The 115,343-nt window shown below is 57.7% G+C and carries 101 protein-coding genes and 2 pseudogenes (1 of these 103 running past the window's edge); 52 read left to right on the forward strand and 51 right to left on the reverse strand.

All coding sequences use genetic code 11. The annotated features are described in order from the left end of the window. A pseudogene (locus A9G06_RS07640) lies at window positions 1-583 on the forward strand (IS481-like element ISAs19 family transposase); the annotation flags it as partial. 777 nt (window positions 584-1,360) lie between these two features. Here the strand turns inward: A9G06_RS07640 and A9G06_RS07650 are convergent. From A9G06_RS07650 to selD, 3 genes are read right to left on the reverse strand one after another with little or no spacing between them, the layout of a single operon-like run. Further along, window positions 1,361-2,005, reverse strand: coding sequence for an MBL fold metallo-hydrolase (locus tag A9G06_RS07650; RefSeq protein WP_069554807.1), 645 nt, complete (start codon window positions 2,003-2,005; stop codon window positions 1,361-1,363). 22 nt (window positions 2,006-2,027) lie between these two features. After that, complete coding sequence (gene mnmH, locus A9G06_RS07655) at window positions 2,028-3,143, reverse strand: tRNA 2-selenouridine(34) synthase MnmH (RefSeq protein WP_069554808.1); 1,116 nt, start codon at window positions 3,141-3,143, stop codon at window positions 2,028-2,030. Then, window positions 3,140-4,177, reverse strand: coding sequence for a selenide, water dikinase SelD (gene selD, locus A9G06_RS07660; RefSeq protein ID WP_069554809.1), 1,038 nt, complete (start codon window positions 4,175-4,177; stop codon window positions 3,140-3,142). Before selD ends, mnmH begins: the two co-directional genes overlap by 4 nt. 474 nt (window positions 4,178-4,651) lie before the next feature. Here selD and A9G06_RS21420 point away from each other — a divergent pair, with 474 nt between their 5' ends. From A9G06_RS21420 to A9G06_RS07670, 3 genes are read left to right on the forward strand one after another with little or no spacing between them, the layout of a single operon-like run. Then, the gene (locus tag A9G06_RS21420; RefSeq protein ID WP_083243753.1) at window positions 4,652-5,701 is read left to right on the forward strand and encodes a nucleoid-associated protein; all 1,050 of its coding nucleotides are present in this window, start codon (window positions 4,652-4,654) and stop codon (window positions 5,699-5,701) included. Further along, on the forward strand, window positions 5,682-6,917 hold the full coding sequence (locus tag A9G06_RS07665) for a hypothetical protein (RefSeq protein WP_069554810.1): 1,236 nt from the start codon (window positions 5,682-5,684) through the stop codon (window positions 6,915-6,917). The genes A9G06_RS21420 and A9G06_RS07665 overlap by 20 nt, the downstream gene beginning before the upstream one ends. Window positions 6,918-6,935: 18 nt before the next feature. Then, the gene (locus A9G06_RS07670; protein WP_069554811.1) at window positions 6,936-7,364 is read left to right on the forward strand and encodes a GNAT family N-acetyltransferase; all 429 of its coding nucleotides are present in this window, start codon (window positions 6,936-6,938) and stop codon (window positions 7,362-7,364) included. A 34-nt stretch (window positions 7,365-7,398) separates the two neighbouring features. Here A9G06_RS07670 and A9G06_RS07675 read toward each other — a convergent pair whose 3' ends face one another. The 3 genes from A9G06_RS07675 to A9G06_RS07685 form a co-directional block, all read right to left on the reverse strand. Further along, a complete protein-coding gene (locus tag A9G06_RS07675) occupies window positions 7,399-8,583 on the reverse strand; it encodes an acyltransferase (protein ID WP_069554812.1) in 1,185 nt (394 codons plus the stop codon). A 350-nt stretch (window positions 8,584-8,933) separates the two neighbouring features. Then, window positions 8,934-10,127, reverse strand: a complete 1,194-nt coding sequence (locus A9G06_RS07680; RefSeq protein WP_069554813.1) for a class I SAM-dependent methyltransferase — start codon at window positions 10,125-10,127, stop codon at window positions 8,934-8,936. A 113-nt stretch (window positions 10,128-10,240) separates the two neighbouring features. Then, window positions 10,241-11,671, reverse strand: a complete 1,431-nt coding sequence (locus tag A9G06_RS07685) for a methyl-accepting chemotaxis protein (RefSeq protein ID WP_069554814.1) — start codon at window positions 11,669-11,671, stop codon at window positions 10,241-10,243. An 82-nt stretch (window positions 11,672-11,753) separates the two neighbouring features. On the opposite strand from A9G06_RS07685, the gene A9G06_RS07690 reads away from it, so the two are divergent. Together A9G06_RS07690 and A9G06_RS07695 are read left to right on the forward strand one after the other, a co-directional pair. Further along, complete coding sequence (locus A9G06_RS07690; protein ID WP_005345583.1) at window positions 11,754-12,026, forward strand: acylphosphatase; 273 nt, start codon at window positions 11,754-11,756, stop codon at window positions 12,024-12,026. Between the two features lie 15 nt (window positions 12,027-12,041). Then, window positions 12,042-12,908: a CHAD domain-containing protein gene (locus tag A9G06_RS07695; protein WP_042056045.1), complete on the forward strand. Its 867-nt coding sequence runs from the start codon at window positions 12,042-12,044 to the stop codon at window positions 12,906-12,908. 137 nt (window positions 12,909-13,045) lie between these two features. Here the strand turns inward: A9G06_RS07695 and metG are convergent, their stop codons facing one another. Further along, the gene (gene metG / locus A9G06_RS07700) at window positions 13,046-15,079 is read right to left on the reverse strand and encodes a methionine--tRNA ligase (protein ID WP_069554815.1); all 2,034 of its coding nucleotides are present in this window, start codon (window positions 15,077-15,079) and stop codon (window positions 13,046-13,048) included. A 186-nt stretch (window positions 15,080-15,265) separates the two neighbouring features. Between metG and apbC the strand changes: the two genes are divergently transcribed. The 4 genes from apbC to A9G06_RS07720 all read left to right on the forward strand — a co-directional run bounded on the left by apbC (window position 15,266) and on the right by A9G06_RS07720 (window position 19,584). Beyond that, window positions 15,266-16,348 carry an iron-sulfur cluster carrier protein ApbC gene (gene apbC, locus A9G06_RS07705; RefSeq protein WP_005345574.1) on the forward strand — a complete coding sequence of 361 codons (1,083 nt, stop codon included), beginning with the start codon at window positions 15,266-15,268 and terminating at the stop codon, window positions 16,346-16,348. Window positions 16,349-16,458: 110 nt separating this feature from the next. Continuing rightward, on the forward strand, window positions 16,459-17,103 hold the full coding sequence (gene udk / locus A9G06_RS07710; RefSeq protein WP_005345570.1) for a uridine kinase: 645 nt from the start codon (window positions 16,459-16,461) through the stop codon (window positions 17,101-17,103). A 63-nt stretch (window positions 17,104-17,166) separates the two neighbouring features. After that, window positions 17,167-17,748 carry a dCTP deaminase gene (dcd, locus tag A9G06_RS07715; RefSeq protein WP_005336719.1) on the forward strand — a complete coding sequence of 194 codons (582 nt, stop codon included), beginning with the start codon at window positions 17,167-17,169 and terminating at the stop codon, window positions 17,746-17,748. 366 nt (window positions 17,749-18,114) lie between these two features. Then, window positions 18,115-19,584: an inorganic phosphate transporter gene (locus tag A9G06_RS07720; RefSeq protein ID WP_005336717.1), complete on the forward strand. Its 1,470-nt coding sequence runs from the start codon at window positions 18,115-18,117 to the stop codon at window positions 19,582-19,584. 132 nt (window positions 19,585-19,716) lie between these two features. Here the strand turns inward: A9G06_RS07720 and A9G06_RS07725 are convergent, their stop codons facing one another. Beyond that, a complete protein-coding gene (locus A9G06_RS07725; protein ID WP_069554816.1) occupies window positions 19,717-19,968 on the reverse strand; it encodes a DUF1289 domain-containing protein in 252 nt (83 codons plus the stop codon). Window positions 19,969-20,118: 150 nt separating this feature from the next. Between A9G06_RS07725 and mltA the strand changes: the two genes are divergently transcribed. Beyond that, window positions 20,119-21,270: a murein transglycosylase A gene (gene mltA, locus A9G06_RS07730; protein WP_069554817.1), complete on the forward strand. Its 1,152-nt coding sequence runs from the start codon at window positions 20,119-20,121 to the stop codon at window positions 21,268-21,270. 118 nt (window positions 21,271-21,388) lie between these two features. On the opposite strand, the gene yfaE is transcribed toward mltA, so the two are convergent. The 5 genes from yfaE to ubiG form a co-directional block, all read right to left on the reverse strand. Next, window positions 21,389-21,712, reverse strand: coding sequence for a class I ribonucleotide reductase maintenance protein YfaE (gene yfaE / locus A9G06_RS07735; protein ID WP_069554818.1), 324 nt, complete (start codon window positions 21,710-21,712; stop codon window positions 21,389-21,391). Next, window positions 21,709-22,842 (reverse strand): class Ia ribonucleoside-diphosphate reductase subunit beta, encoded by a 1,134-nt coding sequence (nrdB, locus tag A9G06_RS07740; protein ID WP_005336708.1) that lies wholly within the window; start codon window positions 22,840-22,842, stop codon window positions 21,709-21,711. The genes yfaE and nrdB overlap by 4 nt, the downstream gene beginning before the upstream one ends. A gap of 80 nt (window positions 22,843-22,922) precedes the next feature. Next, window positions 22,923-25,190, reverse strand: a complete 2,268-nt coding sequence (nrdA, locus tag A9G06_RS07745) for a class 1a ribonucleoside-diphosphate reductase subunit alpha (RefSeq protein ID WP_069554819.1) — start codon at window positions 25,188-25,190, stop codon at window positions 22,923-22,925. A gap of 623 nt (window positions 25,191-25,813) precedes the next feature. Then, window positions 25,814-26,509, reverse strand: coding sequence for an HAD family hydrolase (locus A9G06_RS07750; RefSeq protein ID WP_069554820.1), 696 nt, complete (start codon window positions 26,507-26,509; stop codon window positions 25,814-25,816). Continuing rightward, on the reverse strand, window positions 26,509-27,225 hold the full coding sequence (ubiG, locus tag A9G06_RS07755) for a bifunctional 2-polyprenyl-6-hydroxyphenol methylase/3-demethylubiquinol 3-O-methyltransferase UbiG (protein WP_069554821.1): 717 nt from the start codon (window positions 27,223-27,225) through the stop codon (window positions 26,509-26,511). Before ubiG ends, A9G06_RS07750 begins: the two co-directional genes overlap by 1 nt. Window positions 27,226-27,423: 198 nt before the next feature. On the opposite strand from ubiG, the gene gyrA reads away from it, so the two are divergent. Continuing rightward, window positions 27,424-30,171 carry a DNA topoisomerase (ATP-hydrolyzing) subunit A gene (gene gyrA / locus A9G06_RS07760; protein ID WP_069554822.1) on the forward strand — a complete coding sequence of 916 codons (2,748 nt, stop codon included), beginning with the start codon at window positions 27,424-27,426 and terminating at the stop codon, window positions 30,169-30,171. 107 nt (window positions 30,172-30,278) lie between these two features. Here the strand turns inward: gyrA and A9G06_RS07765 are convergent, their stop codons facing one another. Further along, on the reverse strand, window positions 30,279-31,676 hold the full coding sequence (locus A9G06_RS07765) for an alpha-amylase family protein (protein ID WP_069554823.1): 1,398 nt from the start codon (window positions 31,674-31,676) through the stop codon (window positions 30,279-30,281). A 262-nt stretch (window positions 31,677-31,938) separates the two neighbouring features. On the opposite strand from A9G06_RS07765, the gene A9G06_RS22260 reads away from it, so the two are divergent. Next, window positions 31,939-32,094 (forward strand): hypothetical protein, encoded by a 156-nt coding sequence (locus tag A9G06_RS22260; protein WP_171903383.1) that lies wholly within the window; start codon window positions 31,939-31,941, stop codon window positions 32,092-32,094. A gap of 157 nt (window positions 32,095-32,251) precedes the next feature. On the opposite strand, the gene A9G06_RS07770 is transcribed toward A9G06_RS22260, so the two are convergent. Further along, window positions 32,252-33,307, reverse strand: coding sequence for a PA0069 family radical SAM protein (locus A9G06_RS07770; protein ID WP_069554824.1), 1,056 nt, complete (start codon window positions 33,305-33,307; stop codon window positions 32,252-32,254). Window positions 33,308-33,480: 173 nt separating this feature from the next. Between A9G06_RS07770 and A9G06_RS07775 the strand changes: the two genes are divergently transcribed. The 14 genes from A9G06_RS07775 to A9G06_RS07840 all read left to right on the forward strand — a co-directional run bounded on the left by A9G06_RS07775 (window position 33,481) and on the right by A9G06_RS07840 (window position 50,432). Next, on the forward strand, window positions 33,481-34,068 hold the full coding sequence (locus A9G06_RS07775; RefSeq protein WP_069554825.1) for a tetratricopeptide repeat protein: 588 nt from the start codon (window positions 33,481-33,483) through the stop codon (window positions 34,066-34,068). Between the two features lie 232 nt (window positions 34,069-34,300). Then, entirely contained in the window at window positions 34,301-36,229 is a 1,929-nt protein-coding gene (gene thrS / locus A9G06_RS07780) for a threonine--tRNA ligase (RefSeq protein WP_064336042.1), read from the forward strand. 21 nt (window positions 36,230-36,250) lie between these two features. Continuing rightward, window positions 36,251-36,781 carry a translation initiation factor IF-3 gene (gene infC / locus A9G06_RS07785; protein WP_196783562.1) on the forward strand — a complete coding sequence of 177 codons (531 nt, stop codon included), beginning with the start codon at window positions 36,251-36,253 and terminating at the stop codon, window positions 36,779-36,781. 86 nt (window positions 36,782-36,867) lie between these two features. Next, a complete protein-coding gene (rpmI, locus tag A9G06_RS07790; RefSeq protein WP_005336688.1) occupies window positions 36,868-37,065 on the forward strand; it encodes a 50S ribosomal protein L35 in 198 nt (65 codons plus the stop codon). Window positions 37,066-37,080: 15 nt separating this feature from the next. Beyond that, entirely contained in the window at window positions 37,081-37,437 is a 357-nt protein-coding gene (gene rplT / locus A9G06_RS07795; protein ID WP_005336687.1) for a 50S ribosomal protein L20, read from the forward strand. A 379-nt stretch (window positions 37,438-37,816) separates the two neighbouring features. Further along, window positions 37,817-38,800 carry a phenylalanine--tRNA ligase subunit alpha gene (gene pheS, locus A9G06_RS07800; protein ID WP_005351972.1) on the forward strand — a complete coding sequence of 328 codons (984 nt, stop codon included), beginning with the start codon at window positions 37,817-37,819 and terminating at the stop codon, window positions 38,798-38,800. 12 nt (window positions 38,801-38,812) lie between these two features. Further along, window positions 38,813-41,200, forward strand: a complete 2,388-nt coding sequence (gene pheT, locus A9G06_RS07805; RefSeq protein ID WP_069554826.1) for a phenylalanine--tRNA ligase subunit beta — start codon at window positions 38,813-38,815, stop codon at window positions 41,198-41,200. A gap of 3 nt (window positions 41,201-41,203) precedes the next feature. After that, entirely contained in the window at window positions 41,204-41,500 is a 297-nt protein-coding gene (gene ihfA / locus A9G06_RS07810; protein ID WP_005300715.1) for an integration host factor subunit alpha, read from the forward strand. A 15-nt stretch (window positions 41,501-41,515) separates the two neighbouring features. Continuing rightward, window positions 41,516-45,505, forward strand: a complete 3,990-nt coding sequence (locus A9G06_RS07815) for a transporter substrate-binding domain-containing protein (protein ID WP_069554827.1) — start codon at window positions 41,516-41,518, stop codon at window positions 45,503-45,505. Continuing rightward, on the forward strand, window positions 45,492-46,736 hold the full coding sequence (locus tag A9G06_RS07820) for a response regulator (RefSeq protein WP_069554828.1): 1,245 nt from the start codon (window positions 45,492-45,494) through the stop codon (window positions 46,734-46,736). The genes A9G06_RS07815 and A9G06_RS07820 overlap by 14 nt, the downstream gene beginning before the upstream one ends. A gap of 3 nt (window positions 46,737-46,739) precedes the next feature. Beyond that, a complete protein-coding gene (locus tag A9G06_RS07825; RefSeq protein WP_069554829.1) occupies window positions 46,740-47,381 on the forward strand; it encodes a GNAT family N-acetyltransferase in 642 nt (213 codons plus the stop codon). A 60-nt stretch (window positions 47,382-47,441) separates the two neighbouring features. Next, window positions 47,442-48,215 carry a Sir2 family NAD+-dependent deacetylase gene (gene cobB, locus A9G06_RS07830; protein WP_005336680.1) on the forward strand — a complete coding sequence of 258 codons (774 nt, stop codon included), beginning with the start codon at window positions 47,442-47,444 and terminating at the stop codon, window positions 48,213-48,215. A 91-nt stretch (window positions 48,216-48,306) separates the two neighbouring features. Next, window positions 48,307-48,783, forward strand: a complete 477-nt coding sequence (locus A9G06_RS07835; protein ID WP_005336679.1) for a hypothetical protein — start codon at window positions 48,307-48,309, stop codon at window positions 48,781-48,783. Then, entirely contained in the window at window positions 48,783-50,432 is a 1,650-nt protein-coding gene (locus A9G06_RS07840; protein ID WP_069554830.1) for a diguanylate cyclase, read from the forward strand. The genes A9G06_RS07835 and A9G06_RS07840 overlap by 1 nt, the downstream gene beginning before the upstream one ends. Window positions 50,433-50,517: 85 nt before the next feature. Here the strand turns inward: A9G06_RS07840 and A9G06_RS07845 are convergent, their stop codons facing one another. The 12 genes from A9G06_RS07845 to potA form a co-directional block, all read right to left on the reverse strand. Next, complete coding sequence (locus tag A9G06_RS07845; protein ID WP_069554831.1) at window positions 50,518-51,522, reverse strand: substrate-binding domain-containing protein; 1,005 nt, start codon at window positions 51,520-51,522, stop codon at window positions 50,518-50,520. Continuing rightward, a complete protein-coding gene (gene rbsK / locus A9G06_RS07850; protein WP_043820134.1) occupies window positions 51,522-52,454 on the reverse strand; it encodes a ribokinase in 933 nt (310 codons plus the stop codon). Before rbsK ends, A9G06_RS07845 begins: the two co-directional genes overlap by 1 nt. A gap of 108 nt (window positions 52,455-52,562) precedes the next feature. Then, on the reverse strand, window positions 52,563-53,438 hold the full coding sequence (gene rbsB / locus A9G06_RS07855) for a ribose ABC transporter substrate-binding protein RbsB (RefSeq protein WP_069554832.1): 876 nt from the start codon (window positions 53,436-53,438) through the stop codon (window positions 52,563-52,565). A gap of 30 nt (window positions 53,439-53,468) precedes the next feature. After that, window positions 53,469-54,437 carry a ribose ABC transporter permease gene (gene rbsC, locus A9G06_RS07860; protein ID WP_005336670.1) on the reverse strand — a complete coding sequence of 323 codons (969 nt, stop codon included), beginning with the start codon at window positions 54,435-54,437 and terminating at the stop codon, window positions 53,469-53,471. Then, complete coding sequence (gene rbsA / locus A9G06_RS07865) at window positions 54,434-55,963, reverse strand: ribose ABC transporter ATP-binding protein RbsA (protein ID WP_069554833.1); 1,530 nt, start codon at window positions 55,961-55,963, stop codon at window positions 54,434-54,436. The genes rbsC and rbsA overlap by 4 nt, the downstream gene beginning before the upstream one ends. Before the next feature lie 36 nt (window positions 55,964-55,999). Next, complete coding sequence (rbsD, locus tag A9G06_RS07870; RefSeq protein WP_069554834.1) at window positions 56,000-56,419, reverse strand: D-ribose pyranase; 420 nt, start codon at window positions 56,417-56,419, stop codon at window positions 56,000-56,002. Between the two features lie 233 nt (window positions 56,420-56,652). Next, window positions 56,653-57,270: a glutathione S-transferase family protein gene (locus A9G06_RS07875; protein ID WP_069554835.1), complete on the reverse strand. Its 618-nt coding sequence runs from the start codon at window positions 57,268-57,270 to the stop codon at window positions 56,653-56,655. Window positions 57,271-57,587: 317 nt separating this feature from the next. Next, on the reverse strand, window positions 57,588-58,925 hold the full coding sequence (locus A9G06_RS07880; protein WP_069554836.1) for a Vps62-related protein: 1,338 nt from the start codon (window positions 58,923-58,925) through the stop codon (window positions 57,588-57,590). Between the two features lie 487 nt (window positions 58,926-59,412). After that, window positions 59,413-60,480 carry an extracellular solute-binding protein gene (locus A9G06_RS07885; RefSeq protein WP_083243755.1) on the reverse strand — a complete coding sequence of 356 codons (1,068 nt, stop codon included), beginning with the start codon at window positions 60,478-60,480 and terminating at the stop codon, window positions 59,413-59,415. An 81-nt stretch (window positions 60,481-60,561) separates the two neighbouring features. Next, on the reverse strand, window positions 60,562-61,332 hold the full coding sequence (potC, locus tag A9G06_RS07890; RefSeq protein WP_005336644.1) for a spermidine/putrescine ABC transporter permease PotC: 771 nt from the start codon (window positions 61,330-61,332) through the stop codon (window positions 60,562-60,564). After that, window positions 61,329-62,216: a spermidine/putrescine ABC transporter permease PotB gene (gene potB / locus A9G06_RS07895; RefSeq protein ID WP_069554837.1), complete on the reverse strand. Its 888-nt coding sequence runs from the start codon at window positions 62,214-62,216 to the stop codon at window positions 61,329-61,331. The genes potC and potB overlap by 4 nt, the downstream gene beginning before the upstream one ends. Next, on the reverse strand, window positions 62,203-63,306 hold the full coding sequence (potA, locus tag A9G06_RS07900; protein WP_069554838.1) for a spermidine/putrescine ABC transporter ATP-binding protein PotA: 1,104 nt from the start codon (window positions 63,304-63,306) through the stop codon (window positions 62,203-62,205). Before potA ends, potB begins: the two co-directional genes overlap by 14 nt. 201 nt (window positions 63,307-63,507) lie before the next feature. Between potA and A9G06_RS07905 the strand changes: the two genes are divergently transcribed. Beyond that, on the forward strand, window positions 63,508-64,245 hold the full coding sequence (locus tag A9G06_RS07905; protein WP_069554839.1) for a hypothetical protein: 738 nt from the start codon (window positions 63,508-63,510) through the stop codon (window positions 64,243-64,245). A gap of 16 nt (window positions 64,246-64,261) precedes the next feature. Next, window positions 64,262-64,948, forward strand: a complete 687-nt coding sequence (locus tag A9G06_RS07910) for a DUF2987 domain-containing protein (RefSeq protein ID WP_069554840.1) — start codon at window positions 64,262-64,264, stop codon at window positions 64,946-64,948. Window positions 64,949-65,049: 101 nt separating this feature from the next. Here A9G06_RS07910 and ttcA read toward each other — a convergent pair whose 3' ends face one another. The 11 genes from ttcA to ccoN all read right to left on the reverse strand — a co-directional run bounded on the left by ttcA (window position 65,050) and on the right by ccoN (window position 75,293). Beyond that, on the reverse strand, window positions 65,050-65,958 hold the full coding sequence (gene ttcA, locus A9G06_RS07915; protein WP_069554841.1) for a tRNA 2-thiocytidine(32) synthetase TtcA: 909 nt from the start codon (window positions 65,956-65,958) through the stop codon (window positions 65,050-65,052). A 74-nt stretch (window positions 65,959-66,032) separates the two neighbouring features. Further along, window positions 66,033-66,980 (reverse strand): universal stress protein UspE, encoded by a 948-nt coding sequence (gene uspE / locus A9G06_RS07920; RefSeq protein ID WP_005345417.1) that lies wholly within the window; start codon window positions 66,978-66,980, stop codon window positions 66,033-66,035. A 151-nt stretch (window positions 66,981-67,131) separates the two neighbouring features. Beyond that, window positions 67,132-67,887, reverse strand: a complete 756-nt coding sequence (locus tag A9G06_RS07925; protein WP_005351934.1) for an FNR family transcription factor — start codon at window positions 67,885-67,887, stop codon at window positions 67,132-67,134. Between the two features lie 68 nt (window positions 67,888-67,955). Then, complete coding sequence (locus tag A9G06_RS07930) at window positions 67,956-68,642, reverse strand: sulfite exporter TauE/SafE family protein (protein ID WP_069554842.1); 687 nt, start codon at window positions 68,640-68,642, stop codon at window positions 67,956-67,958. Then, window positions 68,626-68,814, reverse strand: a complete 189-nt coding sequence (ccoS, locus tag A9G06_RS07935) for a cbb3-type cytochrome oxidase assembly protein CcoS (protein ID WP_005336630.1) — start codon at window positions 68,812-68,814, stop codon at window positions 68,626-68,628. The genes A9G06_RS07930 and ccoS overlap by 17 nt, the downstream gene beginning before the upstream one ends. A gap of 138 nt (window positions 68,815-68,952) precedes the next feature. Further along, window positions 68,953-71,337 (reverse strand): heavy metal translocating P-type ATPase, encoded by a 2,385-nt coding sequence (locus tag A9G06_RS07940; RefSeq protein WP_069554843.1) that lies wholly within the window; start codon window positions 71,335-71,337, stop codon window positions 68,953-68,955. A gap of 86 nt (window positions 71,338-71,423) precedes the next feature. Beyond that, the gene (locus tag A9G06_RS07945; RefSeq protein ID WP_069554844.1) at window positions 71,424-71,924 is read right to left on the reverse strand and encodes a FixH family protein; all 501 of its coding nucleotides are present in this window, start codon (window positions 71,922-71,924) and stop codon (window positions 71,424-71,426) included. Window positions 71,925-72,064: 140 nt separating this feature from the next. After that, entirely contained in the window at window positions 72,065-73,048 is a 984-nt protein-coding gene (gene ccoP / locus A9G06_RS07950; protein ID WP_019446377.1) for a cytochrome-c oxidase, cbb3-type subunit III, read from the reverse strand. Beyond that, window positions 73,048-73,227, reverse strand: a complete 180-nt coding sequence (locus A9G06_RS07955) for a CcoQ/FixQ family Cbb3-type cytochrome c oxidase assembly chaperone (protein ID WP_005336620.1) — start codon at window positions 73,225-73,227, stop codon at window positions 73,048-73,050. The genes ccoP and A9G06_RS07955 overlap by 1 nt, the downstream gene beginning before the upstream one ends. Before the next feature lie 10 nt (window positions 73,228-73,237). After that, entirely contained in the window at window positions 73,238-73,852 is a 615-nt protein-coding gene (ccoO, locus tag A9G06_RS07960; RefSeq protein ID WP_005336618.1) for a cytochrome-c oxidase, cbb3-type subunit II, read from the reverse strand. 16 nt (window positions 73,853-73,868) lie between these two features. Further along, on the reverse strand, window positions 73,869-75,293 hold the full coding sequence (gene ccoN / locus A9G06_RS07965) for a cytochrome-c oxidase, cbb3-type subunit I (RefSeq protein ID WP_005336616.1): 1,425 nt from the start codon (window positions 75,291-75,293) through the stop codon (window positions 73,869-73,871). Between the two features lie 281 nt (window positions 75,294-75,574). Between ccoN and A9G06_RS07970 the strand changes: the two genes are divergently transcribed. The 9 genes from A9G06_RS07970 (at window position 75,575) to A9G06_RS08010 (ending at window position 89,246) form a co-directional block, all read left to right on the forward strand. Beyond that, the gene (locus tag A9G06_RS07970) at window positions 75,575-76,036 is read left to right on the forward strand and encodes a hypothetical protein (RefSeq protein ID WP_069554888.1); all 462 of its coding nucleotides are present in this window, start codon (window positions 75,575-75,577) and stop codon (window positions 76,034-76,036) included. 93 nt (window positions 76,037-76,129) lie between these two features. Beyond that, entirely contained in the window at window positions 76,130-76,588 is a 459-nt protein-coding gene (locus A9G06_RS07975) for a GAF domain-containing protein (protein WP_005360536.1), read from the forward strand. A 102-nt stretch (window positions 76,589-76,690) separates the two neighbouring features. Then, complete coding sequence (gene proQ, locus A9G06_RS07980; protein ID WP_069554845.1) at window positions 76,691-77,329, forward strand: RNA chaperone ProQ; 639 nt, start codon at window positions 76,691-76,693, stop codon at window positions 77,327-77,329. A gap of 8 nt (window positions 77,330-77,337) precedes the next feature. Beyond that, the gene (gene prc / locus A9G06_RS07985) at window positions 77,338-79,353 is read left to right on the forward strand and encodes a carboxy terminal-processing peptidase (RefSeq protein ID WP_005351922.1); all 2,016 of its coding nucleotides are present in this window, start codon (window positions 77,338-77,340) and stop codon (window positions 79,351-79,353) included. 144 nt (window positions 79,354-79,497) lie between these two features. Then, the gene (gene pepN, locus A9G06_RS07990) at window positions 79,498-82,122 is read left to right on the forward strand and encodes an aminopeptidase N (RefSeq protein WP_069554846.1); all 2,625 of its coding nucleotides are present in this window, start codon (window positions 79,498-79,500) and stop codon (window positions 82,120-82,122) included. A 70-nt stretch (window positions 82,123-82,192) separates the two neighbouring features. Then, window positions 82,193-82,414 (forward strand): DUF2835 domain-containing protein, encoded by a 222-nt coding sequence (locus A9G06_RS07995; RefSeq protein ID WP_033136823.1) that lies wholly within the window; start codon window positions 82,193-82,195, stop codon window positions 82,412-82,414. A 278-nt stretch (window positions 82,415-82,692) separates the two neighbouring features. Continuing rightward, on the forward strand, window positions 82,693-87,531 hold the full coding sequence (locus A9G06_RS08000) for an NAD-glutamate dehydrogenase (protein ID WP_069554847.1): 4,839 nt from the start codon (window positions 82,693-82,695) through the stop codon (window positions 87,529-87,531). Window positions 87,532-87,608: 77 nt separating this feature from the next. Continuing rightward, window positions 87,609-88,619: a quinone-dependent dihydroorotate dehydrogenase gene (gene pyrD, locus A9G06_RS08005; RefSeq protein WP_069554848.1), complete on the forward strand. Its 1,011-nt coding sequence runs from the start codon at window positions 87,609-87,611 to the stop codon at window positions 88,617-88,619. Window positions 88,620-88,709: 90 nt separating this feature from the next. Further along, window positions 88,710-89,246, forward strand: coding sequence for a cell division protein ZapC (locus A9G06_RS08010; protein WP_005345444.1), 537 nt, complete (start codon window positions 88,710-88,712; stop codon window positions 89,244-89,246). Here the strand turns inward: A9G06_RS08010 and A9G06_RS08015 are convergent. Beyond that, complete coding sequence (locus A9G06_RS08015) at window positions 89,234-89,470, reverse strand: hypothetical protein (RefSeq protein WP_253182316.1); 237 nt, start codon at window positions 89,468-89,470, stop codon at window positions 89,234-89,236. The genes A9G06_RS08010 and A9G06_RS08015 overlap by 13 nt on opposite strands. Window positions 89,471-89,626: 156 nt before the next feature. On the opposite strand from A9G06_RS08015, the gene A9G06_RS08020 reads away from it, so the two are divergent. The 6 genes and pseudogenes from A9G06_RS08020 (at window position 89,627) to rmf (ending at window position 94,888) form a co-directional block, all read left to right on the forward strand. Then, on the forward strand, window positions 89,627-89,890 hold the full coding sequence (locus tag A9G06_RS08020; protein WP_069554850.1) for a type B 50S ribosomal protein L31: 264 nt from the start codon (window positions 89,627-89,629) through the stop codon (window positions 89,888-89,890). Continuing rightward, a pseudogene (locus tag A9G06_RS08025) lies at window positions 89,891-89,977 on the forward strand (ribosomal protein bL36); the annotation flags it as partial. A 178-nt stretch (window positions 89,978-90,155) separates the two neighbouring features. Further along, window positions 90,156-92,333 (forward strand): bifunctional 23S rRNA (guanine(2069)-N(7))-methyltransferase RlmK/23S rRNA (guanine(2445)-N(2))-methyltransferase RlmL, encoded by a 2,178-nt coding sequence (rlmKL, locus tag A9G06_RS08030; protein ID WP_069554852.1) that lies wholly within the window; start codon window positions 90,156-90,158, stop codon window positions 92,331-92,333. Continuing rightward, window positions 92,333-92,563 carry a glutaredoxin family protein gene (locus A9G06_RS08035; protein ID WP_069554853.1) on the forward strand — a complete coding sequence of 77 codons (231 nt, stop codon included), beginning with the start codon at window positions 92,333-92,335 and terminating at the stop codon, window positions 92,561-92,563. Before rlmKL ends, A9G06_RS08035 begins: the two co-directional genes overlap by 1 nt. Window positions 92,564-92,636: 73 nt before the next feature. Further along, window positions 92,637-94,550 carry an ABC transporter ATP-binding protein gene (locus tag A9G06_RS08040; protein WP_069554854.1) on the forward strand — a complete coding sequence of 638 codons (1,914 nt, stop codon included), beginning with the start codon at window positions 92,637-92,639 and terminating at the stop codon, window positions 94,548-94,550. A 161-nt stretch (window positions 94,551-94,711) separates the two neighbouring features. Continuing rightward, a complete protein-coding gene (gene rmf / locus A9G06_RS21425; RefSeq protein WP_010674759.1) occupies window positions 94,712-94,888 on the forward strand; it encodes a ribosome modulation factor in 177 nt (58 codons plus the stop codon). Between the two features lie 84 nt (window positions 94,889-94,972). Here the strand turns inward: rmf and fabA are convergent, their stop codons facing one another. The 3 genes from fabA to A9G06_RS08055 form a co-directional block, all read right to left on the reverse strand. Further along, window positions 94,973-95,512: a 3-hydroxyacyl-[acyl-carrier-protein] dehydratase FabA gene (gene fabA / locus A9G06_RS08045; protein ID WP_196783564.1), complete on the reverse strand. Its 540-nt coding sequence runs from the start codon at window positions 95,510-95,512 to the stop codon at window positions 94,973-94,975. Between the two features lie 98 nt (window positions 95,513-95,610). Then, the gene (locus tag A9G06_RS08050; protein ID WP_069554855.1) at window positions 95,611-97,587 is read right to left on the reverse strand and encodes a Lon protease family protein; all 1,977 of its coding nucleotides are present in this window, start codon (window positions 97,585-97,587) and stop codon (window positions 95,611-95,613) included. Between the two features lie 49 nt (window positions 97,588-97,636). Further along, a complete protein-coding gene (locus A9G06_RS08055; protein WP_069554856.1) occupies window positions 97,637-98,029 on the reverse strand; it encodes a helix-turn-helix domain-containing protein in 393 nt (130 codons plus the stop codon). Window positions 98,030-98,153: 124 nt separating this feature from the next. On the opposite strand from A9G06_RS08055, the gene A9G06_RS08060 reads away from it, so the two are divergent. Next, window positions 98,154-98,405 (forward strand): hypothetical protein, encoded by a 252-nt coding sequence (locus tag A9G06_RS08060; protein ID WP_019446385.1) that lies wholly within the window; start codon window positions 98,154-98,156, stop codon window positions 98,403-98,405. 534 nt (window positions 98,406-98,939) lie between these two features. Here A9G06_RS08060 and A9G06_RS08065 read toward each other — a convergent pair. The 3 genes from A9G06_RS08065 to A9G06_RS08075 form a co-directional block, all read right to left on the reverse strand. Further along, complete coding sequence (locus A9G06_RS08065) at window positions 98,940-99,389, reverse strand: hypothetical protein (RefSeq protein WP_253182317.1); 450 nt, start codon at window positions 99,387-99,389, stop codon at window positions 98,940-98,942. Window positions 99,390-99,651: 262 nt separating this feature from the next. Further along, complete coding sequence (locus A9G06_RS08070; RefSeq protein ID WP_069554857.1) at window positions 99,652-100,929, reverse strand: tyrosine-type recombinase/integrase; 1,278 nt, start codon at window positions 100,927-100,929, stop codon at window positions 99,652-99,654. Window positions 100,930-101,309: 380 nt separating this feature from the next. Next, window positions 101,310-101,612: a YebG family protein gene (locus tag A9G06_RS08075; RefSeq protein WP_005333111.1), complete on the reverse strand. Its 303-nt coding sequence runs from the start codon at window positions 101,610-101,612 to the stop codon at window positions 101,310-101,312. Window positions 101,613-101,782: 170 nt separating this feature from the next. On the opposite strand from A9G06_RS08075, the gene A9G06_RS08080 reads away from it, so the two are divergent. Then, window positions 101,783-102,658 carry an alpha/beta fold hydrolase gene (locus A9G06_RS08080; RefSeq protein WP_069554858.1) on the forward strand — a complete coding sequence of 292 codons (876 nt, stop codon included), beginning with the start codon at window positions 101,783-101,785 and terminating at the stop codon, window positions 102,656-102,658. A gap of 90 nt (window positions 102,659-102,748) precedes the next feature. On the opposite strand, the gene A9G06_RS08085 is transcribed toward A9G06_RS08080, so the two are convergent. Further along, on the reverse strand, window positions 102,749-104,722 hold the full coding sequence (locus A9G06_RS08085; protein WP_069554859.1) for an SDR family oxidoreductase: 1,974 nt from the start codon (window positions 104,720-104,722) through the stop codon (window positions 102,749-102,751). A gap of 248 nt (window positions 104,723-104,970) precedes the next feature. On the opposite strand from A9G06_RS08085, the gene A9G06_RS08090 reads away from it, so the two are divergent. The 4 genes from A9G06_RS08090 (at window position 104,971) to A9G06_RS08105 (ending at window position 108,282) form a co-directional block, all read left to right on the forward strand. Next, the gene (locus A9G06_RS08090) at window positions 104,971-105,543 is read left to right on the forward strand and encodes a phasin family protein (RefSeq protein ID WP_005333118.1); all 573 of its coding nucleotides are present in this window, start codon (window positions 104,971-104,973) and stop codon (window positions 105,541-105,543) included. A gap of 94 nt (window positions 105,544-105,637) precedes the next feature. Further along, window positions 105,638-106,825, forward strand: coding sequence for a patatin-like phospholipase family protein (locus A9G06_RS08095; RefSeq protein ID WP_005360486.1), 1,188 nt, complete (start codon window positions 105,638-105,640; stop codon window positions 106,823-106,825). Between the two features lies 1 nt (window position 106,826). Then, a complete protein-coding gene (locus A9G06_RS08100; protein WP_069554860.1) occupies window positions 106,827-107,468 on the forward strand; it encodes a TetR/AcrR family transcriptional regulator in 642 nt (213 codons plus the stop codon). 25 nt (window positions 107,469-107,493) lie between these two features. Further along, complete coding sequence (locus A9G06_RS08105) at window positions 107,494-108,282, forward strand: hypothetical protein (RefSeq protein WP_069554861.1); 789 nt, start codon at window positions 107,494-107,496, stop codon at window positions 108,280-108,282. 86 nt (window positions 108,283-108,368) lie between these two features. Here A9G06_RS08105 and A9G06_RS08110 read toward each other — a convergent pair whose 3' ends face one another. Together A9G06_RS08110 and A9G06_RS08115 are read right to left on the reverse strand one after the other, a co-directional pair. Continuing rightward, the gene (locus A9G06_RS08110) at window positions 108,369-109,799 is read right to left on the reverse strand and encodes a wax ester/triacylglycerol synthase family O-acyltransferase (protein ID WP_069554862.1); all 1,431 of its coding nucleotides are present in this window, start codon (window positions 109,797-109,799) and stop codon (window positions 108,369-108,371) included. A gap of 255 nt (window positions 109,800-110,054) precedes the next feature. Next, on the reverse strand, window positions 110,055-110,387 hold the full coding sequence (locus tag A9G06_RS08115) for a polyhydroxyalkanoic acid system family protein (RefSeq protein WP_058058145.1): 333 nt from the start codon (window positions 110,385-110,387) through the stop codon (window positions 110,055-110,057). Between the two features lie 259 nt (window positions 110,388-110,646). On the opposite strand from A9G06_RS08115, the gene A9G06_RS08120 reads away from it, so the two are divergent. Next, complete coding sequence (locus tag A9G06_RS08120) at window positions 110,647-111,375, forward strand: hypothetical protein (protein WP_069554863.1); 729 nt, start codon at window positions 110,647-110,649, stop codon at window positions 111,373-111,375. Window positions 111,376-111,475: 100 nt separating this feature from the next. Here A9G06_RS08120 and A9G06_RS08125 read toward each other — a convergent pair whose 3' ends face one another. From A9G06_RS08125 to prpB, 3 genes are read right to left on the reverse strand one after another with little or no spacing between them, the layout of a single operon-like run. Further along, window positions 111,476-112,921: a bifunctional 2-methylcitrate dehydratase/aconitate hydratase gene (locus A9G06_RS08125; protein ID WP_069554864.1), complete on the reverse strand. Its 1,446-nt coding sequence runs from the start codon at window positions 112,919-112,921 to the stop codon at window positions 111,476-111,478. Between the two features lie 10 nt (window positions 112,922-112,931). Further along, window positions 112,932-114,059, reverse strand: a complete 1,128-nt coding sequence (gene prpC, locus A9G06_RS08130; protein ID WP_069554865.1) for a 2-methylcitrate synthase — start codon at window positions 114,057-114,059, stop codon at window positions 112,932-112,934. 10 nt (window positions 114,060-114,069) lie between these two features. Further along, entirely contained in the window at window positions 114,070-114,957 is an 888-nt protein-coding gene (gene prpB, locus A9G06_RS08135) for a methylisocitrate lyase (protein ID WP_069554866.1), read from the reverse strand. Between the two features lie 147 nt (window positions 114,958-115,104). Here prpB and A9G06_RS08140 point away from each other — a divergent pair, with 147 nt between their 5' ends. Continuing rightward, on the forward strand, window positions 115,105-115,343 hold the 5' end (the start) of the coding sequence (locus tag A9G06_RS08140; protein WP_005345516.1) for a paraquat-inducible protein A. 388 nt of this gene lie beyond the right edge of the window; 239 of the gene's 627 nt are visible here — the first part of the coding sequence; the start codon lies at window positions 115,105-115,107; its stop codon lies beyond the right edge, outside the window.

Raw genomic sequence — 115,343 nt, forward strand, 5'->3', positions numbered from 1 at the left:
CGAACGCCAGATTGAGGTCCACTACACCGGGGAACTGGTGGCGGTCGACACCTTCTTCGTCGGCGCGCTCAAAGGGGTTGGCAAGGTGTATCTACAAACCGTGCTGGACTGCTATAGCCGCCACGCCTGGGGGCGGCTCTACACCAGCAAGCTGCCGGTGACCTCGGTTCATGTGCTCAATGAAACGGTGCTGCCGTTCTTCGAAGCCCATGAGGCACGGGTCTATACCATCCTGTCGGACAACGGGCGCGAGTTCTGTGGGCGCCCTGACCACCATCCCTACGAGCTGTTCCTGCAACTGGAGGGGATTGAGCACCGAACCACCAAGGTGCGCAGGCCACAGAGCAACGGCTTTATCGAGCGGCTGCATCGCACACTGCTGGATGAACACTTCCGTATCAAGGGGAGAACGACCTGGTATGAGTCGGTGGAGCAGATGCAGACAGACCTGGATAGCTATCTGGTGCACTACAACACCCAGCGGCCACATCAGGGCAGGATGATGGAGGGACAGACGCCCTACAGCATGTTCAAGAAGGGTCTGAAATTGATACCGAAGGAAGTGCGCACTAAAGTAGCGTAAACAAGACACCGGTTTGAGGTCGGTGTCAGGTGATAACTAGATCTGTACAAATGTCAGAATATATTGTGGTCGCTTATCAAATAATTGTGGTTCAAGAACAAGAGGTAGAAATAAACGCGCTTATTTTTCATGACTGTGATGGCAATAAAAAGTTATATATCATTAATTGTCTTATTGAACTTAATTGTGAAAATTCTTACAAGATAGATAGAGGTAAGTCCGCAACCAATAAGACTGCAAACATGCAGATATGGTGATGCTTCAATAATTCCATTTCGCATGGCAGATGGGCATACTATAAAAATAGTCAACAAGAAGCACATAGGGATATTGATTGTATGCTGCCTATTTATTGCATTTCTATCATCTGGCCATATGAAAAAACCATATCTATATGCCATAACTAAAAAAATGGTGATCAACAATAGGTAGTATATAACTTGAGGCAGTACATAGGTTAGTAAGCTGCTGTAACTGGCCTGAATGGGGACAAACTCAGCTCTGTATATTATTTCAAATGCAATATTAACGAGTAGGATTATTATCCCATGAATGACTGTTGGGCGTTTGTAATCTCTGATTCTATATCTGGCTCGTGACTTCTTCAGGAAAAAAATAAATAACAATATGGCGATAGCTAAAGCAAGATACATTTTTGTTCCCAAGTTTGGATGGTCAGAGCCAAATCATGGTGAATTATAAAGACTCGCTTGTACCTATAGCAATGAGGACTTCAGAAAAAAAGAAAAGGCAGCGGAACACCGCTGCCTTTTTTGATCACCAGATAGGTTGGGTCAGGTAGGGGTTGCTCACCTTCTCGCGGCCGAAGGTGGAGCTGGGGCCGTGGCCCGGGATAAAGACGATCTCGTCGCCCAGCGGCAGCAGGGTCTCGGTGATCGACTTGATCAAAGTGGCGTGATCGCCACGGGGAAAGTCGGTGCGGCCTATGCTGCCGGCAAACAGCACATCGCCAACCCAGGCGAGTTTTTCGGCTTGGTTCAGCAGCACGATATGACCCGGGGTGTGGCCGGGGCAGAAGTAGACATCCAGCTCGCACTGGCCAAGCTGCACCTTGTCACCCTGCTCAAGCCAGCGATCCGGCGTGAACGCGGGGGTATGGGCGAAGCCGAACATCTGGCTCTGCTGGGGCAGCATGTCGAGCCAGAAGGCGTCCTCCTTGTGGGGGCCGGTAATGGTGACGCCGGTTTTTTCCCGCAGCTCGGCGGCGGCACCGACGTGATCCAGATGACCGTGGGTCAGCAGGATATGAGTCAGGGTCAGGCCGCGCTTGGCGATGGCAGCCAGCAGTTTGTCCGCTTCGCCGCCCGGATCGATCAGGGCCGCCTGATGGGTCTCGTCACACCAGATGAGGGAGCAGTTCTGGGCGAACTGGGTGACCGGGATCACCTCGAATTTCAACATAGAGTTCCTCGCTTGGGATGGGTCAGCCGCGTAGCGCGCTGGCATGCTGCTCGGCGAAATAGTCGAGGCAGGCCTGCTTGTCACCGCGAAACACGATGCGCTCCTGCTTGTTGCCAAGCTGATAGAGATACATGGGGTCGTAGTAGCGGGTCAGCAGCAACGTGATCCAGGCCAGATGCAGCGCGGTATCACCGCTCTTTTCCTGCTCGGTGAGAGCGGTCTGCATCAGGGCATCCAGCTCGCGGTGGGCCTGATCGCCAAGACGGCGCTTGAGACGGGCCAACGCATCGGTGAGATAGGCGGCAAACAGCGGCCAACCGGCTTCCTGGCCATACATGGCTTGATAGCGCAGCCAGAGATCGTGCACGTAATCTTCGCGGATCTGCTCGGCCCGATCGCACTGCGGCACATCCACCACCACCAGCGGTGCCTGACTCATGGCCTCATGGAGGGAGAGGGGCAGGCAGCAGCGGCCAATCAGGCGACTCTCATCTTCGACCACGAAGGCATGCTCGCCCTGATGGCGGCGCTTGAGCAGCTCGATGGCCATGTTGTTTTCAAAATTGATGTTGCTGGGCTGGCCGCCGGGCAGCTGACCAAACGACGAGCCCCTGTGATGGGCATGCCCCTCCAGATCCACCGCCTGGGTCACCTGATCGAGCATGTGGGTCTTGCCGGAGCCGGTCATGCCGGTCAGCACGCTCCAGTGACACTCGGCAGAAGCCTTGTCCTGGGTGTCGATCAGAAAACGGCGCAGCTCCTTGTAGCCACCGGCGACGCGGGGGCGAGTCACCCCCGCTTCAGCCAGCCACTGTTGTACGGTTTGCGAGCGCAGGCCGCCGCGAAAGCAGTAGAGCAGGGCATCGGGCTGCTGGCGCAACTGCGCCAGCCAGCCTTCGAGTCGCTCGGCACGTACTGCTCCCCCCACCAGCTTGTGTCCAAGCTCAATGGCGGCGGCCTGACCCTGCTTCTTGAAGCAGGTCCCCACCTGGGCGCGCTCATCGTCTGTCATCAAGGGCAGGTTGGTCGAGCAGGGGAAGGCCCCCTCCTTGAACTCGATGGGGGCGCGCACATCAATCAACGGCACATCGTCCAAAAAGAGTTGGGCGTAGTCCGTGGCCAGTGGCAATTCACTCATTGGACAATCTCGATAAAGCGGGAGCCCTCAAGGGGCTTGATCTGGCCGATGGGCGAGAGCGCAAGGCCAGCTTCGCGCGCGATGGCGAGCAGCTCGGCTTCGCTATCTTTACCCACGGCGACCAGTAGGCCACCGCTGGTTTGCGGATCGCACATGATGTTGCGGGTGCGATCGTCCATGGCATCCAGCTTGTGGCCGTAGGAGTCGTGGTTGCGCAGGGTCCCACCCGGGACGCAGCCCTCGGCGAGGTAGTAATCCACCTCGTCCAGCAGCGGCAGCGCCTTGAAGTCGAGGCGGGCGCTGACATTGGATCCTTCGCACATCTCCAGCAGATGGCCAGCCAGACCAAAACCGGTCACGTCGGTCATGGCGTGCACGCCGGGCAGGGCAGCAAACTGCTGACCAATCTTGTTGAGGGTGCACATGGCGTTGGGGGCCAGTTGCTCATGCTCGGGCTTGAGCTTGCCCTTCTTCTGGGCGGTGGTGAGGATACCGATACCAAGAGGCTTGGTCAGATAGAGGGCGTCACCCACCTTGGCGGTGTCGTTCTGCTTGATGGCATCCAGAGGCACTATACCGGTGACCGCGAGGCCGAAGATGGGCTCGGGGGCATCGATACTGTGACCACCGGCCAGCGAAATCCCCGCTTCGTGGCACACCTGACGGCCGCCGTCGATCACCTGCTGGGCCACTTCCGGCGCCAGGGTATTGATGGGCCAGCCGAGGATGGCGATGGCAACGATAGGCTTGCCGCCCATGGCGTAGATATCGCTGATGGCGTTGGTGGCGGCGATGCGGCCAAAGGTGAAGGGGTCATCGACGATGGGCATGAAGAAGTCGGTGGTGGAGACAATGCCCTGACCGTTGCCGATATCGACCACGGCCGCGTCATCCTTGCTGCTATTGCCAACGATCAGGGTCGGGTCGTTGAAGCCCGGGATCTGGCTCTTGAGAATGGTGTCGAGCACCTTGGGAGAGATTTTGCAGCCACAGCCAGCGCCGTGGCTGTATTGGGTCAGACGAATGGAAGACATACTTACCCCTTTTATTTGCAAACAGAGCAGAGGCTCTGTGGAGCCGTCTTGGTCAATGGGCGGCCTTGTAGTGAGGAAGACAAGAAGCCGCAAATATGGGTGGCCTCGGTGCCAACAGGGGCAGCGATGACTGGCAGTTATGAAAGACCGCCAGGCCGGACGGGGAAGAAAAGGGCGACAAGGTGCGCCAGCGCAGCCCCGCCAAGGGCCACAGGACAGGGCATTATGCCATAAATGCCCCCTTCGGTTCGAACAGGAATTCACATAAACGTGTTTACATGGGTGGTGATCATATTGTATTGCTTCACTTACAGTCTTGTTGCGGTAAAGTTAATGTGGATGGGTTGAAATCTAAAGTGTTAGTAATTTTTTCTTGATTTGCCCTGCATTTTCATTTTTTGTTCCTTTAATAAGTCATGAAACAATTGTAATATTGATAATTATAAAACTATTGCATGATACTTTGAGGTTAAAGTGACTAAAAATAAAGGCTTGGATACTAAACCAGTAGACATTAAATTTGTTACTTTACACGATCTAATAAAAGGCAATGATAGTTTTCGGGTTAAAGAAAGAGAAGAGCCATTGAAAATAACCTCTACGATCGAGAGGCTGGTTGGTCAGATATTAGATGAGTATAAAAAACGCTCGGGTAAGTCACATGGCCATTTTGAAGATAATGAAGATGAATATCCAATACAAAAATATTTGAAGCAATACTATGTGAATACCACATTATCGTTTCAGGAAACAACTCGACAAATGATGTATAACTTATGTCATCATGTCAAAGGAACTGCTTCGACTGGTGGGCATGTTTTTTTTGCTCATATTGCAAGAAGTGGAAAAGACTATTTTATTGTTGCAATAATCACAGATGAGCTGGGTGCCGCGATAACAAATAATATGGAGGTTACAGATAATACATATCTTGATATTAAGGGTTTTCGTGTTGCTGGTAGAGTTGATTTGTCAAGTTGGAATAGCGGTGGCTCACAATACTTAAGCTTTATTAAAGGTCGTGGGCAAAGAGTAGTTTCAGATTACTTTCAGAATTTTTTAGGTTGCAATAGCCGAGTTGCAGCAGCAGTAGCAACTAACGTGCTAATTGATGCAATAGAATCTTTTTCCGGAGGTTTGGGTTTATCTCCAGAAGGTAAAAATGTGTTCATGAATAGAGCAAAAGATATTGGATTTAGAATGTCGAAAGATGATGTTCCTTTCGATGTCCAAGTCTTTGCAAATGAGCTTTATCCTGAAGATCCTCAGTATCTGTTGTCAGTGTTGTGTGACCCTGACTTAAAGCTAAGTGATGGTTTTATTCCTGATGCAAGGTCATTGAGGCGTTTAGTTACTTTTTATGGCAAGACTCCCTCTTGGAAGTTAGAGTTTAATAGGAGTGCGCTCACTCACGGCCTTATAAGATTCAATGACGATGAAACGCTAACAATAACAAACTTACCTGCAGAATTAAGAGATAAGCTTCGCGCAGAAACAGAAGTTGATGATGATGATGATGAGTAAAGTAACATTTCAACAACTTAAAGAAGTTTATAAAGCTCTATCTTTTTCTAGCGATGGAGCTAGTGGCTCTCTTTTTATTGAGTCGGATGCTTTAAAATCTTCCATTAAAAATCTTCTTCTAAGTGAAGAAAGTGTAAACGAATCTGGTTTAAATACAAAGTCTCCTATAGATATTGACGAAATAAAAATAGGCGACTCAATTGAGTTGACTATATCGCCTCCAAGAATTGGGTTAGGGGTTCTTGCTCATAATATTGATATTTTATTAGGAGTCACCAAGGCTAGGATAAAAGAACCGAGACAGTATTATATTGTGTCAGAGGATTTCTATAGTGGTGATGAAAATCCTCCAGATAATATATTGGTGTATAGGTCAGTGCTGGGTTTTATTGAGCTTTTGAAAGAGTCCGCATTGTATTTAGACCAAGATAAATCTGAACTGCTCTTTTTATATGAAGGCAAGTTCGCTATACCCATACGTTACTCCCATTCTGATTTATTGGGTTTGGATTTATTTTATCTTGATAAAATACAAGAAAGCTTTACTCATGACTTGCACCGAGAACAAAAGCTTGCAATATTTTCTACCTGTATCATAGAGATGAGTAAGGGCGTTGATCTTCTGGAACGATTCAATTATATATTATCTCACCTTGGAGACTTATATAATAACTTGTCAGAAGGATATTCCATTTTTAGTTCTGATTTTTCCTATAAGAAAATACGTGATGAGATAGATGCTGCTAAAGTAGATTTTACTCAGAAAATACATAAAGCACTAACCGATATTCAAAATCAAGTTTTAGGTATACCTATAGCAACAGTTATATCTACAACACAGATGAAGTCATCTCAGTCCTTCGTTGAGTATAATTTCATTATCAATACATCTATTCTTATAGGTAGCTTTATATTTGCAATAATGGTTTGGTTTCTTGTTCAGAATCAAATAATGACTCTAAATGTTTTAAAGAAAGATGTGGAAAATCAACGTAAAGCCGTGGGTATGAAATTCAAATCCTTATCTTGTAAATTCGATTTAGATTTTAATGAAATAGACGAGCGTCTTTTTTCTCAGATTAGAGTTATGTCAATAATTAAGTTTTTCATAATCATCGGCATGATATTTACTATTGTAAGTTATTTCTATCTAATGCCAAGTTTAAGTGAGCACTCGCCAATCAATAACTATATTTCCATACCATATGCAACTTAATAATAAGGTTGTTTAGATATGATCATTAGCTACTTCGCTAATAAAACAGTGACCGTTTTACAGTTTGCGGAGTTGTTGGCGCAGACCTCGCTGGGGGCGAGACGGCCGCTGGAACATCCGGCCATCCTGCAGGGCATGCTGGATAACGCCAACTTGCTGATCACCGCCTGGCAGGGCGAGACCCTGGTCGGGGTGGCCCGCTCGGTGACCGATTTTCATTTTTGTTGCTACCTCTCGGATCTGGCGGTAGCCGAGTCAGTGCAAGGGCAGGGGATTGGCAAAGCCCTTATTCGCGAGACATTCTTGCAATTGCAGGCGGGCTGCAAGCTGATCCTGCTGGCTGCACCGCAGGCGGTGGCGTACTACCCCAAGCTCGGATTTAGCCAGCACCCGAGCGCCTGGGTGATGAACAATCTGGATGAACTGGTGCTGGATGAGTTGGCATAAAACTGTCAACTCATCCAGACAGGGCGAGATTAGCTTATCCGGCTTGCTCCAGCACCGGCTGGCGAGCCTTGCCCCAGCGGCGCAGGCGCCGTTGCAGTGGCCGCTCCAGCAGGTTGTAGCTCAACGCCGAGAGCCCGATCAGCACCGCCAGCATCAGCAAGGTGGCCACTACCCCCAGCAGCGGGTTGGTCTGGCCATACCACCACTCGGTGATCCCCGGCGCCAGATAGTGGATGAGCTCGCAACCGGTGAGCAGCACCAGCGCATGGAGCAGGTAGATGGAGTAGGAGAGATCTCCCAGCCAGTTGGTGAAGCGGTTATCCAGGAGGTGCAGCAGCGGGCTTTGGCGATCGCCTTGGCAGGCGGCAATCCAGATCAGCTGCACGTAGGAGGCGATCAGCAGCAGTGTCAGCTGCGGCGTAATGGTGAACTGCATCAGCGCGAAGGGCAGCACAAAGGCGACCAGCAGCGGCAGATCTCGCTTCATCATGGGCAAGCATTTCGCGGCCTTGACCCTCGGCAGCAGCCAGAGGCCGAGCACAAATTCACTCACCCCGCGCCCCACCGCCAGCGCGCCGCTGGTGACATCCAGGGTGCCGCGACTGTGCACGATAAAGGCCAGCACCGTCAGCGCCAGCAGGGGGGCGAGATGGCTCCAGCGACTGCGGGTGACTGCGAGGGGAATAAGCAGCGGGAACAGCAGGTAGCTGATCCACTCCACGCTGAGGGACCAGGCGGCGAAGTTCCAGGTCAGCCCGTGATCGGTCACCACCTGCAGCAGCAGAAAGGCGCTCGGCAACGCCTCGGCCGGGGTGAAGGGGGAGCCGAAGGGGGGCATCCCTTCCCACTCCCACATCTTGAACAGGGGGCCGGCGTAGAAGCCCACCCCGTGCTGCGCCTTGTAAAGCTCCCAGCCGACCAGCAGCAGCAGGGTCACCAGATAGAGGGGGTAGACACGGGTCAGCCGCAGCCAGAGAAAACGGCCATAGCTCACGGTGCAGGGCGTGCGGGTGAAGGCCTCGCCATAGACATGGGCCAGCACCACGCCGCTCAAAATAAAGAACAGGTCGACCCAGAGGTAGCCGTTCTCGATGAGTTGGGTGTGGCCTGCGATCGACTCCATCCACTGGGGAAAGAGCAGCAAGCGGGCATGGAACAGCACCACCATCAGGGCAGCGATGCCCCGCAGCGGCGTTAACAGCGGCAATGATTGATTCATAACGGGATCCCTTGTGATGTTCAGCTTGGCCTGACATCGATTTTTGTTGTTGTACCGTCCATCAATCCTGATGGGACGGTTGCCCCGGCTTGGCTGCCGCAGGCGGGATCACACTACGGAAAAGAGAGCCATACGGGTGTGATTTAAATCATGAATGTGCAGTTATTGTGCAAAAAATTTAAACAGATAAAGACGTGGGACACAGGCAGGGAAAGAGGAGGAGAGAGAACACCCATAAAGCAGAGAGGGTGGTCAACGGGGCGAGGGTCAGGCTCAGGCTCATACGGCGCGATGCAAAACAATCAGGCCCGCAAGGGGCCTGATTGATCACAAGGGAAGATGACGACCGATCAGCGGGCGCGTACCACCAGTCCCTTGAGGTAGAAGCCTTCCGGATAGGCGGTACCGATGGGGTGATCGGAGGCCTGGGAGAGCAGCTCCAGGATCTGGGCATCGCGACCGGCATCGAGCGCCGCATCGGCAACGATCTTCTGGAACAGGCTCTGCTCCATCAGGCCGGAGCAGGAGTAGGTCAAGAGCACGCCACCCGGCGCCAGCAGCTGGAATGCCAGCATGTTGATGTCTTTGTAGCCTCGGCAGGCACCCAGCAGCTGGGCCTTGCTCTCGGCAAACTTGGGCGGATCCAGCACGATGACATCGAACTTCTCGCCCTTCTCACGATATTCCCGCAGCAGCTTGAATACGTCGTGACGGACAAACTGGGTGTTGCTGGTATCCAGCCCGTTCAGCTCGGCATTCTGGCGGGCGATATCCAGCGCATTTTGGGAGAGATCGACGTTGACCACTTCCTTGGCGCCGCCTTTGAGGGCATAGACGCCAAAACCGCCGGTGTAGCAGAAGCAGTTGAGCACCCGCTTGCCTTCGGTGTACTTGGCGGCAGCCTGACGGTTGTCCCGCTGATCCAGATAGAAACCGGTTTTGTGGCCGTTGCGAATGTCTACCAGGATCTTGACGCCGCCATTCTCTTCGATGACCACCGGCTCGCTCGGGGTCTCGCCATAGATGACACCAGTGCGCTCTTTCAGTCCTTCCTTCTTGCGTACCGCCACGTCGGAGCGCTCATAGATGCTGCACTCGGGGTAGATGGTGCGCAGTGCTTGCGTTATCAGCTCACGCTGGAACTCGGCGCCGGCAGAGAGGATCTGGCACACCAGAAAATCGGCATAACGGTCGATGGTCAGACCCGGCAAACCGTCTGATTCGGCGGCGCAGAGGCGATAACCGGTGAGACCCTGACGCTTGATCAGCGGATCGCGAGACTCCTGCGCATATTTGAGACGACGGATAAAGAAGTCGAGATCGACGGTCTCATCCTTGTCGAAGGTCCAGACCCGGGCACGGATCTGGGAGCTGCCTGACCAGGCGCCACGGGCGAGCCACTTGCCATCGTTGGCATAGATCTCGACGGTATCGCCGTCAATGGGGTTGCCCTGAACCCGCTCAATCCCCTTGGAGAAGATCCAGGGATGGCGACGCAGCAGGGATTTTTCGCGGCCTTTGACGAGATAGATGGAAGCGCTCATGGATGTTTGCCGATGGTAGAAAGAAAAGGGGCCACATTCTATGTGGCCCGCAGGTAAAACTCAAACAACCCTGTGTAATGGATGGGGTTGCCCTGATCTGACACCTCATATGGTCAGAGCTTAATCCCCTTGAGTGCCTGGGCCAGTTCGCTGGCGGTGGCTTTAAGCCCTTGCGTGCCAGCTACCGAGGCGCTGGCGGACTCTTCCACCTGCGCCGCTTCATGGCGTACCTGATCCAGATTGTGGGTGATCTCGGCGGCGACCGAGCTCTGCTCCTCGCTGGAGGTGGCGATCTGGGTGCTCATCTCTAGCACCGCATCGCTGTGGTTGCTCAGCTTCTCGATATCGAGCCCCACCTCGCTGATGAGCTGCTGGCTGCTGGCGGCGCGCCCCACGGTTTTCTCCATGATCTCGTTCAGCGCCCCGGTACCGGTCTGCAGCTCTTCGATCATCTGCTGGATCTCCACCGTCGCCTGCTGGGTACGGCTGGCGAGGGTACGCACTTCATCCGCCACCACCGCAAAGCCGCGACCCTGCTCACCGGCCCGTGCCGCTTCGATGGCGGCGTTGAGGGCCAGCAAGTTGGTCTGCTGGGAGATGGCGTTGATGACGTTGACCACTTCGTTGATGCGGTTGGCGTTGTGGGTCAAGCGCTCAACCGCGCCGGAGGCATTGCCAATCTCGTCGGCCAGGGTACGGATCGCGTCGATGGTGCGGGCTACCCGGTTGGCGCCATTGGCCGCCTCTTCGCTCGACTGGCGGGTCTGTTGCAGGGTGTCGTTGGCATTGCGCGCTACTTCGCGAATGGCGGCTGACATCTGCTCCATGGCGGTGGCCAGTGAATCCATGTGCTGGCGCTGTGAACGCGCCATGGTCTCGCCTTCGCGGGCATGGTCACGAAACTCGTCGGCGGCCATGGTCAGCGCTTCGGCAGACTCCTCCACCAGTTTGACGATCTGGTGCTGGCGGTCGGTAAATCGGTCGATGCTGCCCGCCAGGGTGGAGAACTCGTCCCGCACCGGGAAGAAGTTGAGACGGAAGGTGAGATCCCCGTCCGCCACGGTTTGCAGCGCCTTGTTGGTGGAGTACAGTGCGCCGGAGACAAAGGTCATCATGTAGTGGATCACCAGTGCCATCAGGGCAGCCAGCGCGCCGATCAGGAGCAGGGTCGAGCCCTGACCCTCCCACATGGAGAGGTTGCCGGTATCGAGATCACCGGTGACGTAGCCCGCCTGACCCGCTGGCGCGGTAAAGAGGTAGTGATCTCCTTGCTGCTGCAACCCGCTGCTGCCTTGCCGGGTCAGACGCAGATCAGCAGGCAACACCAGAGTGGGCTGCTGGCTGACCAGCTGCGCTGTGGTCTCGACCCGTTGCTGCAACTGCGCTACCCGCAGGGAGATCTCCTGCTGATGGCTGGCCGCCAGCATATACCAGCTGAGAAAGGCGATGATGAAGAGAGGTAACCAGAACGCGATATGGAATTTTTCACTGATGGTGAGGTGAATGAGATAGCGGTCAACCCACCGGAATTTAACTTCTTTCATAATGGAGCTGCATCCTGCAGAGATAGAGTGTCGGGCACATTATCGTCTCGGGAAATTTTTTCTTAAGCGGAAGGTGTGAGAAATGGGAGAGCAATCGTTTGTCATTCGGGTGTGGGGGCAGGTGCAGGGGGTGGGATTTCGCTATTTCACCCGCGAGCGGGCGTTGCAACTGGGTTTGCGGGGCCATGCCTACAACCTGGAGGATGGATCGGTGGAGATCCTCATCAGTGGCCCCGCGCAGGGGGTGCAGATGATGCTGGGGTGGCTGGAACATGGCCCTCGCACCGCCAGGGTGACCCGGATGGAGTATGAAGAGGCGCTGCCGCCCACCGGTCAGGGCTTTCACACCAACTGAAGGGGCGGAGACGAGATGGACGCTGACAAGGAAGGTCTGTTGCTGACTCAGGCAACAAGCTGGGTCGCCCGTTATCAGGAGGCGGCGCGGGCGGTGCGCGAAGAGGCCAGCGAACCGGCCGTGCATGGCTACCGTATCGCAGCGCGCCGCTTGCTGGCGCTGCTCGCCCTGTGGCGGCCACTCACCTATCATCCCGAGCTGGAGCGGCGTCTGCTGCGCTCGGTCGGGCGGCTCTCGGCGCTGCGGGATGCTCAGGTCTACGCCGAGCGTTTTGGCAAGCCGCCTGCCAGCACGGGTAATACCCACAAATCGGCCTGTCGCGTGCCCCTGTTGTCGCGGCGACTGACCCGCTGGCTTGCGGCGGTGGCGCAGGTGCAGGATGCGCGGGCATTGGCGTTCCTCTATCAGCAGCATCTGGCCCTGCGCCTTGATGAGGCACAGAGCGCTCTCGATGAACCTATTCCCTGCGTTGGGAAGTCTGCCAGCTCCCGTCAGCAACAGTTGCGCCGCTGGCATCGGCTGCGCCTCGAGATCAAGCAGGCCCGTTATGGCGTGGAACTATTGCTGGATCTGGGGAGTGGGGAGCCCGGCTGGTTGAGCACCCTGGCTCACTGGCAGGAGCGACTCGGCCAGTTGCAGGATTGGCGTCAATGGCGGCGGAGGTTGCGAGCAGAGCAGGGGAACACCCACAAGCAGGCGAAACTGCGGCAGCAGTTGAAGGGGAAGATCACCGCCCGTTTGCGTCAACTGGACTGCCAGCAGGCGGAGCTGGTGGCGCTCAAACTGACGATGCTGGCAGGCCACAACATGAATGACATGCCAAGTCGGCTGGTCAGGTATTCAGAACAAAATGTATCGCCCACCAAGTCAAGCGGTGGATAGCCACAAGGCCGCAATCTGCGAAAGTCATCCGCGACCAGCATCTACAAAAACTCTCCAAGCCACAAATGCGAGACAAAAAAAGAGAGGCAGTTTGGCCTCTCTTCTCTATCTGATTGTGATCGCAGTCAGCGATGTGCTTACTTGACGCGCATCCCTGGCTGGGCGCCTTCCTGCGGCTCCAGGATCCAGAGATCCTTGCCGCCCGGGCCTGCGGCCAGCACCATGCCTTCGGACATGCCGAAACGCATCTTGCGCGGCGCCAGGTTGGCCACCATCACGGTCAGCTTGCCTTCCAGATCTTCCGGGTTGTAGGCGGACTTGATACCGGCAAACACTTGACGGGTCTCGCCGCCGATATCCAGTTGCAGCTTGAGCAGCTTCTCGGCTTCCGGTACCGCTTCGGCCTTCTTGATCAGCGCCACGCGCAGGTCAATCTTGGCAAAGTCGTCATAGGTGATGGTCTCGCTGATGGGGTCATCAGCCAGCGGGCCGGACACTTTCGGAGCCTGCTCCTTGGCCAGGTCTTCCTTGGATGCCTCGATCATGGCTTCAATCTTCGCCGGCTCGATGCGGGAGAAGAGGGCCTTGAACGGCGCAACGGTATGATCGACCAGCGGCATCTCGATGCCATCCCAGCTGAGGGTTTCGGCCAGGAAGGCTTCGGCACGCTCGGCCAGCAGCGGCATGACGGGCTTGAGGTAGGCCATCAGCACGCGGAACAGGTTGATGCCAACAGAGCAGACCGCCTGCAGCTCGGCGTCAGCCCCTTCCTGCTTGGCGATAACCCAGGGAGCCTTGTCGTCCACGTAGCGGTTGGCCTTGTCGGCCAGCGCCATGATTTCGCGGATGGCGCGGCTGAATTCACGGCTCTCATAAGCCTCGGCAATGGCGGTACGAGCATTGGCGAATTCGGCGTAGAGCTCGGGTTCGGCGCAGGTTGCCGCCAGCTTGCCGCCAAAACGCTTGGCGATAAAACCGGCGTTGCGGGAGGCGAGGTTGACCAGCTTGTTGACCACGTCAGCGTTGACCCGCTGCACGAAATCTTCGAGGTTCAGGTCCAGATCGTCGATGCGGCTGTTGAGCTTGGCAGCGTAGTAATAACGCAGGCACTCCGGATCCAGGTGGTTCAGGTAGGTGGATGCCTTGATAAAGGTGCCCTTGGATTTGGACATCTTGGCGCCGTTGACGGTCACATAGCCGTGCACGTTGACCTTGGTTGGCTTGCGGAAGTTGGCACCTTCCAGCATGGACGGCCAGAACAGGCAGTGGAAGTAGGCGATGTCCTTGCCGATGAAGTGGTAGAGCTCGGCGTCGGAGTCCGCTTTCCAGTAGCTGTCAAAGTCGATGTCGCCACGCTTGTTGCACAGGTTCTTGAAGGAAGCCATGTAGCCGATGGGGGCATCCAGCCAGACGTAGAAGTACTTGCCCGGGGCGCCGGGAATTTCGAAACCGAAGTAGGGGGCGTCACGGGTGATGTCCCACTGCTGCAGGCCGCTTTCGAACCACTCCTGCATCTTGTTGGCCATCTCTTCCTGAATGGCGCCGGAGCCACGTACCCACTCTGCCAGCCATTTTTCAAACTGCGGCAGGTCGAAGAAGAAGTGCTCGGAGTCCTTCATCACCGGAGTGGCACCGGAGACGGCAGATTTCGGATCGATCAGCTCGGTCGGGCTGTAGGTGGCGCCGCAGCTGTCGCAGTTGTCGCCATACTGCTCCGGAGATTTGCACTTGGGGCAGGTTCCCTTGACGAAACGGTCCGGCAGGAACATCGATTTTTCCGGATCGAACAGCTGGGAGATGGTGCGGCTCTTGATAAAGCCACCATTTTTCAGGCGGCCGTAGATCAACTCCGCCAGCTCGCGGTTTTCGTCGCTGTGGGTGGAGTGATAGTTGTCAAAGCTGATGTTGAACCCGGCGAAATCGGCCTGGTGCTCCTTGGAGACCGCGGCGATCATCTCTTCCGGGGTGATCCCCATCTGCTGTGCCTTGAGCATGATCGGGGTGCCGTGGGCATCATCGGCACAGATGAAGTGCACCTGATGACCGCGCATTCGCTGATAACGAACCCAGATATCGGCCTGGATATGTTCCAGCATGTGGCCAAGGTGAATGGAGCCATTGGCATAGGGGAGGGCGCAGGTTACCAGCATTTTACGAGGATCAGTTGCCATATTACGTTCTTGATGTGCTTGTTGGGATGATAGAGTGCCGTGCATGTTACCCGAATTGGGGGTAGCCTGCCTAGGGTTGTGGCTGTGCCGGGCTTGGCCGGATGCACCATCTGTACCGCAGGCAAGCCACTGATTTGTGTGCGGTAACCGTTCACCTCAAGATAATGACAACATAATGAGGAGTTAATGGTGATTGATTCAGTAAAACAGATCCTCGCCGAATTTAAGCCAGCAGGCTGGCACAAGGATCTGGTGGATGCCGGATTCGTTCGCGAGATCATCAATCAGGGTCAGGGGCTCACTATCCGGCTGGTATTGCCGTTTGCCGGTCTCTCGCTGCTCGATCAGCTCAAAGAGAATTACGATGCCAGGCTGCGCAGCGCCACCGGCGCCGCCCGTATCGACTGGGCACTGGAGATTGACGTCGCCAGCATGCCGCGGGCGCAGGGGCTCAATGCCGTACAGGGCATTCGCAACATCATCGTGGTTGCCTCCGGCAAGGGGGGGGTGGGCAAATCCACCACCGCAGTCAACCTGGCGCTGGCCCTGCAAAAAGAGGGGGCGCGGGTCGCCATTCTCGACGCCGATATCTATGGCCCCTCCATTCCCACCATGATGGGCACCCTCAAGGAGCGCCCGGTCAGTCATGACGGCAAGCTGATGGAGCCGGTGATGGCCTGCGGCCTCAAGAGCAACAGCATCGGCTATCTGGTCTCCGAGCAGGATGCCACCATCTGGCGCGGCCCGATGGCGAGCAAGGCGCTGGCGCAGATCCTCCATGAGACCCGCTGGGGCGAGGTGGATTATCTGGTGGTAGACATGCCGCCGGGCACTGGCGATATCCAGCTCACCATGGCCCAGCAGGTGCCCACCTCGGCCGCGGTCATTGTTACCACCCCGCAAGATGTGGCGTTGGCCGATGCCCGCAAGGGGATCGCCATGTTCAACAAGGTCAATGTGCCGGTGCTCGGCATCATCGAGAACATGAGTTACCACGTCTGCAGCGCCTGCGGTCACCATGAGCCGCTGTTCGGTACCGGTGGCGGCCAGAAGATGGCTGAGCAGTATCAAGTGGCGCTGCTTGGCCAGTTGCCGCTGCACATCGATATCCGCCAACACATGGATGATGGCTGCCCGACGGTGTTCGGCGCACCGGAAGGAAGCCTGGCTCAGGCCTATTTGAAGCTGGCGCGCAGGGTGGGGGCTGAACTCTTTTTCAGCGCAAAACCGATTGCGACCCCCCTCTATGCCATGGCGCTGGATGAATAATCGGCGGTCGGTCACTTGAAAGGGAATTGAGGGTGGGCATGACCCACCCTTTTTTATATAATGGATCGGTTTAAACCATCCCCACTGCTCTTCTCTTTTAGGTATTTGTCATGTCTGATACTCAACATTCGTGTGTGATCATCGGTATTGCGGGCGCATCTGCGTCTGGCAAAAGTCTTATAGCCCAGACCATTTATGAAGAGCTGGTGGCCGAACTGGGCGCAGGTCAGATTGGTGTGATCACCGAAGATTGCTACTACCGTGATCAGACCCACCTGACCATGGAAGAGCGTGTCAAGACCAACTATGACCACCCCAATGCGCTGGATCACGACCTGCTGGTACAGCACCTGAGCCAGCTGGTCAAAGGTGACGCGGTTGCCATTCCCCAGTACTCCTACACCGAACACACCCGGATGAGCGAAGTGACCCCGTTTGCGCCGCGCCGGGTGATCATTCTGGAAGGGATCCTGCTGCTGACCGACAGCCGTCTGCGGGATCTGATGGATGCCTCCATCTTCATGGACACCCCGCTCGACATCTGCCTGCTTCGTCGTCTGGTGCGTGATGTGCAGGAGCGTGGCCGTACCATGGACTCCGTGCTCAAGCAGTATCAGAAGACGGTACGTCCGATGTTCCTGCAGTTTATCGAGCCGTCCAAACAGTATGCCGATGTGATCGTGCCCCGTGGTGGCAAGAACCGCATCGCCATCGACATGCTCAAGGCGCGTATCCGCCACATGTTGATTGGTTAAGATGAAACAAGCCGGGTGATGCCCGGCTTTTTTAAAAGCACAATTTGTCAGGAGAGTCGCCCAATGCGTCTGTGTGATACCGATATTGAACGCCATCTGGATGAAGGCAAGATCGTCATTGAGCCACGGCCCGGGGTAGAGCGGATCAGTGGTGTCAGTGTCGATGTGCTGCTGGGTAACGAGTTTCGGGTGTTTCGCGATCATACCGCGCCCTATATCGACCTGAGCGGCCCGAGCAGCGAGATGGCCGATGCCATCGATCGGGTGATGAGTGACGAGATCCACATCCCCGATGGCGAAGCCTTCTACCTGCACCCGGGGCAGCTGGCGTTGGCGGTGACCTATGAATCCGTCACCCTGCCTGCCGATATCGTCGGCTGGCTGGATGGCCGTTCTTCATTGGCGCGCCTGGGTCTGATGGTGCACGTGACCGCGCACCGGATCGATCCGGGTTGGTCCGGTCGCATCGTGCTGGAGTTCTACAACGGCGGCAAACTGCCGCTGGCGCTGCGTCCGAAGATGAAGATCGGCGCCTTGAACTTCGAGATGCTCTCTGGCGTCGCGGCCCGTCCCTACAACAAGCGGGAAAATGCCAAGTACAAGAGCCAGCAGGGCGCCGTTGCCAGTCGTATCAATCAGGACTGATAACTGGCAACTCGGCAACGATCCAAGGGAGCACAAGGTGCTCCCTTTTTGCATCTGGAATCAAACGGATATGGGGTTGATGGTGCTGGTCGGATGAGATTGGCGGGGCAGGGACGTTTTATCACCACTTTCGCCCGTTTATCTGTCATAAAAATGAAATTATTGGCTTAATTGTCAGCTATTTTTACCCTTTTCCGCAATCATTGATGGCTTTAATTAATCGATGGCAAGCCGCATAAAGACTGGCTCTAGGATATTTTTTTCCAAAAAGCTCTTTTTTTTTATGGCTGAAATATTTCAATGGTGGCTATGGTGTTGGCCGCCATCTGGCATAATCCGCCGCAACTCATAAACAGGCTTTTTTTTATGTTTGAAATGTTTAGTGGTTTGGGTTTGTGGTGGTCAATCGGTTTGGTATTGGCCGTTTTTTTTGTGCTTGCCTATGAATTCATCAACGGCTTTCACGATACCGCCAACGCGGTAGCAACGGTTATCTATACCAAGGCGATGCCAGCTCACCTGGCGGTCGTCGCATCGGGGATCTTCAACTTCTTCGGCGTCATGTTTGGTGGACTGGGTGTGGCCTATGCCATTGTCCATCTGCTGCCCATCGACCTGCTGCTTGGGATGGACTCCACCCAAGGGTTGATCATGGTCTTCTCCTTGCTGTTTTCCGCCATCGTGTGGAACTTGGGCACCTGGTTCTTCGGGATCCCGGCCTCCAGTTCACATACCTTGATCGGTTCCATTCTGGGGGTAGGCGGCGCCTATGCCTGGATCACCCATAAACCGGTGACAGAAGGGATCAACGTGGGCAAAGCGATCGACATCATGCTTTCCCTCATCATCTCTCCCACCATCGGCTTCATCATCGCGGCACTGCTGCTGCTGGCGATGAAGCGCATCTGGACCAGCAACAAGATCCACAAAACGCCGGAAGAGCGTCAGCTGGTGGATGGCAAGAAACACCCGCCGTTCTGGGCGCGTCTGACCCTGGTGGCCTCTGCCATGGGCGTCAGCTTCGTGCACGGCTCCAACGATGGCCAGAAGGGCATCGGTCTGGTGATGCTGGTGCTGATCTGTATGGCGCCTGCCTATTTCGCACTGGACATGAACAGCCGCGCCTATGATCTGGACCGGACTCAGGATGCAAACCAGCGCATCATGGAGATCTACCAGCGCAACCAGTCCGCCCTCTCTGGCGTCATCAACTTCTCTGCACCGGCAACGGCTCAGGAAGAGCTGATGACCCACTGCTCCGCAGATGGCGTGCTGCAGGCGATGGCCACCCTGGATGCCCGTCTGGGGGCCGTGCGTACTTATGATCAGATGAGCCTGACCGACCGCCGCGAAGTGCGTCGTCTGCTGCTCTGTATCGATGACACCGCCCGCAAGGCTGCCAAGCTGCCGCTGCCAGCCAAGGAGCTGACCGATCTGGCCAAATGGCGCAAGGATCTGACCGCGACCGCTGAATACGCACCGACCTGGGTGATCGTCTCCATCGCGCTGGCGCTCGGTTGTGGCACCATGGTGGGCTGGCGTCGTATCGTCCATACCGTGGGCGAGAAGATCGGCACCACCGGCATGACCTACAGCCAGGGCATCGCGGCCCAGATCACGGCAGCAACCTCCATCGGGGTCGCCAGTCTGACCGGTATGCCGGTGTCCACCACCCACATCCTCTCTTCTGCGGTGGCGGGGACCATGGTAGCCAACAAATCCGGCCTGCAGAGCCAGACTATCAAGACCATCCTGATGGCCTGGGTGTTGACTTTGCCGCTGACCATGCTGCTCTCCGGCGGCCTGTTCATCGTCAGCCACCATCTGTTTGGTTGATCTGCCGCGCCTGTAGCGCCCATCACAATGACAATGCCGCCCGGTCGAAAGATCGGGCGGCATTTTTTTAATGCTGGATAGGTCGAGTCTCGTGAGCGCAGGAATATGGCTTGCAGGGATGTTAAGAGCGGGTTAGAAATCCCAGCCAGATTGCGGCATCGGTTCGGGTTGATCGCCTTCATGAGCCTTGCGCCGCGCAGCCTCGACCCGGCGTTTGCGATCCCGGCACAGGCGCATCACCTCTTGTTGCTGGGCAGGGGTCATGGTGAGCCAGTTGAAACGCTCTTCGCGATTGCGCAGGCACCCCTTGCAGTAGCCCTTGTTGTTCACTTCACAGACACCGATGCAGGGGCTTTGCAGCGGGAATATTTCAAGCTGTTCCATCCATCACCTCGCACATCCTGTCACCTTGTTATAACCCAGCGGATCCCCTTTGGAGAAATCCTGCTTCAAGTGATTGATGTCGTTTGCTTTCCCCCTGCAAATTTGGCATCTTCCCCGCCGAGCATGGCTCTTGGCGTTATATGAGGACATATGAACAAACACGCGTACTGGCTGACCGCCGCAGTGCTGGGACTGGCCGGTTGTGCGGGCAACTCTGACAAAGCAGAAGTGCCCAAAAAACAGACCGACAACAGATGCTTTCTTAACTGCGAGGTGCCGGAAAATCTGGGCAAGCAGTATCTGGACGGGACCCTGCCAGAGGATCTGGTGAGGGTGGAGCGGGTCAATAGCCGTGCGCGTGCCGACTACAGCAAATTTGGCCCGCAAAGCAGATTGGTAATGGAGCGCTCCGGCAAGATGACCCGCCGTTATGGCGAGCTCTATCATCAGCTTTCCCGCTGGGTAGCGGGCGGTGGCAATCCTGCCGACATTACCCGTTACGGTATCAGCCTGGCCCAGCTGGGCGGTGCCGATCGCATGGGTAACGTGCTCTTTACCGGTTACTACTCGCCGGTGCTGGAGGTGCGCCACAGCCCGGATGCCAAGTACAAATACCCCATCTATGCCATGCCCAAATGTGGCGGTCGCTGTCCGACCCGGGCCGAGATCCATCAGGGGGCCTTGGCCAACCGTGGACTGGAGCTGGGTTACAGCAAATCCCTTATCGACAACTTCCTGATGGATGTGCAGGGCTCCGGCTTTGTCCACTACGGGGATGACGATCGGCTGCAATATCTGGGCTACAGCGGCAAGAATGGCCACGGTTACGTGAGTATCGGTCGGGTACTGATCGACCGCGGTGAAGTGCCCAAAGAGCAGATGTCGATGAAGGCCATCAAGGAGTGGGCCAACCGTCAACCGGAGGAGAGCGTCAAGGAGCTGGTGGAGCAGAACCCTTCCTATGTTTTCTTCGAGCGTCGACCCACCAATGACGTAATTGGCGCGGCCGGTATTCCGCTGCTACCGCTGGCGGCTGTTGCTGCCGACAAGACCCTGTTGCCTATGGGCACCCCGATCCTCGCCGAAGTGCCTTTGCTCGACAAAGAGGGCAACTGGACCGGCAAGCATCAGCTGCGGTTGTTGATTGCGCTGGATGTGGGCGGCGCGGTGAAGAAGGGCCACCTCGACCTCTACCACGGCATGGGCGAGAAGGCCGGTGTCGCAGCGGGTCACTACAAGCACTTCGGCCGGGTCTGGAAGCTGGGTCTGCACCACGGGCCGACCGCCGCGCCCTGGTTGTAATCCTCTGAGGATTTGGGCGTCTGTCATCGGGCGTCCGGGTAATGTGAAGAGACAAAAAAAGCCGCCGGATTGCTCCGGCGGCTTTCTATTTTGCGCGAGTTGCCAGTCTGTGGCTGCGTCAGCTCTTCTGGATATCCAACCGGATAGCGCCGACCGGTTTGCAGCAGCAGGGGAGGCACTCCCCCTGGGCGACAAATGCCAGCGGCACATTGGGATAGTGGACCTTGCCGGCTATCAGCGGAGTGCGGCAGGCGCCGCAATAGCCGCTGCGACACTGGAACTCCACATGATGACCGTGGCGCTCCAGGGTCTCCAACACGCTTTCGCCGGGATGGGCGTGCAGCACGGCACCATCCCGGGTATGTACCCGTGGTGCCACGACCGCATGCTGTTCGGCAGTTGCGTGCGGGGCAGGGGTCAGCGTGTTGGTGGCGTCACTCACAGCTCGAAATCACCCAGGTCGTCGGCATTGACTTCGCTGTCGATCTGACCGACCAGATAGGAGCTGACCTCTACCTCTTGCGGGGCGACCTGCACGTTGTCGGATGACAGCCAGGTGTTGATCCAGGGGATCGGGTTCTGCTTGGTGCCGGCAAAGGCTGGCTGCAGGCCGACCGCGCTCATGCGCAGGTTGGTGATGTACTCCACATACTGGCAGAGGATGTCCTTGTTAAGGCCGATCATGGAGCCGTCCTGGAACAGGTACTCGGCCCACTCTTTCTCCTGAATGGCCGCTTCCTTGAAGATCTCGAAGCAGGCCTGTTCGCACTCGGCGGCGATCTCGGCCATCTCCGGGTCATCCTGGCCGGTGCGCATCAGGTTCAGCATGTGTTGGGTGCCGGTGAGATGCAGCGCTTCGTCGCGGGCGATCATCTTGATGATCTTGGCGTTGCCTTCCATCAGTTCGCGCTCGGCGAAGGCAAAGGAGCAGGCGAAGCTGACATAGAAGCGAATTGCTTCCAGCGCGTTGACACTCATCAGGCAGAGATAGAGCTTCTTCTTGAGCTCGCGCAAGGTGATGGTCACCTCGCGGCCCGCGACGGTGTGGGTCCCTTCACCATGCAGGTTGTAGAGGGCGGTCGCTTCGATCAGGTCGTCGTAGAAGTGGCTGATGGAGCCGGCGCGCTTCAAGATCTGCTCGTTGGTCACGATGTCGTCGAACACCTGGGCGGGGGTGTTGACGATATTGCGGATGATATGGGTGTAGGAGCGAGAGTGGATGGTCTCGGAGAAGGCCCAGGTCTCAATCCAGGTTTCCAGCTCCGGAATGGAGACCAGCGGCAGCAGGGCCACGTTGGGGCTGCGACCCTGAATGGAGTCCAGCAGGGTCTGGTACTTCAGGTTGGAGATGAAGATGTGCTGCTCGTGGGGCGGCAGGGCCTGATAGTCGATGCGATCACGGGAGACATCCACCTCTTCCGGGCGCCAGAAGAAGGAGAGCTGCTTCTCGATCAGCCGCTCGAACACTTCGTGCTTTTGTTGATCATAACGGGCTACGTTGACCGATTGGCCAAAAAACATCGGCTCTTTGAGCTGGTCGTTTTGGGTTTGGCAGAAAGTTGAATAGGCCATGGTTACCAGAATATGTGAATAGAGAAAACAGGAGAGCGGGAGCTTCATGCTCCCGCCCGGTTATCAGTTCTTGCCGTGACTTAGATTTTGCAAGCCCCGCCAGCGCAACCGTCATCTTGCAGATCGGTCTGGGCATCGTCTGCACCATCACGGGTGTTGTGATAGTACAGGGTCTTGAGGCCGTATTTGTAGGCGGTAAGCAAGTCCTTGAGCAGCTGTTTCATCGGGACCTTGTTGCCTTCGAAACGGGCAGGGTCGTAGTTGGTGTTGGCGGAGATCGCCTGATCCACAAACTTCTGCATGATACCGACCAGCTGCAGGTAGCCGTCAACGCTCGGTTGCTTCCAGAGCAATTCGTATTGATCTTTCAGGCGATCATACTCGGGCACCACCTGTTTGAGAATGCCGTCTTTGGAGGCCTTGACCGACACCAGACCGCGTGGCGGCTCGATGCCGTTGGTGGCGTTGGAGATCTGGCTGGAGGTCTCGCTCGGCATCAGGGCGGTCAGGGTGGAGTTGCGCAAGCCCACGGACTTGATCTCTTCGCGCAGGCTTTCCCAATCCAGATGCAGCGGCTCGTTGCACAGCGCATCCAGATCCTTCTTGTAGGTGTCGATGGGCAGGATACCCTGGGCGTAGGTGGTCTCGCCAAACAGCGGGCAGGGGCCGAACTCGCGGGCCAACTGCACGGAGGCTTTCAGCAGGTAGTACTGAATGGCCTCGAAGGTTCGGTGAGTCAGGGCCAGACCAGAGCCGTCGGAGTAACGGGCACCGTTTTTGGCCAAGTAGTAGGCGTAGTTGATGACGCCGATCCCCAGGGTGCGACGACCCATGCTGCCCTTCTTGGCGGCGGCAATCGGATAGTCCTGATAGTCGAGCAGGGCATCAAGGGCACGCACGGCCAGATCGGCCATCTCTTCCAGATCTTCCAGCTTCTCGATGGCACCCAGGTTGAAGGCAGAGAGGGTGCACAGGGCGATTTCGCCACTCTCGTCGTCGATGTTGTTGAGCGGCTTGGTCGGCAGCGCAATCTCGAGGCAGAGGTTGGACTGGCGTACCGGCGCCACGCTCGGGTCGAACGGGCTGTGGGTGTTGCAGTGATCGACGTTCTGGATGTAGATGCGACCGGTACCGGCACGCTCCTGCATCATCAGGGAGAAGAGGTCTACCGCTTTCAGGGTCTTCTTGCGAATGGCCGGATCCTGCTCGTACTTGACGTAGAGCTCTTCGAACTTGTCCTGATCGGCGAAGAAGGCATCGTACAGACCCGGCGCATCGGACGGGGAGAACAGGGTGATGTCACCGCCCTTGATGAGGCGCTGGTACATCAGCTTGTTGATCTGCACGCCGTAGTCCATGTGACGTACACGGTTCTCTTCCACGCCGCGGTTGTTCTTCAGCACCAGCAGGCTTTCTACTTCGGTGTGCCACAGCGGGTAGAACAGGGTGGCCGCACCGCCGCGCACGCCGCCCTGGGAGCAGCACTTCACGGCAGTCTGGAAGTATTTGTAGAAGGGGATGCAACCGGTGTGGAACGCTTCGCCGCCACGGATGGGGCTGCCCAGACCGCGGATGCGACCAGCGTTGATGCCGATACCGGCGCGCTGGGAAACGTAACGCACGATGGAGCTGGCAGTGGCGTTGATGGAGTCCAGGCTGTCGTCGCACTCGATCAATACGCAGGAGCTGAACTGACGGGTCGGGGTGCGCACGCCGCTCATGATCGGGGTCGGCAGGGAGATCTTGAAGGTCGAGACCGCATCATAGAAGCGCTTGATGTAGTCCAGACGGGTATCTTTCGGATACTTGGAGAAGAGGCAGGCCGCAACCAAGATGTAGAGGAACTGCGGGCTCTCGTAGATCTCGCCGGTAACGCGGTTCTGGACCAGATATTTGCCTTCCAGCTGTTTGACTGCCGCGTAGGAGAAATCCATGTCGCGCCAGTGATCCATGTGCGCGTTCAGCTCTTCGAATTCGGCCTGGGTGTAGTCTTCCAGCAGGTGCTTGTCGTATTTGCCCATGTCCACCAGACGCGCCACGTGCTGGTAGAGGTGGGGCGGTTCGAACTGGCCGTAGGCCTTCTTGCGCAGGTGGAAGATGGCCAGACGGGCTGCCATGTACTGGTAGTCCGGGGTCTGCTCGGAGATGAGGTCAGCCGTCGCCTTGATGATGGTTTCGTGAATGTCGGCGGTACGGATACCGTCATAGAACTGGATGTGGGATTTGAGCTCTACCTGCGAGACCGACACGTTGTCGAGCCCTTCGGCGGCCCAGTCCAGCACGCGGTGAATTTTATCCAGATCGATGGGTTCTTTGTGTCCGTTACGCTTCGTCACAAACAAGTTCATTGGCTGATGACCTTCAGTTGATTCCCGAAAAACCATCGCACAATGACGCCACCCTGGCCCCGGCGATATGCGGGAGTTGGGTAGAGATTGTGCGATGAATCACAAGATGTAGTGTTATTTTAAGTTCGAGCTACAAGATAGTGAGGTCAGCCCGCCATTGCAATGTGTGGATAAGTGACGAGCTGTGGATAAATTGTGAGTCTTGCCCCATCAGTTAGTGACCGCTCACAGTGAGCGGGTTTTCATTCGTCCGCTCCGCTAAAAGCAAGTCTCCCGATCGAAGATGGAAAATTTAAATAACTTTTTTTGCTTGCGAAACGGGGGGCTTTTTACTAGCAAATGGCGGCTGATTATCCCTTATGCAACAAGGGTCAAAAGCTGTCCAGTTGTCGCAGCCGCGGGCTCAGCGTGGCAAGGGTTTTGCATCAGATGACGAAGGTTTGTGGCCGCTTTGTGACGGCTGTGAGCTTGTCAAATGGGTATCCAACAGGCAGAAAGCTGCCTTTATTATCCATGAATAGACGAGTGATGGTGGCGCAGGAAGCAGGAGCGTAAAGGAAAAGATGCAAGGGGCGAAGAGTCTCTTCGCCCCGTTATCGCATGTCAGCCTGTAAGGCTGTGCGTTACACCTTGGCCGTCAACTCGTAGCGCAGCCAGTGGTGCAGGGCTTGCACGGTATCAAAGTGCAGATCTGCGCCCCATTGTGCGGGATCTTCCTCATCATTGAGATAGCCCCAGCCAGCGACCGCGGTGCGCATGCCAGCATTGCGGCCCGCTTCGATGTCCCGCACATGATCCCCCACATAGAGGCAGTGAGCCGCCTCGACCCCCAGCTTCTCACAAGCAAAGAACATGGGGGCGGGGTCGGGCTTGCGTACCGGCAGGGTGTCGGCGCTGACGGTGACGCCGCAGCTGGCAAGCTCTGGCAGGGCCGCCAGCAGCGGCTCGGTGAGAAAGCCCGGCTTGTTGGTGACGATGCCCCAGGGGAGCTGTTTCTCGTCGAGCCACTCGATAAGATCCACCATTCCCTCATAGGGACGGGTACCGACGCAGAGATTGGCCGCGTAGTAGTCGAGCAGGGCATTGCGCAGGCGCGTGGCCCCCAGCTCTCCAAGCAGTTCATCGCCGAGGCCCGCTTTCAGCAGCCCGAGCGCTCCGTGGGAGGTGGTCTGACGAATAATGTCGTCAGAGAGCGGCGCAAAGCCTTCGCTGATCAGTACATGGTTGACGGCGGCCCCCAGATCCGGGGCCGTGTCGAGCAGGGTGCCGTCCAGATCGAACAGCACACCGTGCAGGGGCAGAGGGTGAGAGGCGCTCATCAACCTTGCTCCGGGCGGACAAACTCCACCATATAGTTGACGTCGACATTTTTGCCGAGCTTGAAACTGTTGGAGAGCGGTGCATAGTGCACACCGCTCATATCCCGCACCAGCAGGCCAGCTGCTTCACCCATGCGACACAGTTCGGCCGGGGTGATGAATTTTTTGTGATCGTGGGTACCCTTGGGCACCATCTTCATCAGGTATTCGGCCCCGATGATCATCATCAGATAGGATTTGGGGTTGCGGTTGATGGTGGAGACGAACACTCGGCCGCCCGGGCGTACCAGAGTCGCGATGGCGCGCAGCACGGAGGCGGGGTCCGGCACATGCTCCAGCATCTCCATGCAGGTGACCACGTCATACTGGCCCGGTACTTCGGCGGCATGGGCTTCGGCGGTGATCTGGCGATATTCGAGCTCAACACCCTGCTCCAGGGCGTGCAGGCGGGCGACGCCGAGAGGTTCCTTGCCCATGTCGATGCCGGTGACCTTGGCACCACGGCGGGCCATGCTCTCGGAGAGGATGCCGCCACCACATCCGATATCGAGCATGCGCTTGCCAAACAGACCGCCACTTTTGTCGGTGATCCAGTCAAGGCGTACCGGATTGATTTGATGCAGGGGTTTGAATTCACCCTCCATGTCCCACCAGCGGGAGGCGATGGCTTCAAACTTGGCGATTTCTGTCAGATCGACATTGGCATCACTGTTCATTTTTCGAAGATCCTGTGGCAGGGCGCCCGCATCTGAGTCATGGGCGCAATCTATTGTCCTGGCGGGCATTATAACGGACGGACTTTGTCACACCAGCCCGATCTGATACCCGATTTGTGGCTTAAGGTATTTGGCTCAGTGTGTTACCATGTCGCGCTGTTTAAGCCAAAGAACAACTAATTAGGGATAAGGCTTTCTATGAGCGATCTGGCCAGAGAGATCACGCCGGTCAACATCGAAGAAGAGCTCAAGAGTTCCTATCTTGATTACGCCATGAGCGTGATCGTAGGACGAGCTCTGCCGGATGTGCGTGATGGCTTGAAACCGGTTCACCGCCGCGTTCTGTTTGCTATGAACGAGTTGGGGAACGACTGGAACAAGCCCTATAAAAAATCGGCCCGTGTGGTCGGTGACGTAATCGGTAAATATCACCCGCACGGCGATAGCGCTGTGTATGACACCATTGTCCGGATGGCGCAGGATTTCTCCATGCGTTACATGCTGGTCGATGGTCAGGGCAACTTCGGTTCAGTCGACGGCGACAGCGCCGCGGCGATGCGTTATACCGAAGTGCGGATGGCCCGCATCTCCCACGAGCTGCTGGCTGATCTGGACAAAGAGACCGTGGACTGGGTGCCGAACTATGACGGCACCGAGATGATCCCGGCGGTCATGCCTACCAAGGTTCCCAACCTGCTGGTCAACGGCTCCTCCGGTATCGCGGTGGGCATGGCGACCAACATTCCGCCTCACAACCTCACCGAGATTGTCAATGGCTGCCTGGCGCTGATCGAAAACGGCGACCTCACCATTGACGAGCTGATGACCTACATCACCGGCCCGGATTTCCCCACCGGCGGCATTATCAACGGCCGTTCCGGCATCGTGCAGGCGTACCGTACCGGTCGTGGCTCCATCTATGTGCGGGCCAAAGCTGAAGTGGAAGTGGACGAGAAGACCAGTCGCGAGACCATCATCGTTCACGAGATCCCCTATCAGGTGAACAAGGCTCGACTGATCGAGAAGATCGCCGAGCTGGTCAAAGAGAAGAAGATCGAGGGCATCAGTGCCCTGCGCGATGAGTCGGACAAAGACGGCATGCGCATCGTTATCGAGATCAAGCGCGGCGAGTCCGGCGAGATTGTGCTGAACAATCTCTACAAGCACACCCAGATGCAGACCACGTTCGGCATCAACATGGTGGCGCTCGATAACAACCAGCCCAAGGTGATGAACCTTAAAGAGATCCTGGATGCGTTCCTGCTGCACCGCCGTGAAGTGGTGACTCGCCGGACCGTGTTCGAACTGCGCAAGGCGCGGGATCGGGCGCACATTTTGGAAGGTCTGGCGGTTGCGCTGGCCAATATCGATCCCATCATCGAGCTGATCCGCCACAGCGCGACCCCGGCCGACGCGAAAGCGGGCCTGGTTGCCAAGGGCTGGGAACTCGGCAACGTGGCCGCCATGCTGGAAAAAGCGGGCGACGACGCGGCACGGCCCGAGTGGCTGGAGCCGGAGTTTGGTATCCGTGAAGGCCAATACTTCCTGACCGAACAGCAAGCCCAGGCCATCCTTGACCTGCGTCTGCACAAGCTGACCGGCCTCGAGCACGAGAAGATCCTGGAAGAGTACCAATCTCTGCTGGATCTGATCGCCGAGCTGCTGCACATCCTGGCGAGCCCGGCTCGTCTGATGGAAGTGATCCGCGATGAACTGCTGGCTGTGCGTGAGCAGTATGGCGACGAGCGTCGCACCGAGATCAGCATGTCCAGTGCCGAGATCAACATCGAAGATCTGATCACTCCGGAAGACGTGGTGGTTACCCTGTCTCACCAGGGCTATGTGAAGTATCAGCCGCTCTCCGACTACGAGGCCCAGCGCCGCGGTGGTCGTGGCAAGTCGGCCACCCGGATCAAGGAAGAGGACTTTGTGGAGCGTCTGCTGGTGGCCAACACCCACGACACCATTCTGTGCTTCTCCACCCGTGGCAAGGTCTACTGGCTCAAGGTCTATCAGCTGCCGGAAGCGTCCCGTGGCGCCCGTGGTCGTCCGATCATCAACCTGCTGCCGCTGGAAGAGGGTGAGCGTATCACCGCTATCCTGCCGGTGAAGGAGTATGATGCCGAGAAGTATGTGTTCTTTGCCACCGCCAACGGTACCGTGAAGAAGACCAGCCTCTCCGACTTCAGCCGTCCGCTCTCCTCCGGTATTCGTGCCATCAACCTTAAAGAGGGTGATGAGCTGATCGGGGTGGATATCACCGATGGCAGCAACGAGATCATGCTCTTCTCCGACGCGGGCAAAGTCGTTCGCTTCGCCGAAGGCAGCGGTCGCGCCGATGCGGATGTCAGCGATGACGTTGAAACCGACGACGATGACGGCAACGACGATGATGGCAGCGACAACGGCGAAGGCACCGAAAGCAAGGGCACCTTCAAGGGCGTGCGTCCGATGGGTCGTACCGCCGCCGGTGTGCGCGGCATCAAGCTGGGCGCCGGTGACAAGGTGGTTTCCCTCATCGTTCCGCGCGGCGAAGGTGCCATCCTCACCGCCACCGAGAACGGTTACGGCAAGCGGACTGCGTTGGCCGAATACCCGACCAAGAGCCGTGGTACCCAGGGCGTTATCTCCATCAAGGTGGATGAGCGCAACGGCAAGGTGATCGATGCAATCCAGGTCGAAGATACTGACCAGATCATGCTGATCACCAACGGCGGCACCCTGGTGCGTACCCGTGTTGCCGAGGTGAGCGTTATTGGCCGTAACACCGGCGGTGTCCGTCTGATCCGTACCGGTGAAGACGAGATCGTGGTTGGCCTGCAGCGCATCGCCGAGAGCGACGAAGACGAGAACGACGCGCTGGCCGTTGACGGTGAGGTATCTGAAGGTACCGATACCGCGACCGGCACTGATGCAGTCGATGCTGGGGAAGCGGGCAACGAGTAATCGTCACCTGTTACCCGAGCAACGTCTCTGAGCAAAAAGAGCGACCCTGGTGGTCGCTCTTTCTATTTGTCTGCTTTTTATGACTCTCCGCTGATCTTACGGCTGGATCACTCCTGTAGCCACATTCTGGCGCTGCGGGCGGGAATGGCGACCCGTACCCACTGGCTCTGCACGTTGACTATGGCCCCTTGGTCGAGCACGTCCCGATAGTTGCGATACCAGTTCATCTCGAACCTGGCGGTATCGAGCCAGTACTCCTGCTCATAGTCGCACTTGTTGATGCCGACCAGCCCCTGTTTGCCCCGTTTGAACAGCACGAAGCAGTCACCGCTGCCGACCAGCTGCATGGGTTGGCCCTGCACCGAATTGTGGAAGCGGATCATCCCCTTGAGGTCGGTGCGTTGGTAGTAATCCTGCCAGCGCAAGCCATCTTTGGCCTGGGTCTCGCCATGATCGGAGTAGACCAGCGGCGAGCCACCATCGCGCCCAAGCAGGTAGGCATAGGCCAGCTTCTCGTCAGTCTGGCTCAGGATCTGATAGCGGAAGCCGTCGTTGGTGGGGATGTCGTGGGTCACTGCAAAGGTGACGGCACGACTGCCCGGCAGCGCCTGACCATAGGCGCCCGGATCCGCCAGCAGGTTCATGCTGCCACCGTAACTGAAGGCACCTCGCAGGGAGGCAAACAGCGGAAAGTCATAGGCTCCCTGGCCGCTGCTGTCGAGGTAGGGTTTGAGGAAGCGCTCGTAATCGGTGCTGCCTGCGCCCCCTGTAGTGATCACCTCGCCAAACACGTGCATTCCCTGTTTGATCTCGGGGGTGAACACGGCATTGATCTGGTAATCGCTCATGTGTTTGACCGCATCGACCCGAAAACCCTTGATCCCCATCCCCTTGAGCGCCTTGAGATAGGCCTGTTGCTGACTCACTACCCAGTTGTTGGGATCCAGATCCGGCAGCCCCTTGTCACCGGCACTGCCACAGAGTCGCCAATACTGGACATGACCCGGATCGCTCCAGTCACTGATGCACCCTTCGGGATGAAAATCCTGACCGGAGAGGAAGTTTTGCCCAAGATCGCCAAACAGTTTCTGGCGCTCGAAATAGGCCGGGTTGCTGGCGTAGCTCTGCAGCAGCTCGTTGCCGGGATAGTTGAGATCGCTGCGTTTCCAGCTTTCGTTGGCCATGTGGTTGAGCACCACATCGGCATAGACGGCGATACCCCGCGCCTTCATGGCGGCGATCAACTGCTCGAGATCCTGCTTGTTGCCAAGAGGGGAGTCGACAAGACGCAGATCCTGCGGCTGGTAACGAGCCCACCACTCGTTGCCTGATGACTTGAGAGGCGGCGAGATGAGTACCTGTTTGTAACCGGCCGACTTGATAAGGTCGGCTTTGGCGGTCACTTCACTGTACTTCCAGTTGAAGGCGTGAAGTATGACGTCGGCGTGCGCCAAGGGGGCGATCAGCATGCCTGCGATCGCCCATATTCCCGCTGTGTGTTTCATTATTGTGTCCCTGTTTTTATAGATGCCTGAATGGGCAACCCAGCTTTGGCGGGAACAGGGTGAGCTGCAATCCACAACCTGCAGATTTGTGACCGCTTTCAGAGTGATTTCGCCGAGTATGTGAGCGGTTTCGGCTTTTTCTCGCCATGGCCAGTTGCCTTTTTACAAGTGACTTTTTTGTCATTTCCCTGTCATTCCCAGTCGCTATCCTGCCGGGCGAGTGGTGCGTTGTTGCCATCACCTTCACCGTCAGGAGCTGCATATGACCAGTTGGATCACGTGGGAAATTTGGTGGAGCCGGGTATGGGGCGAGTCAGAGGTGCCGCAGTATGAAGAGTATGAGCACGAAGTGGCCCATGAACCCTCGCGGCTGCCGGTTGAAATGGTGCAGCAGGCTCGGGATCAGCGCGCAGGATAAGGCGTTAGCACTGCCTTTACCGTGTAGCGCTTTCTTGTCGCGACATGGCTACTTCGTTGGAAAATTCTGAAAAGCGGGGTTTCCACAGGATGTGTTGCGGCAGGCCTTCCTCTCAACCTCTTGGCACGCCTGATGTGTGAAGGGCGTGAGCAGGGGATTAGAAGAGCGACAGCTGCTCCCCGGGGCGGATAAACCCATCCAGCCTGAGCTGAATATGGCGTTTGCCCAGATCAAGGCGCTTGCTGATAAGGCGAAAGCGCTGGGCCAGCAGATCGGCAAAGTGCCCCTCACCGCGCATGCGGGTACCGAAGGCGGTACTGTTGAGCCCGCCACCGCGGCTGGCTCGCAACTGATTCAAAATAGCCTCCTTCTGGCCCGGATAGTGGGTATCGAGCCAGTCAGCAAATAGCGGCGCCAGCTCGTGGGGCAGCCGTAGCAGGATGTAATCGGCGCAACTGGCGCCAGCCTCGGCAGCCGATTTGATGATCTGCTCCAGCTCCGGTTCATTGAGCCGCGGGATCATGGGGGCGGCCAGTACCCCCACCTGCACGCCAGCGTTGGCCAGCTTCTCGATCACTTTCAAGCGGCCGGTGCCCGTGCTGGCGCGGGGCTCCAGCTGTCGCCGCAAGGGTTCATTCAAGGTCGTCACCGACACCATCACCTGACACAGTCCCTCTTGGGCCAGCTCGGTCAACAGATCGAGGTCACGCAAGATCATGGCGCTCTTGGTAATGAGCCCGACCGGATGGCGGTGGGCCAGCATCACTTCCAGCAACTGCCGGGTGAGGCGATAGCGCTGCTCGATGGGTTGATAGGGGTCGGTATTGGCGCCAATGAAGATGGTCTGTGGCTGATAGGCAGGTTTGGCAAACTCCCGGCGCAGCAGGTTGGCTGCATTACGTTTGGCAAACAGCTTGCTCTCGAAGTCGAGGCCGGGGGAGAGCTCCAGATAGGCGTGACTGGGTCTGGCATAGCAGTAGATGCAGCCGTGTTCGCACCCCTGATAGGGGTTGATGGAGCGACCAAAGGGGACATCCGGCGAGCTGTTGTAGCTGATGATGCTGCGTGCATCGATCTCCCGCACCTCGGTGCCAGGCACAGAAGGAGTGAAGGCGGCATCCCAATCGGACGATTGCCAGCCGTCATTGACCGCCTCGACAAGGGGGCCGCTAAAACGGTGATCGATATTGTGGGGGCTGCCTCGTCCTGCCATGGTGCCTATCAATACTGTTTATACATACAGTTATTTTGCAGGTGCTCCAGATAAATGACAACTACTGCTGATCGACCGGGTGCAAAAAGGGTTGTCGCAGGGATCTCTTGCTTGATCGCGGCGCTACATTTCGTTTACATAGACGAAATGAGAACTGGATCACGGAAATCATCATGAGCCCCACCACTTCCCGTTGGCTATTTATCGGTCTGCTTGCGCTGGTTATCTGGCGTTTGCTTCCGCTCTCCACCGAGCAGGAGATGGCTGCCGCCAACCGTGCCTGGCGTACCGGTCATTTCGATGAGGCGACCCGGATCTGGTCGCCACTGGCCGATCAAGGCCAACCTCGGGCGCAAGCCTTGATGGGCTGGAGTCATGAGGTGGGGCAGGGGAGCGAGCAGGATATCCATCAGGCCATCAGCCTCTATCGCCAGTCGGCGCAGGCAGGGGATCCCTTCGGCCAATACCGGCTGGGGGAGGCCTATCTGCGCGGTGTCGGGGTCAAGCGTGATCTGCGCCAAGCCTTTCACTGGATGGATCAGGCTGCCCGTAATGGTGATGTCCCGGCCATGCTGAAAGTCGGCGTCCTTCATCTGATGGGGGTCAGCGGCAGGGTCGATCTGCCTCAGGCGAAGCAGTGGCTCTATCAGGCGGCACAAAAGGGCAACAAGCTGGCGCTTCAGGTGCTGAAAGAGCTGGCGCTGGCCGAGGAGGGGAGCAGTGACTTTGACTTCAACTGGCAATCCCTGCTTGGCGAATAGTCGGCAGGCGACTCATTTGACTGTAGAAAATATCTGCAAATCCGATACAGCACGCCCGACTTCTGGTAGCATGGGGCCGTTTTGGCTTGGTTTGTCACGTTAGACACGCTGTTTGCGTGTCAGGCCGTCTTCGCAAAGTGCTGTGGAGAACCAGAACATCACCTTTTTGAATCTCTTTTCCATCCCGCATGTGACCTTTGGTAGGGGTCACCACTGTATAAGGAAACACATAATGCCAATCATTACTCTGCCTGACGGCAGCCAACGTCAATTTGCCCACTCTGTTTCCGTCATGGATGTGGCTGCGGACATCGGTCCCGGTCTCGCCAAGGCGTGCATTGCCGGTCGGGTAAACGGTGAACTGGTGGATGCGTGCGAGCTGATCGAAGCCGATGCCTCGCTGGCCATCATCACCGCCAAAGACGAAGAAGGTCTGGACATCCTGCGCCACTCCTGCGCCCACTTGCTGGGTCATGCTATCAAGCAACTCTGGCCCCAGACCAAGATGGCCATCGGTCCTGTCATCGACAACGGCTTCTACTATGACGTTGATCTTGACCGTACCCTGACCGATGAAGATCTGGCTGCCCTGGAAGAGCGCATGCTGGCGCTGGTAGCCAAGGATTACGACGTCATCAAGAAGAAAGTCTCCTGGCAAGAAGCGCGCGATGTATTCGAGGCGCGCGGCGAGTCTTACAAAGTCGAAATCCTGGATCAGAACATTGCCCGTGATGACCAGCCAGGTCTCTATCATCACGAAGAGTACATCGACATGTGTCGCGGCCCGCACGTGCCCAACATGCGTCACTGCCACCACTTCAAGTTGCTGAAGATGTCCGGCGCCTACTGGCGCGGCGACTCCAACAACAAGATGCTGCAACGTATTTACGGTACCGCCTGGGCTGACAAGAAGCAGCTCAAGGCCTATCTGCAGCGTCTGGAAGAGGCCGCCAAGCGCGACCACCGCAAGATCGGCAAGCAGCTTGACCTGTATCACATGCAGGAAGAAGCACCCGGTATGGTGTTCTGGCACAACGATGGCTGGACCATCTTCCGTGAGCTGGAAACCTTTATCCGCGGCAAGCTCAAAGAGTACGACTATCAGGAAGTGAAAGGTCCGTTCATGATGGACCGCGTCCTGTGGGAGCGTTCAGGTCACTGGGAGAAATACGCCCAGGCCATGTTCACCACCCAGTCCGAAAACCGCGAGTACGCCATCAAGCCGATGAACTGCCCGGGTCACGTCCAGATCTTCAACCAGGGTCTGAAGTCCTACCGCGATCTGCCGCTGCGTATGGCCGAGTTTGGCTCTTGCCACCGCAACGAGCCGTCTGGTTCCCTGCACGGTCTGATGCGGGTGCGCGGCTTCACTCAGGATGACGCGCACATCTTCTGTACCGAAGAGCAGATCATGGAAGAGGTCTCCGGCTGTATTCGTATGGTCTATGACGTCTACGGTACCTTTGGCTTCGAGAACATCGTGGTCAAGCTCTCCACTCGTCCCGAGCAGCGTATCGGCTCCGACGAGATGTGGGATCGCGCCGAGAAAGCACTGGCCGAAGCGCTGGAACTCAACGGTCTGAAGTACGATCTGCAGCCGGGTGAAGGGGCGTTCTACGGTCCCAAAATTGAATTTACCCTGCACGATTGCCTTGATCGTGCGTGGCAATGTGGTACCGTGCAGCTCGACTTTGCCCTGCCTGGTCGTCTGGGTGCCACTTATGTGGGCGAAAACAATGATCGCCACGTACCTGTGATGATCCACCGGGCCATCCTGGGTTCTATCGAGCGCTTCATCGGTATCCTGACTGAAGAGTACGCCGGTCTGTTCCCGACCTGGTTGGCACCGACTCAGGCTGTGGTCATGAATATCACGGACAATCAGGCCGATTATGCGGTGAAAGTAGCCAAAGCATTGAATGATGCGGGCCTTCGCGCAAAAGCGGACTTGAGAAATGAGAAGATTGGCTTTAAAATCCGCGAGCATACTTTGAAGCGAGTACCTTTCATGCTGGTCTGCGGCGATAAAGAAGTTGAAGCCGGTAAGATTGCAGTACGGACTCGTAAAGGGGCTGACCTGGGCACTTATCCTGTTGAAGAGTTCATCGCTCTGTTGACCCAGGAAGTTCAGACCCGCGGACAAAAGAAAGTGGAGGAATAAGCTATAAAAGGCGGAAAAAAACTGGGCAAGCAACCGCAAGCCCGCGCTCACCGGATCAATGAAGAGATCCGTCTGAAAGAAGTTCGTCTGACTGGTCTGGATGGTGAAGCCATTGGCATTACCTCCATTCAGGATGCTCTGAACTTGGCCGCAGAGGCCGGAGTTGATCTGGTAGAGATCAGTCCAAATGCTGAGCCGCCCGTTTGCCGGATCATGGATTACGGCAAATTCCTCTACGAAAAGAGCAAAACAACCAAAGAACAGAAGAAAAAGCAGAAAGTCGTCCAGGTCAAGGAAATCAAATTCCGTCCTGGCACTGACGAAGGCGACTATCAGGTAAAACTACGCAACCTGGTTCGCTTTCTGGAAGACGGGGACAAGGCTAAGGTCACCCTGCGCTTCCGTGGTCGTGAAATGGCCCACCAGGATCTTGGTATCAAGGTTCTGGAGCGCGTCAAGAACGATCTGGAAGAGTTGGCCGTAGTCGAGTCGTTCCCGAAAGTCGAAGGCCGTCAAGCTGTGATGGTCCTCGCACCTAAGAAGAAATCTTAAGGCCCACAAGAAATTGACTCATGGGGCAAGCCCCATGAGTTGGTTCGCCTTGCGATTTTGTTGTCACTCACAATGCGGAGTATGAAATGCCGAAGATGAAAACCAACCGGGGTGCTGCAAAGCGCTTCAAGAAGACTGGCTCGGGTCGCTTCAAGTGCAAGCACAACCACCTGCGTCACATCCTGACCAAGAAGAGCAGCAAGCGTAAGCGTCAGCTGGGGCCGAAATTCATGGTTTCTGCTGCCGACCACAAACGTGTTGTCGCTTGTCTGCCGTACGCATAAGGGGGGATGTGAAAAATGCCAAGAGTTAAACGTGGTGTGACTGCTCGAGCTCGTCACAAGAAAGTAATGAAAGCCGCTAAAGGTTACTACGGCGCCCGTTCCCGTGTTTACCGCGTAGCGGTACAAGCGGTAACCAAAGCTGGTCAGTATGCCTACCGTGACCGTCGCCAGAAAAAGCGTCAGTTCCGTCAGCTGTGGATTGCGCGTATCAACGCTGCAGCCCGTCAGAACGGTCTGTCCTACAGCCGTCTGATCAACGGTCTGAAGAAGGCTTCTATCGAGATCGATCGCAAGATCCTTTCCGATATCGCCGTTCACGACAAAATGGCTTTCACCGCCCTGGTTGAAAAAGCTAAAGCAGCTCTGGTTTAATCCAGTCCTGTTATAAACGCTAAAAGGAGGCTCAGGCCTCCTTTTTTGTATCTGTCATTCACGGTTTTACATCACTTTTTCCATTCTCCCGTCCACATTCTGTCCACTGTTTTACACGCGCTACAGATTTCTCCACACAAGGTGATATGTGCGAGATGACTTGTTCTACAAATGTTTTATATGCCAACAAACTAGATGCTTGTTCCACTATTTCAAGAGTGGCGGTGAGCCGATGAGACTCGCTTGATATAACAAAATGATTTGTAGGGAGAAAAGCCCACCTTAACTATGGTCAGCGAAGGGGCTTTTTCTGTATTATTCCCCTCTTGACCTTATTTAGCCTAAAGGCTCCTGTACCGGGAGTGGTGACGAGGAAGACATGCAACAGCTTGAAGAAGTAGTCGGCCAAGCCAGAGCCGAAATTGAGGGCGTGAGCGATATCGCTACCCTCGACGAAATCCGGGTCAAATATCTGGGTAAAAAGGGCTTTTTTACCGAGCAGATGAAGGGCCTGGGTGCCTTGTCCGCCGAAGAGCGTCCCGCCGCGGGCGCCGTGATCAACCAGGCCAAACAGCAGGTTCAGGATGCGCTGAACGAGCGTCGTGAAGCGCTCGAAGTTGCTGTGCTGAACCAGAAGCTGGCTGCCGAGACCATCGATGTCAGCCTGCCGGGCCGTCGCATCGAGAATGGCGGTCTGCACCCGGTAACCCGCACCATCGAGCGCATCGAGCGCCTGTTTGGCGAGATGGGCTTCAAGGTTGCCCGTGGTCCCGAGATTGAAGATGGCTTCCACAACTTCGATGCGCTGAATATTCCGGCTCACCACCCGGCGCGTACCGATCACGATACCTTCTACTTCAATCCTGATCTGATGCTGCGTACCCACACCTCCGGTGTGCAGATCCGCACCATGCAGCAGCAACAGCCGCCGATCCGCATCATTGCACCGGGCCGCGTCTATCGTAACGACTACGACATGACTCACACCCCGATGTTCCATCAGGTGGAAGGTCTGCTGGTTGACGAGCATGCCAGCTTTACCGAGCTGAAGGGTATTCTGCACGACTTCCTGCGCAACTACTTCGAGGAAGACCTGACCATTCGCTTCCGTCCTTCCTACTTCCCGTTCACCGAGCCGAGCGCCGAAGTGGACGTGATGGGCAAGAACGGCAAGTGGCTGGAAGTGCTGGGCTGCGGCATGGTGCACCCGAACGTGCTGCGTTCGGTCGGTATCGATCCGGAAAAATACTCCGGCTTTGCCTTCGGCATGGGCGTTGAGCGCCTGACCATGCTGCGTTACGGGGTCAACGACCTGCGTGCCTTCTTCGAAAACGACCTGCGCTTCCTCAAGCAGTTCAAGTAAGGGCGAGAGAACATGAAATTCAGTAAATCCTGGGTGATGGAGTGGGTCCGCACCGAGTTGAGTGACAACGCACTGGCCGAGCAGATCACCATGGCCGGTCTGGAAGTGGACGCCGTGGAAGCGGTTGCCGGCCAGTTCAACAATGTGGTGGTGGGTGAAGTGGTCGAGTGCGCCCAGCATCCTGACGCCGACAAGCTGCGGGTGACCAAGGTCAACGTGGGTGAAGCCGAGCTGCTGGACATCGTCTGCGGCGCGCCGAACTGCCGTCAGGGCCTGAAAGTGTGTGTGGCCAAAGTAGGGGCGACCCTGCCGGGTGATTTCACCATCAAGAAAGCCAAGCTGCGTGGCCAGCCGTCTCACGGCATGCTTTGCTCTTTCAGCGAGCTGGGTATCGACGTTGAAGCCGATGGCATCATTGAGCTGCCGGCCGATGCCCCCATCGGTACCGATATTCGCGACTACCTCAATCTGAACGACGTATCCATCGATGTGGATCTGACTCCGAACCGTGCCGATTGCCTCGGTATCGCCGGTCTGGCTCGTGAAATTGGCGTGCTCAACAGCGTGGACGTGGTCGAGCCGACCTGGGCACCTGCAGTTGCCACCATTGACGCAACTTTTCCGATCCGGGTTGAAGCAACCGCCGATTGCCCCCGTTATCTGGGTCGCGTCATCAAGGGGCTGAACCTGCAGGCCCAGAGCCCGCTCTGGATGCAAGAGAAGCTCCGCCGTGGCGGCATTCGTTCCATCGACGCCATCGTCGACATCACCAACTACCTGCTGCTGGAATACGGTCAGCCGATGCACGCCTTCGATCTGGCTACCCTGGAAGGGGAACTGGTGGTGCGTCGTGCCCACGCCGATGAGCCGATGACCCTGCTCGATGGCAACGAAGTGAAGCTCAAAGAGACCACCCTGGTGATTGCTGATGCCAAAGGCCCTGCCTGCATGGCCGGGATCTTCGGCGGTAACCGCACCGGTGTATCCGAGACCACGACCGACATCCTGCTGGAGTGCGCCTTCTTTGCGCCGCTCTCCATCACTGGCCGTGCTCGTGCTTACGGTCTGCACACCGACTCCTCCCACCGCTTCGAGCGCGGGGTGGATCCGGAGCTGCAAGCCAAGGTGATGGACCGTGCAACTCGCCTGCTGCTGGACATCTGCGGCGGCGAAGCGGGTCCGGTCATCGAGGTCAAATCCGATGCCCATCTGCCGAAAGCGGCCCCCATCAAGCTGCGTCGCAGCAAGCTCGACAAGGTGATCGGTATCAGCGTTGCTGACGCTCAGGTGGTCGAGATCCTCACCCGCCTCGGCATGCAGGTGACTGTGGATGCTGACGGTTGGACTGCGCTGGCACCCTCCTGGCGTTTCGATATCGCCATCGAGGAAGACCTCATTGAGGAAGTGGCTCGCATCTACGGCTACAACAACATCCCGAACCTGAAACCCGCCGCCTCTCTGGCGATGGTTGAGCAGGCAGAAGGGCAGGTGACCTTGAAGCGCGTACGCGACCTGCTGGTTGACCGCGGTTTCCAGGAAGCGATCACCTATAGCTTCGTCGATCCCAAGACCCAGCAAACCCTGTTCCCGCAGAGCGATGCCATCGTGCTGCCGAACCCGATCTCGGTCGAGATGTCCGCTATGCGTGTCTCTCTGTTCCCGGGTCTGGTGCAGGCCGTTGTTTACAACCAGAACCGTCAGCAGCCGCGTGTGCGTCTGTTTGAACAGGGTCTGCGTTTCATCAAGGATGAAAGCGCCGAGAACGGCATCCGTCAGGAGCCGATGCTGGCCGGTATCATCACTGGCAACCAGAGCGACGAGCACTGGGATATCAAAACCCGCGCAGCCGACTTCTTTGATTTGAAAGGGGACCTGGAAGCGGTGCTGGATTTGACCGCCGAAGGGGCCACCTTTACCTTCGAGCGCACCGAGCACAGCGCCCTGCACCCGGGCCAGAGCGCAGCCATCCTGCGTAATGGCGAGATCATCGGCCACATCGGTGTGATCCACCCGAGCTTCGAGAAGAAGCTGGGCCTCAAGAGCCGCGCGGTGATGTTTGAGCTGGAGCTGGACAAGCTGACCCCGGCCAAGGTGCCTGTGGCAGCCGAAGTTTCCAAGTTCCCGGCAAACCGTCGCGACATCGCCGTCGTGGTCGATCGTCAGGTTCTGGCAGGTGATGTGCTTGCGGTAATTAAAAAAGTTGGCGGAAATCAGGTAGTTGGAATAAACTTGTTTGACGTATACCAGGGTGCTGGTATGGCAGAGGACAAGAAGAGCCTGGCCATCAGTCTTGTATTGCAAGACACCCAGCGCACCCTGGAGGATAAAGAGATTGCCGAGACCGTAGACAATGTCGTGCGGGCCCTTGGTGAAGAGTTGAATGCATCCTTGAGGGATTGATCTATGGCGCTTACCAAAGCCGACATTGCAGAGCACCTGTTCACCCAGCTCGGGATGAGCAAGCGTGAAGCCAAAGATATGGTGGAAGCCTTCTTTGAGGAAATCCGACAGGCGCTTGAGCGTGGTGAACAAGTCAAGATTTCAGGCTTCGGTAACTTTGACCTTCGTGAGAAGAATCAGCGTCCCGGACGCAACCCCAAGACGGGCGAGGATATTCCTATCAGCGCCCGCCGCGTGGTGACCTTCCGGCCTGGCCAGAAGCTCAAGGCCAGGGTAGAAAATGTTGAACCCAACGAGTGATAAAAAGCCAGGCAGATGCCTGGCTTTTGTTTTCAGATGACCAAATTCCCCGTTTTTCTTCTGGGTGCCGTACTGGCACTGCCATTGCACGCCAAGCCTTTGCAGACCACAGTGCTGCCGTTGGCGCCGGCGACCCAAGCTTATGTAAACTCACTGAGTCAGCTTTCGCTCTGCTATCCTGCGACGCTTCCTCCACCATACCTGATGGCCGAGGGGGGACTGCTCAAGGATCGTCTCGCCCGGTTGCAGGAGCTATTCCCGGTTCCCCTCGTGCTCAAAGAGTTGCCCGATTGGCAGACATTGCGCAACGGGCTCGCAGAGGGTGACTGTGACATCATTCCCTATGTCGGAACCCGCAAGAAGGCCGTGGAGGGCATGCGGTTAAGTCGTCCGATGATGGAAACCGATGCCGCCATCCTCTACAAGGGTGAAAATCTCAAACAGGCCCGCTTTCTGGTCTACTCGGTGGCAGACTCTGCCCGCCTGCTGCACGAGCTCTATCCCCAGGCACGCATTATTTCCCTAAAAAGCGGAGAGAAGGTCTACGACGCGCTGCAAAGTGGCAAGGGTGATGCCTATCTGGGGGACTATCTGCAACTGCGCTATCTGATGCGCGAGTTTCCGGCTGATGGGTTGCGTCTGCGGCGCCTGTTTGGTGAGGATCGGATCATCAGCTATCGCCTGATGATGCGTGATCAGCCTGAGTTGGCCAATCTGGTGGACACCCTGATCCGTCATATGCCCGCCGGTACTATCTATACCGATCTTGCTCGCTATCTCGATCAGGGGTCGCTATATGTCAACCAGCCCCACTTCAGCGATACCGAACAGGCCTGGTTATCCGGCCGCGGTCGCACCATTCGCCTGGTGGTCAATCCCGAGTTGATGCCCTATAGCGGCGTCAATGATCTGGGGGAGGCGAAAGGGTGGAGCGCGGATGTGCTGCGCTGGGTCACCCAGGAGACAGGCCTGAAATACAAGCTGGTGTCTGCCGCCAGCAAGGCGGAGGCCGTAGAAAAGCTGCGCCGTGGTGAGGCGGACATGATGGCCGGCTTGCCGGAATCCCCGGCATTGACGGATCAGTTCATTTTCAGCCGGACGATCTCCACCAACCGGTTTGCCTTGATCAGCAAGCGCAAGCTGGCTGCCGATCGCATTACCCAACTCAAGCGGCAGCGTATTCTGGTGCCTGAGTCCCTCTACGATCCCTCCTTGCTCGCCCTGCTCGGTGATCAGGAGTGGGTTCGCACCGACGGCCTTGAGCAGGGGCTTGCCGCGATCAAACAGGGCAAGGCTGACGCCATGCTGAGCGAGCTATATCAGCTGCAATATCCCCAGCGTACTAACTTGCTGGAAGGGCTCGATATCGAGGAGCTGGAAGATCGCTTCAGCCTTGGCTTTGCCATCAACAAGAGTCAGACCGAGCTGGCCGGGGTGATGGATCGCAACCTGATGGCACTGACCAGCACCCAGATCGACGAACTTAACCAGCGCTGGCGCCGCTTGCTCGTCGTGCAGCAGCCCGGCGTGAGCTACGCCGCCTGGTTTGGCTCCATTGCCATGGCACTGCTGATCAGCGGCATTGTCATCGGCGGGATCTGGCGGTCTCGTCAGCAACTGGCGAGGGAAGTGGCCCAGCGTCACGCCGCCGAGAAGGCGCTGGCCATCGAGAGCGAGCTGCGGGAAACCATGTTTCAGGCGTTGCCGGTGCCCGTCTATCTACGCAATAGTCAGGGCAAGGTGATCAAATCCAATAAACAGGGGCGACGTCTGGCCCTGCGCTATTCGCAACAGTTGATGCTGCCGCCGGTGCAGCCCCAGAAGAGTGAAGGGGAGCTGGTGCTGGGGGAGCAGGTCTTCGCCTATGCCCAGCATCCGCTGCGACTGGACAAGCAAGCACCTGCCACCGATCTCATCGCCCTGTCGGATATCAGTGTGCTGCGTGAGCAGGCCCGCTTCCTGCGTCAGGCAGAGCGCCGCCTGCGCGCCCTGACCAATACCGTGCCCGGCGTGGTGCTGCAGTTTATGTTCGAGCGGGGACGGGTGGGGGGGATCGAGTTTATCAGCCGGGGCTGTTACGAGCTGCTGGGGCTGGCGAGCCAGCAGATCCGTCGTGAGCCCAAACGGGTGCTCATTATGCTGGAGCGTGAGGATCGCCGTCGGGTAAGCCGTGAGATGTTCGCTATGTTGCAAGCTGGCAAACCCTTTGCATTCACCATGCGCTATCACCATCCGACCAAGGGGGTGCGCTGGTTGCAGCTCTATGGCCGTGGCCGCAGTCAGCCGCAGGGTTGGCGAATTTATGCGGTGATGCAGGATGCCACTGCCCGGGTCGAGCAGGATCAGGCATTGCAACACTCCCACGAGCAGGCGCAGCAGGCAGTTCTGGCCAAGGGGCGCTTTCTGGCCGCCATCAGCCACGAGATCCGCACGCCGATGAACGCCATGCTCGGCTTGCTGGAGTGGCTGGCCAGCACCCCTTTGTCGAGAGAGCAGGATTCCGCGCTGGCGCGGGTGCGTCAGGCGGGGGATGAGCTGCTCGGCCTGCTCAACGATGTGCTCGACTTTAGCCGCAACGAAAACAGCAAACTCTCCCTCTCGCCCCAGCCCACCGATTTCACCGAGCTGTGCGAGCACGTGGCGGCAGTGCACTGGACCAAGGCGCGGGCCAAGGGATTGCAACTGCGCCTCAAGTTGGACCCGGCTCTGCCTGCCCTGCAGACCCTCGACCCTCACCGGGTACGGCAAGTGCTCCACAACCTGCTCTCCAATGCCATCAAGTTCAGCCTGCGTGGGGAAGTGGTGCTGTGGGCCGAGGTGGTCGCATCGACCTTGCGCTTCGGTGTGGATGATCAGGGGCCGGGGATTACCGCCAAGATGCGCACCACGCTCTTTATGCCGTTCGAGCAGTTTGCCGTTGAAGGGCAGCTGCGGGCGCCGGGCACCGGTCTTGGTCTGGCCATCTGCAAGCAGCTGGTCGAGCAGATGGGTGGTCTTATCGATGTCGAGGGGCGCGCCGGTGGTGGTAGCCGCTTCTATTGCGAGTTGCCCCTGAAGCGGGTACAGCAGGAGCCGGACTGGCAGCCCAATGTGCGGCAGCTGGCACTCTCTTTACCCCACGATGAGGCGCAAGCGCTCTCGCCCTGGCTTAGTCGATTGGGGATCGCCACCGTCAGCAACGCCGTTGATACGCTGCAAGCGGAGGTGGACGAGAAGGGGCTCTACTATTGGGCCTGGCAAGGGGAGTCCTGGGTGCCCGGGACCATCATCGCCCTGCTGCAACCACGCTTGACCCCGGATCAACCGGTCGCCGGCACCCAGCCAGGGCTTGGCATGCGGGTACTGCTGGTTGAAGATCACGATGTCAATCGCGAGCTGATCAGCCTGCAACTGGGGCAACTTGGTGCCAGCGTTATCACTGCCGCCAACGGGCAGCTGGCGCTGGAGATGCTGGCACAGCAGGAGGTGGATTTTGTGCTGACCGATCTGCAGATGCCGGTGATGAACGGGGCCGAGCTGTGCAGGCAATTGCGCCAATCCGCCCGTTGGGCCCGTCTGCCGGTCTATGTGATCACCGCAGATCTCAGTGATCAGGCGGCAAGGGAGCTGCAATCCTGCGGTTGCGATGGCCATCTGGACAAGCCGGTCGCCCTCAAGGAGCTGGCGACCTTGCTGCGCCATATTGCCAAAGAGGGGAGCAATGTTGTCGCCCCGACACCGGTTGCCTCGCTGCTGACCGATGAACTGGCCGCCCTTTATCTTAAGGCTACCCGTGATGATTTGGCCGAACTTGAGCGCTGCAGCACAGAAGAAGATGAAGTTGGCGTGAATGCTGCTTTACACAAGTTGAAGGGGGCCGCCAGAATGGTAGGGGCGACTGCGTTGGTGGCGGTCATTGAAGAGTGGCAACAGGCGCCCCATCCGATGCTGCAAGCCAGATTGAACCGGGCACTGGATGAGTTCAGCCAGCAGTTTTCAAAGAGGGCTCAAGATGATCATCACTGATGAAGAATTACTGGCGTTGCTCGATTCGGAAGAGCATGAGGCGGCAGGATTTTGCCCCATTGTGCTCTATGCCCTCGACAGCACCGCCCATGAGTTGGCCAGCACCATGACATTGCCCTCCTATGTCACGTTGCACCGTACCCGACCGGATGCCTGCTGGCAGTGGGAAGGGTTGTTTGCGGCAGGTGCCATTGCCCTTTACGACCCCGCCGCTCATCAGCAGGCGGACTACTTCCCCCAGTTGCAGCAACATGAGGGGATTTACGCGATTGGCGAGGATTGGCTGGGGGGGCTTGCCGCCAGTTATCGTGACTGGTGCAACTGGCTGGCCGCTAACAAGGTGCTGCTGCTCGAGGATCACCCGTTTCAGGGGATGCAACTGCAACAGACCATCGCCGGGTTGGGGCTCTCCTGTCAGTGGGTACAGGATGAATCGGCCTGTCTTGCGGCATTGTCGGCGGGCGACATCAGCCTGCTGGTGTGCGATCTCAGTCTGGTGGAGCAAGATGCCATCAGTCTGCTGATGAACCAGCCCCAGTTGCAGGAGGCCGGGCTGCCCATTGTGCTGCTTTCGGCCCATGAGCAGACGCTGATCGACGGTGCCCGCCGCCTGCTGCACGATGCCGGTTTCAACATTCTGGCTGCATTGGCCAAGCCGCTTGATTGCGACGAGCTGCTCAGGTTGCTGCGTCGACTCTATCTGGGCCCGCTGCGTCAGCAGCGCTTGAGCGGCCAGCGCCGCTCCATCCGCCGGTGGCAGGGGGAGGTGCAGGGTCAGCTTGGGCTGCTCTCCAGTCCCGCGACCCCTCATCCGGTCTGGCTGGCGGTGACGGGTTTGCCCAGCCGCTGGGAGGCGCTCAAGGAGTGGCTGACTGAGCAGTCGCGTACCCCAGCCGAACTGACCCTGCTGATCCACCGTCGAGACCACCTGCTCGGCAATGCCGATCGCTTCGCGCTGGTGCTGCAAGCCAGCCTGGCGGGGAGCAAGCTGGCGCTGCTGCTCGACAACAGCCAGCATCTGCCATTCGATCTGCTGGAGCGTTTGCCGCTGCAAGCCTTGCTGCTGGGGCAGGGGATCTTGCCGGAGATGGAGTCCTTGACCGGCGACTCCCTGCTGGGACGCTTTATGGCCCGGGTTCGGGAGCTGGGGATCGCCGTCTATCTGGATGATCCTTACAACCTGCTCGACGTCGAGGTGTGGCGAGAGCGCGGTATGACGGGGCGCTGGTAAGCCATGCCGCGCTACCTCTGCTGGCCCATGCACCGGGAGCGCCTTGGCAAAGGGCTGGAGGGCTGGCCCCATCCGGTTTCCCGGGCTGCGCTGCCACTGGCTATGGAGGTATCCGGGGTGCCTTGCCTGCTGCGCGAGCTGCATGGTGTGGCGCCTGCCCGCATGCTGGCCGCTTACGATGCATTGAGTGAAGAGAGCATCTATCTGCGCTTTATGCGTCCGAAACGGACACCGCCACCGGAACAGGTGGCCCAATTTCTCAATTACCATCCCGAACAACAGATCTCGCTGTTGCTGACCGATCTGGCCGGTGAGCCGCTGGCGCAGGCGCAATCAATCCGTCGCCGCCTTCATCCCGATCGGGCGGAGTTCTCCTGCATCGTAGCGGACCACTTTCAGCACAAGGGGGCGGGGCGGCGGATTCTGCTGGCGCTGGCACTGCTGGCCAGGGCGGACGGGATCCGGGAGTGGACGGCTGAAGTGCTGGCCCAGAACCGGCCCATGCTGACCCTGCTCAAGCGCCTTGGCTTGCCGCTGACCCTGGTGACCGGGCGGGAGATGGTCTTTGTCAGGCTGGATCTGTCGGTACTGGATGCCTGGTTAACCGCACCGCCAGCGGCGCCGCTTAAGACCAAGGGCGAATAGTGACACTTTTTTCCCTGTGCTAAGGTCACATTTATTGTGCGGGGATAGACGGAGCAGCTTATGGCGCAGTCATATAAACATATCGTGATCCTGACCGGCGCGGGGATCTCTGCCGAATCCGGCATCAAGACTTTTCGTGCCTGCGATGGTTTGTGGGAAGAGCACAAGGTCGAGGATGTGGCGACCCCCGAGGGGTATGCCCGGGATCCCGAACTGGTGCTGCGCTTTTACAACTCCCGCCGCAAACAGCTGCAACAGCCCCAGGTTCACCCCAATCCGGCCCACTATGCGCTGGCCCGCCTCGAACGACTGCTGCCCGGTTCGGTGACTCTGGTCACCCAGAACATCGACAATCTGCACGAGAGCGCTGGCAGCAAGAACCTTATCCATATGCACGGCGAGCTGCTCAAGGCCCGCTGCCCCGAGTCCGGTCAGGTGATCGAGTGGCGTGGCGATCTCCATCAGGACGAGCTTTGCTCCTGCTGCCAGTTCCCCCAGCCGATGCGTCCCCATGTGGTCTGGTTTGGCGAAATGCCGCTCGGGCTGGATCGCATCTACAGCGCGCTTGCCCAGTGCGATCTCTTTATCTCCATCGGCACCTCTGGCGCTGTCTATCCGGCCGCCGGGTTTGTCCATGAAGCGGGCCTCAACGGGGCGCACACCATAGAGCTCAATCTCGAGCCGAGCGAAGTGGGCAGCCAGTTTGACGAAAAACGCTATGGCCCAGCCTCCCTGCTGGTGCCCGCCTATGTCGATGAGTTGCTGGAGGCGTGCGGCATTCATCAACCGAGGCAAGTCGAGGGGCACAACTGGATGGAGATGCGCGGTCCCTGAGCTACTGTGCGACGGGACAGTTGCAATGGTTCGGTGAAATCGCCACACTGGCAACCATTAAAAAAATGGGACGCAGTTGGCGCAAATTACCATGACCGCAGTAAAGCAATGGATCGCTTTTTTTCTCCTGATGCTGGCCAGTGCCAGCGCATCGGCCTCCATCCCCCTGATGACCCTGGTACTGCCAGATGGCCAGCAGGTGACCCTCGATGAGGCGGCTCTCTCCGCCTTGCCACAGACCGAATTCACCACGACTACCCCCTGGACTCAGGGCGCCCACCACTATCGCGGGCCGACCCTGTCAGCCGTGCTGGCGGCGCAAGGGATCCCGGATGCTCGCAAGATCGCCGTCTCGGCCCTCAACGGCTATCAGCAGGTGGTGGATCTGGCCCTGTTCGACGGCGTGCCGCTGACCCTGGTGCGTCAGGAGGACGGCAAACCGCTGACCCGGCGCAACAAGGGGCCGCTCTGGCTGCTCATCCCGTTCACCACCTATCCCAAGCTGGACGTCCCAGCCATTCACAACTGCATGGTGTGGCAGGTGACCCGCATCGAGATCGTCGATTGATGGGGCTATCCCGCCAAAATCTGCTGTTGGTTGCGGTGTCGCTGCTGTTTCTGCTCTCGTCGGGCAGCAGCCTCTATCTGCAGTATCGGCAGGAGCAGCTGGTCGATACTTTCTACCGCAATGTTCACTGGAACATCAGCCAGGTGATGCTCGAATCCCAGCGTTTCCTCTATGACCTGCAGCTCTATCGGGCTGGCAGACTGTCGATGGAGACCCTGAGCCTCGATTACGATCTGCTGTGGAACCGGCTCGACATCTTCCTCATCAGCAGTGAAACCGCCGAGATGCGCCAGCGGCACGGGCTCGGCAAGGTGCTGGCCACCCTGTTCGAGCAGATCAAGCAGCTCGAACCCCAGATGGAGGCCGGTGCGCTGCGCGAGGGGGCTGAGCTTGCCCGCTTGCAGGAGGCGATCGCCAGCCAGACCCGTCTCGTCGAACAGATAGGGGATCAGATCCTCTCCGGCCAGGAGCGGGAGCATTCGGTCAGCCAGATCCGCAACAGCCTGTTCTGGCTGCAGATCTGGCAACTGATCCTGTTGCTGACCGGTGGCGCTCTGGTCGCTGCCCTCATTCGCGCCAATCTGGCGAACCGTCGGCTTGCCCTGCTTGATCCCCTGACCCAGCTTGGCAACCGCCGTGCCCTGCAGGAGCAGCTCTCTCTCGCTCTGCATGCCGGAGAGGTGAGCGCTTTGGTGGTGCTCGATCTCAAGCGCTTTAAGCAGGTCAATGATCTGCTGGGTTATCAGGTCGGTGATCGGCTGTTGCAGATGGTGGCCAACAAGCTGCAGCAGGCCCATGGCAGCCACGCTTACCGGCTCGGCGGAGATGAATTTGCCGTGGTGCTGATCAAGGCAGATGATGCGCTGGAAACCGCCATTCATGAGCTGGTGGATCTGCTCCATTTCGAGTTCGTGACTCGGGAGTGCAGCTTCGATCTGGCCTGTCGGCTCGGGGTTGCCAAGGCGCAGCAACAGGATGCCGCCCGGCTGCTGGATCAGGCCATCCTAGCCCTCAACCAGGCCAAGCGTAGCCAGGAGGGGGCGATCAGCTGGTTTGAGCCTGCCATGCTGCAACAGTTGCAGTTGAGTCAACAGCAGCTTCATCAGCTGCGAGAGTGGTTGGCGGGGCGCGAGCCTGCACCGCTGCGAGTGGCATTGCAGGAGCTGACGGACGGGCAGGGCAACGAGATGTGGCAATTGGCGCTTGAGTGGCGTGAGCAGGGAGTCCCATGCCATATGCGCTGGCTGCAGGAGTGCGGTGTGCTGGGGCCCGTGTTGGCCCGTGTGCTGCAAACGCATGAGGCGCAGTATGCCGATGGTCGGGCACTGCTGGTCCCGCTCGACAATCAGGCCCAGCTGACCCATCTACTGGCCTATTTGCCGGAGGCTTCCCGTACGCCGCTAGTGTTGCTGGTACCGACGCTACAGCCGGATGGTGTCTTGATGGCGGGATTGCGGCAGCAGGGTTGTACTCTGGCGCTCAGAGAGATTGGCAGCACCACCTCGGCGCAGCTGGCAGCCGGCTGGCCTGTTCGCTACTGGCTGCCGCAGGGTGATGAAGATGGTGAGTTGTTGCAACCTCTGGCCAGACGATTGGGGCTGGTGCCACTGCAAGTGCTGGCAGCCAGGGAGATCCGGTCGCTGGCCTGAGGGCAAAAAGCGGTATTGCACGGCAGAGATAAAACGAAACAAGGCGACCTCGGGGTCGCCTTGTTTCATTTATTGCCCCTGAACGTCAGGTGCGAGGGGCGCAGGAATGCCTGATCACCAGGTCCGGGTCGACGGTGATCAGGTGATTCTCCACCGCTTCGCCGTTGATCCGCGCCAGCAGGCGGGTGACGGCGAGGCGTCCCAGCTCCTCTTTGGGCTGGTTGACGGTGGTGAGCGGTGGCGACATAAATTCGGCCAGCGCCACATTGTCATAGCCAACGATGGAGATATCCCGCGGGATCTCCAGCCCCGCCTGATGGGCGGCACTGATGGCCCCCATCGCCATCATATCGTTGCAGACAAAGAGGGCGGTGGGGCGCTCGGGCAATGCCAGCAGACGGGTCATCGCCTGATGGCCGCTGGCGCAGTCAAAATCCCCCTCCTGGATCCAGTCTTGATTGAGCGTGAGACCTTCCTCCTGCAACGCCTGCTCAAAGCCAGCTTGGCGCTGGTTGGCGGGGGCGCGGCTGTGGGGGCCGGTGATGCAACCGATGGCGGTGTGGCCCAGCTCAATCAGATGGCGGGTCGCCAGATAACCGCCGTGGAAGGAGTTGTCGGCGATAAGATCCACATCCTCGCTGACCAGCCCCCAATCCATCACCACCACCGGCAGGCTCTTGAGCCAGTCGAGCTGGTTGAAGACCTCTTGCTGTCCTTCGCTACACATGATCAGCAGGCCATCGACCCGCTTACGCAGCATCATCTTGAGGTAGGAGAGGGCCGTCTCGGCTTGACCTTCGGTGTTGCCCAGCATCAGGTTGTAGCCCTGTTCGAAGCAGTAGCGCTCCACCCCGCGCACCACCTCGGCAAAGAAAGGGTTGCTGGAGGTGGTGACCAGCATGCCGATACTGTTGGTCTCCTTCACCTTGAGGCTGCGGGCAACCAGGCTCGGGGCATAGTTGAGCTCGCGCATGGCCGCAAAGACCCGCTCACGGGTCTCCTCGGCCACAAAGCGGGTCTCGTTGATGACATGGGAGACGGTGGTGGTGGAGACCCCCGCCAGTGCCGCCACCTCCTTGATATTGGCCATCAGTGCCCCTGCGCAGTCTGCTCAAGCAGGAAGGTGTCGACCTCCTGCTTGCTCGGGATCGAGCTCTGGGCACCGAATCGGGTCACGGAGAGCGCCGCCGCACCGTGGGCAAAGCGCACCGCGCTGTGGAAATCGGCACCGGCCAGTTCCGCCGCCAGCAGGGCGCCGTTGAAGGTATCGCCCGCGGCTGTGGTATCCACCGCCTTGACCCGAAAGCCCGGGATGAGTTGTTGCTGCTGGGCGTTGCTGCAATAGACCCCCTGCGATCCCAGGGTGATCATCACATCCGCAATCCCCATCTGGTGGAAGCGGGCGGCCGCCTCGCGGGCGCTCGCTTCGTCGGTGACTTTGACGCCGGTCAACAGTTCGGCCTCGGTCTGGTTGGGGGTGATAAGGTCGACCAGCGCCAGCAGTTCGCTTGAGAGCGGACGGGCAGGGGCGGGGTTGAGCACCACCCGGGTGCCATGGGCGCGGGCCAGGCGGGCAGCTTCGTGGACGCTCTCCAGCGGCACTTCCAGCTGCAACAGCAGGGTGTGGGCATCTGCGATCATCGCTTCATGGTTTTTCACCACGGCAGGGGTGATGGCACCGTTCGCTTCGGCGGAGATACCTATGCTGTTCTCCCCCTCATCGCTCACATAGATGATGGCGATACCGGTCGGGAGCTTGGGATCGAGCTCGACGGCGCTCACGTCAATACCGTCTTTGGCAAAACCGCTCTTCATCTGGTGGCCGATGGCGTCATCACCGATGCGGGCGATAAAGGAGACGGGGGCGCCAAGACGGGCGGCAGCGACTGCCTGATTAGCCCCCTTGCCACCGGGTACCACCTGATAACTGTGGCCGGTCAGGGTTTCACCCGGGCGAGGAAAGTGGGGAACGCGCAGCACATGGTCTGCATTGACACTGCCCAGAACGACGAGACGATTCATGTTGACTACTCCTGATGCATCTTGGCTTGAACACAGTGATTGAGTGAGCCCAAGCCGGGAGGCACCTGAACGAGAGGGAAAAGGGGAGGCGAACCTCCCCTCGAGCACTTACTTGCTGACCACTTGCAGCGGTACCGGAATGGATTTCTCGACCGGCTGACCTTTCAGCACCTTGTCGGCAGTCTCGACGCCGATGGCACCGATCAGAGCCGGTTGCTGAGCCACAGTTGCGGCCAGTTTACCCTTGGCTACGGCGGCTTTGCCATCGTCAGTGCCGTCGAAGCCGACGATCATCACCTCTTTACCGGCAGCCTGCACCGCGCGAATGGCACCCAGCGCCATCTCGTCGTTCTGGGCAAAGACTGCTTGAACGGTCGGGTGGGCCGCCAGCAGGTTTTCCATGACGTTCAGGCCCTTGGTGCGGTCAAAGTCGGCCGGCTGGGAAGCCAGCACTTGCAGCTTGTTGGCTGCGACGGCCAGGGCAAAGCCTTCGCCACGGTCACGGGCGGCGGAGGTACCGGCAATCCCTTCCAGCTGGATCACCTTGGCACCGGTACCCAGTTTCTCGGTGATGAAGTCACCGGCCAGTTTGCCGCCCGCCACGTTGTCGGAGGCAATATGGGCCTTGACCTCACCCTGCGCGGCGCCGCGGTCCAGGGTCAGCACCGGAATGCTGGCCTTGTTGGCCAGACGAATAGCGTTGCCGACAGCTTCGGAGTCGGTGGGGTTGATCAGAATGGCGCCGACCTTGCGTACGGTGAGATCTTCCATGTTCGAGAGCTCTTTGGCCGGGTCATTCTGGGAATCCAGTACCACCAGCTCGTAGCCAAGCTCTTTGGCTTTGGCTTCGGCACCCTCTTTCATGGTGACGAAGAAGGGGTTGTTGAGGGTGGAGACCACCATGGCCAGGGTTTGATCGGCGGCCTGGGCGGTGCCCAGCACGGACATGATGGCGGCAGCGAGCAGGGTATTGAGCTTTTTCATCATTTCATTCCTTGTGTGTGGCTTGTCTTATCAACGATTGCTTTTGTTATCGATCATCACGGCGAGCAAGATCACGCTGGCCTTGGCGATCATCTGGTAATAGGAGGATACGTCGAGCAGGTTTAGGGCGTTGTTGAGGAAGCCGATGATCAGCGCCCCTATCAGGGTACCCATGATACGGCCCTTGCCGCCCATCAGGCTGGTACCACCCAGCACCACTGCGGCGATGGCATCCAGCTCGTAACCCATGCCCGCTGTCGGCTGGGCAGAGGAGAGGCGAGAGGTAACGATAAGCCCTGCCAGTGCCGAGAGCGCGCCGCACAGACCATACACCGCCAGCTTCACCCGATCCACATTGATACCGGAGAGGCGGGTGGCGGACTCGTTGCCGCCCAGGGCGTAGATGTAGCGACCGAGACGGGTGTGGTTGAGCATGAACCAGGCGAGCAGGAAGACGATGGCCATCAGCCAGATGGGCACCGGCAGACCGAACAGGTAACCGGTACCAAGCCAGGCGAAGTGATCGGCGCCGTCACTGAAACCGGTGGAGATGGGACGACCCTCGGTATAGACCATGGTGATGCCGCGCAGGGCGGTCATGGTGACCAGAGTGGCGATAAATGCCTGCACCTTGCCCTTGGCAATGATGAGACCGCTGACGCCACCCAGCAGGGCACCGGCACCCAGAGTGAGGGGCACCACCAGCCAGATTGGCAACTCCATGGCGACCATGGTCGCGGCCAGCGCACCGCACAGAGCGAGCACAGAGCCGACCGACAGATCGATACCGGCGGTGAGGATAACCAGCGTCATGCCGACCGCCATGATGGCGTTGACCGAGGTCTGTCGCAGGATGTTGAGCAGGTTGTCGGCGGTGAAGAAGTTGGGGCTCAGAAAGGAGACCACACCAATCAGGACCAGCAGCGCGACCAGGGATTTGTTCTCGATCCACCACGCCTTGCTCATGACGCCACGGCGGGAAAGGGTTTGGGTTGTCATTGGGATGCCTCTTGCTCTGCTTGCCACTGTTTACCGACTGCCGCCGCCATCAGCTTCTCCTGATTGGCATCGCGGGTGTTGAACTCTGCGCTGATGCGCCCTTCGTGCATCACCATGATGCGATCACTCATGCCGAGCACTTCCGGCATCTCGGAGGAGACCAGAATGATGCTCATCCCCTCCTTCTTGAACTGGTTGATCAGCTGATAAATTTCCTTTTTCGCCCCCACGTCGACGCCGCGGGTCGGCTCGTCGAGGATCAGTACCTTGGGCCGGGTCAGCAGCCCCTTGGCGATGGCCACCTTCTGCTGGTTGCCGCCGGAGAGCAGCTTTATCAGCTGATCCTGACTCGGGGTCTTGATGTTGAACAGGCGCACATAGTCGCTCACCGCCTGCCGCTCGGCCTTGCCGTCAATCTTGCCGTTGCTGATGAACTCGTCGAGTGCGCACAGACTCATGTTTTCGCGCACCGACAGCTCCAGCACCAGTCCATCTCCTTTTCGATCTTCGGAGATATAGGCGATGCCGGCGGCCAGACCATCCGCCGGGCTTTTGGGCACCAGCGCATGACCGTCCACTGTGACTTCACCGGCACTGATGGGGCTGGCGCCATAGATAAGCTTCATCAGCTCGGTGCGGCCGGAGCCCATCAGGCCGCTAAAGCCCAGAATTTCCCCCTGACGCAGGGAAAAACTCACCCCGCGCACGCCGGGACCGGCCAAATCCTTCACCTGCAGGCTGACGGGGCCGAGCTCGCGCTCAAGGCGCGGATACTGCTCTTCCAGTCGGCGACCCACCATCATCTCGATGATCTTGTCTTCATCCAGATCACGCACCGCCTTCTCACCGATCCACTTGCCATCGCGCAGCACGGTGACCCGATCGCAGATCTCGAAGATCTCCTTGAGGCGGTGGGAGATATAGACGATGCCGCAACCCTGCTCACGCAGCTCGCGGATAACCTTGAACAGCTGCTCGGTCTCGGTATCGGTCAGCGCATCAGTGGGTTCATCCATGATGATGACGCTGGCATCGAACGACAGCGCCTTGGCGATCTCCACCATCTGCTGTTCGCCGATGGAGAGGTCCCCGAGTCGCGTATCCGGCCCGTGTTTGACGCCAAGTCGTGCCAGCAGGCCGCTTGCCCGCTCGCGCAGTTGCTTGTGGTCGATGCTGCCAAAACGGGTACGGGGTTCGCGCCCGAGGAAGATGTTGGCGGCGATAGAGAGCTCCGGCAGCAGGTTCAGCTCCTGGTGGATGATGCTGATCCCCTGATCCTGAGAGTCGCGGGGGCCCTTGAAGTGAACCGGTTGACCGCGGTAGCTGACACTGCCCGCATCGGCCTGATAGATGCCGGTCAGCACCTTCATCAGGGTAGATTTGCCGGCGCCATTTTCACCGAGCAGGGCCATCACCTGGCCCGGATAGACCCGCAGACCCGCTTCGTCGAGGGCGCGCACACCGGGGAAGGTCTTGACGATCCCGGTCAGCTCCAGAATGGGTGAGAGGGGGGAGGTTGTGCTCATTTGCAGCTTCCTTGAAGAGGCCTTCTTTGAAGAATGTCAGAACGCCACACCGGCGCAGAGGATCAGGTTGGCGTAGGGAGTCACCTCGCCGCTGCGCACGATCGCCTTGCTCTGGCGGGAGCGGGTTTTGAACTCCTCGTGCAGACAGTATTCGATAGCGATGGGCTTGCCCTGGGCGGCTGCGTGAGCCTCAAGCTGATCGACCAGCGCCTGATGGGCGGCGGGGCTGATCTGCTTGATCTCGGTCGCCATGATCACCTTCTCCACCACCAGATCGGTGAGCAGGGCGGTCAGTACGGTTGCAAGGCTGGGGGTCCCCGCCATCAGCGCCAGATCGATCCGCTCCGGACCTGCCGGTATGGGCAAGCCTGCATCGCAGACGGTGATCTCGTCGGTGTGGCCCATCTGTGCCACCAGAGCACTCAGGGGAGCATTGAGCAGTACGCCTCGTTTCATACAGCACCTCATCAGGCCTTGGCCCGTCAATCTGTGAACCGTTAGGCAACCGGTTACGCAACCGGTTGCGTCATGGCGCAAAGATAGGCTTTTTACCGGGGAAGGGCCACGGCAAAACCACGGAAATGTGAAAACGATCTCAAAGGCGGGAGAAGAAGTGCAGGGGAGGAGGCAGGAAGGGTGTCAGCAGAGCCCTGACACCCTTGTTATTCATCGAGCTATTGATTTTATGGTTAGTTGGCCAGTGCCTTGGCTACCGCCGGACGGCTCAGCATGCGCTGATAATGATCGGCAACCTTGGGGAATTCACTGATCTCGACCCCATCGCTTTTCAGCCAGCCCGCGACCACGAACAGATAGATGTCCGCCACGCTGAACTGCTCGCCGAGCACCCAGGGGCCAGCCAGATAGTGCTGCTCAATCTGGGCAAAGCCGTCACGCATATTGCTGGCGACTTTCTGCTGCATGGCGGCAATGGCCTGCTCGTCATCGGCCCAGCGGCTGCCACGGCGACCGTGGGCATGGGAGACATGCACGGTGGAGGCGAGGAAACTGTTGACCTCCTGCATGCGGGCCAGCAGGAACGGGTTGTCCAGCGGTGCCAGCTTGGCATCGGGGAAGCGCTGCGCCACATAGAGCAGCAGGGCCGGGGTCTCGGTCAGGGGGCCCTGCTCGGTGACAAGGGCAGGCACCCGCCCTTTGGGGTTGATGGCAAGATATGCGGGGCTACGCTGCTCCCCTGCGGCGAGGTTGACGAGACGGGGTTGGAACGGGGCATTCGCTTCCAGCAGGGCAATCTGCACGGCCATGGCACAGGTGCCGGGAGCGAAATAGAGGGTCAGATCGGACATGAATACTCCTGATTGGCTCAGGCCACCCGCGATATCAGCGAAAGATTGCTTCGCGGAGCACCATGGGCAGTCATGAAAAAAGAGAGGGGGCAACGTTTGCCCCCCAACCAATCTACACCCCTAAGGGGTAATGAAAAAGCGCAGAATTAATCGGCTTTGGCCACCTGAAATTCCTCGACCAATACACGTCGAACCAGAACCTGCCGAAGTTGATGGGAACGCAGATGTATTTGGAATAGATAGCGGCGGTAGGTAGACCGCCGCCGCTGTTTTACTCTGTCACAATCTAGGGGTCATCATATGATAATTGTTCGAAATTATTCTAGGGTCGGAAGGCGACTGCGATTTCGTCGCAGCATCACTGTGGAGCGATTCTCAGTACCTCTGAGATCAGCCGGATATTCGGAGATCACATAACCAGTATCGATCGTTTCGAAAGACAATGGTGCTCCAACCGGAGAGCGATCCGCACGCCGTACTTGCAAACTGTTCGACTCAATCCACAGCGCTGCTGCGTGGTTTGGCGCTGCGATAAGGGTTGCCTCGTCGGTCTCCGAGCGAAACTGGGTCACAGATTGTGTTGTTGAGTATCCCAGCTCGATGCTGAGTGAAACACTTGCTTTCGTACTGAAACCACCTGCATCTATACCGCTTTCATAACCGACGGTAATACCCGTATTGATGGAAAATGTCTGGCTACTTTCTTTTGACACACCTGTTGTGATGGATGTTGATGCGGATTGCTCGGTTTGCGTCGTGTTGTCGATAAACAGTACCAATGAGTAGTCGACGCTGCGTTCAACTGTGTAGAACGGAGAGTTCCTCACTCGCCATTCCACGTTTTTTGTGTCATCACGTACAGCTGTAAATGGCACGGTGACGATTCGATCAACTTTGGGATTGGTGTGTGTTGGCGGCTTGGTTCGACCCGTGAGTATGGGTTTATCGATGGAGTGGGTTACTACTTCGGTTGGCAATGGCAGTCGGAGATTATAAGCGACGGAAGCGCTGTCAGGCTTTTGGTGACTATCTCGACCAACGAAACTGTTGACGGCAAAAATTCCATCTGGGGTATCCAGAAAAGACTTACTAGCGTCGATTTGCCAGACGCCAAAATCACGGTCTGCCCCCGAGCCGGTGTCATCCCAGATCAAATTGCCAATTTTTCCATCGCAAACGAGCTCTTCGGCCACACACATTACTTGAAGCCCTGTAGGTGCGTTGTATCCAGTGACAAAGATATCGCCCAGTGCGACATAGCCTGCAGGCGGAACTGGCCGCCAGCACGAGCCATCAGCTTTGGCACCGCTGCCACGATCTGTCCAAATTAAGTCAAACCTAATCGGCTGTGCCAAGGCGGGCTTCTGATTCGGTTTGGACACGTTTTTCACGCACAATGACGCGAACTTTCCGTTGGGATTATCGTAATTGTTCACTCCGATGCTACCCAGTGCATAAAAACCTACTGGCGGGATCGGGTGATAAAATCCGATGTCATGGTCAGCACCGCTGCCGCGATCATTCCAGCGATATTCATACTCGGTGGTAAAGGCCAGCTCTAGATCGCCGAACTGCATTACACGAGCAACCGTCGTATCAGTTTTGGAAATGGCTTCAGTATTGAAGGTCGTTTCAGCAATGACGTTTGTTTCCATCTTCAAAGTCCTTTTGTTGGATAGTGTGCTCGAGATCTGAATTGGTCGACTCATATGAGATTGAGTACAGGTATCAATGTCAGCGAGCAACAGGAGCAAGCCAAACTGCTTCTATCTCTGGTAGTGAGAAACTGCGTATCACCACGTCTACCTGATGCTGCGTCATCAATGGCCGATATGTGCAATTTGTATGGGCGCATATCGTTCACTAGGTCTTTAAACACAGCTGTCAGAGTGTAAGTCCTGATATATATGGTCATACCTGACAGTTCTGACAGTTCTGACAGTTTTGACAGGTCGGGATAGGAAACTCTTTAAGCTCGTTGGACCTTAGTTGTGCTCGGGGATGGGGTCAGGTGAAGGTGGATCACAGATCCGTGTAGTTAAAGCCTGCTTCTTGGATGGCGAGAGTATTCGTACCAAGATGTAAAAGGGGGCAATTGCCCCCTTCATTCATTAACCCCGTCAGGGTCAATTAACAGTCGACTTAACCCGCCTTTGCCACCATGGCTTTCAGCTGCAGGAAGTACTGCTCGTAGAGGCGGGAGACATCACCCACATCGGACTGGAATTCGCCCTTGCGCTTGATCTCGTCGCTCGGGAAGACCATGGGGTTATTGCGAAACGCCGGGGTGAGCAGTGGAATAGCATCCTTGACCGGGGTGGGGTAGCCAATCGCCTCGGCCACCTTGGCGGCCACATCGGGGCGCATCAGGAAGTTGATCAGAGCGTGTGCCTCCTTCACATGCTTGGCCTTGGCCGGGATGGCGAGGTTGTCCATCCAGAGCACGGCGCCTTCTTCGGGGTAGGTCATCTGGATGGAGGGGTATTCGCGCTGGGCGCCGTAGGCCGAGCCGTTCCACAGCATGCCGATATTGACCTCTCCGGCGATAAAGGGGTCGGCCGGGTTGTCGGAGTTGAACGCCTTGACGTTGGGCATCAGCTTTTTCAGGTATTCGAACGCTTCGGCAATTTGCGCCTTGTCCTGGGTGTTGGGGCTGTAGCCCAGCTGCACCAGCGCGATATGGAACACCTCGCGGGCATCGTCCATCAGCAGCAGGCTCTCTTTCCACTCCGGTGCCCAGAGCTGCTTCCAGCTGGTCACCGGCTGCTCGATGATGTCGGTGTTGGTGCCGATCCCGGTTGCGCCCCAGATATAGGGGATGGAGTAGCGGTTGTCCGGGTCGTACTCGTGGTTGAGCAGGGTAGGGTCGAGGTGCTTGAAGTTGGGCACCTGGGCGCGATCCAGCGGCTGCAGCATCCCCTCTTTGGCCATTTTCGAGATGAAATAGGTGCTGGGCACCACCACGTCATAGCCGTCGCCATGGGTTTTCAGCTTGGCGTAGAGGGTCTCGTTGGATTCGTAGGTGGAGTAGATCACCTTGATACCGGTCTCTTGCTGGAACTGCTCCAGCAGGCCGTCCGGCACATATTCCGACCAGTTGTAGAAGTAGACCACCTTGTCGTCGGCCGCGTGAGCGCTCTGGCTCAGCAGCGGGGTGGTGAGGGTGAGGGCGGCTGCCAGCAGGGCGCCGGCCTTGTGTTGGATTGTCATCAACAACTCCTTGGGGTTATGGGGCCTTGCGGCCCACCGTGACAGAGTTCGCCAAAGATGGCGGGGACGAAACGGGCAGGGTCAACCCTGCCGTTTACGCAGTAACAGTTGCGCCAGCAGCACCATCCCGAGGGAGGCGACCAGCATCAGGGTGGCCAGGGCGTTGACCTCGGGGGAGACCCCCACCTTGACCATGGAGTAGATCTTGAGCGGCAGGATCTCGTAGGCCGGGCCGGTGACAAAGGAGCTCACTACCACGTCGTCCAGCGACAGAGTAAAGGAGAGCAGCCAGCCCGCCATCACCGCCGGCAGGGCCAGCGGCAGTATGATGCGGCGCAGGATGATCCACTCGCCAGCTCCCAGATCCCGCGCGGCTTCCAGCATCCGCACATCAAAACCGCACAGCCGCGAGTAGACGGTGATCACCACGAACGGCAGGCAGAAGGTGATGTGGGCGATCAGCAGCGACCAGAAGCCCAGCGCAATGCCGGTGACCACAAACAGGGTCAGGAGCGAAATAGCCATCACGATATCGGGGGACATCATCACCACGAACAGCATGCCGCTCACGTACTGTTTGCCGCGAAAGCGGTAGCGAAACAGCGCCACGGCGGTAAGGGTGCCGATCAGGGTGGCCGCGGTGGCGGTGAGGGCGGCGATGGTCAGGGAGTGCTGGGCCGCCTGCATCAGGCTGGCGCTGGCAAACAGCTTCTCATACCAGCCCAGGGTAAAGCCGCGCCAGTCGATGCCATATTTCGACAGGTTGAAGGAGTTGGCGATCAGCACCCCGATGGGCACATAGAGATAGCCAAACACCAGCAGCAGGAACAGAGCTTTCAGTGCGCGCATCATGCCAGCTCCCCCTTCTTGCTGAGCAGCTTGCCCGCCCGCCAGTAGCAGTAGACCAACAGCGCCATCAGCACCGTCAGCATCACGCTGATGGCGGCGCCAAAGGGCCAGTCACGGCTGTTGAGGAACTGGGTCTTGATCAGGTTACCAATCAGCAGGTGCTTGGCGCCCCCCAGCAGATCGGAGACATAAAACATCCCCATGGCGGGCAGGAACACCAGCAGACAACCGGCGATGATGCCGGGCAGGGTGAGGGGCAGGATGATCCGCACCAGCCGCTGCCAGCCGTTGGCGCCAAGATCTCGCGCCGCCTCCAGCAAACGGCCATCCAGCTTTTCGATGCTGGAGTAGAGCGGCAGCACCATAAAGGGGAGCAGCACATAGACCAGCCCGATGATGACGGCCACCTCGGTATACATCATCTGCAGCGGTCGCTCGATAAGCCCCAGATCCAGCAGCCAGCCATTGATCAGCCCCCGGGTGCCGAGCAGCACTTTCAGCGCATAGGTACGAATGAGGGAGTTGGTCCAGAACGGCACCACCACCAGAAACAGCAGCAGCGGGCGGACACGCGCTGGCAGATGGGCCAACAGCCAGGCAAAGGGGTAGCCCACCAGCAAGCAGATGCTTGTAGCGAGCAGCGCCAGCCAGAGGGAGTGGAGCAGCACCTCGAAATAGAGCGGGTCCAGCAGGCGGCCATAGTTGCTCAGGGTAAAGAGCGGCGCGATAAGCTCGGACTCGTCACGGGTCAGGAAGCTGACGCCGATGATCATCAGGTTGGGCAGGAAGACAAACAGCGTCAGCCAGCCGAGGATCAGCGCGATGGCCCCGTTGCGAAAGCCGTTGTGGGCAAAGCTGTGCGGTACCCGCAGATTAGTGAGGCTCATAGGGCAGCACCACCTCCCAGCTGTCAACCCAGTGGATCGCCACCTCCTGACCCAGACGGTAGTCAAAATCGGGGTCATCCTCGTCGAAGAACTCGGAGATAAGCAGCTGTTTGCCACTTTCGAGCTCGATCACCGAATCCAGCGTCGCCCCCTTGTAGTTGCGCTCGCGGATATTGCCCCGCAGCGCGCCGCTCTGATCGTCATCCTGATCGAGAATGCGCAGATCTTCCGGGCGCAGCAGCACCAGCACCTTCTCGTCTGGCTGGAACGGCAAGGTGGTATGGAGCAGGCATTCGCGCCCCTCTACCTCCGCCTGCCAGATACCGGGCTCGCGCTGGCTGATCAGCTTGCCATCCATCACGTTGATCTCGCCGATAAAGCGGGCCACGAACAGGTTTGCTGGCGATTCGTAGATATCGCGCGGGGTGCCGCGCTGGATGATCTTGCCCCCCTCCATCACTAGGATGCGATCAGACATGGTGAGCGCCTCTTCCTGATCATGGGTAACGAAGACAAAGGTGATGCCAAGGCGACGCTGCAGCGCCTTGAGCTCGCTCTGCATCTGCTTGCGCAGCTTGTAGTCGAGCGCCGAGAGGGATTCGTCGAGTAGCAGCAGGCGTGGCTTGTTGACCACGGCGCGGGCAATGGCGACCCGTTGTTGCTGACCGCCGGAGAGCTGATCCGGGCGGCGGTTGGCCAGCTCGGTGAGCTGCACCATGGCGAGGGTCTCCTCGACCCGCTGGCGGATCTCGCTGGCCGGTACTTTCTGCATCTCGAGGCCAAAGGCGACGTTTTCAAACACCGTCATATGGGGGAAGAGCGCATAGCTCTGGAACACGGTGTTGATGTGCCTGTGTTCGGCGGGGATATGGGTGATCTCGTCACCGGCCAGATGGATGGTGCCACCGTCGACCGATTCGAGCCCGGCCAGCAGGCGCAGCAGGGTGGTCTTGCCACAGCCGGAGGGGCCCAGCAGGGTAAGAAATTCACCGTCATAGATTTCAAGGTCAAGGTCACTCAGGATCACCTTGCCATCGTATTTTTTGCTGATCTTGTTCAGCGCGACAATTACCTGTGGATTGTTCATCATCCGCCAGTCTCACCCCAGCCAGTGGCCATCGTGTTGAAAGAGGGCCGCATTCTATGCAGCCGACACATGAAATTAAAGGCTTTTTGGCCCGAATTAGCAGCAAGTGCGCAGGAAAAACGGCTACGAATAGCAGACCAAATCGCTATAATGTGCCACCTGATTTGGTCGTTTTCGATATTGGATAGTCAATTGAGTAATAAAATGCGTATTGGCGGCTCCCTTGAGCAGTCTCTGAACCAGGGCTACCGCCTTGATCTGAAAGGGGTCATCCAGGAGGGATGGCAACAGACCCGCCGTACCGGATTTGGCCTGCTGCTGGCGATTGTCGGGGTGACGGCGATCTGGATCCTGCTCAGCAATGTGCTGCTGTTGCCCTATCTGGGGGATGACAGCCAGATGAATGTGGCCATGGTGCTGAGCCTGCTGATGACGGTGGTGATGGCTCCCATGACCAGCTCCCTCGATATGCTGGGGTTGCAGCAGTCGGTCGGGGTGCGCGCTAGAGCCAACCAGGTGTTCGACTTCTTCCGCCACTTTGTACGCCTCGGCATGCTGAGCCTGCTTGGCAGTCTGCTCACCAGCCTGTTTGGCCCGCTATTCGATCTGCTGGGCTTGCCCGCCGTACTCTCTTTCGTTCCCTCGGCGCTGATCGGTATGGGGCTGCTCTTTACCGTGCCGCTGGTGCTGGAGCGTGGCCTGACGCCGCCCCAGGCCATTCTGGTCTCTCTCAAGCTCTTTGCGCGCGGCTGGCCCAGCATTGTGCTGTTCCACGGCGTGATGACCGCGCTCTTCTTCCTGGCTCTGATCCCCATGGGGTTGGGGCTTATCTGGGTGGCACCGCTCTATTTCAACTGCAAGGGGATCCTCTATCGGGATCTCTGTGGGGTGGGGGTAGAGGTTAACGAGGTGACAGAAGGCCCCAACCATTTCAATGCATGATGCAAAAGGACGTTGAATGACCCGTCGATATGGAGTGACCAAGGCTGTGCGCCAGAGTCTGCTGGCCACGCTCTTGCTGCCAGGGCTGGCGCTGGCTGAGCCGGTGCGGGATCTGCAATACAGCACCTTCTACAGCCAGATGAAGACCTTTGCCAAAGGGGAGTTTGGTCACGCCAGACTGGGGTTTTATCTGACCGATCCGCAAAATGGTCAGCGCTGCGGCCTCACCTTTGCCCGGGTTGCAACCGACAGCAAGGAGGTGGCGGGCGAGGTAACGGTCGATAGCGAACTGCGCCTGCCTTTTGATGAGGATCTCAACCTCGACAAGGGGATCGTGACCGTCGGCCTGAAAGAAGAGCACGCCACATGCGATATGACGGTACAGGTGATGGCAGATGCGCCGAACGGGCCCGAGCTGCCCTTGGCCGAGCTGGCGGCCCGTCAGCAGCAGATGCAGTCGCTGCTCGACAAGATGGCGGGCATGGTCGGCAAGCACTTCCTGCCGAAGATGGAAGGGGTACGCATTACCCTGGTGCAGCAGAGCGGCACTGCTTATCTGATTGATGGCGCCCGTCAGGAAGCGCTGCCCTGGGAGGAAGGCCATCTGTTGCTTAGCAATGAGCAACTGGCCGCGTTCGCTGCCGGGCAACTGTGCTTGCAGGGTGACGTGCTGCGACTGACCCCCTGGCTGCACAAGGGCTGATGCCGATGGCGCTGTCACGTTGGTAACAGGCAGATCAAGAAAGCAAAAAAGGAGCGATCATCGCTCCTTTTTTATTGCGTGCTTTGCCCTGTGAGCGCGGCTTAGCGCACTTCAATCACATCCAGCATGTCCAGCTCGTCGATATCCAGCAGCGGCGCCTTTGGCATTTCGGGCGGATCAAAGGCCTTGTCGCCGCCATCGATGATGCCGGAGTCGCGGTTGATGCTCTTGAAGTCAAACAGCTTGTGGTCGAGCAGGTGGCTCGGGATCACGTCCTGAATGGCGGTGAACATGGTTTCGATACGACCGGGGAAGCGGCGATCCCAATCCTGCATCATCTGTTTGATGGCCTGACGCTGCAGGTTCTCCTGCGAGCCGCACAGGTTGCACGGAATGATGGGGAAGGCTTTGACGTCGGCGTAGCGGATCAGATCCTTCTCTTTGCAGTAGGCCAGCGGGCGGATCACCACGTTCTTGCCATCGTCGCTCACCAGCTTGGGCGGCATGGACTTGAGCTTGCCACCGTAGAACATGTTGAGGAACAGGGTCTCGAGGATGTCGTCGCGGTGGTGGCCAAGGGCAATCTTGGTGCAACCCAGCTCCTGGGCGGTGCGGTAGAGAATACCGCGGCGCAGCCGTGAGCAGAGGGAGCAGGTGGTTTTGCCTTCCGGTACCTTCTCTTTGACGATGGAGTAGGTATCTTCCTCGACGATCTTGTACTCGATGCCGAGGGAATCCAGATACTCGGGCAGCACATGCTCGGGGAAACCGGGCTGCTTCTGATCCAGGTTGACAGCAACCAGATCAAAATGGATGGGGGCACTGGCTTTGAGGCTCATCAGTATGTCGAGCATACCGAAGCTGTCCTTGCCGCCGGAGAGGCAGACCATGACCTTGTCGCCCTCTTCAATCATGTTGAAGTCGGCAATGGCCTGACCCACGTTGCGCCGCAGGCGCTTCTGCAGTTTGTTAAAACTGTATTTTTCTTTGGCGTTCAGCTCTTCTAGCATGCTCGTAAAACCCGGGACACAAATAAGCGCGTTATTATAGCCATGTCCCGGGGGAGGGCAAGGTGCCAGGCACCTTATGATTGATTGCGACGGCTGTCGACCGGGCAGCTGTAGTCCGCCGGTTTGAGGATCAGGATGTCGCAGGAGAGGCGGTCAATCACATGTTCGGCAGTATTGCCGAGCAGAGCAGCAGAAAGCCCGGTACGGCCGACGCAGCCCATGATCATCAGGGTCGCCTTGAGCTCTTCGGCCATATCCGGCAACACCTCTTCCGGTAGCCCCTCTGCTACCCGGGTCCAGAGATGACCGATCCCGAACTTGTCGGCATGGCTTAGCAGCAGGCTTTCGTGGTGTTTGCGGATCGCCTCGTTGTAAGCGTTGGGATCAAACTCCGGCAGCTCGATGGCCACGTTGACCGGGGTGCCCGGGTAGGTGTTGACCAGATAAAGGTTGGAGCCCAGCAGCTCGGCGATGTCACTCCCCTCCTGGGTGATCCGTTCGTTGAGCAGTTTCTGATCCGGATCGTCGCTTGAGCAGTTGATGGCGGCGATGATGTTGCCGCCCCGTTGCCAGTGACCCTCCTTGACCAGCAGCACCGGACAGGGGCATTTGCGCAGCAGGTGCCAGTCGGTGGGGGTAAAGATGAAGGTTTGCAGGAAGCTGTGATGGTGTGTGGCTTTGACCACCAGATCGTGGCGCTGCTCCAGCACTTCCTGAATGACGCACTCGAAGGGACGATTGTGCCAGACCACTTTCACCTCGCACTCGATCCCCTGTGCCCGATAGGGGGTCAGGATCTCGTCCAGCCACTCACGTCGCTGTGAAATGACGCCATCACGCATCTCTTGCCGCTCGTCCACCGAGAGCATGGCAGTCATTTCATACGAGAAGTCATAGATGGTGAGCAGCAGGGTCAGATGGGCGTTTTCGTCCAGCTCGGCGACTTTGACTGCCCGTTCGAGGGCGATTTGACGCTCCTCTTCTGGATTGATAACCACCAGAATATTCTGATATTTGACCATCTTCTCCTCCTTGGAAAAGTCCAATGACAGCAGAATCTTAGCCATTACAGCTTAGCGCAGGAGGAGGGTATGGGGAACGTACCGGATCACATTCCAGAGGAAAGGATCCGGCAGGGAAAGCAGGAGAAAAGCGGGAGGGTAAGCGGAAAAATCAGCCGCAGGGCGGGCGAGTAGCTCCGGCCATCATGCCAAGGGCGACCTGATCCAGCACGGTAATGTATTTGCCTTTAACGCTGATGAGACCGGACTTCTGGAAACGGCCGAGCAGACGACTGATGGTCTCGACGGTCAGACCCAGATAGTTGCCAATGTCACCACGGGTCATGGAGAGACGGAACTCCTTGGCGGAGAAACCGCGCTCGGAGAAGCGTACCGACAGATTGTGCAGGAAGGCGGCGAGGCGCTCTTCAGCATTCTTCTTGGAGAGCAGCAGGATCATTTCCTGATCGCCCATGATTTCGCTGCTCATCAGACGCATGATCTGCTGGCGCAGTTTGGGCATCTTGCCGGAGAGATCATCCAGCACTTCAAAGGGGATCTCGCACACCATGGCCGTTTCCAGCGCCTGGGCGAAGGAGGGGTGGGCCTGCTTGTTGATGGCATCAAAACCGACCAGATCGCCAGCGAGGTGGAACGCAGTGATCTGCTCATCCCCTTGCTCGGTGATGGTGTAAGACTTGATGGTCCCGGAACGGATGGCATAGAGCGATTTGAACTCATCGCCAGCCTTGAACAGCTCTTCACCCTTCTGGATCGGCTTCTTGCGCTCGATGATGCTGTCCAGCTGATCAAGCTCGTTGTCGTTCAGAGTGAAGGGAATACAGAGCTGACTGATGCTGCAATCCTGGCAATGAATTGCACAGCCACCGCTCTGGATACGTCTGCCAGGTTTCTTTTCCGGGATCATAGGCTCATACGAATAATTGATTTATATCAAACAAGTTTACCATCAACTCATCCGTTTTGGATAGGGTTTCAAAAGGAAGCAATGCCAATCCAGAAGGTATGTACCCCGAACAAAATGAGCAGCAGGGCCCCGCCAAGGCGCAAACTGCGCAGGGTGAGCCAGTATCTCAGGCGATCGGCGAGCCCCCCGAGCGCGAACAGGGTGGGCAGGGTGCCGAGGCCAAAAAAGAGCATGATGAGCGCCCCGCCACTGGCCGAACCCGCCGCCGCGCTCCAGGTCAGCATGGAGTAGACCAGCCCGCAGGGGAGCCAACCCCACACCATGCCAAAGGGCAGTGCCTGCACAGGCGAGGTGAAGGGGAGAAATTTGCCCGCCAGCGGTTTGATACGGGGCCAAAGTCTTGCGCCGAGCCGCTCCAGCAGCAAGATCCCTTGCCACCAGCCCGCCAGATAGAGACCAAGCGCAATCATCAATAATGCCGCCACCAGGCGTAAGCCGGCAATAGCGTGTTTGCCTGCGCCCAGCTCGCTGGTGGTGGCGAGCAGGCCGCCCACCAGTGCACCTGCAATCACATAGCTCAGGATCCGGCCGAGGTTGTAGTTGAGCAGATAGGCGAGCCGCCCCCAAAAGTGCTGCTTGTTGGCGGGGATCGCCATGGAGAGCGCGGCAGAGACACCCCCGCACATGCCGATACAGTGGGCAGAGCCTGCCAGTCCGACCAGCAGGGAGCCGGCCAGATCAAGGTTGTGGGTCATGGTCAGCAGGCTTTACGGGTTTGTGGGCCGGTTGCTCTTCGTCAAACAGGATGTTGGAACCCTGCCGGTCGAGATCTTCAAACTGCTCGGAGCGAATGGCCCAGAAGAAGACGACCCCGGCGATGATCACAAACAGGATGGCGATGGGGATCAGGACAAAAATTATATTCATGAGAGGTACCTTGGCGTTCATCCTTGGCAAGCGTCCCCTATGGTAACCCTGTTCGGGCAGGGGGCCAGCCGCTATCAGTGAGAAATGTGGCCTGCATTGGAGGCAGGCCACATTTTCAGCTATTTTCCACCACCGGTCTCATCGATTGAGGCGCATGGAGTTGGTTACCACGATGAGTGAACTGAGCGACATGCCCGCCGCCGCCAGATAGGGGGGCAGCCAGCCGCAGGCCGCCAGCGGCAGCACCAGCAGGTTGTAACCGATGGACCAGGCGAAGTTCTCGATGATGATCTTGCGGGTACGCATTGCCAGCACTCTGGCCTCGAGCAGTAGGCTCAGGTCATCGGCCAGCAGGATGGCATCGGCGCTGTTTTTCGCCAGATCGGTGCCACCAGCCATGGTAAACGAGGCGTGAGCTCCGGCCAGTACCGGGGCGTCGTTGATGCCATCGCCCACCATGATGCTGATATCCCCTTGGGCTTCCCTGGCCTTGAGGTAGGCCAGCTTGCCATCGGGCGAGACTCCCTTGACCAGCTCATCCACGCCCAGCTCGCGGGCAATCTCGTCTGCCTGCAAAGAGCTGTCGCCAGTCAGCACGGTAGTTTGCAGACCGGCCGCCTTGAATGCCGCGATCAGCGCCCTGGCATCGGGGCGCAGGGTATCTTCCAGATTGAAGCGGGCCAATATCTGTTGCTCGTCGGCCAGATAGATAGCCAGACCGCGGCCGCGTTCTTGCGCCGGATTCAGCCCAAGCCAGCGGGCACTGCCGATGCGGTAGCGTACGCCATCCACCAGCGCCGTGATGCCGTGACCGATGACCGGGGTGATCTCGCGGGCGGATGGCAGCACATTGATACTGTCGGCGGGCAGCCGGAAGGCGCGGGCAATGGGGTGCTCGGATTGCGCCTCCATGGCCCGGGCGATGGCGAGGCATTGCGTCTCGTCCATCTCTGCCAAGGTGGTGGTGCTGGTCAAACTGATCTCACCTGTGGTCAGGGTGCCAGTCTTGTCCATCACGATCCGGTTGGCCTTGGTCAGCACGTCCAGCACATGACCACGGCGCAGCAGAATGCCGTTGCGGGTCAGATTGGCGGTGGCCGAGGTTAGCGCCGTCGGGGTGGCCAGCGACAGGGCACAGGGGCAGGTGGCAACCAGCACGGCGAGGGTGACCCAGAACGCCTGATCCGGTTGATGGAAGTGCCAGAAGGTCCAGACCGCGGCGGCAATGATCAGCAGCACCAGAATAAAGTGGCGCGACAGCTGATCCGCCATCTGGGCGATGGCCGGTTTATCATCGAGGGCGTGATCCTGCAGCCGCATGATCTGGGCGATCCGCGACTCTTCAATACGGTGGCTGACCCGGATCTGCAGCGGCGCATCCGTGTTGATGGTGCCGGCATAGACCTGATCACCGCGCTGTTTGAGCAGGGGCAGCTGTTCACCGGTCAGCATGGATTCGTTGAGGCTGGCTTGCCCTTCGACAATGATGCCGTCAGCTGGCAAGGTTGCTCCGGCCAGCACGCGTACCCGATCGCCGACCTGCAAGGTCTTGGCCGCTACCTCATGTTCCCCTTCCTCATCGATGCGGGTCGCCATGATGGGCACCAGTCGCGCCAGATTGGAGCTTGATTCCGACGCCTTGCGCCGGGCCCGCAACTCGAGAAAGCGCCCCAGCAGCAGGAAGAAGACGAACATGGTGATGGAGTCGTAATAGACCTCACCGGTATTGAACACAGTGGCCCACATGGAGGCGATAAAAGCCCCGATCAGCGCCAGCGACACCGACACATCCATCGACAGGTGACCCTGTTTCAAGCTGCGCCAGGCGCCCACGTAAAAGGGCTGGGCCGAATAGATCATGATGGGGGTGGAAAGTAACAGGCTTATCCACTTGAAGTAGACCATGAACTCATCTTCAACGCTGATGAAGAGATCCATGTAGAGGGCCACGGCGCACATCATCACCTGCATTGAGCCCAGCCCTGCCAGTGCCAGCCGGAACATATAGCTGCGCACCTCTTTGGCGTAGAGCGCCTCCTGTTGATGGGTCTGGAACGGATAGGCGCGATAGCCGATCTGGGCAAATCCCTTGAGGATGTCACTCAGGGAGAGCTGGCCCGGATCCCACTTGATGCGGGCCCGGTGGGTGGTGGTGTTGACGTTGATGTAGCGCAGGCCCGTCAGTGTCATCAAGTGGCGTTCGATCAGCCAGGCACAGGCGGCGCAGGTGAGCCCTTCTACTGTCAGCTGGATTTCGCGAAGGGTACCGCTGTCGGTGACAAAATCCTGTTGCACTTCTGCCAGATCGTAGTGGGTGAGGGCGGCCAGCTCCTCGGGTACCAGATCCCCCTTGGTACCGGGGGCGGTGCGGTGATCGTAGTAACTGGCAAGGCCGCACTCCATGATGGTTTCTGCCACCGCCTGACAACCGGGGCAGCACATGGGGCGAACAATCCCCTTTATCTCGAGGGAATAGCCGCTATTGGCGGGTACCGGCTCGCCACAGTGAAAGCAGGGGGTCATGCGTTATGCCTCCCTGAATGCAGAATGCAAGCAGCAGGTGCGCTGGCGAGCACCGGCTCGCCATAGTGAGAACAGCCGGTCATGGCTTAGCGTCCTTTCGGGTCGAGTTCGACAGGGCCCAGGGTGGGCAGCTGGACGGTCTCTTGCAATCGCCACTGGTGATCGAAGGCATCGACCCGAATGTGCCACTTGCCGACCAGCGGCTTGTCGAAATGGAGGCGATAGGTGCCGCTCGCATCGGCGGTGATCATGTGTTCGCTGTCCTGACCGGCCAAGGTCGGGTGAAACAATGAGAGATAGAGAGCTTGCCCGGCAGGAATGTCACCGCTGATGGGTTTGAGGGTCAGCTCGTTGCCGTCAACCTCCAGTCCAAAGCGGATATTGAGCGCTTCGGAGCGGTCAAACTTGCTCAAGTCCTGATTGATCTCTTTCCCTTGTTTGTAATAGTCCTCGGCCACCAGATTGACCCCATCCTTGCTGGCGATGATGGCGGTGGCGATGCTGCCGACCACGGCGGCAGTGGGGAGGGCGATGATAAACCAGGGCCAGAATTGGCGATACCACGGTTTGGATAGAGGTTGGGTCATGATTGCTACTGCCATGAAACGAATGATTAACGTGGAAGATGGTTTTTACGCAACACAAGATAACAAAAAGCCTCGAGGAGTCGAGGCTTTTTGCTGTGTAATCACGTGTTTATCACATGTTACAACGTTACGGGCGAACCTTATTTGGCAGACTGCTGATGAGACAGGCTGTAAACGTAGGAGGCCAGCAGGTGAACCTTGTCCTCACCCAGAATGTCTTTCCAGGCTGGCATCACGCCGTGACGACCGTGGGTGATGGTTTGCACCACCACTTCGCGGGAGCCACCGTAGAGCCAGGTGTTGTTGGTCAGATCTGGCGCACCGACGGCAACACCGCCCTTGGCATCGGCCCCGTGGCAGGCAGCGCAGATGGCGAAGCGTGCTTCACCTTTCTTCGCTTCGACCAGGTCGACCTTGCGACCGGAGAGGCTCAGCACATAGGAGGCCACTTCCTGAACGCCATCTTTGCCGAGGATTTCACCCCAGGCAGCCATGATCCCCTGACGACCGCCCATGATGGTGGTCTTGATTTGATCAGGCTGGCCGCCCCATTGCCATTCGCTGTCGGTCAGGTTCGGGAAACCGCGACCACCGCGGGCGTCAGAGCCGTGGCACTGGGAGCAGTTCTGCAGGAACAGACGCTGACCCACTTTCAGGGCTTCCGGATCCTTGGCGATCTCGGTAATGGCACGATAGGTTTTGCCATCCGCTTCATAGGTGAGTTCACGGAACTTGGCGCCGTAGATCTCGTCAGCCTTGGCGACCTCACGGTCATACTCCACCGCGCGACCTTCAGCCTTGGCCGATTCGGTTGCAGCCTTGGACTCGGCCAGCGAGCGCACGTCCTGGTTGGAACTTTGCCAGCCCAGCAGGCCTTTGAAGTTGCCAAGCCCCGGGAAGGCGATCAGATAGACCAGACCGGTGACGATGAAGAAGAGGAACATGTAAGTCCACCACTTCGGCAGCGGGTTGTTGATCTCCTCGATGCCATCGAAGGAGTGTCCCATCGATTTGCCTTCTTCAACACCCATCTTGTCCTTGCGGCACCACATCAGCAGCAAGAAGCAGCCGAGGATGGTTCCCAGACTGATGACAGTCACAAAAATGCTAAACAGAGTGCTCATTATTGTTTCGCTCCTGCGTTCTTTTTATCAGCACCGGGTTGCTCATCATCGGCAAAAACCAGATTGGCAGCCTCGTCGAAAGAGGTCTTGCGGCGTTTGCTGTAGGCCCAGACGATGATGCCAATCATGATGGCCATCAACAGCAGGGTATACAGACCGCGAAATGTGCCGTAGTCCATCTTCGCCTCCTTATTTCAGGGCATGACCCAGTGATTGCAGATAGGCCACCAGCGCATCCAGCTCGGTTTTGCCCTTGACGGCTTCGCCCGCACCCTGAATATCGGCATCGGTATAGGGCACACCGAAGTGATCGCGGAACAGCGCCAGCTTCTTGGCCGTCATCTCACCGGTCAGCACATTGGTATCAAGCCAGGGGTAGGCGGGCATGTTGGATTCCGGTACCACATCGCGCGGGTTGATCAGGTGAACCTTGTGCCACTCATCGGAGTAACGGCCACCGACACGGGCCAGATCCGGACCAGTACGCTTGGAGCCCCACAGGAAGGGGTGCTCCCAGACGCTCTCACCTGCGACCGAGTAGTGACCGTAACGCTCGGTTTCGGCACGGAACGGACGGATCATCTGGCTGTGACAGTTGGTGCAGCCTTCGCGAATGAAGATGTCGCGCCCTTCCATCTGCAGAGCGGTGTAGGGCTTGAGGCCCTCCACCGGCTCGGTGGTTTGCTTTTGGAAGAACAGCGGGGTGATTTCAACCAGGCCCCCCAGACTGATGGCAAAGATGATGCCGACCACCAGCATGGGAACGCTTTTTTCAAATATTTCGTGACGGTTATTGTTGCTCATGGGTTGACCTCTTCAATCATGCTGGCTGGGCGACAGGTTCCAGAGAACCTTTGGGCGCAGTGATGGTGCGATAGGCGTTGTAAGCCATCAGCAACATGCCGGTGACGAAGAAGCAGCCACCCAGGAAGCGCACGAAATAGAAGGGATAGGATGCCTGCAACGCTTCAACGAAGCTGTAGGTCAGGGTGCCGTCTTCGTTGACTGCACGCCACATCAGGCCCTGCATCACGCCGGAAATCCACATGGCAACGATGTAGAGCACGGTGCCCACGGTCGCCAGCCAGAAGTGAACGTTGATCAGCTTGACGCTGTACATCCGGCCCTGGCCGAACAGGTTCGGGATCAGGTGATAGACAGCACCGATGGAGACCATGGCAACCCAACCCAGCGCACCGGAGTGCACGTGACCGACGGTCCAGTCGGTGTAGTGGGAGAGGGCGTTGACGGTTTTGATCGCCATCATCGGGCCTTCGAAGGTCGACATGCCGTAGAAAGAGAGGGAGACGATCAGGAAGCGCAGGATGGGGTCATAACGCAGTTTGTGCCAGGCACCGGAGAGGGTCATGATGCCGTTGATCATGCCGCCCCAGGAGGGTACGAACAGGATCAGGGACATCACCATGCCCAGTGACTGAGCCCAGTCAGGCAGTGCGGTGTAGTGCAGGTGGTGCGGACCTGCCCAGATATAGAGGGAGATCAACGCCCAGAAGTGCACGATTGAGAGGCGATAGGAGTAAACCGGACGACCGGCCTGCTTGGGCACGAAGTAGTACATCATCCCCAGGAAGCCGGCGGTCAGCAGGAAGCCTACCGCGTTGTGGCCATACCACCACTGCACCATGGCGTCCATGGCGCCGGAGTACATGGAGTAGGACTTCATGCCGGAGAGGGGCACTTCCATGTTGTTGACAATGTGCAGCACCGCAACGGTGATAATGAAGGCGCCGAAGAACCAGTTCGCCACATAGATGTGGGAGGTGGTGCGCTTCATCAGGGTGCCGAAGAAGACGATGGCATAGGCGACCCATACCACAGTGATGGCGATATCAATCGGCCACTCCAGCTCGGCATACTCTTTGGCGGAGGTGTAACCCAGCGGCAGAGAGATGGCGGCAGAGAGGATGATCGCTTGCCAGCCCCAGAAGACGAAGGTTGCCAGCGGGCCACCGAACAGCCTTGTTTGACAGGTGCGCTGCACCACGTAGAAGGAGGTGGCCATCAGTGCACTGACGCCGAAGGCGAAGATCACTGCGTTGGTATGGAGGGGCCGCAGACGACTGTAAGTCAGCCACGGGGTCTCGAAGTTGAGGGCAGGCCAGATCAACTGGGCTGCGATCAGTACGCCAACCGACATGCCGACAATTCCCCAGACAATCGTCATGACGGTAAACTGGCGAACAACGGTGTAGTTGTACTCAGGATGGTTAGTTGTATGGCTCATCGTTATATTCCGCTTCCGATGCTGCTGTTGTTTGGTTTTGTATCCGGAGGACCGGACTGGCTTCATCAGCCACCGCCGACCAGTTGTTAACATCTGTTAACGAAAGGAAAAGCAAAAGATGGCTAAATGAAAACTGCATGGGAATGATACTGAAGTGACAGGTAAAATAACAGTATAAACAGTGATATATTTGGCTCCGTCCGGTCTCGACATGGCAGTTTTTTACCTTGTTCGAGATCACAAAAAACTATTTTAATTGCATCTTAATCGGGCTGTTTTTGATGAAAGAGAGACTTACCGCACGTAAAGTTTTGCACCTCGTACTGGTATTGGCGCTGTTATTGGCGCTGATGGCCTATCGCACCTGGTTTTCGGCCGATAACAGCGTCTCTGCTGACCAGAAAAAAGATCAGATTTGTGATCTTTCCCACACCCCTTGCAGCACGCTGATTGGTGACAAGCCGCTGACGCTCGCCATCAAGGAATTACCGCTGCGCGCCGAACATGACTTTGCCATCGCTATTAGCGGCGGCGATCCGGCTATCAAACCGGTGAAAGCGACACTCGAAGGCAAAGATATGTTTATGGGCACCATTCCGGTGAGCTTTGAAGAAATAGACGGACAGTGGCAGGGGGTGACCCAGGTGGGGAGCTGTACATCACCCGTCATGATCTGGTTGTTAAATATCGAGTGGAGTAATGGTCAACGCCAGCAATTGGCGCTTTCCGTTGCCCGGGAATAACGGCGCAAGAGGTGGGGAGTGGAAAAAATATTTGAAATTTCCCGGCCAGGCGTTACCTTCCCCAAACCATCAGGGAGTGAAGTTCATTTAATCATGATTGAAAAACAACCGTTTTATCGCACCCTCAACCAGCAGGCCAAGGCGCTGTTGGAGGGGGAAACCGATCTGATTGCCAATCTGGCCAACCTCTCCGCACTGCTTAATCAGGAGCTGGCGGAGATCAACTGGGTCGGTTTTTATCTGTTGCAGGGCGAGACCCTGGTATTGGGGCCATTTCAGGGTAAACCGGCCTGCGTGCGGATCCCGGTCGGCCGCGGGGTGTGTGGTACGGCAGTGGCAGAGGGGAGAACCCAGCTCATTGACGATGTCCACCAGTTCGACGGTCACATCGCTTGCGATGGCGCGAGCAACTCGGAAATCGTGATCCCGGTGCGCCGTGGTGGCGAGATCATCGGGGTGCTCGATATCGACAGTCCGATTTTTAACCGTTTCGACCAGCAAGACCGGATTGGCCTCGAAGAAACGGTGCAAATTTTGGAAAGCATGCTCTAAGTCATTGCTAGATGGTTCGCAAAAGGCCCCAAGCTCTCTATAATGGGGCCTTTGTTGTGCTCGGGACGTGCCCGTGCGTTTATATGAAAGCCAAGGTTATACATGGAAAACACTGAGAAGCTGAAGAACAGTAAAGAGATCGTTGCCTACCTGGTCGAGAAATTCCCGGCCTGCTTCGTTGCTGAAGGAGAGGCCAAGCCGCTCAAGATTGGCATCTTCCAGGATTTGGCCGAGCGTCTTGCTGACGATGCCAGAGTCTCCAAGACCATGCTGCGTTCCGCACTGCGTCAATACACCTCCAGCTGGCGCTACCTGCACGGTCTCAAAGCTGGCCAGGCTCGCGTTGATCTGGATGGCAACCCGGGCGAACTGCTGACCGAAGAGCACATCGAGCACGCCAAGCAAGCTCTGAAAGAGAGCAAAGAGCGCGTATTTGCCAGCCGTCGTACCAATACCAAAGAGAAGGATGAGAAGGCCAAGAAGCCCCGTCGTCCTGCTGTGCGCAAAACCGAGAAAGCTGATGTAGCTGCCAAGCCGAAAGCTGCCGCCAAGGCACCGATCGCTGACGCTCCGCTGGTTAAAGTGGATGCCGCTACGCTGAAAGTGGGCCAGGATGTGCGCGTCGTTATGGGTAAATTCCCGGTTCCGGCAACCATCAAGGAAGTAACCAAGGACGATGTACAGGTCCAACTGCAGACCGGCATGATGGTGCGGGTCAAATCAGAGCACTTGGTTCTCTAAGGAGACAAATGTTGAAGCATGGCGTAATTCGTTTTTCCCTCGTTGCCTGTAGCCTGGCGCTTGCCGGGCTTGCACAGGCCATCGAGCCGGTGCTCAAGGAGAGTGATTTGCCTGTGTTGGCTCAAGAGAGCCAACATGCTACGGCCAGCAAGCGAATTACCAATCTGTTTACCCGCTCGCACTACAAACAGTTCAAGCTGGACGATGCCTTTTCCTCCGTGATTTTCGATAAATATCTGGAGAATCTGGACTACAGCCGCAACCTGTTTTTGGCCTCTGATATCAGCCGTTTTGAAAAGTACCGTAACGGTTTTGACACCGACCTCGAAAGAGGCCGTCTGGCTCCCGCCTACGAGATGTTCAACCTGAGTCAGCAGCGGCGTTATGAGCGGTTCGAATACGCCCTCAAACTGCTTGATACTCCTTTCGATTTTACCCAGACCGACAACTATGTGTTTGATCGGGAAGGGGCGGCTTGGCCCAAAGATGAAGCAGAGCTCAACGAGCTGTGGCGTCAGCGGGTCAAGTTCGATGCCCTGAGCCTCAAGCTCAGTGGCAAGGAGTGGCCCGAGATCAAGGAGCTGCTTGGCAAGCGTTACAACAACGCCATCAAGCGGATGTCCCAGACCGAGAGCGAAGATGTCTTCCAGCTCTTCATGAACTCCTTCGCTCGCGCCATCGAACCGCACACCAGTTACCTCTCACCACGCAGTGCCGATCGTTTCAACACCGAGATGAACCTCTCGCTGGAGGGGATTGGTGCCGTGTTGCAGGCGGAAGATGACTTTACCGTCATCCGTTCTCTGGTGCCCGGTGGCCCGGCTGCCAAATCCAACCACCTCAAGCCCGATGACAAGATCACCGGGGTGGGGCAGGAAGATGGCAAGATTGTCGATGTGATCGGCTGGCGTCTTGATGACGTGGTAGAGCTCATCAAGGGGCCCAAGGGGAGCAAGGTCAAGCTGGAGATCCAGCGCGGCAAGGGCGCAACCGCCAAGACCGAGCAGATCGAGCTGACCCGCGACAAGGTGCGCCTTGAAGACCGGGCAGCCAAGTCCAAGGTGATTAACGCCGAAGGTAAGAAGATTGGTGTTATCGAGATCCCGAGTTTCTACGTCAATCTGCACGATGACGTGATCAAGGAACTCTCCAGCCTGAACAAGAAGAAGATCGATGGCTTGATCATTGATCTGCGCGGTAACGGCGGCGGCGCCCTGACCGAAGCTTCCGCCCTGAGCGGTCTCTTCTTTGCCAGTGGTCCCGTGGTGCAAATTCGTGATCACATGGGCCGTATCACGGTCAATGGCGATGACGATGGCAACGTCTACTACGGCGGCCCCATGTCGGTGATGATCGACCGCTACAGTGCCTCGGCCTCCGAGATCTTCGCTGCCGCCATGCAGGATTATGGCCGCGCGTTGATTCTGGGTGAAAACTCGTTCGGCAAGGGGACGGTGCAGCAGCATCGCAGTCTCGCCAAGGTCTATGACTTCTACGAGCAGCCGCTCGGTCACGTGCAGTACACCATCGCCAAGTTCTACCGGATCGACGGTGGCAGCACCCAGAACAAGGGCGTTGCGCCGGATATCAGCTTCCCGACACCGGTTGCTCCGGAAGAGACGGGCGAAAGCCGTGAGTTCAATGCGTTGCCGTGGGACAAGATTGCCTCCGCCAACTACGAGAAACTCGGCAACTTCGCCAGCGTACTGCCCAAGTTGCAGGCGGCGCACGATGCCCGGATCGCCAAGGATCCCGAGTTTGCCTATGTGATGCAGGACATCGCCGACTACAAGGAGGAGAAAGACAAGAAGTCGGTCTCCCTCAACGAGGCGGAGCGTGTTGCAGAGCAGGCGAAACAGGATGAGAAAGCGCTCAAACGTACCAACGAGCGTCTGGCACGTCTTGGCAAGCCGGCGGTGAAGAGTCTGGATGAGCTGCCCGCTGATTTTGAAGCGCCGGATGAGTATCTCATCGAAGCGGCCAATATCACGGCAGATCTGGCCAAGGTCAGCAAACGCAGCTGACAAAGCGACCTCCAATGCACAAGGGCGACTGCGGTCGCCCTTTCTTTTTGTCTGGCGTATCTGACGTAATGCAAATTGTTTGACCCCGCCAGTTGGTTGTGACAGCCTCTTTCTCGCCTTTAACAAGCGTGGAAGCAGACAATAATGACCGATCACTCCCAGGCCATGACGGCCAAATATCGCCAGGATTATCAGGCGCCGCTCTACTGGATTGACACCATCGACCTCGATTTCCAACTGCAGGAGCCGCTGACCCAGGTCACCGCCATCACCCGCATTCGTCGCAACGGCGAGCACAATGCACCGCTCGTCCTCGATGGTGAGCAACTGACCCTCAAAAGCGTTGCCATCGATGGCATTCCCTGTGACCACTACGAGCAAGGCGAGAGCAGTCTGACCCTGTTCAACCTGCCTGCCGAATGTGTGCTCACCATCGTCACCCTGCTGGATCCGGCCGCCAACACCGCGCTGGAAGGGCTTTACAAGTCTGGCGATGCCTACTGTACCCAGTGTGAAGCGGAGGGCTTTCGCCGCATTACCTATTATCTGGACCGCCCCGACATTCTGGCGCGTTACAGCACCCGCATTACCGCTGACAAAGCCCAGTTCCCCTTCCTGCTCTCCAACGGCAACAAGGTCGATAGCGGTGATCTGGATGGCGGCCGTCACTTCGTGCAGTGGCAGGATCCTTTCCCCAAACCGAGCTACCTGTTTGCGCTGGTGGCCGGCGATTTCGATGTGGAGCGCAGCCACTACACCACCAAGAGCGGCCGCAAGGTGGCCCTCGAGATCTTCGTCGACAAGGGCAACCTCGATCGCGCCGGTTTTGCCATGGAGAGCCTCATCAACTCCATGCGTTGGGACGAGCAGCGTTTCGGCCTCGAGTATGATCTCGACATCTACATGATCGTCGCAGTGGACTTCTTCAACATGGGCGCCATGGAGAACAAGGGGCTTAACATCTTCAACTCCAAGTTCGTGCTGGCCAATCCGGCCACCGCCACTGACAGCGACTACCACGGTATCGAACGGGTGATCGGCCACGAATATTTCCACAACTGGACCGGCAACCGCGTCACCTGTCGTGACTGGTTCCAGCTCAGCCTGAAAGAGGGGCTGACGGTATTTCGGGATCAGGAGTTCTCCTCCGACCTAGGCTCCCGTGGCGTCAACCGCATCAACAACGTGCGTACCGTCCGCGGCCCGCAGTTTGCCGAAGATGCCGGCCCCATGGCGCACCCGATCCGCCCGGATGTGGTGATCGAGATGAACAACTTCTACACCCTGACCGTCTACGAGAAGGGGTCGGAAGTGATCCGCATGATGCACACCCTGCTGGGGGAAGAAGCCTTCCAGGCTGGTATGCGTCTCTACTTCGAGCGTCACGACGGCTCGGCCGCTACTTGTGATGATTTCGTGCAAGCGATGGAGGATGCGTCCGGTATCGATCTCGGTCGTTTCCGCCGCTGGTACAGCCAGTCCGGCACCCCCGAGCTGACCGTTACCGACGAGTACGATGCCGCCAGCGGCGTTTACCGTCTGCATGTGAGCCAGCATACCCCGCCGACTCAGGATCAACCGCAAAAGCTGCCGCTGCATATCCCTCTCGACATCGAGCTTTATGACGAGCAGGGTGCCGTCATTGCGCTGCAGTATCAGGGCAAGGCCATCGGCAACGTGCTCGATGTGTTGGAAGCGGAGCAGACCTTCGAATTCGATCGGGTGCCGGTCAAGCCGGTTCCCTCCCTGCTGCGGGACTTCTCCGCGCCGGTCAAGTTGCACTATGACTACAGCGACGAAGCGCTCGCCTTTCTGATGCGCTTTGCCCGCAACGAGTTTGCCCGCTGGGATGCGGCCCAGATGCTGATCAACAAAGCGGTCATCGACGGGGTGGCGCGGGTCCAGCACGGGCAGGGGGTTGAGCTCTCCCAAACCCTGCTGGCCGCCTTCGTCGCCATTCTGGACGACAGTGAACTGGATTTGGCCCTCAAGGCGGAGATCCTGGCGCTACCCGGTGAGGCGACCCTGGCCGAGCTGTTCGAGGTGGCCGATATCGACGCCATCCATCAGGTGCGCGACGCGATCCACACCCGTCTTGCCGAGGCCTTTGGTGCGCGCTTGGCGGCAACCTATCAGAGTTTGCGTCTGAACGGTTATCAGGTGGTGCATGCCGATATGGCCAAGCGAGCCCTCAAAGGGGTCGTGCTCGGCTATCTGGCTGCGCTGGATGCGGAGCATGCTGATGCGCTGGTGCGCGAGCAGTATGCAACTGCCGACAACATGACCGACACCCTGGCGGCGTTGCAGGTGGCCAACGGCTATCTGTTGCCATGCCGCGCTGCGCTGCTGGCCGACTTCGAGGGCAAGTGGGCCAAGGATGGACTGGTGCTGGACAACTGGCTGCGGCTGATTGGCAGCAAACCGGCTGCCGATGTGCTTAGCGAAGTGAAACAGGCGATTAATCACCCCACTTTCAGCATTCGCAATCCGAACCGGCTGCGGGCGCTGATCGGCAGTTTCGCCATGAGCAATCAGGTGCAGTTCCATGCGGTGGATGGCAGCGGTTACCGTTTCCTGACCGATCTGTTGATCGAGCTCAACGAGGTCAATCCGCAGGTGGCCTCCCGCCTTATCACTCCGCTTATCCAGTTCAAGCGACTGGATGAGGCGCGCAAGGCCCTGATCCGCGCCGAGCTGACCCGTCTTGCCAACCTTGAGGGGCTGGCACGGGATCTGTTCGAGAAGGTCAGCAAGGCACTACAGCAGTAAGTGTTGACGGGGCAGGGGCGTGAATGCGCCTGCCCCTATTGTGTGATTTGTCGTGTGATCAGGAGCAAGCGTGAAGCAGTTTACTTTTCGGCTCTCATTGAGCAGTGACGAGGTGATGCTGATGTATCAGGGCCATGCCAGACGGCTGGTGGTGCGCAGCGAACAGGGATTGACCCTGGAGCTTGGCATAGAAAAAATACGGCCCTTTGTCGCCATCAATGGTGTGCATGGCTATTTTCGGCTCAAAACCCAGGACGATTACCGCTTTATCAGCCTCGAACGCATAAATTAACAAAAATCGAACAGATTACCGACTGTTTATCTGCTTTGCGTCACTATCTATCCGGTAAACTGGCACAAAGGTAGTGGGAATTTCTGTATTTTTGGTTATTTGCAAAATTTCTCACAGTTTAAGCCGTGATCTGTACCTTGTTTTTAACATCTCGTTAGCACCTTTCCTCGCCTTCCCTTATCCAAGCCATTACACTTCGCAACAACTCTGCACCAGCGGGTAACCAGGGTGGTTGCCTCTGCGTCGGTGGTTAATGTCGTCCGATAAGGAATATAAAAATGGCATTGAAAGACGCCCCTACCTCAGTTCTGCTCGAAAACGTTCTCAGCCTGATCCATCAGAAGTTGCCCAAAAACAGTGCCTCTCTGGTCGAGCGCTTCGTTGCCAAGTTCTACGGCAACATGGCGAGCTCCGATCTGCACGATCGCAATGACAGCGATCTCTACGGCGCGGCCCTGAGCCTGTGGAATGCCCTCAATCAGCGCACCGGCACTGACCCCTACATTCGGGTCTACAACCCCGAGCTGACTCGTCACGGCTGGCAATCGCCCCATACCATCGTCGAGGTGATCCTGCAGGACTCGCCCTTCCTGGTGGACTCCATCCGGATGGCGCTCAAGCGACTCAATATCACCGCCCACATGATGCTGCACCAACCGCTGCACCTCATTCGTGGAGCGGATGGCAAGATTGACGCCATTCTGGAACTCGACAACACCGACGGGCAGACCTCGGTTGAAACGGCATTCCTTATCGAGATCGATCACCTCACCAGCGAGGAGCAGATGGCCGCGCTGGCTGCCGAGCTCAACTCGGTGGCTGGGGAAGTGGCGCTAGCAGTCGGCGACTGGCAGCCGATGCTGGCCAAGCTCAATGAGATCATTGACGAACTGCCCAAGCGCAAGCACCCGGTCAGCAAGGAGGAGGTGGCCTCCTGCGTTGCCTTCCTCAAATGGGTGGCTGCCCACAACTTCACCCTGATGGGGTATCGCCGTTACGACGTCAAGGCGGTGGAGGGGGATCACGAGATCCTGCCGCAGGCGAGCTCCAGCCTTGGGCTGATGAAAAACTCCATCAAGGAGGTGGGTCAGCGCCTTGGCAATATGCCGGCCAGCGCCCGTCACGCCGCTCTGAGTTCTGACCTGCTGATCCTCACCAAATCCAACAGCAAGTCCCGGGTGCACCGTCCGGCTTATGTGGATTACATTGGCATCAAGCGCTTTGACGAGCATGGCAAGGTGATCGGGGAAGATCGCTTCATCGGTCTCTACGCCTCTTCCATCTACAACACCAGCGCGACCCAGATCCCGCTCATCAGCCATCGTCTCGAGCGCATCATGGCCGCCTCCGGTCACGAGAAGGGCTCCCACGCCTACAAGGCGCTGCTCAACGTATTGGAAACCTATCCCCGTGACGAGCTGATCCAGGCCCGCGAAGAGGAGCTGTTGGCCACCGGTCTTGGGGTGCTGGATATGCAGGAGCGTGACATGCTGCGACTGTTCGTGCGCCGCGATGTCTATGGTCGCTTCTTCTCCTGCATGGTCTATGTCACCAAGGAGCGCTACAACACGGCGCTGCGGATCAAGACCCAGCAAATATTGCAGAAGTATTTTGGCAGCAACGAAGAGGTGGAGTTCAACGTCTACTTCACCGAAGGCGTGCTGGCGCGGACCCACTACATAGTGCGGGTCAACAACAACAACGTGGATGTGGATGTGAACGAAGTACAGAACAACCTGATTGAAGCGGCCCGCAGCTGGGACGACAGACTCGACTCTGTGCTGCTTTCCCATTATGGCGAGGCCCGTGGTAACGAGCTGCGCCGCCGTTTCAGCACTGCATTCCCTCGCGCTTACAAAGAAGATGTGCTGCCGGGCTCGGCCGTGGCCGATGTCATGGCGCTCGATAACCTGAGCGAAGCCGAGCCGCTGGGCATGCTGTTCTACCGCGCGCAGGAGGAGGAGAACGATCGTCGGGTACGGCTCAAGCTGTTTCATCGCACCGAACCCATTCACCTCTCCGATGTGTTGCCGATGCTGGAGAACATGGGACTGCGGGTGATCGGCGAGACCCCGTATCAGGTTCGCACTCCGGGCGGCGATCTGTTCTGGATCCTCGACTTCTCCATGCTGCTGCACGGCGAGCAGCCCTTTGATCTGGCCCAGAGTCAGCAGCGCTTCCAGCAGGCGTTTGCCGCCATCTGGAACAAGCAGCTGGAAGATGACGGCTTCAACCGGCTGGTATTGGGGGCGGGACTTACCGGCCGTCAGGTGTCGGTGCTGCGCGCCTATGCCAAATACATGCGCCAGACCGGTGTCTCCTTCAGCCAGTCCTATATCGAAGAGACCCTGACCCGCTACCCCGACATCGCCCAGTTGCTGTTTACCCTGTTTGAGCAACGCCTCGACCCGGCCGGCAAGCAGGACGCCAAGGTACAGGCCAAGCTGCACGAGCAGCTCGCCGCCAAGCTCGATCAGGTTGCCAACCTGGACGACGATCGCATCATCCGCCGCTATGTGGAGATGATCGACGCCACCCTGCGCACCAACTACTACCAGCTGGACAAGGCGGGCAACATCAAGCCCTACATCTCCTTCAAACTGGCTCCCTCCAGCATCACCGACATGCCGCTGCCGCTGCCGAAATTCGAGATCTTTGTCTATTCGCCACGGGTGGAAGGGGTGCATCTGCGCTGGGGCAAGGTTGCCCGTGGCGGCCTGCGCTGGTCCGATCGCAAAGAGGACTTCCGCACCGAAGTATTGGGTTTGGTCAAAGCCCAGCAGGTCAAGAACACCGTCATTGTGCCAGTGGGGGCCAAGGGCGGTTTCTACTGCAAACAGATGCCGGTGGGGGCGCCCCGTGCCGTCATTCAGGAGGAGGGCAAGGCCTGTTATCGCCTGTTTATTCGTGGCCTGCTGGACGTGACCGACAACATCATCGGCGGCGAGGTGATCCCGCCCAAATCCGTGGTGCGTCACGACGAGGATGACTACTACCTGGTGGTCGCCGCCGACAAGGGCACGGCGACCTTCTCCGACATCGCCAACGAAATAAGCCTCGAATACGGCCACTGGCTCGGCGATGCGTTCGCCTCCGGCGGCTCGGTCGGTTACGACCACAAGAAGATGGGCATCACCGCCCGCGGGGCCTGGGAGTCGGTCAAGCGCCACTTCCGTGAAATTGGCGTCAACTGCCAGACCACCGACTTCACTTGCGTGGGGATTGGGGACATGGCCGGCGACGTGTTCGGCAACGGCATGCTGCTCTCTGAGCACACCCGGCTGGTGGGCGCGTTCAACCACATGCATATCTTCGTTGACCCCACTCCGGATGCGGCCAAGAGCTTTGTCGAACGCCAGCGCCTGTTCGATCTGCCGGGCTCCAGCTGGGATGACTACAACCGCGAGCTGATATCACAAGGGGGCGGCATCTTCCTGCGCTCGGCCAAATCCATCAAGCTCAGCCCCGAGATGCAGACACTACTCGGCACCGACAAGGCCAGCATGGCGCCGAACGAGCTCATCAAGGCACTGCTTTGCCTCAATGTCGACCTGCTGTGGAACGGCGGCATCGGCACCTATGTGAAGAGCGCTCGCGAGAGCGATGCCGAGGTGGGCGATCGCAGTAACGATGCTCTGCGGGTCAACGGTCGCGATCTGCGGGCCCGTATCGTAGGAGAGGGGGGCAACCTTGGCTTTACCCAGCTCGGTCGGGTGGAGTACGCCAGTCAGGGCGGTCGCATCAACACCGATTTTACCGACAACGTGGGCGGGGTGGACTGCTCCGATAACGAGGTGAACATCAAGATCCTGCTGAACCAGTTGGTGGCGGCAGGGGATCTGACCCTCAAGCAGCGTAACCAGATGCTCTACGAGATGACCGACGACGTGGCGCAGATCGTGATCACCAACGCCTATCGCCAGTCCCAGTCCATCTCGGTCACCAGCTTCCGCGGCTCTGAACAACTGAAAGAGCAGCAGCGCTTTATTCAGGGGCTGGAGCGGGAAGGCAAGCTCGATCGTGCGCTGGAGTTCCTGCCATCCGATGAGGAGCTCTCCGAGCGGATGGCGGCAGGGCAGGGGCTGACCCGCCCCGAACTGGCGGTGTTGGTAGCGTACGGCAAGATGGTACTGAAAGAGCAGCTCAACTGCCCGGAAGTGACCGACGAGCCCTTCCTCGCCAACATGCTGGTCACCAGCTTCCCGGCCAAAGTACAGCAGCAGTTTGGTGCCCAGCTGGCCGATCACCCGCTACGCGGCGAGATCATCGCTACCCGGGTGGCCAACATGCTGGTTAATGACATGGGGCTCAACTTCGCCAGCCGGATGAAGGACGAGACCGGCGCCTCGGTCGCCGAAGTGGCTTGCTGCTTCGCCATGGCCCGCGAAGTGTTTGGCATGAACCAGCTGTGGCGCGATATCGAAGGGTGCGACAACCTGGTTGATGCCCAGACTCAGCTCGAGCTGATGTTCTACAGCCGCCGCATTGTGCGCCGTGCCACCCGCTGGTTCCTGCGTGCCCGCAATCGCAGCTGGAGCATCAGCGAGAACATCGCCTTCTTCCGTCCGGCGTTCGAGACCTTAGGGAAGCACCTCTACGAGGTAATGGATGAGAGCGAAGTGGCCGAGCATCGTCAGGCTGTCGCCAAGTGGATGGAGAAACAGGTGCCTGAGGCCATTGCCCGTCAGGTCGCCCATATGAGCAGCCTCTTCTCCAGCCTGGATCTGGCGCAGATTGCCGCGGAGCACAAGACCGATATCCTGCGCGCCGCCAATGTTTACTATCGCCTCGGAGCCAAACTGGATCTGCACTGGTTCCTCGACCAGATCAACCATCAGCCGGTCGGCAACCACTGGCAGGCGATGGCGCGAGCCTCCTTCCGCGAAGATCTGGACTGGCAGCAGCGCAGTCTCACTTCTGTGGTACTGGAAGGGTGCAAAGATCAGGGAGAATGCGCTACCATACTGGCCGACTGGATTTCGGAGCATGAGCAACTCTTGTCCCGTTGGACCCACATGTTGGCCGACTTCAAGACCACCAGTACTCACGAGTTCGCCAAGTTCTCGGTGGCCTTGCGAGAGTTGAACCTGCTCCAGTTGAATTGTCGGGCACTTTAATTGCCAGATTAAGGCATGACTCCGACATTACACCCAAAGCCCCGGCCAGTTGCCGGGGCTTTCTTTAAGGAGCAAAGATGTTGTACCCCATCGCCAGGCATTTCCTGTTCAAACTCAATCCGGAACAGGCTCACGATCTCTCCATGAAATATTTGCCCCGCCTTCTCGGTACGCCACTCGATTGTTTCTTCCGCCAGAATTTGCCGAAACGCCCCGTCACTGTCATGGGGCTTTCTTTTGCCAATCCGGTGGGGTTGGCGGCCGGTCTGGATAAAGATGGTGAGTGCATTGACGCGCTGGGCGCCATGGGATTTGGCTTTATCGAGGTCGGTACCGTCACCCCCAGACCCCAAAGCGGCAATGACAAGCCGCGCCTGTTCCGGGTTATTCCGGCAGAGGGGATCATCAACCGGATGGGATTCAACAACAAGGGGGTTGATCATCTGGTCGCGCGGGTCAAAGAGGCCAAATATCAGGGGGTAATTGGCATCAATATCGGCAAAAACAAAGATACACCCATCGAGCAGGGCAAGGATGATTACCTCTTCTGTATGGACAAGGTGTATGACCATGCCGGTTATATCGCCGTCAATATCTCTTCCCCCAACACCCCGGGGTTGCGTTCGCTGCAATATGGCGAGGCGCTGGATGAATTGCTGGCAGCTCTCAAAGTACGGCAGCAAGAGTTGGCCGCCCAATATAAAAAGTATGTGCCGCTGGCGGTTAAAATTGCCCCGGATTTAAGCCTTGAAGAAATAGATCAGGTGGCCGCTTCGTTGGTACGGAATGGTATTGATGGGGTTATCGCCACCAATACCACCCTCGAGCGCGAGATGATTTATGACATGCCCCACGCCGGTGAAGCGGGTGGCCTGAGTGGTCGTCCGCTGCAGCACAAGAGCACCGAGGTGATCCGCCATCTGGCCAAGGCGCTCAATGGTGCTCTGCCAATTATCGGGGTGGGTGGTATTGATAGTGCCATGGCCGCCCGTGAAAAATTGGCCGCTGGTGCCAGTCTGGTACAAATTTATAGCGGCTTTATTTATAAAGGGCCGGGGCTGGTCAAAGAGATTGTGACCAATATTTAAGAAATAGATGGCGGAGCCCTTTATTTGACGTTGCTGATTTCCTGCATATGGAATAAAGTCAACTGGTAATTATCAAGTAAGGGCTCCAACATGTTTATCCAACCGACCGATAGCTGGCAATGGCACTATGATGCCCAGAGTGACCGTCTGATGTTGGACCTGTCTGATAACATGTTATTTGCGACCGAGTATAAAGGGCGACAATTGGTGCCTAGCTCATTTGCAACCCAGCCTTTTTGTGTTGATGATGCTGCCCTCTATTATCAGTTGATGGATAAAGCAGCCGAACTTGAGTGGAGTATTCCGCATCAGGTTCAGTTGGTGCTTAATGCCATCGCGGTCAGTCGTTTTTATAAACCCCTGATGCCGCAAAGCTGGTTTTTTAGTGAACAACATCCGCAAGTGATCCCGCAAAACGGTGATCTGGTCCTGATGAATACACCCCATGGCAACGGTGAATTTATGGTCATTGAGGCAGGGGATCAGGCCAGCGTCTGTTTGAACCTCACAGCCGATCTGGTATTAACCACCAGTAAAACCTTGCCGCGTTTCGGGGTGATCAAGGTGATGAATAACCGGATGAAGCCGCGTATTACCGTGACCGAGCAATATCGTCAGGTCAGTTGATATATTTTCATCAATCTTTTTATCTCTGTGATTACACCGCTGCCTGTTTTTACTGTTGTCACCTCCATAGTGCCTCGTTTCTGATACTTCATTGATCCGCGAACATCTTGCCCATTCTGATTGATCTTCATGGTTGTGATCCAGCCTCTCTTGAGGCTTGTTACATCCACTTGCACCCAGTGTTCTGACCCACGCTGTATCTTGGTCTTCCGTGCTGCAAGCATGGTGCCTCCCTCTTGTTTCGTTCTGCTTGCGTAGTGCCTCCACCTCAGTGTCAACACATCACTCACTGCAGCGATTTTCTTCATACGACATTTTATGCTTGAAACGAGAGCTATTCTCACTTACATTTTGTTATAACATAACAAAATGGAGTTGCCATGAAGCCTCATATTCATCCTGATTATCGTTTGGTGCTGTTCCATGACACGGCGGCAGATGCCTTTTTCTTGGTCGGTTCAACCATCAAGAGCGATCGCAGCTACACGTGGCAAGACGGGAAGGAGTATCCCTATGTGTCGCTCGATGTTTCCAGCCAGTCGCACTCGTTCTATACCGGCAAGCAGAAGCAGGTATCGAGCGAGGGGAGTGTGGCCCGTTTCAACAAACGCTTTGGCGCATTTTCAAGCAAGAAGGAGTCCTGAATGCAGGTCGTCTGTTCACTCAAATCCGCACGGGCGCGTCATCCCGATTGTCAGTTGGTGCGCCGCCGCGGCAAATTGTTCGTGATTTGAAAAAGTAATCCCCGTTTCAAGGCTCGTATGAAGTGATCCGCTAAATGATGTTTGGCCCCATGATCTCGCCATCGGGTAGTCATGGGGCCTTTTACCTTTTCGCCACCTATCAATCTGTTTCCATCCTGCTGTTTGCGCCGACTTTTGCATGCTCCAGCCCGCCTGATGAGGTATAATGCGGCACTATTTTTATGGGTTCCCCGTGAGCGTGATGAAAGAATTTTTTGCAACCTGCCCCAAGGGGCTGGAAAACCTGTTGGCCGACGAGCTGACCAATCTGGGCGCAGAGCAGGTCCGTGAGACCGTGGCTGGCGTCCACTTCAAAGGCGAACTGGCGATTGGCTACAAGGCCTGCTTGTGGAGCCGTTTTGCCTCCCGCATCGTGCTGGTGCTGTCCGAATTCCAGATGAACGACGATCTGGATCTCTATCTGGGCGCCCACACCATTCCCTGGGAAGAGCACTTCTCCGGTACCTCTACCATCGCAGTGGACTTTACCGGTACCAATCCCGCCATTCGCAATACCCAATATGGCGCGCTGAAGATCAAGGATGCCATCGTCGATCGCTTCACCAAGCGCGGTCATGTGCGTCCTGACGTGGACAAGAAGTCGCCGGATATTCGCATCATGGCGCACCTGGGCAAAGGCAAGGCCAATATCACGCTGGACTTGTCAGGCCCGGCGCTGCACCAGCGTTTCTATCGTCAGGGCACAGGTGAAGCGCCGCTCAAAGAGAACCTGGCCTGCGCCATGATTGCCCGTAGCGGCTGGGCCGGCGAGCCCATGATGGACCCCATGTGCGGTTCCGGTACTTTGCTGATTGAAGCTGCATTTATCGCCGCCGACATGGCGCCGGCGCTGCGCCGCGAGCGTTTTGGTTTCGATCGCTGGCTGCAGCACGATAGCGAGCTGTGGCAGAGCCTGATGATGGAAGCGCAAGTGCGCGCCAAACGTGGCATGCAGCGCTGCGAAGTGAAGCTGTTTGGCTGTGATGCCGATCAGAGAGTGCTGCTCAAAGCCCGTGACAACGCCAAAGCGGCCGGTGTGGCGCATCTCATTACCTTCAAGCAAGCCGATGTCACCAAGCTGGAAAACCCGCTGCCGATGCCGGCCGTGGAAGGGGAGGCCCATCAGGTCGGTATGCTGATCTCCAACCCGCCTTATGGCGAGCGTCTTGGCGAGTTCCCGGCTTTGCTGGAAGTGCACCAGGCCCTCGGCGATGCCCTGCGTCGCAGCTTCCAGGGGTGGAGAGTCTCCATTCTTTCCGCATCCCCCGAACTGCTCAGCTGTCTGCGCCTGCGCGCCGACAAGCAATATCGCCTGTTCAACGGTGCCCTCGAGTGTCAGCTGCGTAACTACCAGATCGCACTGGACTCCGTGGCCTCCCAAAAAGAGGTCGCGCAGGACTTTGCCAACCGCCTGCGCAAGAATCTGAAAACCCTCGAGAAGTGGGCCAACAAAGAGGGCATCGATTGCTATCGCATCTACGATGCCGACTTGCCAGAATATAACGCCGCCATCGACCGCTATCAGGACTATCTGGTAGTGCAGGAGTACGCGGCGCCCAAGGACATCCCCGCCCAGAAGACCCGTCAGCGTCTGCTCGACATGGTTCAAGCCGCCATCAAGGTGACCGGGATGGACGGCGAGAAGGTGATCCTGAAGGTGCGCGAGCGTCAGGAAGGGAAACAGCAGTATCAGAAGCTCTCCGAAGAGCAGCACCGGATGGAAGTTCAGGAGTACGGCGCCCGGCTGTGGGTCAACCTCTACGACTATCTGGATACCGGCCTGTTCCTCGACCATCGTCAGACTCGCCGCATGCTGGGTCAAATGGCCAAGGGCAAGCGCTTCCTGAACCTGTTTGCCTATACCGGCAGTGCCACCGTGCACGCAGGCCTTGGCGGTGCCAGCGAAACCACCACGGTGGACATGTCCCACACCTACCTGAACTGGGCGCAGGACAACATGCGTCTCAACTCGCTGGTGGGCCGTCAGCACAAGTTTGTGCAGGCCGATTGCCTGAAGTGGTTGTCTGAAGCCGATGAGCAGTACGACCTCATCTTCATCGATCCGCCCACCTTCTCCAACTCCAAGCGGATGGACGAGAGCTTCGACGTACAGCGCGATCACCTGTTGCTGATGCAGCACCTGAAGCGCCTGCTGGCGGCGGACGGCACTCTGGTCTTCTCCAACAACAAGCGTCACTTCAAGATGGATTTGGCCGGTCTAGAGGTCACTGGTCTCAAGGCCCAGAACATCACCCAGAAGACGCGACCGAAGGATTTCGAGCGCAACCAGCACATCCACAACTGCTGGATCATCACCCATGCGCCGGAGCAAGGCGAGGCGTGATGCTGACCCTGTTTCATACCGACGGTTGCCACCTGTGCGAGCAGGCCTGGGCGCTGGTGGAGGAGGCTGGTCTTGCCACCGCCACCCGCCAGTGCGACATCATGGATGATGAGCTGTGGCTTGCCGCCTATCGGGTGCGCATTCCGGTGCTGCGTGACGAAGCTGGCCGCGAGCTCGGTTGGCCCTTCACACTGGTGGAGCTCAAAAGCTGGGCCGCCCGTCAGGGGTGAGAGTGATTTGACGATAAAACGGGGGCAGACCCAGTCTGCTGCCCGTTTTTTTCATATGAAATAAGGAACACACATGGCTCTTTTAACATTGCACGGCGCATGTCTGTCGTTCAGTGATTTCCCGCTGCTCGACAATGCCGAATTGACCATCGAGCGGGGCGAGCGCCTCTGTCTGGTTGGCCGCAACGGTGCGGGCAAGTCCACCCTGATGAAGGTCATTGCCAGCGAATTGCCGCTGGACGACGGGCGTCTGGTGCTGCAACAAGATTTGAAAGTGACCCGACTTGAGCAGGATCCACCTGCCTCCAGCGAGCTGACGGTGTTTGACTATGCCGCCGAAGGGCTGGCAGGGGTGGGGGAGCTGCTCAAGCAGTATCACCACGTCTCCATGGCGCTGGCGAGTGACCCGTCCGATGCCAACATTCGCAAGATGAGCCAGCTGCAGGAGCAGCTTGATTATCAGAATGGTTGGCAGTACGAGACCCGCATCAATCAGGTGTTGACCCTGCTTGGTCTTGATCCTGACGTGACCCTCGACAGTCTCTCCGGTGGCTGGCTGCGCAAGGTGGCGTTGGCCCGTGCACTGGCCTGTGATCCCGATCTGCTGCTGCTGGACGAACCGACCAACCACCTGGATATCGAGGCCATCAACTGGCTGGAAGAGTTCCTCAAGGATTTTCGCGGCGCCATCGTTTTCATCTCCCACGACCGTGAGTTCATCCACAAGCTGGCGACCCGGATCATCGACTTGGATCGCGGTGTGATCACCTCCTGGCCCGGCAACTATGACGAGTACCAGCAGGGCAAAGAGGAGTGGTTGCGGGTCGAAGAGCTGAAAAACGCCGAGTTCGATCGCAAGCTGGCTCAGGAAGAGGTGTGGGTACGCCAGGGGATCAAGGCGCGCCGTACCCGTAACGAGGGGCGAGTGCGCGCCCTCAAGGCGATGCGCATGGAGCGTACCCAGCGTCGCGAACTGCAGGGCAAAGCCAAGCTGCAACTCGATGAGGCGAGCCGCTCCGGCAAGCTGGTATTTGAGGCGGAAGGGCTGGGGCTCGACTTTGGTGATCGCACCCTGTTCGAGGGGCTGGATCTGCAGGTGCTGCGTGGCGACAAGATTGCGCTGGTCGGCCCCAACGGTTGCGGCAAGTCGACCCTGATCAAGCTGTTGCTGGGCCAGCTAGATGCCACTCGTGGCTCGGTGCGTCAGGGCACCAATCTGGAAGTGGCCTACTTCGATCAGTACCGCGAGCAGCTCGATCCCGAGCAGACGGTGGTGGACAACGTCGGTGAGGGCAAGCAGGAGGTGATGGTGCGCGGTCGCTCCCGCCACATCCTTGGCTACCTGCAGGACTTCCTGTTCGAGCCCAAGCGGGCCAGAACGCCGGTCAAGGCGCTCTCTGGCGGTGAGAAAAACCGACTACTGCTGGCCAAGCTGTTCCTTAAACCCAGCAACCTGCTGATCCTCGACGAACCGACCAACGACCTCGACGTCGAGACTCTGGAGCTGCTGGAAGAGCTGCTGGCGGACTATCCGGGCACTCTGCTGCTGGTAAGTCATGACCGTCGCTTTATCGACAATACGGTAACCGGTTGTTGGCTATTTGAAGGGGATGGCCGCATCAGTGACTATGTGGGCGGCTATGCCGACATGATGGCGACCCGTGAGCAGCAGCGTGCTCAGCAACAGGCCAAGAGCACACCGGTGAAGGCTCCCGAGCCGGTCGTTGCCGTTGCGCCCGAAGCGCCGAAGAAAGGCAAAAAACTCTCCTACAAGCTACAGCTTGAACTGGATGGTTTGCCGGCGCGTCTTGAGCAGCTGGAAGCCGAGCTGGATGCGCTGCAAAGCGAGATCAACCAGCCCGGGTTCTTCTCGCTGCCGGCAGATAAAACCCAGCCGAAACTCGATGCGCTCAATGCCGCTGAAGCCGCGCTGGAACAGGCATTTGCTCGCTGGGAAGAGTTGGAAGGACTCAAAAATCAGGAGTAAGTTCCCTGTAATTAAAACTTAATCCAGTTCAGTGCCTTGTGTCACATAGCCCGGTTAGGTTGGAAGTTTTTGTTTGACCGAGTGCGCTCGCAGGAGTAAAGATGAAAGCGACCGATGCAGAATTGGTCGCTTTTTTTGTTCCACGAAGAGGGTCGTAGATGATGAAGAGACAGAAGCGGGACCGTCTGGAAAGAGCTCGTGCTCGTGGTTATCAGGCTGGCGTGGTCGGCAAACAGAAAGAAGCGTGTCCGTATCAATGCCTGGATGCCCGAGGGCATTGGCTTGGTGGTTGGCGTGACGCCATGGAAGGGCGGGGCTCAGGCCTCTTCATGAAGTAGCAGGTACTTCATCACTCATTACAAAAGGAAAGGGGCCGTTGTGGCCCCTTTGCGTTAGTGCTGTTTTACCACCAATCAGAGAGATCAGAATGCGGTGGTATCTTTGAACAGGCCCACTTTCAGGTCGGTGGCGCTGTAGATCGGACGGCCGTCAACTTCGACCACACCATCAGCAATTCCCATCACCAGCTTGCGGTTGATGACGCGCTTGAAGGTGATCTTGTAGGTCACTTTCTTGGCGGTCGGCAGGATCTGGCCGGTGAATTTCACTTCACCTACGCCCAGAGCACGACCCTTGCCGGGGCCACCTTTCCAGCCAAGGAAGAAGCCAACCAGCTGCCACATGGCGTCCAGACCGAGACAGCCAGGCATCACAGGATCACCTGGGAAGTGGCAATCGAAGAACCAGAGATCCGGAGTAATGTCGAGCTCAGCCAGGATCTCGCCCTTGCCGTGTTCACCGCCGTTGTCATTGATCTTGACGATGCGGTCCATCATCAACATGTTGGGGGCAGGCAGCTGACTGTTACCCTCACCAAACAGTTCGCCACGGCTGCAAGCCAGCAGCTCTTCACGGGTAAAAGAGTTCTTGCCCTGTTCGCACAGGGAAAGGCGGGCTTCCATGGTGGTATTGTCTACGGTCACGCGGTATTTCCTTCAAATGGGTCAAAGCCGGGCCAATTTAGCTTACAGTTGTTCGCTAAACAACTCCGATCACTTCATCAGCGGCCAAACAGGCGCCCCAGCAGGGATTGCAGCAGTCCGACTTTGGCAGTGGAGCCGTTCAACTCGTCCAACCGCTCCTGAATACGGCCAAACAGAGTATCGGGCATATCAGGCTCACCGGCGACACAGCCAGTGAGCAACTCGATGGCCTCTTCCACATGATCCACCGGGTGGATGTGGAACTGGCCTGCTTCAACCGCTGCAATCACCTCGTCAGAGAGGTTCAGCTGCTGGATGTTGGTGCCCGGCAAAATGATCCCTTGCTTGCCGGTGATGCCGTGGATTTTGCACACCCGGAAGAAGCCTTCAATCTTCTCGTTCACGCCACCAACGGCCTGCACATTGCCAAACTGATCGACCGCACCGGTCACGGCGAAGTGCTGATAGATAGGCTGGCGGGCGAGGGCAGAGAGCAGGGCACACAAGCCGGTCAGGGAGGCACTGTCGCCATCAATTTCGTGGTAAGACTGCTCGAACACCAGATTGGCCGACAGGGGGGAGGGGTTCTCTGCACCAAATTTGTTGGAAAGATAGCCGTGGATAATCATCATCGCCTTGGCGTGGATATGACCGGCCAGCTCCGCTTTGCGCTCGATATCCGCCACATCGCCATCACCAAGGTGTACGGTCGCGGTGAGGCGCACCGGCTCGCCGAAGTCATAAGGGTGACCGGAGACCTGAATGACAGACAGGCCGTTGATCTGGCCAATCTCTTCGCCATCGGTTTGCAGCAGGATCTGGCCGTCGATAACCCCTTGATCGGACTGCTCAACCAGATAGTTGAGGCGGTAATCCTGCTCTTCCAGTGCGCCGCGAATATGCTCGTCGGTGACCACATCAGATTCCAGCTCCCGGGCCAGACTGTCAGCCATCCGCATGATGGCGGAGAGTTGCACTTCGGAGAGCGACAACCACTCCTGATGGTCACAGAGGCGGCTGGCATGACGACAAAGGGCGGCGAGGGCGGCTGGCGTGAAGTCCAGAAGGCTCCAGCGCTGGCGCAGCCAAGCCAGGTACTGCAGAAATTCCTGCAGATCCTCTTCAATATTCACCTCTGACACCAGATCCGCGCGCAGGAAGATGCGCTCGGACATATCGCGATCCAGCATCTGGAACTCGGCCACGTCGAGTCGGTCACCGACCAGGATCAGCTTGAGCTTGATGGGGGTCGCTTCAGGCGCGAAGAAGGGGGTCAGGGTTTTCCCTTCCTGATAGGCGTTCCAGTCCAGCTCGCCTTTTTGCATGGCATTTTTCAGTTTGAACCAGAGGTGTGGCTGATCCAGCAGCTCATCCAGTTGCAAAATGAGGTAACCGCCGTTAGCTTCGCGCAGCAAGCCAGGCTCCAACAGGTGCTGGTTGGCATAGACAGAGCCTTGCTCGGTCTGGTAGTTGATGGAGCCAAACAGGGTATCCCAGTTGAGGTCACGGCCATAAATTACCGGCGCTTCCTGCGCTTCGTGGTGGATCAGCAGGTTGATCAGAATGGGGTGCTGGAACTCCAGACCCAATGCCACGTGAGCCGCCAGATCGGAGAGGAAATCATCGATTTTCGGATCATTGTTCTGCTTGCGCATGATGCGGGTCACGATGCGTTCGGCATCTAGATGGTGGCTCAACAGCTTGAGCAGCTCGCCAACCATTTCGCAAAACTCGACGCCGGTGCCCGGTTGCAGGCGCAGCCAGATAGGTTTGTAGGGGTTGTTCAGATTCTCGGTGTAGCAAAGATCAAACAGGTCACCATCCTTGCCATTAGAGTCGGCAATCAGCGTCTGGCAAACGCCTTCGTAATCTGCGCCGGGGAATCCGTTGAGCAGCATGACCGGACAGTCACCATCAAAACTGGCAAGACGTTTGATGCCGGAAATGGCTCTGGGTTGCAGCGCAGCAAAGGGGATAGGTTCAAGCTCGCTGAGCTTGGTGAACTGTTCAATCGCAAAAGCGGGTTTTAATTGTTCTGATGTTAATTCAGCCACTTAAGACATCCGGTCGAAGATAGGATCAATTGTTGCCATTATACACAGTTCAATAAGTGGTGACAGGAAACAAGATATATGATTTAACATAATATGCATTATGCGCAGTGTTGTCTGGCCCGTGGCTGGGCGTCAGGAATATAGCAACCGCAAGGGCTACAGCCGTGCCTGTACCTTTTGTGTACTTCGCTAAAATGTCATACCAAGCGCGTTTTAGCTCGGGATCTTCTTCTCTGGCTGCTGCGAGGCTTAGCATTACTTCTTTGACATCAAGGTCGACAGCCTCGGCAATCTTTTTTGCAGTTGCATCAGTGAGTTGCGCTTTGCCTCTGGTAAAGCGTGATATGTGAGATTGCGTGAAACCCAAGTCAGCGGCGACTTCCTGAAACTGGGTGAATTTTTTGGCTCTCATGTAAGCCTCGATCAACGATTTAGAGTCCATTTTTCTTAACTCCTCACTTTATCAATGGCCGTATCATAACCATTTTTGGCCTAAAAAAGCCCGTTGAAACTTACTTGCGAAATTGATCAAATGCCACTTGCCAACCTAATCAAGTGATTGATCTATGACCTACTCTAGCCCACAAAACCAAGATCTGCCTGCGCTCATAGAGCGCAAGGTCTATTGGCAGGCTGAACCGACCGGCGATCTCTCCGCCTGTGTCGCGGGTCAGGTTGAGATGTTTCGGGATCTGCATGAGCTGCGGGTCTATCTGTCCATGACGTACCCCGATACCGTGTTCGAGCTGGTCGAAGTGACCGAGGACACATGGCAAGGTTTCTATGATCAGGGAGTCTTTTTCGATGACTGGTCATAATTCCGTGATGCCGATAAATAGAGTTATCGGCATTACTGTGAGAGATAACAAGGCTTATTAAAAGAAGTAGCCCGCATTTTCCTTAGCTTAAAGGCTCGGAAATCGATCAGGATCGAGGCTACACACAGACCTCCAGCGATCTGACTGCCCAAAGCAGAAGGACAATATCTGGTTGATTCCCCCTGCAGATGCTCTTGCAGCGACAACAGAATAACACAGTCAACCGCCCTGCCCCACATCACCGAAATGTCCCATTTTGAGACAAGAGTCCACTATTAATCAGTACATTGTGCTGGAGTCCCTTCCCCTATGGAACGTTAAGTTTGATTTTCACCGTTATAACCAAAGTCATTACCGTGAATATTCTTAGAAATATCTGCCCCCGACTTGAGAGGTCTCTCTCTGGAAGTATTGATACTCTTTCTTGTAAAACAGCCATAAAAATGCCGACTATCGCGATAGACTCCCCTCCCCTTAAATCGTCACGGCTTATTCGGCTTGAAGAGTATTCGCCATTTCATTTTGGAAGTTGGGTCAATTCATATTCAAGGCACGTTTGGCGATGGCCAATGTGGGTGGCTGGCAGGTCAAGTAGAGGTTGCTGTTGAATTGCTGCAATATGCGTTTGAGCTCGTTCATATCATCGGGATGGAGGGTTAAGGACCAGAGTGCTCTGGGCTGGCCGTGATGGAGGCCATTGGTATAGATAATGGTGCAATCTTCGATACGCAACTCTTTGCAGTGGGCCTCCATCTGCAGGCCCACATCCGGAAACCAGATATGCAGTGTGCCTGAAGAGATAAAGGTGAACTGGGCCATGAGCGACCCTTTGCCAACGATCCTGAAGGTCTTTTCCACCACTGCCACTTGCATATCCGCTCCTTGGCTTCTCGTTAATATTGACATCAATATCACCAATGATGACTGGATATGCAAGTGTGATAACAAGGCGCAGTTCAAACCGAATATGATTGCTTCAGGCATGTTACTTAGCTTTCGGCATCTGGTAGTCTCGGTGTTTCAGCAAGCAATTTCGTTTTTTGCTTCTCTGTTACGCGATAAATATGTATGCCGCAGATGAGAAGGTGCCTGTTCTTAATCATCCATGTGAACCAGAAATATTCCCTGAACCGATTGCCATCCAGAGAAGTACGACATCGCCGCACCAACTTCAATGACATCCCAAACAAGCCATTCTGTGTTCTAAGAGCAGTCAATACAAATCAGGGTAATGTCACGTTGTTCGTTAGCTTTTGTGAGCGTTATCTCTCACTTGTTGGTTCAATCGGTCCAGCGGCTTTTGCTGGGCGCTCTCATGTCGTTCACTGTTGCTGGTGTGCAGGTATTTCGAAGTGGTGTCGATGCTGTCATGTCCTGCATCGGCTTGTACGTGGGAGAGCGGTCGACCGTGCAGGTTGATGTCATGGGTGATCCCGGTGTGGCGGATCGCATGGGGAGAGAGTTGCCGCATCTCGGCCGCATCCTGGGCAAAGCCATCCTGTTCGGCCAATTCTGCCCCCTTGCTGATGATCACCATGATCAAATCCCGTAGCTGGCGAATTCCAAGGTTGGCGTTGAGTTCCCCTTGCTCGCGGCCGTGGGCTGCCGCTTTATGGCGAACGAACAGTGGCGTCTGTTCATCCGGTGTCGGCAAAGCAGAGAGACCGAGGAAACGGCGGTAGCGTTCGAGAGCCGCCAACAGCGCTTGGGATACCGCTACGGTACGCCGTTTGCCCCCTTTGCTTTGCGGAATAAAGTATCCCCAGACGCCGGTTTTGCGATCCCGCCTGAACTGCCCCATCACAGGGGTAAAGCCCGGCCGGGCTGCAACTTCAGAGATCCGCAGATAGCAGGCGTACATCAGAACGGTGAGAAAGCGGCTGCGCTCGTGCTGCTCCGGATGGTCGTTGGCAAGGGTATCGGCGGCCTGCATCACGTATGACCACTGCAACTCGCTGAAGGCCTGCACCTGATCATCGGCTTCCTGCTGTTGCGGCCGTTTGACCCGCTGCAGTAGCAGAGCGGGATTCCTGTCCATGTACTCCTCCTGGATCAGGAACTGGAAGAAGGCCGACAAGATGGCGAGCTTGGTCTTCATCGCCTGCTCGCTAAGACGATAGGGCAAGGTGCGTCCCAGTTCCCGCTTGCCGAGGAACGGTCGCCATTGCGGATTGGGCAACCGCTCTCCCCACTCCTTGTCGAGGACAAATTGCGCTACGTTGCGATAGGCGATCAACTCGTCAGGGGGGGACTGACAGTAGTCGAGATAGCGGATCATGATGCGGCGAGTGAGATCTTTCGGGCTGATGGCCGCCTCTCGAAAGCACCAGTGCAAAAAAGTGGTCAGTTCGCTGCGATAGGTTTTGTAGTTGTTTTCGCTGTTGCGCTGCTCCAGTAGCCAATCGACCGCCAGTTCGTAAACCAGACCGGCATCGGGCACATCATTGAGGCTGAGGTTGGCAAGGTACTGATTGACCTGCGGATTGCCAGCTTCCAGATAGGTAAGGCTGTCAAACAGCGGCATGGCTGGCGGCAAGGATAATGGTTGTTGAGTCATGGTGTTGCTTGTTGATGCTGAGATGAGTCGATATGAGCCTGTGAACCGAGTTGATAGAAAAGGGCTCGTGATAGATGAATGCGGCTTCTATTGGGATTGGTACTGCCTCTTGTTGTTGCTGATTAAGGTCACCTGGAGTGATCTGGATAACGTTCTCTCCACTGTTTGCTCATTATTTCCTCATAGTTCTGGCTGATGTCGCTCAGTGGTGCACGCTATCTAGTTATGCATGGGATATGCACCCTTGTTAAAAAATTCTCGGGGTAAATAGCCGTAAAAATAGTTTTAAATGCAAATAAAGTGAATGCAGCGAGCTGTTTATCCCGAGAAATAGCAGGTCTGTGCAATCAGGCCACCTGCTTTAGTGGCTTCTCCTTGCGCTTGGCTGCTGGGGCCTCTTCCTCTTTCGTGCCTGCCTGAACCTTGCCGCCGCGCAGCAGGGTTTGCAGCACATCGCGCTGTTCTGCCAGGTAGAATGCCAGACTCTCTTGCTGCTCTGGTGCCAGCTCGATCGGGGCGCCAGCCAACAGGGTCATCAACTCATCGGCCGTATCCAGCAGCTTGTCATAGGCATCGGCCTCTTTTTTGCTGGCAAAGGTCATTTTTTCCACTCCCCCACGAACAACCACATATTTGATCTCGACAGCCATGATGGCCTCCTCTTGGTGATGATGGATAGAGTATATGTATGGATATACAGTATTGCAAATAACCTCACCGGAAAAGAGTTCGCCGGGGTTTAGCGACAAAAGCCGCGCTGGATCAAGCTGTCTCAAAGTGCCATTTGACTTCCACGCCTGACTGGTCAGATCATGGCCTTATGACGATCGTACGACACCTGTTTATCCTGCTGATGGTAGAGGTGCTGCTCCTTGGGAGTATCGCCCACTTGGTCGTGGGACTCCCCTGGTTGCTGACCCTGCTGTTTGTTGTGTTTGCCCTGCTTGGGTTGCGTTGTCTGGTGGTGCTCGGCAGCTGGCTGTTTACCCGTTTCTACCCCTCCCCGGCTATCGGCCCCTGGCGCAGGGTGAAGATGATGGCGCAGGAGATGCTGGCCTACCTCTACACCTTCACCTTGCTGTTGCCATTCGAGCCTTTGTTGATGGCACCCGATCGGCTGCGGTCATGCCAGCGTCCCGTATTGCTGGTACATGGTTACGGTTGCAGTCGCGGGATCTGGCGCACCCAGCGCGCCCGACTGGAGGCCGCAGGCCATGTGGTCGCCACTATTACCCTGATGCCACCATTTGGTCATATCGATGAGATGGTGCCGCTGCTGGCCACCCGGATTGACGATGTGTTGGCGCAAACCGGGGCTGACAAGCTGGTGCTGATCGGTCACAGCATGGGCGGACTGGTCTGCCGCGACTATCTGGCTATCCATGGTGGTGACAAGGTTGCGTGCCTGATCACCCTGGCTACGCCTCATCAGGGGAGTCAGCTGGCCGCCCTTGGGCTTGGGGCCAATGCCCGCGAGATGGAGCCCGGTTCCGGCTGGTTGCAGCGTTTTGCCTCTGTGCCGCTTTGCGTGCCCGGCATCTCGGTGCGCACCAGTCACGACAATGTGGTGATGCCGCAGGAGCGGCAACGATTGGCGGGAATGGAAGATATCGAGTTGCCTGCCATTGGCCATCTCTCTCTGCTCTACTCCCGTCGCACGACAGATCTGCTGCTTGATCTGCTGTCCCGAGTCTGACCCTCCTTATTCGTCCTTCAACTGTTATTCCAAATAAAACAGGGGCCTGATTGCTCAGGCCCCTGTTGATCTCTTTATCCCATCATTCGGTTAGAAGTGTATCCCCTTGATCAGGGTCGAGACGGCAACCTGATCGGCGGTGGCCTTGGACTTGTCGCCATCCTTGGGATCGGCAAAGGTGCGGAAGCTGGTGTTCATGATCACCTGGGCGACGCGCGGTGCCAGGGCATGCACCACCTGACCAAACACCCCGAGGCGAGTGGCCAGACGAACGTGCTTGTTGATGATGGTATCGCATACCAGATCGGCAGCCTCTTCCGGCGTCATCATCGGTACCTGCTCATAGACCTTGGTCGGTGCGACCATTGGCGTTTTCACCAGCGGCATATTGATGATGGAGAAGCTCACCCCCTTGTCGGCAAACTCGGAGGCGGCAGTCCGCACCCAGGCATCGAGGGCCGATTTGGAGGCAACATAGGCGGAGAAGCGCGGCGCATTGGTCAACACCCCGATGGATGAGATGTTGATGATGTGCCCTTTTTTCTTCTCAATCATGGTTGGCAGCACCCCCATGATCACCTTGAGCGCACCAAAGTAGTTGAGCTGCATGGTGCGCTCCAGATCGTGGAAGCGATCGAAGGAGTCCTCGATGGAGCGGCGGATGGAGCGGCCGGCATTGTTGACCAGAATATCGACGCCGCCGTGATCGGCCACGATGCGAGCGGTGATCTCCTCGGCCTGGGCCAGATTGGAGAGATCCCCCTGATAGATCTCGATGGTCAGCCCCAGCTCGGCAAACTCCGCTTTAGTCTCGGCAATCTTCTGCTCGTCGCGAGCGATGGTAACGACGTTGGCCCCCGCCCCCGCCAGCTTGCGTGCGGTTGCTCGGCCAATGCCGGAGGTGGCCCCGGTCACCAGCACAACCTTGCCCTCTACCCGACCACGCAGGGAGCGATCGATGAAGAGCTCCGGGTCAAGGTGACGCTCCCAGTAGTCCCACAGCCGCCAGGCGTAGCTGTGCAGCGGTGGCACTTCGATGCCTGTCCCTTTCAGTACCCGCTGGGTTTCGCGACTGTCGAAACGGGTGGGATAGCTGATAAGGCGGAACACATCCTTGGGTAGACCCAGATCGGCGATGGCGGCATCGCGGATACGGCGCACTGGCGCCATGGTCATCAGCATGGCGGTCAGGTGGCGGGGAATGAAATTAAAGAGAGAGGCATTGATGCGGATCGCAGGCTCCGGCGCATGGGCGGCGCGGGAGAAGGTGCTCAGCATGTCGCCAACCCGCATCGGGTTAGGGTCGGTCAGGTGGAAGGTCTTGTTCTCCTCTCCCTGCTGATGGGCGATATGCACCATGGCATCGACCACAAAGTTGACCGGCACGATATTGATACGGCCCCCTTCCACCCCAATGGCCGGCATCCAGGGCGGCAGCAGACGGCGCAGCTTCTGGATGGTCTTGAAGAAGTAGTAAGGGCCGTCGATCTTGTCCATCTCGCCGGTATTGGAGTCACCGACAACGATCCCCGGTCGGTATACCCGCCACGGAACTGTGCACTCGTTTCGCACAATCCCTTCCGCTTCGTGCTTGGTCTGGAAGTAAGGCATGTCGAGGTGTTCGGCTTCATCGAACATGTCCTCGCGAAACAGACCGTCGAACAGGCCCGCTGCAGCGATGGAGCTGCAGTGGTGGAACTGCCCCGCCCCCAGCCGCTCGGCAAGTTGAACAGCCTGACGGGTCCCTTCGGTGTTGACCTGCTGCTGGATCCCGGCCTTGGCGTTGAGGTCATAGATGGCCGCCAGATGGAAGAAGTGGTCGATCTTGCCGATCAACTGTTCCTGTATCTCGACCGATACCCCCAGCAGCGGTTGCGTCATGTCGCCATAAACCGGGACTGCGCGCGATTCATCCACATTCCAGAATGAGAACAACTCTGACAATTTCTCCTGATGAGAGGCGCGCATCAGAAAATAGACGGTACAGTCGGGATGCTGTTGGAATAACTTTTTGATCAATCGACGCCCGATAAAACCACTACCGCCAGTAATGAAATAGTTCATAAAGAGAATCCTGCTACTGATTAGGGTGTTACTAGGTTGTTAGATATATCACGATTCATATGGGAATCCGCAATTTGATTGTCGGTTCGTGAGCAAACCCTAATTTCGGTGGTGTGCCTGTTCCGTTATTAGGTAGAACCCTCTATTTTTTGTCCCTAGACTGAAGTTGAAAAATCAGTAATGCCACAACCCGATTGCAGTTTCGTTGTCGCCATTACATTTATCTGTCGTTATTCAAGGAGAAGATCATGGCTAAGAAATTGAAAGCGCTGGCAGGGTCAGTGACCGACAACCAACTCACCTCCACCATCAAGGAGTCCACCCAGCAGATCTGGTTGGCGGGTCTGGGTGCCTATGCCAAGGCGCAGGAAGAGGGTGGCAAGATCTTTGAAGCGCTGGTGCAGGAAGGTGAAGCGCTGCAAGCAAAAACCCGTCAGAGCGCAGATGAGAAGATTGCCGCTGTAACCGACAAGACCGCCAATACCTGGGGCCGTCTGGAGCAGGTGTTTGAAGATCGCGTGGCCCGCGCTGTGGCCAGCCTCGGCATTCCGACCCGCAAGGATATCGACAAGCTCTCCAAGCGCATGGCCGAGCTGACCGACGTGGTCCAGCAACTGCTGGATGCACAGGAAGAAGAAGCCCCTGCCGCTGAAGCCAAACCGGCTGCCGCCAAAAAGCCCGCTGCCCGCAAGCCTCCGGTAAAGAAGGCGCCGGTAGCCAAGGCTAAAGAGGCCGTGGTTGAGCAGGCCGCCGATCTCCTCTCCGCCGCTGAAGATGCGGTGAAAGAGGTGAAAGCCAAAGCAGAGAGCGTCCTGCCCTGATCCCTCGCGGTGACGGAAGGTGATTGATACCGGCCCATGCCCTGCGCTGGGCCGGTCTTGTCATGGTGAATGTCATGGATAGAGAGGCGACGCTATGAGTACCATCGCAATTGCCCTTGCTGGCGGCGGGCCGCTCGGCGGCATCTACGAGATCGGTGCCTGCGCAGCCCTCTCTGACAGCATCAACGGCCTGCGCCTTGACCATGCCGATATCTATGTTGGCGTCAGTTCGGGGGCCGTGGTGGCCTCGGCGCTGGCCAACGGCATCTCGCCGGCTAAGCTGGTGCGGATCCTGCTCAGCGATGATTCGGGGGAGATGTTTGACCCGGCCACCTTGCTGCGCCCCGCCTTTCGTGAATATGCCGACCGCCTGACCTCGATCCCGCCACTGGCGTGGCAGAGCCTGACCTACTATCTCGCGGCGCCCTGGAAGCGCAGCCTGTTTGAATCGCTGCAGGGGCTCTCCAAGGCCATTCCGACCGGACTGTTCGACAACCGCGGGGTGGATCGCACCCTGACCCAGTTTTTCTCTCGTCCCGGCCGCAGCAATGATTTTCGCCAGCTGCGCAGCCGACTGTTTGTGGTCGCTACCGAGCTCGATACCGGCCATCCGGTCGCCTTCGGCAGCCCGGGGCTCGATGACGTGCCCATCTCTGCGGCGGTACAGGCGTCGGCCGCTCTGCCCGGTCTCTTCCCCCCTTCATTGATTAACGGGCGTTACTATGTGGACGGGGCGCTGATCAAGACCCTGCACGCTTCGGTAGCGCTGGAAGAGGGGGCGGATCTTGTGTTCTGCATCAATCCGCTGGTGCCCTATGATGCGGACATGGCCGCCGGCGCGCCGACCAATCTGGTGGACAGCGGTCTGCCGGTGGTGCTGGCCCAGACTTTTCGCGCCATCATCCACTCCCGCATGCATGTGGGGATGGATCGCTACAAGCACCAATATCCCGACGCCGACGCCCTGCTGTTTGAGCCCTCTTCTGCCGATGGCGAGATGTTCTTCACCAATGTGTTCAGTTACCGGGATCGTCGCCGTCTCTGTGAGCACGCTTACCAGCATACTCGCCGCGATCTCTGGCAGCGTCGTAACGAGCTGGCGCCGGTGCTGGCCAAACATGGCCTCGAGCTCAATCTGGCCGCGCTGGCCGATGAAGATCGCACCCTGCTGGCCCCCGGCATTGGCTCGGTCGCCGCCCTCGACAAGTCGCTGGAGCAGTTGCAGCACTGGCTTGCCAAACGCTATCGCCACGGCGTGCGCCGTTCATCACCAAAGGAGTAGCATGGATCGCAAACCCAAACGCCGTACCCGGGAGCGGATCCTGACCACTGCCCTCGCCTGCTTCAATCGACAAGGGGAACCCTGCGTCACCACCTCGGCCATTGCGGCCGAGATGGAGATCAGCCAGGGCAATCTCTACTACCACTTCCACAACAAGGAGGAGATCGTCAACGCCCTGTTCTGCGAATTTGAACAGCAGATGGATCGCCTGCTGGAGGCGGTCAGCACCCCGTCCGATGAGCCAGAAGATATCTGGCTCTTTCTCCACCTGATGTTTGAAGCCATCTGGCAGTACCGTTTCCTCTACTACGATATCGCGACCCTGATGAGTGGTTATCATCAGGTGGAACAGCGCTTTTCCGCCCTGCTGCGCCGCCAGGAGCAGACCGCCATCACCATTTGCAACCATCTGCAAACGGTCGGGCTGATGGAGGGCACGGCGCAACAGATGCGCACGCTGGCGGCCAATGTGGCGCTGGTGGGCACATTCTGGATCTCTTATCAGCGGGCACTGCACCCCAAGGCGGACGCCGATATTGCCCTCGGCGTCTTTCAGGTGATGCAGCTGGTCGCACCCTATTTGCGGGCCGATGCCCGCGCTCATCTGGGCGCCCTCGCCCACCACTACACCGACAAGGTTTGATTCACATGCTACAGGGAGAACAAGCATGACCACTTCACAACTCGAATTTGTCCCCTTCCCCTACGCGGATGCGGCTTATGACTATGCTGGCCAGAAGCTGGCGGACAACTGGGATCGTCTCCATCAGGGGGATGCCGAACCCTGGCCCGAGGATGAGCAGGTACAGGATGCCTGGCGGGCCTATCATGCCGGGGATTTTGCCCAGGCCGTCGCCCTTGGCGAAGCGGCCGGTGAGGCGGGCCTCAATGTGGCGAACAAGGCGCTGATGATCCACGCCAGCTACCTGCTGGAGGACAAGTATGCCAAGCGCGCCGCCTTCGAGCGGGCGGCCAGCCATGCCGAGAAGCTGCAAAAACGCCAGCCCAAGAACGCCAACGCCTGGTATTTCCACGCGCTGGCACTCGGTCGCTACAGTCAGGTCATTTCCATCTCCAAGGCCCTCTCGCAAGGAATTGGCGACAAGATCAAGGCAAGCCTTGAGAAGGCGCTGGAGCTGGCGCCCGATCACGCCGAGGCCCATATTGCCTTTGGCGCCTGGCATGCGGAGATCGTCGACAAGCTGGGGGCCATGATCGGTGGCCTCACCTATGGCGCCAAGAAGGAGGAGTCCGAGCGTCACTTCAAGGAAGCGCTGGCGCGGATCCCCGACTCGGCTATCGCCCGCATGGAGTACGCCAACGCACAGGTGATGCTGCACGGCAAGAGCCGCCTGAAAGCCGCCGAAGCCCTCTATGCCGAAGCGGCCGAGTGCGAACCCATGGATGCCATGGAGCGCCTCGATGTGGAGGCGGCGCGGGAAGAGCTGGAGGATTAATCCGCCACTCCTGCCACTAAGAGGTAGCAAAACAAGAGGCCAACCCGCGGGTTGGCCTCTTTTTATTAGGATTTTTACGTATCGGATCAACCCAGCAGCGCATCAAGGCCGTTCGGGTCGAACAGCAGCTCAGGCTCCAGCAACACCAGCAGTAACAGTTGTTCAAACTCCACGGCGAAGCGGTCGACAACCTGATCCGGGTCAGGTACCAGCTTCTTGTCGGTGATAAGGCCCAGCTGCACCTTGTGATCGTAAGAGAGGATGGAGACGCCGACGCCGATATCCCCCGATTGCGGCACCCAGAACAGCGGCTGACGCAATTTTGCTCCAGCCAGATAGAGGGTCTGCTGCGGGCCGGGCACGTTGGTGATCACTGCACTGGCTTTGGCCGTGAGCAGCTCGACGGCCTGTTGCTGCACCGCATTGGGAGCCATGCCAAGGGCATGTAACAGGTTGAGCACCACCACGGGTTGCAGCGAGGTGCGCAGCGCCTGCATCCGGTCACGCACGGTATAGAGCCGCTGCAACGGATGTTCAACATCCAGTGGCAAGTCCAGGGCCACCAGCCCGAAGCGGTTGCCAAGTGCTCCTTCATCGTCCGGCGCACGCATATTGACTGGCACCAGGGCGCGGATCTTGACCTTGTTGGCATCATCCCCCTTCTCCTGCAGGTAGTGGCGAAACGCCCCTGCGGTGGCGGCGATCAGCAGATCGTTGACCGAGCAGCCCAGTACCTTGCCCACTGCCTTGATATCCGGCAGATCAATTTGCTCTGACCAGGCCACCCGCTTGGTGCTGGTGGTTTTGCCCCGCAGGCGGCAGGGTGAATCATCACCGAGGGTGGCGATATTGCACAGCTCGCTCGCCACATCCCGCCCGGTCTTGAGGTAATCCACCGCCTTGGTGGGATGGGTGATCACTTCGACATATTTGGACCAGAGGCTACCGGTCAGCTTGAGACCGGCCCGCACCAGACGGCTGCCCTGGTGGCAATCCTCCTCATCCTCGTCATCGCTGTCATCCAGTGGCTCCGGTGACGGTGGTCGCGGCGCCCCTTCCGGGGTGTTATCCATCATGGTCAGCATGGCCCGCACCAGCGAGAAGCCATCGCCCATGGCGTGGTGAATGCGCACCACCAGCGCTTGCCCACCCAGCGAAGTGTCGGTCAGGTGCATATCCCACAGGGGGCGCTGGTGGTTGAGCGGCGTCGAGGCGAGATCGGCCACCAGCTTCTCCAGCTCCAGCTTGCCTGCTTCACCCGGCAGGATCACTCGCTTGAGGTGCTGATCGAGATCGAAATCGGGATCATGACGCCAGTAGTAAGAGCCCCCCTCCAGCACGGCCCGCTGGTGAAAGCGGGGTTGCACCGAAATGGTGTGGCGCAATCCGGCCCGCAAACGCGTTTCATCAAGTTCTCCTTCAAACATCAGGACACCGATGATCTGCATCAGGTTGTTGGGTCTGTCCATGCGTAACCAGGCGGTATCGACGCAGGAGATAAATTCACTCAGTGGCATGGTTGTTTCCCTACAAAATGAATTTATCGAGGCGGCAAATTGCTCCTTCCCTCATATCCGGATGAAGGTTTGATGCAATCAGAATGACATTAATGAGTGCCGACTCGAAATATGAAATAAAGATGAAATTTTACTTACAAAATAGAATCGAGACCTCGCTGGATAATAAATCTGACAAACCATATGGCTTGCCAACTTATTTTAAACAGCCATCGTTTACAGTTGGTTTATTTAAAACCAGTGCGACGAAGAGTTTCAAACACGTTTGGGGCAAGGTAAGCGATTGTCGACATAATCGAGGATCTCTTGCTCCAGTACGCTGCGTACTGGCAACAGCATCAAACCAAGATGCACTTCCAGTTTCAGGGTATCTTCGTCCAGGGTGAGAGTGCCATGTACCCCTGAGCCGCGAAAACGAAGCTCGGTCTCCTCTTCATCCGCCCATTCGCAATCGAGTTGATAGCTCTCGCTCATGTCCGCAGCGATGGCTTCGGCCGCGATCCGGGCGGCGGCCAGTCCCAGCGGATGCTGACGGCTGATCTGGATGGTAGAGAGTGCGCTGCTGCCAGCGAGCGAGTTGAAGAACATGGTCGTTACTCTGGGTCATAAGTTAGTTATTGATATTAAACACATGTTCACAACAAATGAAAGGATGGTTCACATAAATGGGACTCACTTAACAGAGTCGAGAGGGATGCAGGCCATCAGCGGGGCATGGCATTTATTCCCTCCCTCGTGCGCGCTACACTTGTCACGGAACGGTCAGCAAAAGCTGCTTGTTTTTCATTCACTTGTATCTTCGTATCACCCAATCCCCATCAATGGGCCCAAGGCCAGAGAGCTGTAGATGACGCATCAAGAACATGCCCACGACGACGATAGCACCCTGGGTCGGCTCTACCGCCAGCTCAAGCGGGTTGCAGCCTTGCGCGAGCAGATGCGTGCCCACTCGGAGGATCAGCAGGATCGGGATCGGCTACGCCAGTGGCAGGCTGACCGGTTGGGGCGAACCCACCGTGATCTGCTGGAGAGTGACCGCTACGGCCCGGCGGCCGAGTTTTTCCTGACCGATCTCTATGGCCCGGGGGATTGCGCTCGCCGCGATGCGGACGTGATGCGGGTGATGCCGACCGCCGAGCGGCTGTTGCCGGAGTCCGGCCACAAGGTGCTGGCGCAGGCGATCGAGCTTGATGCCCTCTCCGAGGAGCTGGACTACCTGATGGTGGTGGCGCTGCGGCGCATTGATGGCATTGATCCCATCACGCCGGACCATTACACCATCGCCTATCGTGCCGTGGGTGAACAGGCTCGCCGGGAACATCAGATTGCGCTGGTGAGCGAGCTTGGCATGACGCTGGACAGGCTGGCGAGAAAGCCGCTGGTGGGGGCAACCCTCAAGCTGGTGTCAGGGCCCGCCCATCTGGCGGGGCTTGGCGAGCTCTTCTCCTTTGTCGAGCGCGGCTATCAGGTGTGTCATCAGATGGGGCGTGCCAACGAGTTTCTCGAAACCATCGCCAGTCGCGAGACGGCCATCATGACGGCGCTCTTTAACGGCGACAGCAGTGCGCTGGGGTAAGGCTTACGCGAGGGATAAGCCGCCAGAATAACAAAGCGGGCCGATGAGCCCGCTTTTCGTTTATCACTGTTTGCCGATATGTTGGCCAATACAAGACCGGTCAGATCACCAGCAGATCCATAAAGGCGTGCACCGGGGTGGCGGCAAGGCGCGGCCCGTCCTGACAGAGAGCCAAAATGTCGTTGATCCGTTTGGCCGGGAAGCGGGTGGCCAGATTGTGCTGGAATTTCTCCACCAGCAGGGGGATCCCCTCCTCCCGACGGCGACGATGGCCGACCGGATACTCCACCTCCACCTTGGCGGTGTGAGTACCGTCCTTGAAGAAGATCTGGATGGCGTTGGCAATGGAGCGCTTGTCTGCCTCCAGATACTCGCGGCTGTAGCGTTTGTCCTCCTGCACCACCATCTTGCCGCGTAGCGCGTCGATGCGGGGATCGGCGGCAACATCATCCTCGTAATCCTCGGCGATCAGGCGACCGAAGATGAGCGGCACTGCCACCATGTACTGCAGGCAGTGATCCCGATCGGCCGGGTTGTTCAGGGCCCCGACCTTGCTGATGATGCGAATGGCCGACTCATGGGTGGTGAGTTCGATGCGGTCTATCTCGTCGAGCCGCCCCTTCACCTGCCCATGCAGCTTCATGGCGCACTCCACCGCGGTCTGGGCATGGAACTCGGCGGGATAGGAGATCTTGAACAGCACGTTCTCCATCACATAGCTACCGTACCCCTGATGCAGGGCGAACTGATTGCCCTTGAACAGCACGTCGTAGAAACCCCACTTGGGCGCGCTCAGTACGCCGGGATAGCCCATCTCGCCGCTCATGGTGATCAGGGCGAGGCGCACAGCGCGCGAGGTGGCATCCCCCGCCGCCCAGCTCTTGCGCGACCCCGCATTGGGGGCATGGCGGTAGGTACGCAGGCTCTGGCCATCTACCCAGGCCTGGGAGACCGCATCGATCACCTGATCACGGGTGCCCCCCAGCATGTGAGTCACCACGGCGGTGCTGGCGACCTTGACCAGCAAGACGTGATCGAGACCGACCCGATTGAAGGAGTTCTCCAGCGCCAGCACACCCTGGATTTCGTGGGCTTTGACCATGGCCACCAGCACATCAGCCATGGTGAGCGGAGCCTTGCCCTCTGCTACGCGAGTACGGGAGATCCAGTCAGCGGTGGCGAGAATACCGCCCAGATTGTCGGATGGATGACCCCACTCGGCGGCCAGCCAGGTGTCGTTGTAATCGAGCCAGCGGATGATGGCGCCGATATCCCAGGCTGCCTTGACGGGGTCAAGGCAGAGCTGGGTACCGGGCACCCGGGCACCGTGGGGCACGACAGTACCGGGTACGATGGGGCCAAGGTGCTTGGTACACTCGGGGAAGCGCAGGGCCAAGAGGCCACAGCCGAGCGTATCCATCAGGCAGTAACGGGCGGTGTCGAGAGCCGCCTCGCTGGTTACGGGGTGGTTGCAGACATAATCGGCAATATCGACCAGTACCTGATCGGGCTCGGGTCTGTGGTTGACGTCGACGTTGGCGGACATCGTGATTTCCTTATCGTTGTTGTAGAGAGACAAAGTGACGGGGGGCCGGGCCGACATAATCGGCGCTCGGGCGGATGATCCGGTTGTGCTCGCGCTGCTCCATCACGTGGGCGCACCAGCCGGTGACCCGCGAGCAGACGAAGATAGGCGTGAACAGCTTGGTCGGGATCCCCATGTAGTGATAGGCGCTGGCATGGAAGAAGTCGGCGTTGGGAAAGAGCTCTTTCTCTTCCCACATCACCTTCTCCGCCTCGCAGGAGACGCGATAGAGGCGATCATCCCCCACCGCCTCGGCGAGCTTGGCCGACCACTCCTTGATGATGACGTTGCGCGGATCCGAGGTGCGGTAGATGGCGTGGCCAAAGCCCATGATCTTCTCCTTGGCCGCCAACTTGGCCAGCAGTTCGCGCCTTGCCTGCTCTTCATCCTGCCAGTGTTCGATCATCGCCATGGCCGCCTCGTTGGCTCCGCCGTGGAGCGGGCCGCGCAAGGTGCCGATGGCGGCGGTGATACAGGAGAACATGTCAGAGAGCGTCGAGGCGCAAACCCGCGCCGCAAAGGTTGAGGCGTTGAACTCATGCTCGGCGTAGAGGATGAGGGAGACATGCATCACCCGCCGCTCCAGCTCGCTCGGCACTTTCTGGTGCAGCAGTGCGAGGAAATGGCCACTGATACACTCTTCATCGGTATCGAGGGCGATGCGAACGCCCTCGTGGCTGAACTTGTACCAGTAGATCAGAATGCCCGGGAAGGCAGCCAGCAGCCGATCCGCCACTTCATGTTCATGCTCGAAGCCATCTTCCGGCTCCAGATCGCCGAGCATGGAGCAACCGGTGCGCAGCACATCCATTGGGTGAGCATCGGCGGGAATGCGCTCCAGTACCTCCAACAGCGGCTGGGGCAAGGTGCGCAGGCGACGCAGCTCGCGCTTGTAGGCGTCAAGCTGCTGCTCACCGGGCAACTCACCCTTGAGCAGCAGATAGGCGACCTCCTCGAACTGGGCGCTGTCGGCCAGCTCCTTGATGTCGTAACCGCGATAGGTAAGACCGGTGCCACTCTTGCCCACGGTGCAGATACTGGTCTCCCCTGCGCTTTGGCCGCGCAGACCGGCCCCGCCCAACGGTTTTTGCTGTCCCATAAGCTGCCTCCTATTCCTTGGCTGTAAACAGACGATCCAGTGTCTGCTCGTAGTGGTGATATCTGAGGAAGTCGTAGAGCGACTCCCGGGTCTGCATGGTCTCCACGACGGCCCTTTGATGGCCATCCTGGCGAATATGTTGATAGACGTTGAGGGCGGCCTGATTGGCGGCCCGGTTGGCACTCAAGGGGTAGAGCACCATATCGACCCCGTGGGCGGCCAGTTGCTCTTTGTCAAACAGCGCGGTTTTGCCGAACTCGGTCATGTTGGCGAGGATCGGCACTTTGGCCGCCAGCTTGAACTGGTCGTACTGGGCAAGCTCGGTCACCGCCTCGGCGAAGATCATGTCGGCACCGGCGGCTACATAGGCAGCGGTGCGTTCAAGAGCCGACTCCATCCCCTCCACCGCCAGTGCATCGGTGCGGGCCATGATGGCGAACTCGCTATTCTCGCGGGCATCCACTGCGGCCTTGATGCGATCGCACATTTCCTCCAGCGACACCACCGCCTTGTTGGGACGATGACCACAGCGCTTCTGGGCCACCTGATCTTCCATATGGACGGCGGCAACTCCGGCTCGCTCGAACGCGCGAATGGTGCGGGCGATATTGAATGCCCCGCCCCAGCCGGTGTCGATATCGACCAGTAGCGGCACTCGGGTCGCTGCGGTGATCCGTTCGGCATCGATCAGCACATCGTTGAGGGAGGTCATGCCAAGATCCGGCAAGCCGTAGGAGGCATTGGCCACTCCGGCGCCGGAGAGATAGAGGGCTTGAAAGCCGCTGCGCTCGGCCATCAGCGCCATATAGGCATTGATGGTGCCGACGATCTGCAGGGGATGTTCATTGGCAAGGGCGGTGCGAAAGCGCAGGCCTGCCGAGGGGGACAAACTGGACATCATGACTCCTTTCACCTGTCTAGTCTGGCTATCTAATATCACGTTTACGTTAACGTCAATTATACTTTCGTAACATTCTGGCCGCAGGCAAGACAGGAAACCGGTTTTAGGGTAAATTTCACCAATTCCTTCAACAGGTTGAATTGTATGATGGAGCCCGGTTCCGTGATTGTCTGTCCGGCGTGCGACTTGCTTATTCAGCGCAAGGCGCTGCCGCTGCGTCGTCATGCCCACTGCCCGCGTTGTCACCAACATCTCTATGGCCGTTATGCCTTTCGTCCCTCCCAGTTGATGGCCCTGACCATCACCGGATTTCTGCTGCTGCCCTCCGCCTTTTTCGAACCCCTCATCTATCTGCGGCTGGCTGGGGTCAACACCGACGCCGA

This window comes from Aeromonas sp. DNP9, from assembly GCF_001728955.1.
GTDB classification, from domain to species: Bacteria; Pseudomonadota; Gammaproteobacteria; order Enterobacterales; family Aeromonadaceae; genus Aeromonas; species Aeromonas veronii.

Bases quoted from the DNA above. Each gene is read 5' to 3' on its own strand.
- A9G06_RS07650 (WP_069554807.1), bottom strand. From the start codon at position 2,005: ATGTTGAAATTCGAGGTGATCCCGGTCACCCAGTTCGCCCAGAACTGC.
- mnmH (WP_069554808.1), bottom strand. From the start codon at position 3,143: ATGAGTGAATTGCCACTGGCCACGGACTACGCCCAACTCTTTTTGGAC.
- selD (WP_069554809.1), bottom strand. From the start codon at position 4,177: ATGTCTTCCATTCGTCTGACCCAATACAGCCACGGCGCTGGCTGTGGC.
- A9G06_RS07665 (WP_069554810.1), top strand. From the start codon at position 5,682: ATGATGATGATGATGAGTAAAGTAACATTTCAACAACTTAAAGAAGTT.
- A9G06_RS07670 (WP_069554811.1), top strand. From the start codon at position 6,936: ATGATCATTAGCTACTTCGCTAATAAAACAGTGACCGTTTTACAGTTT.
- A9G06_RS07675 (WP_069554812.1), bottom strand. From the start codon at position 8,583: ATGAATCAATCATTGCCGCTGTTAACGCCGCTGCGGGGCATCGCTGCC.
- A9G06_RS07680 (WP_069554813.1), bottom strand. From the start codon at position 10,127: ATGAGCGCTTCCATCTATCTCGTCAAAGGCCGCGAAAAATCCCTGCTG.
- A9G06_RS07685 (WP_069554814.1), bottom strand. From the start codon at position 11,671: ATGAAAGAAGTTAAATTCCGGTGGGTTGACCGCTATCTCATTCACCTC.
- A9G06_RS07690 (WP_005345583.1), top strand. From the start codon at position 11,754: ATGGGAGAGCAATCGTTTGTCATTCGGGTGTGGGGGCAGGTGCAGGGG.
- A9G06_RS07695 (WP_042056045.1), top strand. From the start codon at position 12,042: ATGGACGCTGACAAGGAAGGTCTGTTGCTGACTCAGGCAACAAGCTGG.
- metG (WP_069554815.1), bottom strand. From the start codon at position 15,079: ATGGCAACTGATCCTCGTAAAATGCTGGTAACCTGCGCCCTCCCCTAT.
- apbC (WP_005345574.1), top strand. From the start codon at position 15,266: ATGGTGATTGATTCAGTAAAACAGATCCTCGCCGAATTTAAGCCAGCA.
- udk (WP_005345570.1), top strand. From the start codon at position 16,459: ATGTCTGATACTCAACATTCGTGTGTGATCATCGGTATTGCGGGCGCA.
- dcd (WP_005336719.1), top strand. From the start codon at position 17,167: ATGCGTCTGTGTGATACCGATATTGAACGCCATCTGGATGAAGGCAAG.
- A9G06_RS07720 (WP_005336717.1), top strand. From the start codon at position 18,115: ATGTTTGAAATGTTTAGTGGTTTGGGTTTGTGGTGGTCAATCGGTTTG.
- A9G06_RS07725 (WP_069554816.1), bottom strand. From the start codon at position 19,968: ATGGAACAGCTTGAAATATTCCCGCTGCAAAGCCCCTGCATCGGTGTC.
- mltA (WP_069554817.1), top strand. From the start codon at position 20,119: ATGAACAAACACGCGTACTGGCTGACCGCCGCAGTGCTGGGACTGGCC.
- nrdB (WP_005336708.1), bottom strand. From the start codon at position 22,842: ATGGCCTATTCAACTTTCTGCCAAACCCAAAACGACCAGCTCAAAGAG.
- nrdA (WP_069554819.1), bottom strand. From the start codon at position 25,190: ATGAACTTGTTTGTGACGAAGCGTAACGGACACAAAGAACCCATCGAT.
- A9G06_RS07750 (WP_069554820.1), bottom strand. From the start codon at position 26,509: ATGAGCGCCTCTCACCCTCTGCCCCTGCACGGTGTGCTGTTCGATCTG.
- ubiG (WP_069554821.1), bottom strand. From the start codon at position 27,225: ATGAACAGTGATGCCAATGTCGATCTGACAGAAATCGCCAAGTTTGAA.
- gyrA (WP_069554822.1), top strand. From the start codon at position 27,424: ATGAGCGATCTGGCCAGAGAGATCACGCCGGTCAACATCGAAGAAGAG.
- A9G06_RS07765 (WP_069554823.1), bottom strand. From the start codon at position 31,676: ATGAAACACACAGCGGGAATATGGGCGATCGCAGGCATGCTGATCGCC.
- A9G06_RS22260 (WP_171903383.1), top strand. From the start codon at position 31,939: ATGACCAGTTGGATCACGTGGGAAATTTGGTGGAGCCGGGTATGGGGC.
- A9G06_RS07770 (WP_069554824.1), bottom strand. From the start codon at position 33,307: ATGGCAGGACGAGGCAGCCCCCACAATATCGATCACCGTTTTAGCGGC.
- A9G06_RS07775 (WP_069554825.1), top strand. From the start codon at position 33,481: ATGAGCCCCACCACTTCCCGTTGGCTATTTATCGGTCTGCTTGCGCTG.
- thrS (WP_064336042.1), top strand. From the start codon at position 34,301: ATGCCAATCATTACTCTGCCTGACGGCAGCCAACGTCAATTTGCCCAC.
- rpmI (WP_005336688.1), top strand. From the start codon at position 36,868: ATGCCGAAGATGAAAACCAACCGGGGTGCTGCAAAGCGCTTCAAGAAG.
- rplT (WP_005336687.1), top strand. From the start codon at position 37,081: ATGCCAAGAGTTAAACGTGGTGTGACTGCTCGAGCTCGTCACAAGAAA.
- pheS (WP_005351972.1), top strand. From the start codon at position 37,817: ATGCAACAGCTTGAAGAAGTAGTCGGCCAAGCCAGAGCCGAAATTGAG.
- pheT (WP_069554826.1), top strand. From the start codon at position 38,813: ATGAAATTCAGTAAATCCTGGGTGATGGAGTGGGTCCGCACCGAGTTG.
- ihfA (WP_005300715.1), top strand. From the start codon at position 41,204: ATGGCGCTTACCAAAGCCGACATTGCAGAGCACCTGTTCACCCAGCTC.
- A9G06_RS07815 (WP_069554827.1), top strand. From the start codon at position 41,516: ATGCCTGGCTTTTGTTTTCAGATGACCAAATTCCCCGTTTTTCTTCTG.
- A9G06_RS07820 (WP_069554828.1), top strand. From the start codon at position 45,492: ATGATCATCACTGATGAAGAATTACTGGCGTTGCTCGATTCGGAAGAG.
- A9G06_RS07825 (WP_069554829.1), top strand. From the start codon at position 46,740: ATGCCGCGCTACCTCTGCTGGCCCATGCACCGGGAGCGCCTTGGCAAA.
- cobB (WP_005336680.1), top strand. From the start codon at position 47,442: ATGGCGCAGTCATATAAACATATCGTGATCCTGACCGGCGCGGGGATC.
- A9G06_RS07835 (WP_005336679.1), top strand. From the start codon at position 48,307: ATGACCGCAGTAAAGCAATGGATCGCTTTTTTTCTCCTGATGCTGGCC.
- A9G06_RS07840 (WP_069554830.1), top strand. From the start codon at position 48,783: ATGGGGCTATCCCGCCAAAATCTGCTGTTGGTTGCGGTGTCGCTGCTG.
- A9G06_RS07845 (WP_069554831.1), bottom strand. From the start codon at position 51,522: ATGGCCAATATCAAGGAGGTGGCGGCACTGGCGGGGGTCTCCACCACC.
- rbsK (WP_043820134.1), bottom strand. From the start codon at position 52,454: ATGAATCGTCTCGTCGTTCTGGGCAGTGTCAATGCAGACCATGTGCTG.
- rbsB (WP_069554832.1), bottom strand. From the start codon at position 53,438: ATGAAAAAGCTCAATACCCTGCTCGCTGCCGCCATCATGTCCGTGCTG.
- rbsC (WP_005336670.1), bottom strand. From the start codon at position 54,437: ATGACAACCCAAACCCTTTCCCGCCGTGGCGTCATGAGCAAGGCGTGG.
- rbsA (WP_069554833.1), bottom strand. From the start codon at position 55,963: ATGAGCACAACCTCCCCCCTCTCACCCATTCTGGAGCTGACCGGGATC.
- rbsD (WP_069554834.1), bottom strand. From the start codon at position 56,419: ATGAAACGAGGCGTACTGCTCAATGCTCCCCTGAGTGCTCTGGTGGCA.
- A9G06_RS07875 (WP_069554835.1), bottom strand. From the start codon at position 57,270: ATGTCCGATCTGACCCTCTATTTCGCTCCCGGCACCTGTGCCATGGCC.
- A9G06_RS07880 (WP_069554836.1), bottom strand. From the start codon at position 58,925: ATGGAAACAAACGTCATTGCTGAAACGACCTTCAATACTGAAGCCATT.
- A9G06_RS07885 (WP_083243755.1), bottom strand. From the start codon at position 60,480: ATGACAATCCAACACAAGGCCGGCGCCCTGCTGGCAGCCGCCCTCACC.
- potC (WP_005336644.1), bottom strand. From the start codon at position 61,332: ATGATGCGCGCACTGAAAGCTCTGTTCCTGCTGCTGGTGTTTGGCTAT.
- potB (WP_069554837.1), bottom strand. From the start codon at position 62,216: ATGAGCCTCACTAATCTGCGGGTACCGCACAGCTTTGCCCACAACGGC.
- potA (WP_069554838.1), bottom strand. From the start codon at position 63,306: ATGATGAACAATCCACAGGTAATTGTCGCGCTGAACAAGATCAGCAAA.
- A9G06_RS07905 (WP_069554839.1), top strand. From the start codon at position 63,508: ATGCGTATTGGCGGCTCCCTTGAGCAGTCTCTGAACCAGGGCTACCGC.
- A9G06_RS07910 (WP_069554840.1), top strand. From the start codon at position 64,262: ATGACCCGTCGATATGGAGTGACCAAGGCTGTGCGCCAGAGTCTGCTG.
- ttcA (WP_069554841.1), bottom strand. From the start codon at position 65,958: ATGCTAGAAGAGCTGAACGCCAAAGAAAAATACAGTTTTAACAAACTG.
- uspE (WP_005345417.1), bottom strand. From the start codon at position 66,980: ATGGTCAAATATCAGAATATTCTGGTGGTTATCAATCCAGAAGAGGAG.
- A9G06_RS07925 (WP_005351934.1), bottom strand. From the start codon at position 67,887: ATGATCCCGGAAAAGAAACCTGGCAGACGTATCCAGAGCGGTGGCTGT.
- A9G06_RS07930 (WP_069554842.1), bottom strand. From the start codon at position 68,642: ATGACCCACAACCTTGATCTGGCCGGCTCCCTGCTGGTCGGACTGGCA.
- ccoS (WP_005336630.1), bottom strand. From the start codon at position 68,814: ATGAATATAATTTTTGTCCTGATCCCCATCGCCATCCTGTTTGTGATC.
- A9G06_RS07940 (WP_069554843.1), bottom strand. From the start codon at position 71,337: ATGACCCCCTGCTTTCACTGTGGCGAGCCGGTACCCGCCAATAGCGGC.
- A9G06_RS07945 (WP_069554844.1), bottom strand. From the start codon at position 71,924: ATGACCCAACCTCTATCCAAACCGTGGTATCGCCAATTCTGGCCCTGG.
- ccoP (WP_019446377.1), bottom strand. From the start codon at position 73,048: ATGAGCACTCTGTTTAGCATTTTTGTGACTGTCATCAGTCTGGGAACC.
- A9G06_RS07955 (WP_005336620.1), bottom strand. From the start codon at position 73,227: ATGGACTACGGCACATTTCGCGGTCTGTATACCCTGCTGTTGATGGCC.
- ccoO (WP_005336618.1), bottom strand. From the start codon at position 73,852: ATGAGCAACAATAACCGTCACGAAATATTTGAAAAAAGCGTTCCCATG.
- ccoN (WP_005336616.1), bottom strand. From the start codon at position 75,293: ATGAGCCATACAACTAACCATCCTGAGTACAACTACACCGTTGTTCGC.
- A9G06_RS07970 (WP_069554888.1), top strand. From the start codon at position 75,575: ATGAAAGAGAGACTTACCGCACGTAAAGTTTTGCACCTCGTACTGGTA.
- A9G06_RS07975 (WP_005360536.1), top strand. From the start codon at position 76,130: ATGATTGAAAAACAACCGTTTTATCGCACCCTCAACCAGCAGGCCAAG.
- proQ (WP_069554845.1), top strand. From the start codon at position 76,691: ATGGAAAACACTGAGAAGCTGAAGAACAGTAAAGAGATCGTTGCCTAC.
- prc (WP_005351922.1), top strand. From the start codon at position 77,338: ATGTTGAAGCATGGCGTAATTCGTTTTTCCCTCGTTGCCTGTAGCCTG.
- pepN (WP_069554846.1), top strand. From the start codon at position 79,498: ATGACCGATCACTCCCAGGCCATGACGGCCAAATATCGCCAGGATTAT.
- A9G06_RS08000 (WP_069554847.1), top strand. From the start codon at position 82,693: ATGGCATTGAAAGACGCCCCTACCTCAGTTCTGCTCGAAAACGTTCTC.
- pyrD (WP_069554848.1), top strand. From the start codon at position 87,609: ATGTTGTACCCCATCGCCAGGCATTTCCTGTTCAAACTCAATCCGGAA.
- A9G06_RS08010 (WP_005345444.1), top strand. From the start codon at position 88,710: ATGTTTATCCAACCGACCGATAGCTGGCAATGGCACTATGATGCCCAG.
- A9G06_RS08015 (WP_253182316.1), bottom strand. From the start codon at position 89,470: ATGCTTGCAGCACGGAAGACCAAGATACAGCGTGGGTCAGAACACTGG.
- A9G06_RS08020 (WP_069554850.1), top strand. From the start codon at position 89,627: ATGAAGCCTCATATTCATCCTGATTATCGTTTGGTGCTGTTCCATGAC.
- rlmKL (WP_069554852.1), top strand. From the start codon at position 90,156: ATGCGGCACTATTTTTATGGGTTCCCCGTGAGCGTGATGAAAGAATTT.
- A9G06_RS08035 (WP_069554853.1), top strand. From the start codon at position 92,333: ATGCTGACCCTGTTTCATACCGACGGTTGCCACCTGTGCGAGCAGGCC.
- A9G06_RS08040 (WP_069554854.1), top strand. From the start codon at position 92,637: ATGGCTCTTTTAACATTGCACGGCGCATGTCTGTCGTTCAGTGATTTC.
- rmf (WP_010674759.1), top strand. From the start codon at position 94,712: ATGAAGAGACAGAAGCGGGACCGTCTGGAAAGAGCTCGTGCTCGTGGT.
- fabA (WP_196783564.1), bottom strand. From the start codon at position 95,512: ATGGAAGCCCGCCTTTCCCTGTGCGAACAGGGCAAGAACTCTTTTACC.
- A9G06_RS08055 (WP_069554856.1), bottom strand. From the start codon at position 98,029: ATGGACTCTAAATCGTTGATCGAGGCTTACATGAGAGCCAAAAAATTC.
- A9G06_RS08060 (WP_019446385.1), top strand. From the start codon at position 98,154: ATGACCTACTCTAGCCCACAAAACCAAGATCTGCCTGCGCTCATAGAG.
- A9G06_RS08065 (WP_253182317.1), bottom strand. From the start codon at position 99,389: ATGCCTGAAGCAATCATATTCGGTTTGAACTGCGCCTTGTTATCACAC.
- A9G06_RS08070 (WP_069554857.1), bottom strand. From the start codon at position 100,929: ATGCCGCTGTTTGACAGCCTTACCTATCTGGAAGCTGGCAATCCGCAG.
- A9G06_RS08075 (WP_005333111.1), bottom strand. From the start codon at position 101,612: ATGGCTGTCGAGATCAAATATGTGGTTGTTCGTGGGGGAGTGGAAAAA.
- A9G06_RS08080 (WP_069554858.1), top strand. From the start codon at position 101,783: ATGACGATCGTACGACACCTGTTTATCCTGCTGATGGTAGAGGTGCTG.
- A9G06_RS08085 (WP_069554859.1), bottom strand. From the start codon at position 104,722: ATGAACTATTTCATTACTGGCGGTAGTGGTTTTATCGGGCGTCGATTG.
- A9G06_RS08090 (WP_005333118.1), top strand. From the start codon at position 104,971: ATGGCTAAGAAATTGAAAGCGCTGGCAGGGTCAGTGACCGACAACCAA.
- A9G06_RS08095 (WP_005360486.1), top strand. From the start codon at position 105,638: ATGAGTACCATCGCAATTGCCCTTGCTGGCGGCGGGCCGCTCGGCGGC.
- A9G06_RS08100 (WP_069554860.1), top strand. From the start codon at position 106,827: ATGGATCGCAAACCCAAACGCCGTACCCGGGAGCGGATCCTGACCACT.
- A9G06_RS08105 (WP_069554861.1), top strand. From the start codon at position 107,494: ATGACCACTTCACAACTCGAATTTGTCCCCTTCCCCTACGCGGATGCG.
- A9G06_RS08110 (WP_069554862.1), bottom strand. From the start codon at position 109,799: ATGCCACTGAGTGAATTTATCTCCTGCGTCGATACCGCCTGGTTACGC.
- A9G06_RS08115 (WP_058058145.1), bottom strand. From the start codon at position 110,387: ATGTTCTTCAACTCGCTCGCTGGCAGCAGCGCACTCTCTACCATCCAG.
- A9G06_RS08120 (WP_069554863.1), top strand. From the start codon at position 110,647: ATGACGCATCAAGAACATGCCCACGACGACGATAGCACCCTGGGTCGG.
- A9G06_RS08125 (WP_069554864.1), bottom strand. From the start codon at position 112,921: ATGTCCGCCAACGTCGACGTCAACCACAGACCCGAGCCCGATCAGGTA.
- prpC (WP_069554865.1), bottom strand. From the start codon at position 114,059: ATGGGACAGCAAAAACCGTTGGGCGGGGCCGGTCTGCGCGGCCAAAGC.
- prpB (WP_069554866.1), bottom strand. From the start codon at position 114,957: ATGTCCAGTTTGTCCCCCTCGGCAGGCCTGCGCTTTCGCACCGCCCTT.